We start from the raw sequence: 115,343 nt of genomic DNA, 5'->3' as shown, positions 1-115,343 counted from the left end.
GGAAACGTCCAGAGGAAGTCGTGATCAAGGGAGATGAAGAAAAGGTGCTTAGCTATGCGAGCTATTTTCCTGAAATGGATGGTAAATTCGCCATCGCCGTTGCCATCATGCTGCTCGGTGCGGGCCTGATGTTGATGACTGAGAAGCTCGGTTCTTCCAAGCCATAGCCAGGGCCTTTATGCCTGTTTCCTCTTCAGTTTACTTGAAGAGGGGGTGTGCTGGGTTCATCAGTTGAGGAGCCTCTCTTCATATGCACTGATGTCTCACATTTTGGTGCCTGAAGCTAACATGTTGACATTTCGTCACGTTCGGCTGTGAATGTATCCTAATAATTGAGGATTACGGACTATCTGATGGTCTGGTAAATTAATCCCTTATACCCTGATGAAAAACCCTAACAAAAACACCCTATTCAAGTTGGTGGCTGGACTTTCTGTGCTCTCGGCCGGCATTATCTGGATCACGCATGATCGTGACCTCTCGGAATCGACGCAGTTGCAACATCAAGTTGATGAAGCCAAGTCTGACATGGCGGATGATGATCACCATCACGAACATGAGGCATCTGTTGACCCTTTCGATCCATTGGCAATAACTTCATCGGTTCCTCGCTACAGTAAATCCTCCAATCAGGTGCGATTCAAAGCGCAGCCTGAACGTGACTTGAATCGTGCGATGAAGGAAACAATGTTGTATCCAGAAATGCAAGTTCGTGAGCGCGTGTACCAACCAGGCAAAGTCTTTTCTGCATCACCTCTGCAAAATGTCAGCACAACGATTACCGGGAGTTTGAGTCAGTCAGAGATCACGGCATCGGTTGTGGAGGCTGAACTCGATTTGGGTGTGATTGAGGAATTCATGCAGTCGGATGCAGAGTTTCTATCTTTACCGATCAATGAGGAGGATTCGCTAAATGTCAGCGTTCAGCGCACTTATGACCGTGGTGAACACACTGTGACTCTTTTTGGTAGTAGCTCAGACCAGCAGACCAACGAGACTCTCTTGGTGTTTCACGATGGCGTGATGTACGGCACGATTCACGAGGTGAATCCTCATCGTATTATTGAGTATGCTTCTGCTGGGAATGGATTGACCGCCATTCGCGAACTCGACACTGAGGGGAATGTGTATGGCACATGTGGCCTCGGCGCAGATTGCCCTACGCATGGGGTTGAAGGGGGCAGTGATGCGCTCGAGTCGGCCATTGAGCATGGTGCCATATCGCCTGAAATCGACGGGCTTCCTGCGGGGGTCTCTGCAGACATCCAAGAATCCGCAGGCACGTCGTCGGATCAGGCTGGTGTGAACAATGATGGCATTACCTACAAAGTTGATGTAGTTGTCACCTACTCACAATCTGCCGCTGATACGCTCGGCGGCGTAAGTGCAACCGAAGCCAAAATTATTGCACATATCGATTCTACCACTGAGCTCTTCAACAACAGTCAGCTTAATGACACCGCTTTTTACCTATTGGGTACCGGCCTCGAAACCGTTGCTTCAGGTGGAATCGTTCGCCCAAATGAAGCTGCAGACCATAACACCCTCCAGGCACAACTGGGTGCCGATATTAGCGGTAGGATGTACGTAGGCGGCGGCGGATCTGCTTGGACCCCAGGAGGGAATTACGTGTATGAAGGTTTTATATTTGGATCAAATTTTGCGGCATCGACTGGTTCTTCTTTCCCGCATGAAATTTGTCACAACTTTGGAGCCAACCACAGTTATGGTGATGGTGGATACAACAACGACCTAGTGAATGAAATCCACTATGGCTGGAGGATGCGGGTGCAGGGGTATAACTACCGCACCGTGATGTCCTACACCACCGCTGAAGATGTTTACAACAATTCACTGAATAGTGCTGGCCCACGCATTGGTTACCTCTCTGATCCAGATCAGAACTATGATGCTGTGGCTGATAATGTTGGCGGCACTATATCTGTTCCCCTTGGTGCGGCTGTGGGATACGATGGAAGCTTAGATCCTTACATGGATCCCAGTCTGCTCTATGGAGGGGGGAGCGCAGCCTTTTCCTATGCTGATAACCCAAGCTTCCCAGGTGACTTCTCCGAAGGCACTTTCACATATGTGAGCGGCGGCAACATCACCAATGGCTACGATGGAACTTATACCACACTTGGCGCAAACAACAACGAACGAGTGGGGGGGAGGAGAGCGATTCATGCGAACCACCAAACACGCGCGACTGAGCAATTTGTCATCCAGCCACTAGCGTCATACAGCTCGACTGAAGAAATCGATTACGCCGTATTCGCTGGTGACCACACGACAACTGTATCATTCGCTCTTCACAAAGCTGGGCAGTTTGTGATGCAGCTTGAGACCGACGTGTCAGCTTCCCTCAGAAACTATTCTTTCTTGGTGCCCGAGACTGGGCTCATTAGCGGTAATGATTATCAAATCTACGCAACGATAGACGGCGGAACCGTGCTGCAGAGTAATACCTTCAGTCTAAACATCCTCGAAATGGTCCCGTTTGCACATTACAAGCTGGATGAAACTTTAGGAACCACACTTCACGATAGCTCAGGTAATGGCTTTGACGCCACACTCTTGAGTGGTAACTTAGGGGCTATTGGCGCCATCGATGAAGCGTTAGAGATTGATGCTGACGATAGCAATGCCAATCGTGGATTCAGCATCCCGAGCGCAGCTCGGAGCCAGATTTCCGACGCAATCACCGTCATGTTCTGGGCATTTGGGGACGATTCTCTTCCACGTGCCAACTCGATCGTGAGCGGCCCAGGATTGAACCTTCACTTACCGTGGGATAACGGCTGGATCTATTGGGATGCTGGATCTGGTTCTGGCACTGATCGACTTTCTGGTGCCGCAGCCACAACTCAGTATAAAGAACGCTGGAATCATTACGCATTCACCAAGAATTCTAGCACCGGTGAAATGAAGATTTATATCAATGGTGAAGAATTTGCTACGAGCTCAGGGAACACATTGGCACTCGCGGAAGTAGGAGACTTCTATATCGGCTCCGCAAATGGTGTGGGGGTCAACAGCTGGGATGGCTTAATCGATGATGTTCAGTTATTTGATGTGGCAATTTCCCAAAGTAAGGTGCAGCAGATCTTTAGTGCTACCACGGTGCCAAGCATGTACTGGACGGGAACCGCTGGTGATAGCCAATGGGAAACTGCCAACAACTGGTCAACGGGCGTCGCACCAGTGAGCGGTGACGTGGCAGCAATTGATAATGGTGACAACGTAGAGATGATTTCCTCTTTGATCTTGCCAGAAAACTCCACCATTCTAGTAGATGATGCGACGCTAGACTTTCAGCCATCAGCAGGGATCAATCTACCTTCTACAAGTGCGATGACGATTCGTGGAGGCAATTTAGTCAAAGACTACGCCAGTGACCCAACCAGCGTGAGTATAGGGTCAGGATCGTATAGAGGTGCTTTTGTTATTGAGTCCGGGGCAATCCAGTTGACAGGAGCCAATGTCGCCACATTGGCCTGTTCGCTCCATGCGGGTATCACTGTCAAAGGAGGGGATATAGATATCAGCGTTCAAACATTGTTTTTCAACACGTTCACCGTAGACGGTGATGAGGCCGATATCAACTTGGGCTTCCTAAATGCTATTTCTGGGTCGACTCTAGAATTCCAGCTGGACGCTGATGGCGTTAGCCCAATGGTAACTACCAGCTGGGCCAGCGTGGCAAACGCAGCCCTCGTGGTCGATGGTACAAATTACAGCGGCGGAGCAGCTCGGATCCCTCTGGTGCAAGCCGGTTCGCTCCTCAACACCTTCACGAACATCACTCTTCAAAACTTTTCACCAGATTTAGGACTTGTGGTCACTTTGGATCAAAGCAGCGTAGCCAATGAGATTGCTCTGGTGCTCACCGACAACACGGTTGATTCGGATGGTGATGGGGTCTTTGACTGGCAAGAAGATATTGTAGGCACCAGCAATTCTAGCCCAGATTCTATATTCAAGCCAGTTGTGCTTCCCGGAAACAACTCTAATGAGATCACGATGCAGTGGGAAACAGTAGCTGGTAGATCGTACACGATTGAATATGCTGAGACCCTCGGGCCCGACGCAACTTGGCTGGTCTACCAAGAAAATGTCCCGTTCAATACGGGCGAAGGGGTGTCCATTAACTTGCCAAGCGACGCCGCAACCAACCCCAAACGCTTCTACCGAGTCGTGATTTCTCGCTAATGGGGAGAGCGAGTTTCTAATTTCTAGCTTGGATATTTCCGAGCTAGAAAGCTAGTCCTCGAGCGCTTCATCATCAGTCTCATCAGCTGAGTCACCCTCATGGTGTTCATCCTGGAATGGTGCTGCGTTTTCGGCTCTTTGTTTCTCTTCCTCATGCGAGAGAATTTGCAGCGTGGCTGTGATGCCATGCTTGATAGCTGCTGCTTTGAGGACATTGCGAATGGCGCTAGCGGTGAAACCATTGCGACCAATGAGGATGGCTACGTCAGTATGGTGCAGAACGATACGAAAACGGACGTGATCCTCAGCAACTTCTGCCACCTTCAACTGAGCATCCTGAGGACGCTGGATAAACTGGAGTGTGATAAACTGAAGGAACTTGTGAATTTGATCCGTAGCCTCTTGCATACTCAGTATCATTACTGATTTCTGATCACGCTCAAGATCGAATTCTATCAAGTGCGAGGTTTTTTGATAGGCCCATATTCCAGTGATTATGCTTGATCAGGACTTGGTGATACAGCATGACTGAGACCATGCGCTACGCTGAGAAATTAAGCAACCGAATCACCCAGACCGGATCCCGCCTTTGCGTGGGCTTAGACCCTCGCCCACAAGATTCTGGAGGTGTCGATGCTATTCCTGAATTGCTCAAACGCGTGATTGGCGAAACTTGGGAGCAGGCAGCCGCATTCAAGCCGAATATGGCATATTTTGAAGCAATGGGCTTGCGTGGCTTGGAGATTTTAGAAGAAATGTTAGGAGAGATGCCAGCAGAGGTTCCTGTGATTCTAGACGCAAAACGGTCTGATATCGGAGAGACTCAAAAGTACTATGCTCAGTCCTATTTCAAAAACTGGAATGTGGACGCCGTGACGCTCAACCCATTTTTAGGTTATGACACGATTGAGCCATTCCTCGATTGGGAGGGGAAGGCGATCTACATTCTTGCGGTAACATCCAATCCGGGTTCAGCGGACTTCATGCGTCAAATGGTCGGCGATCGCTACATGTTCGAACTGGTTCAAGAGATCTGCACGCGAGCCAAGAATGAGGGTAGAGCCACTGATGTGGGCATGGTGGTCGGGCTCACGAATGCCTCTGCCGACGTATTAGGGCGCATCCAAGACTATCCATTGCTTATCCCAGGCTTGGGTGCTCAAGGTGGTGACCTGGACAATTTTGCCAATAGCACACGCACCGCGCCAGATACGATCAACGTGTCTCGCGGCATCATGTACAAAGAACCTGAAAAAGGATACGCACAGAAGGCTGATGAATGGGCGCAGATGATCGCGCGCGCTTACCCAGTGGCGTAGTTCACCAATCAATCGCATGCTCACAGAACTTAGGCTCTTAAATTTTCGTTGCTTCGACGGCTTGAGCCTAGAGTTTGATCATGCGTGCAATGTCTTTATCGGTGAGAACGCTCAAGGGAAGACCTCTATTTTAGAGTCTATATGTATCCTTCAGAGGTTGCATTCACCGCGCGCTAAGTCGCTTCGCTCAACCGTGAAGTTTGACTCCTCAGGTATGGGGGTGGCTGGATTACTTGGTGATGTCGAACTGCAAGTCGGCTACAACCGTGGTGGCACCAAACACACGGTGGATGGAGAGCCTCTCGAGAGGCAGTCTGAGTATTTACAGGAAAGCGGCTTAATCGTCTGGATGGGCAATGATGACATTGACCTCATTCGCGGTAGTGGCAGTGTTCGCAGACGTTACCTCGACTTTTTATGCTCTCAGCTCGATCCACGCTACCGTCAGGCGCTGTCTCGCTACCGCCGTGCCTTGAAAGCTCGTAACATCGTGCTCAAGAGCCAGCAGCCAAGCGCGCAGGAGCTTCAGGCATACGCAGTGGTCATGGCGAGCTACGGCGATTATTTGATTGAGTCACGCAAGAAGGTCGTGGAAGCCTTAGGGCCAGTCGTGCATCGCGCACAACAAGCCATCAGCGGGAAAGATGAACCAATCGAGCTAGAGTATCTTTGCGCATGCACTGGAGGAGTGGAAGCGGCTTTGCAGGAGTCCCAAGAAAGTGAACGCAGACAGAAGCAGTGCGTGGTGGGGCCTCACCGCGACGACCTCAAGATCACACTCAATGGAATGCCAGCAGATGAGTTTGCCAGCGAGGGGCAACAACGCACATTGGCTATCGCACTCAAGTTAGCCCAAGGAGATATGCTCTATGAGAAGTTGCTTCGGAGTCCCATCTATTTGTTAGATGACATCTTTGGGGAGTTAGATCCCGGGCGTAGACAAGCGCTGATGGACTACCTACCCAGTTCTGCACAGAAATTCATCACCACGACATCGATCGATTGGTTCGATGGGGACAGTCAGAATTGGGCCAAATATATGGTGCGGGACGGCGTGGTTTGCCCGGCGGTGACTGGCGAATCCTCGTAATCATGATTGCCACTTGGGGCGATTGAGTCCACTTTTGATCTATGCCAGACGATCGCTTCATCCAGTTTATCCAGCTGATCTCGCGCGGTGCCAAAGCTAGCATCAAACCACTATTGATACTGCTTTTCGGGCATGCTGTTATGGCTCTCTGCTTTTTTGTGTATCTACTCGGCGCATGGGGGGCTAGTTTAGCTTGGTCTTTGGTGCCAATCTATTGTTCATTCTTGCCGATCCTAGGGCTCGCTTTTTATTGGTTCAGTCTCGATGGTGTCGCGGGGCTTCCCAGAACTCTGGCAAATTCTCGCGAAACGTATGAAGTGCTTCAAGAGCGATATGCGAACCGACGGTCCAAGTCTGAGATCAAAGGGAAGGGTATTGTGGCGAACACACGTAGGATCATCCTACTCGCTGGGCTCACCTGGGACTCACGCGACGTGATCGACACCTCACTCAATGTTATTGGTCTACTAGATCTCATGAATCCGATCTTCTGGATCTTTATGATTGCGAGTGTGGTAAGCAGCATTGGTCTGAGCTTCCTCTACTTCTCGATCACTCTGGCACATTACTTTTTCGTTCTATAAAACGAGCCCTAAAAGTAACCATAGAGTTTTCGAATCACCCAAAAGCTGGTGAGCAATGAAAGGATCGCGAAGAGATAGATACCGTCTCCCCACAGAGGTCGCAGAGTGATGCGCGGCTCAGGCGCATCCAAAGCGTCGATGAGGCTGGGGAATGACCCTAACTGTTCTGGCCTTAACATTGCCCCGTCCGTCAACTTAGCCATTTCAGCAAGCACCTCTGGGCGTGCCTCTTGCGATATTTTTTCTTTGTTGATCGCTGGGGAGATCAACGTGGTGCTCAATCTAGATTCTACATCGGTTCCAATTTGTGCCTCGATCCTCCAAACTCCAGATGTGTCAATCAACGCTGAACCAGTGAAGCCACCCCAGATGTCATCGGATTTGCTCAGGTCGATCAATTGGCTCTTGTTGGTAGGAGAGATCAACATGAGAGAAATTTGATCGTCAGCGAGTGGGGAACCATCATCTGCTGTGGCGTTCGCAGAAAAGTAGATAGTTTGACCTGGCTCAGGTTGCTCTGGGGTGTAATAAAGCCTGATACGATCCCCAACGGCCATCTTCCTCTGGTATGACATCCATCGGGCCACTTGCCCCCAGAATCGATAATGATAGAGGTCTTCGACTCCACGCCTCCAACGCCAGGCTGAATCGTGAGCTAGGTAGAGTACTTTGCCATTGCCAGCTTGTGAGGTAACGAGCAGAGGAAGGCGACCGAAGCGATTGCGACTGTGCCCGTGTGTGGCCAGTATTTGGCTTCCAGCTTTAGCTTTGAGTACCGCAGAGTGCCAGTAGAACCCAGGCAATGACTGCCAGATTTTGATATTCTCGGCGGCTGAATCACCTAGGGTGGTGAGGAGCGAACTTTGCCCTAGTTTGGTGAGTGAGAGGCTGACAGGGGCGACGCTAGTGACTCCCTCAGGTGCTGATTCGTCCAAGACGACAGGGATCAATTCCCCCAAGGGGCTGCCCAATAAGCTTTGTTGGTGTCCTCGTTGACCTGGGATGAACACAATACCTGTGGCCTGATTCTTAACGAGTCCAGCGAGTAGTTCCGCTTCTGTGGCACTGAGTTGATCTTCGCTGATACCCACATCTCCGACAAAGACGACATCGTACTGCTGGAGCTGCGTCGGATCCGATGGGAATGTCGCTAGGTAATCCGTACCACCACCAGGAATTGCACTCGGGTGGTACAGCAGGCAATCAATCGAAACTCGTTGATCACGAGACAAGGCATTGCGGATGAATCGGTATTCCCAGCGTGGCGTGGAATCGATCACCAACACGCGTAGCTCTTCTTCCTTACCTCGCACAATAAAGCTGCCGGTGTTGTTTTCTAGATTGACCTCATCACTCACTGGAGGGATCAGGACGTTCACTTTGGATTCTGACTCACGCTCAACCTTCCAAATGACACTTTCTTGAACTTCGCCTCGTGGCGGAATCGTGAGTTGCTTGGTGACTCGTTGTCCAGATTCACTACAGGTGAAATTCACCATGCGCACGATTTCGCGATCTATGGTGGATGTTACTTTGAATGAAATTTGAATAGGTTCTCCTAGGATGCCGAAGCTTGGGGCGGCAATATCGCTTAAGATGAGATCGGGCAATGGTGTTGCTGATCCTATCGGAATGGTGAAAAGCGGTACTTGTTGGGTTCGCAATTTCTGAGCCGCATAAATCGGTGGTGACCCTGCATTCCAATCACCGTCACTGAGCATGACCACCGCGAGAAGGTTATCGTTATCATTCACTAAATCCACTAATGGCGTGAATAAGTCACTTGTGTTTTCAATTCCATCAACTGGTTCTGAGAAAGCACTCACTAGCAAGTCAGCGTCCTCATTCGTGGCAATTTCTGACCAAAGTTCTGAGGCCAACAGTTGAGAGACTAATTGCTCCCGAGCAATGACGGAACCATCAGCAGAGGAAGGTACATCTACTGTTTTCATGGATTGTGAAGCGTCCCAGAGCACAGCAATTTTGGGAGACGTTTCAGGGATTTCGATCGACTTGAGGTAGGGCTCCCAAAGCAGTAAAATCACGCATGTCACACAAAGGAATCGAATCGCCTCCAAAAGACTTACTTTCAATCGGTTCTTGGATTTTTTTATTGTGAGGTAAGAGAACACAATGAGCAAAACCCAGCAGACAATGCCGATCACGATGTCTGCATTCGATGGGTTGAAATAGATCTCTTGGAATTCTCTAGACAAGGCTTAGGTAGCTTGAGGTTGACGTGATTTTGAGAATGGCGTGCTCAGCGCTGCTTCGCCGAGTAGAATTAAAATCGTAAGGTAAGCAAAGGTCTTCCAGATCGGGCTGGGCGATTCACTCAACTCAGCATCTGAGTATTCCGCGCGAGGAAGCAACTGGTTGACTTCCTGCATGCTGAGGTAGATGGAATCGATTTCACGTGGATCTCCGTTAATTGCGAGGTAGTCTCCATTGTGTTCAAATACGCCAGTCCGATACTCGATTGGGTCGTTATTTCCCGTGTCTTCATTCACCGGGAGGATCCTCTTGAATGGATGAAGTTGCATTTTCTCCAGCGTCTCAGAATCACCAACAACCATGAATGTAGGGGTGCCGTATACCATTTTGCTAGTAGAAATGAGACGCTGGACAAGAGGGAGCAAAACGTCTCCGTCGCCAAGTGATGACCAATAGTAATTGGGTAAGGTGTTGAGGAAATAAAGTTCACCCGCTCCGAAAAGGTGGCGAGTGAGGGCGGGGGACCCATCATCCCAAGCGGCGACCACCGTGGAGTCGTGACTCAGGTTGCGGCGTTGGATCATCCGAAGTTTATCCACTGGCACTGCTACGCCGTCATTGCCGTCTCTGAGTGGGCCAGACTTTCGGTCCCATTGAGAGATCACAAATTCCACGTTGTCAGGGGCACTCAAGACCTTGCCCCATGTGTGCCCAGCTAGAGAACTCTGAGGCTCTGAGCTTGGGGGGAGACAGAGCATCACGCCGCCACTCGATAGGTAATCACGGAATGCCTGAGCTTCTGGCTCGAGAGGGAGTGGGGCCTGCCACACAATGAAAGATGCAGTTCCAAATGGTAACAAGGCATTGGGGTCATAGCGCTTAGATTCTACTTGGAAACTTGTTGAGATCGAGGTGGCGCGTTGCAGGTAACTAGCAGATTCGTCATCTTCAGCCACCAAGGCTATCTGTATTGGTGAAGAACGGTCGTAGGTGAAATATTGAGGCCTGGAATCGCCGACCGTTGACTTGCTGAGCATCGATCCATACCCAGCCTCGTCGCCGACTTGGAAAACTTTTTGGAACTGAGTTCTGGTGCCATTAAGTGGCACGGTTAGATTGTATTCACGTCCATCAATGTTGAATTCTAACACACACTCTTCAAGTGTTGAGGATGCGTCCTGATAGACAGCAGCATCGATTTGGATGGTCTTGGCTTGTCTCGTGACATGCAACACTTCACTGCGCAGAGCTTGTGCCGATGATTCTGAAAATGGGATGACTTTGAGTGTGCATTGTGAGTTATTACGCGTGAGTTCTTGTTGAATTTCAGACCAGAGTGGATTCGTGGTCTCCCAGGCGCTGTCTTGCAAATCACTCAAGAGCCAGATCTCGGTATTCCCTGTAGCATTCGCTTCGAGGTAATCCAGAGCAGATTCTAGTAATTGCGGGATATTGGCTTCAGGATCACTTGGGCCAGTTCGTTGAGTATCCATCAAAGACTGCTTCTTCGGAATGATTTGCGGTGAATAACTTGTGCTATCGATTAACACCAGACGCACGGAATCTAGTGCGTTTAAATTCTCTTGGGCAATTCGAATGGCGGCTTCACGCTTTTTGAGTCCCGTGTGTGGGTCCGTGAGCTCCATACTAGGCGATCGGTCTAGCAAGACGATCACAGTGTCTAGCTTGCCAGAGTCACTACTCAATAAATCGGAGCTTGTATGGGGGCGGGCAACAAGGAGGATGAGGCAGGCCACCGCTAGGGTCCGCAATGCAAGAATGATCCAATGTTTGATTTTGCGCTTCTTATTGCTGCTTCTACTTGCTTCAAACAGAAAGGATGTGGCAGCCCACTTGATTGTCTTGAACCGTCGCTTGTTGAGTAAATGGATTGTGACCGGCAAGATCACGGCCAGCAAGGTCCAAAAGTAAGTGTATGAGTTGAGGTGTGGGAAATTCAAGATGTCAGTGGGCGTGAATGGCTATGAATCGAGAAAGTTCTGTGAACGTGAGTGAAGGAACTTTGTGAGGACCTCCTCTGCAGAATCAGAGCTGCGGATCAAGTGGTGTTCCACAAGTGCTTCAGATGCCAAGCCTTCCACGCCTTGGAGAAAGTCTTGCATGAGTGCAAGGTATTCGTCGCGGATCTCCTCACCTTCGATATGCACATGGGACCCATCCTCAAGGTCGATGAAGCGATGTGCTTGGCTAAAATTGAATTCCAGCTCCATCGGGTCGAGTATCTGAAAGAGGCAAACTTCGTGTTTCCGGTGTTTGACATGAAGAAGGGCCTCTTTCAGTGATTCGAGATCACAAAAAAAGTCTGAGAAAATCAGGACTAAACCGCGGCGCTGGATGCTCTGAGCTAATTGATGGATGCCGTGGCACAGGCCCGTCTCACCGGAAACTTTCACCTCATTCAAACTTTGGTAGATTTGATGCAAGTGCGAAGGTTTCCGTTTCGGGCGGATCTGAAGATCTAATGAGCTAGATACGCAGTGGATGCCAGCAGCGTCTCCCTGCCGAATTGCAAGAGCACTCAATGTGGCCACCAGCTTTTTGACGAGATCAATTTTGCTGCCATGCGATCCATCGAAGTTCATCGAGCCACTACAGTCGATGAGTGAGTGTACTAACATATTGGTGTCAGCCTCACTTTGCTTGATGTAGTATCTGTCTGAGCGTGCGAAGGCTTTCCAGTCGAGCATTCGAATGTCGTCTCCTTGTACGTACTTCCGATACTCTGAGAACTCTACAGAAGATCCGTGATTTAAGGAGCGATGACGTCCCGTCACGCTCCCTAACATCGCCTGCTTGGACTCAAGTGGTAAGACGCTAAGTTTTGCTTGCAGTTCTGGGTCGACAAAAGGGTAGCTCATCAAGAGTGGGGGGCTTAGTGTGCCGCTTGAAGTTCTTCAATCAATCGAGCCACCACTTTTTTTGGTGTCATGCCGATGGACTCGGCAGTGAACTTCGTGATGACACGATGTGAGAGCACCGCCTCTGCAACTGCTTCTAGATCCTCAAAGCTCACCATGTAGGAGCCTTTGAGGGCAGCTCGCGCCTTGGCTCCAAGCACCAAATATTGGACGGCACGCGGACCCGCTCCCCAAGCCACATATTCTTTGATCCAATCCGGGGAAGACTCCAGCGAGGGACGAGTTGCTCTGACTAGCTCGACCGCGTAATCATAGATGTGGTCTGGTACTGGAAGGCGTCTTACGAGTTCTTGGTATGCAATGATGTCGTCTCTTCCCAGCACCTTGTTGATTGCCGTGTGAGTGGCTCCAGTAGTTTCTCGCGCGATGCGGCGTTCTTCATCTTCACTGGGGTAACCGACCTCAATTAAAAACATAAAGCGATCTAACTGCGCTTCTGGGAGTGGGTAAGTACCTTCTTGCTCGATGGGGTTTTGAGTCGCCAACACAAAGAATGGTTTGTCGAGCTCATAGCTATTCCCAAGAGCGGTGACGCGCTCTTCCTGCATCGCCTCAAGCATGGCTGATTGCGTCTTCGCCGGAGCACGGTTGATTTCATCAGCTAGCAGGAGGTTGGCGAAGACGGGGCCTCGTACAAACTCAAAGTTACGTTTCCCAGACTGATCCTCTTGAATGATGTCTGTCCCGGTAATATCGGAGGGCATCAGATCAGGGGTGAACTGAATGCGGTTGAAACTTAAATCGAGACACTCGGCAACCGTCGAGACTAACAAGGTCTTAGCAAGTCCGGGGACACCCATGAGTAAGGCGTGTCCCCGAGCAAATAGAGCGATAAGTAACTGCTCAACCACAAGTTCCTGGCCGACAATAGATTTGGATATTTCATCGCGCAGGCTCTTGTAATGTGTGCCAAGCTGATCGATAGCTTCAGCATCATTACTTGGTATGCTGGATCCCGAAAGTTCGTTCTTGAGTGGGTCTGAAATCATAGAAATTCGATTTACGCCCACTATAAAGAATTACGCAGGCATAGCGAGCTATACCTGCGTAAAAATACATGTGCTAACATTTTCTACCAGGTCGCTAGATCTGGTTTAGAATGGCAGCTTAAATATCTGCGGAATCGACACCGCGAAGTTCGAACACTCGCTTGATTGTTGATTCAATAAGATTGTTCGGACATGAAGCGCCAGCGGTGATGCCCACGGTCACCGGCTTGCTAAGATCCAGAAGGTTGGTGTGTTCTGTGGTTACTTCACACTTTTCCTCGAGATCAAAATGAAGAATTTCTTCTAAGGAGGTGAGTCGGTCGGAGTTCTGGATGAAAAAGGTAGGGAGTTCCTCTTGTCCAATTTCTACTAGGTGAGAAGTATTGGATGAATTGTAGCCTCCCACTACGAGGAGCACATCCATGTGGCCTTTAAGCATATCAAAGAGTGCATCTTGGCGCTCTTGCGTGGCTCCACAGATCGTGTCAAAGAACTGGAAGTTGTCTGATGAACCGTCGCGTTCCTTGATGGCGGTGTGGACGCGGCGTTGAATTTCCTCTGTTTCACTTTTCAGCATGGTAGTTTGGTTTGCCACGCCAACTTTCTGTAGGTGTTTCTTCGGGTCAAAGCCATCTGAGGTGGCATGCCCGAACCGCTCCATCAGTGCCTCAGCAGTGGTCTGGCCGGTGAGGTAACTGCAAAGGAAGTCGGTGTCATCCAAGGTGAGGATCACGATGTAGTGTCCATCCTTGGCGTCACCAAGAGCTCTGGATGCGGTAGCACGCGTTTCTTCGTGACCCGCTTTGCCGTGAATGATTGAGGTGTAGCCTTGCTTGGCATAGCCGCGGACTCGACGCCACACTTTCATCACATCACCACAGGTGGTGTCGATAATCGCAGCTCCTTGGCTTTCAATTTTATCGATATAGGAAGTGGGTGCGCCGAAAGCTGGCACAATCACCACATCATCCTCACCCAGGCGGTCGTATGTCTCATCCATTTCTTTCCAAGGAAGTGAGACGATGTTCATGTCTTGTAGTTGGCGGTTGACCTCTTGGTTGTGGATGATCTCACCAATGAGATAGATGTTATTCTCTTCAAACACCTTGCGAGAGGCATAAGCGAGGTCGATTGCGCGTTCCACTCCATAACAAAAACCGAATTGTTGAGCCAATTTGATGGTCGTGTTTCCCACTGTGATTGATCCATCATTCGAGCGGATTTTCTCAACGATGGATGATTCGTAATGCCTCTGGACTTCAGCCTGAACTTTCTCCATCACATCGGGGCGACGAACATTGATACGCTTGCGCTTTTGTTTCGGTTTCGGGTCACTCATAGTGTTGAGTCCGCACTGTAGGGGATGGATTTAAAATTGCAAGCTGCGTAGCGCTCATGCAGATAGATTAAAGATCTTAGCGCTCCTTTAAGTGGACAAACGTGTGGAGGGACAAAAAAAGGCGAAGCTATGGAAGCTTCGCCTGACTGAGTTGCTTGAATAGTGCTTTTTCTCTTTAGAGAAGCGCTTTAAGTCGCTTACAGACTTCCTCAACGTTGGCACGTGAGTTGAATGCCGAGATGCGGAAGTACCCTTCACCAGCAGCACCGAAGCCAGAGCCTGGAGTGATCACCACGTTCGCTTCTTGGAGCATCTTGTCGAACATATCCCAGGAGGTCAGGCCTTCTGGACAAGCAACCCATACATACGGTGCATTTTCACCACCAAAGACCTCGAGGCCGAGTTCTGTGCACGCATCGCGAAGGAGCTTCGCGTTGGCCATGTAATGTTCCACAAGAGCAGCAACTTCAGCTTTACCCTCTGGCGAGAAGATTGCTTCTGCGCCACGTTGCACTGGGTACGATGCACCATTGAACTTAGTAGACGTGCGACGACTCCAAAGTTGCTTGATGCTGATTTTCTCGCCGGACTCAGTCGTTCCGAATACGGAATCTGGGATCACGATGTAACCACAGCGTACGCCAGTGAAGCCACCATTCTTAGAGAAGGAACGGAACTCGAGGGCGCATTCCTTAGCTCCTTCGATTTCGTAGATAGATCTAGGAACGTCTGCATCTTGAATGAATGCTTCATAGGCGGCATCGTAGAGGATGATGGCGTCGTTTTTAAGCGCGTAGTCCACCCATGCCTGGAGTTGCTCACGCGTGGCGGAGGCGCCAGTTGGGTTGTTCGGGTAGCAAAGGTAGACGATATCTACTTTCTCTTCTGGGATGGCAGGAACGAAATCGTTTTCCGCAGTGCATGGAAGGTAAACAAGGCCTTCGTAGCGGCCAGCTTCATCAGCTTCGCCAGTGTTGCCAATCATGACATTGGTGTCCACGTATACTGGGTACACTGGGTCGGTGATCGCAATCGTGTTGCCTGGGCCAAAGATGTCTAGGATGTTGCCAGTGTCGCACTTTGAACCATCTGACACGAAAATGTCGTCGGCGGAAATGCCGAGGTCAGCAAAAGCATTTTCCGCCACAGCTTCGCGGAGGAAGGCATAGCCCTGCTCAGGGCCGTAACCACGGAAAGTGTCGCGATCACCAAGCTCGTCCACCGCCTTGTGCATTGCGTCTTGAACAGCCTTCGGGAGTGCTTCGGTCACATCACCGATGCCACAACGAATGAGTGCGGCGTCTGGATTTGCCTCGGTGTACGCAGCCACACGGCGGCCAATTTCTGGGAAAAGATACCCAGCCTTAAGTTTGAGAAAGTTATCATTGATACGTGCCATAACGGCCAGGATGCTGGCTAGTATGCTTGAAAAGTGCAAGGCCTGAATTTGGGATTTGAGATTTACAATTCCAGCCCTAACCTAAGCCACATGCACAATGCCACGGGGATCATTATCCGCCTCACAAAACTCAGCGACACAAGCCTGATTGTGAACTGGTGTGTCGATGGTGTTGGTTTGGTGCGAACGGTGGCCAAAGGGGCTCGAAGACCTAAAAGCAGCTTCGCTGGAAATATTGATTTATTTTACCTAGCAGAACTTCAATGGAGTGAGAGCACCCGCTCGGACTTACACGGGCTGAGAGAACTGCGCGTTGAGAATCGTTTTGAAGGCTTGCGGGGGGATTACAAAAAAACTCTCATGGCCAGTTATTTTAGCGCCCTTGTTAGTCATGTGCTAGAGGAGGGGGTCTGCGACGACGCAATCTTTGACCTCTTAAAACGCGCGCTTGCCTATGTCAGTGTGGAGGAGGCCAATCTCAAGGCATTCGACCACTTTGAAAAGCAACTCGCTAAATGCACCGGCGTGTGGGATGGGCGGCGCCGTGCGAATCTTGCCCTTGAGGACGCCTTTGGTAAATTACCCATACTGCGGAAACAATGCAGGGATAGCGTCTGTGACTAAAGCATCCGCCACTCGTAAAGCGCGGCGGCTTGGCCGTGGTAGGATCCAAGCTCATCAAATAGGTTCCAAACGATCGCGTTTAGCAACATGAAGCGTTGTCCTTTAGCGGAAATGCGCACCCCTTGATAGTCGTCGATGAAGCCATGCAGAGTCACCCGCTTGAGCAAGGCATCACGTTCCGCTTCGGTCACTGGCTCGGCAGAATGCCGGGAAGGAGTGCCGATTAAATCAGACCAAGTGGTTTCAAATAACTGAAGCGCAGCCAGGTTCGCATAATTGAATTGCGGGTCGCTTTCCGTGCCATGGGACAAAATAGCCACCTGCGAGCTTGCTATCGCTGTGGCTGTGGAAAGGGGAGAACTGCGTACCAAATCACGACCGAGTAGACGCCTAAAGCTCGATTGCAGCAACTCGGCGTGTGATTCAAGCTCTGGTGAGTTGTAATTTTCTGACATGAAATCGTCCTCGGATATCTAATTGCTAGAGCGGGCACTTATCAGCCCACTCGAGAGTGGTCTCATCGATGAATGCCTCATCCAGCACCTCCTGCGCCCAAGCTTCACTTCTAGCAATGTGCCGCAGCAAGCGGATGGCTAGCACCTGTATCACCTCTAGCTCCGACCACACAAGCTCTGGTAGGATGCCGCGCCAAGTCTTAGCATTTATATTCTTTGGCTTTTGCAATTGCTCGATCACAAGCTCGGACAACATCACGCAATGCTTAAATTCAGGCTCCTTCGGCACCGGTTCCACTTCATAGATCTTCAATGGAACTCCTGACTCGCCACTGAGTTCACATTTTGATTTCGCGCGTCGCGCCAAGTCCTTGCCAAATAAGTTCAGTTCATTGAGCCGCGCTTGGTGGGTGTCGAATCCTTTTGCCATATGGGATTACTTGAAATCAATTCTAGGAAACTAGCAATAGCTAAGATCCTTGGTCGCACTGCTAGTGCTCCACTACTTATTGTTCACCCATACTTTCAAGCACTGAGACATCAACTCTATCTTTCTCTCTAACTGTGCCTGATTTTAACTGAATAAGACTCTTTGAGCCTAAATAGGGGATTTCTGTGGTGTCGCCAGCTTCGAAATATTGAATGTCTTCTCTGAAATCCTCAAGGTGTAATCCTCGCATTCTCACGAAAATGTTGATCTGGCAATTCTCCACACTTTCTATAATGCGAATAGCTCCTTCTTCATCAGTGAAGTCACCCACCTCAAGTTCAGAAGCAAAACCTTCTCCAAAACCACTAAGAGCTTCAATAAGCTTTTCAATGTTAGATTTGTCTTTTGCTATTAGAATATCGACATCTTCTGTCAGTCGGACGTAGCCATTCAAGCAAACCGCAATCCCATCAACCGTGGTAAATTTAATGCTGTTTTTAACGAGCAGTACCAACAGTTTTTCGAATGAGGACTCGATGGGTGCTGTCATTTCGTTTGTTCTTGATGAATGGGGCCGCATTTTGGCGCAGACGTTCGAGCCTCTGAAATGGACTGAGCGATTCGAGAGGGCGGCCAACGGACTTTCGAATTGTTCCTGCTGAACTCATAATTAAACTCTAGATTAAGGAATGCCATCGATAAAGAAGAATTTTTCTGCCATCGTTTTCACTTTTCCAGACACAACATCAAAGCAATATTCTAACATATCACTAACAAAAACCATTGACTACGATTTATTTCGTAGTACGAATTGGTTCGTAATGAGAAAGAAGCCTACACCAACGGATAGTGAGTTAGATGTTTTGAACCTGCTATGGCAGCAAGCAGAGCAGACGGTGAAGGAGGTACACGAGAATTTGGCGGCGGCTAAGGGCTACACCACAACCTTGAAAATCATGCAGATCATGCAGGAAAAGCAACTCATCGAGCGCGTTTGCGAAAAGCGACCACATCGATACCGTGCCTTGGTTTCGCAGAAGAAAACCCAGACTTCCTTGCTCTCGCAGTGGATGGACAAACTCACGTCAGGCTCAGCTGCGGAGTTCGCCATGAAGGCGATTGATTCCAAACCAATCAGCAACGACGAAGTCGCGCAGCTCCGCGACCTCTTGGATCAGATTGAGGAGAAGAATGGGAAGAAGTAGGGGAGTCTCAAGTTGGTAGTTAGATTTTAGAAAGATGTTTGAGCATTTGATTTACGACCATGTCGCGACGTGGTGTTGGGCTTTGTTGTTGGCTGCTTTGCTGGGTTCGGCGGTGGTTTTGGTGGGCTTATTGGTGGCGGCGCTGCTGCGATCGAAGTCGTTGAAGTATGGGGTCTTGTTGCTGGCGCAGCTGAGTTTTGTGCCTTGTTTGTTGGGTGCTTTGCTTTTAAGCGAACCCTTCATGAAGCCCTTCGAGGTGCTAGTGGAAAAAACCGTTGCCGACTCTGTCGGGCAAAGCGCTGCAGTTGGTGAAGACTTAGAAGTGCTGCAGTCTACCGAGAGCCCTGGGTTTTCTGCGGTGACGGATTCGGAGAGTGTTGTGAATGCTGAGGTTCCCGCCTCAGAATCTAGGGTGCTGATCCAGCAGGCTGATGCTGAAACCCAGGGTGTTCATGGAGATCATGGTGATAATGAGCTTTCGACTGCAGAAGGTACCCTAGGTTTTGATTTGTTGGGCAATGTCCGTGGATGGGTGCAGGCGCATTCTTTGTGGATTGCTGTGCTCTGGGGGCTGGGGGTCATCGTTCTGGCTTTGCGTTGGTGTTTTGGTGCTTGGGAATTGCGCGCCTTGAAGCGTGCCGCGGCACCAGTGTCGGCTGAAATGCAAGCTCTGCTGGCTAAGGCGCAGGCTGGGTTTTACCTAAAAAAAGTGCAGTTGCTAGAATCTGCTAGGGTGCACTCACCGATGGTGGTGTCGTGGCTCAAGCCAGTCATCCTCGTGCCAGTTGGCATGCTCAATAACCTGAGCCCGCAGCAAGTGGAAGCGATCTTGGTGCACGAGCTCGCACACATCCGCCGCCACGACTTTTTCTTCAACATCCTGCAACGTGCGGTCGAAACCATCTTCTTTTTCAACCCACTCGTCTGGGTGGTAGGTCGCGAGCTGCGCCAAGTTCGCGAGGAACTCTGCGATGCCATGGCGGTGGAGCGCAGCGAGGCACCCCAGGTGTATGCCGAGGCTTTGCTCAAGCTCGGCGAATCCCAGCAAAAAGCATTCGCGATGGCAGCGAAAACCAAAGGTGCTCCGATGTTGCGTCGCTTCCAAGCGATGCTCAATCCCAAGGCGCAACTGCGTGGTTTCAGGCTCCGCGCCACCCTAGGCGAGCTCGCCTTGTTAGTGCTCGTAGGCGCCCTGTGTTTCATGCCAGTAGCTGCCGATCTCAATGAAGACCTCAACCCTGAGTCCCTCCCAGAGTTCGTAGAAATCCCAGCACCGCACGGAAAGATCCTAGACGCCGACGGCAACCCCATTGCGGGAGCGAAGGTCGTGCTTTATTATGACAATTTCAAAGATGCTATTCCGATAGATGCTGGTGTGGTCGAGGAGGTGACCTCTGCCGCAGATGGAAGCTATCGCTTTGAGGGATTAATGAAATTTAAGTACCGAGAGCGCTACAAGTGGTTAGATAATTACAATGTGCTGGCCACGCATTCCGACTGGGCCGTTGGCTGTGCTAAAGTTAAGAACCCTAGCTTTGATGTCGGCATGAGAACCCAGGGTTCCTCACAAGAGCTAGATGTCTATCTAGATCAGCCAATGAGCCACCAATTCATCGTCAAAACCAAGGGTTTCACAGATCCTGATGGCAATACGTTGGAACCTAGGGCGCTTGCCGGCGCTAAGATTTATCTCCGCTATTTGCAGGATTACCCAGCGAAGTTAGAAAATATGTCTAGTGACTATTCTAAGTCGGACTTTCGAGGCAGTGTTGACATGGGGATTTGTGTAGGAATCACCGATGAAAATGGCGAGTGTAGCATCGACAACTTACCGCCAGCCAAGTGTGGATTTATGATTGAGCACTCGGAGACCAGTTTGGCAAGAGACTGGAAATGGATCGGTGTTAAAGCGAACGATACCACCTATTGTTATCCACGAGCCAGTCTATCAGGAAGTCTGCATGATGAAGCAGGTCAGCCATTAGCCAACGTCACACTCAAGGCTCAAGCTACTGACTACGCATCGGTGAATTGGTTCGCGACCACTGATGAGAATGGCCGTTATGAATTTCCAGCTCTCTATGGGAAAAATCAAAATGGCACCTCAGGTAAGAGCAAAAGCAAAGGCGAGTGGAAGATCACTCTGCATCACAGTTCGAAGCTTTTGCTAGACGGTGAGTACACCTTCAAGCTGAAGCCCACCGAGCAAAAACAAGGTTGTGATCTGGTTGCGATTCAAGGCGTGCCGCTCCGGGTGCAAGTACTCCGTAAAGATAATGGTCAACCCTACGCCTTCGGCGAGGTTCAAGCTGGTTACCATCCTAATGATCAATACAAGTACACAGATGCTCACGGACGTGTGGAATTTAGGATGCACCCAAGGACGATGGCACGATGTGCGGCTAGACCGAAGCCTAGTGAGTGCTGGATTTCTGAGAGAGTTTCCCATTCGAAAGGTAAATACAGTGCTCTGACTATAAGTACTCCTCGTACGGCTAAAGGGCGTTCGATAGAGCTCTGGGTTGAGCCTCAAGCTATGGAGGGAATGACAGGTGAGCTCGTGCTGCCTGATCAGATTAGCAAATTCGATGGCACTGTCCATGTGAAGGCTCTCACGAACGATAGAGTCGTAATTTCTACAGATTATTTGCATGCTGTAGTGGAGGATGCACAGTTCACAGCGAAACTTCCATCAGCAGTTCAATGCAGTGTCTTCGCTAAATCAAAAGATGGCAAATGGAGTAGTGCTCCTACGATCGTGGATAGCAAGCACATGCAGCTAGAATTGAAGGAAGTCTCACTTCAGAAGATCAAGGTGCTACTCAATGGAAAAGCGTGTGAAGTCAAAGAATTAAATTGCTCCATGATTCTCCATGGCCACCTTATAGACCGCACTGAGTTTAAGGCGTCAATTGATGGACTGTTCGAAATCCCCGTGGTCGATGGATGTGATTATCAAGTGCGGATCAAGGATGCAACAGGCAAGGATTGGGTTAAGGACTTTAGCGCAGACACTTCTGAATTGATTGAGCTAGATCTGGGCCAACCGCTGACCGAATGTTACGGCCTCAATGGTAACGAAGTCAAAATTGTTGATTGGTACTACTCTACAATTGTGGACCTAGCTACAGGCCAAGGAATGATTGATCATTCCAATGAAAATGGAGCCCGCGATGTTGCATACTTTAGCGTCAACCCCGAAACTGGCCTTAGGTTTGATCGAGAGAGATTACAGACATTCAGGTATGGTGGCCGCGTAGCAAATCCAGAAAACTCTGGGTTAGAAATATTCGGAAAAACATCAGAAGGTGGAATCTTTCATTTTGTGAACTCACTGGAGGAACCCCAAGTTTTTAGAGCGACCTACGAGGAATTTATCACTAACTCACTACATGGAATTTCTGAGTGGCCTGAGAAAGTAGAAAAGCACTGGATCCATCTCAAAATTGTGGATGGCCAAGGGCAGCCGATCGAGGGGGCTAGAATAGCTGGCAGAAAAGACGAGATCCCTTCTTTCCTTCATGAATATCACCTCCATCAACGGTTTGAATCTACTGAGCAATATCAGGAAGTTGTTACGCGAAATATCGTCGACCACCGTAAGGTCAGCGATACAGATGGTCTCGTGAGCTTCGACAATATACATGGGTTGGGTGAATTTCGAGTTGACGCCCCTGGATATGCCACACGACTACTACCGAAAAGGTATTTGGAGAACGGGGCGCTTATCGTCCAGTTAGACAACTCGTCACGCTGCAAAGGAACCTTACTCAAGGCCGACGGAAGCCCTGCAAAATTTCATCCTTACGTATTGGAGTATAAAATGGCTACCGAAGGAGGGCTTCGGCGAGGTCCTTACTTTAGAGATAAAATGGGTGTCACTGGGATTACTGATGAATATGGTAATTTTGAGCATTTAGTCGAACCTGGTGCGTGGACATTAGAGGCTTCAATGAGTGATGAGCACATCATTAGGCATTCATTTATAGTGGAGCATGGCGAGACGGTCAGTCTTAGACCTTCACTTAAGCAAGCTTCACAACTGAAGGTCACGTTTAAAGATATTCAGACTATGGAGCCAATCGTGGGTCTACCTATGAAATTGAGATTTTGGATTGGTACGTTTGAACACTCGGCTATTGCTGGGTGGGATGGAGATAATAAAAACAATATCTTACACACCGATGAGAATGGACAGATTTCAATTACTGGTTTGTTGCCAAACAGGTACAATATTCGTCCGATTGTAGGCAATTCACCAGCTTGGCTGGATTCTGATACCCATTTTCAATGTTACCAATCAGCCTATTTCGCTGAGATACCCATAAGTAAACATACCAATACAGGTGATCTGGCGAACCTTAATTTTTGCCTAAAGAAGACAACCTTTGAGAAAGTGATCCTTCTCGAAAAAGGAGCCCAGGTCAGTGGGGTAGTAACGGTTCCAGATGGTGTAAAACATAGCAGCCTAGCTATTGGTTACATCGCTGACACGAAGCAGTGGAATTACCGCAGTATCCTAGTTAAGGAAGATGGAAAATTTTCTGGATTCTTGCCCAAATTGGTCGGCCAGAGTGTGCAGGTTTGTGCGTATGAATCTACCAACTCATGGAAGAAAACCTTAGCGGCGACATTTTCGAAACCGTTCACTCCAAAGCCAGGTGAAGTGTATGAGTTTAAGCTGAAGATGACTTCCGGAGGAACCGTAAAAGGAAGGGTTGTGGATCAGCAGGGCTCGCCAGTTCAATCAGCAAGAATACGATATAAGAATTTGGATGGTTTGGACGAGACTTCGGGGTTGGTGTGGGCTGAGCCTAATGAAAAGGGCGAGTTCATAATGTATGGGGTGCCGACTGGAGAGTTTGAACTTCAAGTGTCCTATTCGAAATCAAATGCTATGCGACAAAATGGGACTGAGTTCTTCACAATCCGTGAAGGCAAAACCACCGAAGTGCCAGACATCGTGATGGAGAAGGTGAAGAAGTAGTCTGGAAGCGGAAAACCTAGGGTGCTCATCCGGAGGAATCCTGGGTTTCACCAAAGCTTCTATTGTTTGGTGGTGACTGTGGGGCGCGGGGATGGGGAGCGCGTTCTTTCTGCGACTCCTCCAGAGTCGGCTTTTCTCCTAATCACATGACCCCGAGTGTTCACTGCGCTCGACTCGGGGCTACCTTCTGCGACCACGCTGTGGTCGGATAGATAAAAGCTAGGGGGGGTAAATCTAGAATATTAACTCTGGATTTGAATGAGGCTTTCTACTGACTACTTTCTACCCGGTCGCGGTGAAGCTATGCTTCCCGCACCGATTCACCCCATGATTTTTTTACCGAGCTTGGCGCCGCCGAGTTCAACATACTTGAAGAGCGGCGCGGCTAGGGCGAGTGCGTGGACGAGGTAAAAGCTGTAGGAAACGGTTCCCACCCATTGCATGGCTTTTGAGTTGAGGAATGAGCGGAGCGTCTTCGACACCCAATCGAGTTTGCCAAAGTGGCTATCGAGCACCACACAGAAGAAGATCGCCCAGAAGCTCAGCGGCAACCACCAGTGGTCTTTGTTGAGGTCGAGATCATCCCAAAGGAAGATGTCTTTGACCTGTGGGAAGAGCAACAAGGTGGTCATGAGTGCGAAGCCAGTGAGCGGGAAGGGGATACGCCATTAGTGGCCGGCGAAGAGTTTGAATAGCTTGTAGGAGCACGCACCGATGAAGAGGTATTCGATGTGGAATGGTAGGAAGGCGCCAGTGCCGACGGGTGGCAGGTAGTGGCGGAACCAGACGATGGCGGCACAGCCGAAACCTAGGGTGATAAACTTGGCTTGTGACTTGTTCAACATGAACATGAAGGGCGCCACCAGGTAAAACTGCCAGACGTTGGAAACAAACCATGCTGGCGGCAAGAATGCCCAGGGTGCTCCCGATGGGGAGCTGGCTTTGGGGACGACGCCGTGGAGCATGACTGCGTGAAGGCCAATGTGCGCCCACATCCAGTCGAACCACGACTGGATGTGGGCGACTGATGCGGTCTGACCAAGAATTGCAGCACCTTCCATCTCAAGCTTGGCAATGGGGATGGCGACGAGGAATAGTAAGAACATCAAGGGGAATAGGCGGAAGAAGCGTTTGCCTGGGTAGCGGAAGTATTTGTCGTTGCTGTGATCAAGCGCATACCACATCGCAAAACCTGCGATGATGATGAAAACATCAAGCGCGTGCCAGGCGGCGCGGAAGAACTCGATCGGCCCTGGCAAGACGCGTGGGTAGCCGCAGTAGAGAATGACGTGACAGAAGAATACCCACAGCGCGAGCACTGCACGGAGCCCTTCGATTTCGGTGATTCGGGTTCCTTTAAGTGATGATTTTCTAGTCGTAATTGCTGAATTTTACAGGAGTTGATACTATATTTACCAATCTAATCGTGATGTCTATCACCTACGAGTGTCATCGTGTGTCATCCGCAATATGATCGATTGGAGAGCATTATTTTTATAATTGAGCCTAGATTTCAGCTTGCCCTCTAGGCGATTCTCATTACGATGCGCGCCCTATGGCAAACGAGAGCAACAAAAAACGCCCAGCAATACTGATACTTGGTGCTCCTGGTTCTGGCAAAGGAACCCAGGGTAAAGCACTAGGCATGGTTCCCCGCTTCTTCCATTGTGCGTGTGGCGATGTCTTCAGAGCACTAGACACTCGTTCCGAGCTTGGTCAAAAATTTGTAGAGTACTCCAGCAAAGGTCAATTGGTTCCCGATGAACTCACGATTGAACTCTGGCAGGCTCAAATCAACACCTGGAAAGAGGGGAATCAGTATTTCCCTGAGACAGACATCTTAATCCTCGATGGAATCCCGCGTAATGTGGAACAGGCTGAGATTCTTCAAGAATACATTCAGGTAGAGCACATCTTCCATCTTTCATGCCCGGATCGTTCTGAGCTAGCCCGTCGTATGCGCAAGCGTGCACTCCGCGAGAACCGCATGGATGATGCTTCAGATGCAGTTATTGAAGACCGTATTCGCACTTACGAGGCAGAGACCAAGCCGATTCTAGATTTCTACCCAGAGGCCATTCGCACCGACATTGATGCCACTCAACAACCGATCAAGGTCATGAGCGACATCATCAACAAGATCATCACCTTGCCAATCTACAAGGAGATGGATAAGGTCTCGATCTAGGTCGCACTTCATAGAGTTCTTAAGGGCTGCCACGGCAGCTCTTTTTTTGTCCCATCCCGCAGACTACAACTAAGCTAACAAAATGGCAGACACCAAGCGCATCCTCTTCATGGCTACTGGCGATATCGCCATCCCAAGCTTCAAAGCACTTTTAGCAGATACTAACTACGAGACCGTGGCTCTGATCACTCAGCCTGATAAACCCGTCGGACGCAAACAAGTGCTCACTCCGCCACAGGTGAAGGTGATAGCCGAGGAGCTGGGCATTCCGGTATTCCAACCAAGCAAAGTCAAAGAAGAGGCGGAGCTTGAACTCATTCGCAGCTTGAAGCCCGATGTGATCGTGGTGATGGCCTACGGCCAAATTCTACCCAAAGCATTGCTAGAGATCCCGAATGTGGCGATCATCAACCTACACGCAAGTTTGCTGCCTAAGCACCGTGGCGCGTCCTGCATCCAAGCTGCCATCGACCAAGGCGATGCAGAATCTGGCATGACCGTCATGCACGTGACCGAGGGACTCGATGAAGGAGATGTGATTCTGCGTAAGCCATTCGCGCTTCCTGCTTCCATCACTGGCGGCGAGCTACATGACAGGCTCGCTGAAGATGGGCCTGAATGCTTGCTGTCAGCATTGCAGCATCTCTTTGACGGTTCCGCTGGCCGAGAACCCCAAGATGAAGCACTCTCGAACTATGCGCCAAAATTGCTACGCAAGCATGGTGAGATTGATTGGAGCCGAGATGCGGCAGCGATTGAGCGACGTGTACGCGCATACCATCCATGGCCTGGCACCTCCACCTCATTCACCGACACCAAGGGGAAGGTGAAACGATTGAAGATTTTTCCGCCAGTCTCGCTGTGTCAGGATACTAAAGGCGCGGTATCACCAGGCTTAGTCACTATCGAGCATGACCAACTCTATGTTCACTGTGGTGATGGTCAGTGCATTCAGCTGCAAACGGTACAGGTAGAGGGTAAAAAAGCCATGTCAGCTAGCGATTTCATCCGAGGTGGATTAGTATGCAACGGTGCGAGCTTAGGCTGAGACATAACACTAGCACAATACTGCAAGCCTGTTACATTGATTGAGTGAATACGGATCACCAAGACATCGAACGCAAGGCGCTACGCTATGCCATCATAGGCAACTCAATCATGGGTCTAGCTGGTGTGGTGACGGCCGAAATATCGCGTTCCGACGCCTTGCTCGTCGACGGGCTCTTCTCAATGGTAAACCTAGCCTCTATCCTAGTAGCTGGCTATGTATCCAAACAAATCACACGCAATCCAAATCCTGAGTTTCCATACGGGTATTACGCCAATGAGACACTCTACGTTTTATTTAGGTCGCTCGTACTCCTCGGCGTGCTGAGTTTCGCTGTTCTCGGAGCGGCTGACAAGATCATCCAATATGCCCAGGGCGGTGAAGTGGAGGCAATACTGCATGGGCCCATCATGGTGTATTCTGTGATGATGGTTGTGATTTGCTTCAGCATGGCCGCCATTTACCATAAAGCTTGGGTTCGCACCGAGAAGAACTCAGAAATCCTCGCAGCAGAACGCTATGCGGCCATCATTGATGGCGCAATGTCAGCGGTGGCTGGGGTGGTGCTCGTTGGGGTGCAGTATCTTGGCAACACAGCTGTGGCGGGATTAATTCCAATAGCCGACTCCATTCTCGTCATCACCCTCTGCATCGTGGCAGTCGGAACTCCGGCCTCCTTGCTGCGTAAGAGCCTCGATGAGATATCAGGGAAGTCGTGCCCAGCAGACAATGTCGAGGAAGTGCGCCTAGCGATAGACACGGCCCTTTCTACCGAGGCATATGAAGCTTTTGACTTGATTGATTTTCAAATGACGAAAATGGGGAGGGGGCATTATTGCATTGCCCACGTATTGCCTCACGGGAAGGTGGGGGTAGATGCCCTTGACGAAGCTCGTGCAACAGTTGTAAAGGTTTGCATGGAGGTCACGGGGTCTTCGATGGCCGAAGTGATTTTCACATCAAAGACCGCCTTTGCAGAAGTGAAACAAGAAGATATTTAAGCTATGAAAGATTTAGACGAACCACTCAAATCTGAACTTGTAAGTCTCTGCCATAGAGCGGTTGAGGCTCAGGATGAGGAACGCTACCATGCCTCCAACCGAGATCTTTATACCGTCTTTGAAAAACTTCCTGAACCAAAGCCTGAGTGGAAAGCCTACGTCTGGCTGCTCTCCAATATGGGAGACAACCACTTTGAGCAAGATGAGTTCGCTGAGGCGATGGAGAAATTTGATGAAGTGTTTGAGCTTGATCCCACTGCATCCGACAATGCTTACCTGTGCTTACGCCGTGGACAATGCGCACTTGAGTTAGAGAACGAGGGTCTGGCCGCAGACTTGCTCTGTAAAGCCTTTGAGATCGAAGGTAAGGAATTCTTCGAAGGCGAGCACTCCAAGTACTTGAAATTTGCAAAACAAGCATCAGAGTAGTCGCGATGGCACGCGAATACAAGCTCACCTCTAAACCCCCGCAATCAGGCAGTTCTGGTATAGACTATCAGGCTGAATTGAACGAGCAGCAGCACGAAGCTGTCACTTCACCGCCAGGGCACGCCCTGGTTATCGCGGGTGCTGGGAGTGGCAAGACGCGCACCTTGACATACCGTGTGGCTTTCCTGCTCGATCAACAAGTTGAAGCCAAGAATATCTTATTGCTCACCTTCACTAACAAGGCATCACGTGAGATGCTAGAACGTGTGAAGGAGCTCATTCCTCAAGACACCAGTGAGCTCTGGGGTGGGACCTTCCACTCTATCTGCAATCGGATACTCCGCCGCCATGCTGATGAGATTGGCTTCACCCGCAGCTTCTCCATCCTCGATAGTGATGATCAGAAATCGATGATGCGCGAGCTGGTCAAAAATGCCGATGTTGACACGAAAAACCGCCGTTTCCCGAAGGCTGATGTCCTTCTCACCATCTTCAGCCTCGCTCAGAATACCAGCTCAAGCATCGAGAAGATCATTCAGGAGTCTTACGATTATTTTAATGAATGGTTAGACCAAATTGTTGGACTGCAGCGAGCTTATGAAAAGAAGAAGCTTGAGACCAACAGCATGGATTTCGATGACCTGTTGATCTTAACTTTGAAGCTTTTACGGGAGGATGCCGACCTGCGAAGCCTTTATCAGAGGAAGTTCCGCTATGTTCTGGTGGATGAATACCAAGACACGAATGCCATCCAGTGTGCTTTGATTGATCAGTTGGTAGGGGAATCCAACAGCCTCATGGTAGTTGGTGACGACGCGCAGTCTATTTATTCGTGGCGTGGTGCAGACATGCAGAATATCTTGAATTTTCATGCACGGTACCCGGACGCCTTGGTTTTCAAGATTGAAACAAATTACCGATCCAGCCCAGAGATCTTAGAGCTCTCGAATGCAGCGATTCGTGCTAACACAGAGCAAATCCCCAAGGAACTCAGCGCTTTTCGCGAAATTGGCTCCATGGCACCAGCCGTCATTCCCGTATCCGATCCGCGCGCGCAGTCAAACTTCGTTGCTCAACGCATCGAAGAATTGATTGGTGAGGGTCTCGAAATGAGCGAGATTGCTGTCCTCTATCGTGCGCACTACCAATCAATGGAAGTGCAAATGGAGTTCACCGCTCGCGATCTCCCATTTCAAATCACCTCAGGGCTAAGATTCTTTGAGCAGGCGCACGTCAAAGACGTCGCCGCGTTCATTCGCTTTGTAGTGAACCGGCGAGATGAAATCTCATTCAAGAGAATGGTTGGGATGCTGCCAGGGATTGGCGCTGTGAGTGCTCAAAAGTTGTGGCAAGCTTGGCTCAATCTACCAGTGGCTCAACACGATGACCCGCCACTCTCATTTTCTGAGTACCTACTCGAACTCAAGGTTCCTAAAAAAGCTGCCAGTCAGTGGGAACAACTTTGCTACACACTCGACGAGCTCGTGACGCGGGATGGTTATCAATCACCTTATGACATGATCTACAGCATCAGCGAAGGAGTCTACGATGACTACATGCGCGATAGCTTTGACAACTACGAGCAACGCAAGCAGGACATCCAACAGCTGATGCAATACGCCCAAAGCTACACTGAGGTGGATGAGTTTCTGGGCCAGCTCGCATTGATGAGTTCGGTCGACGGGCAGCCAAATGGTAAAAATAAGCAAGCAAAGCAAGATGAAGAATCCATCACCCTAAGCACGATTCACCAAGCCAAAGGGCTTGAGTGGAAGGCGGTATTCATCATCTGGCTAGCCGATGGAATGTTCCCCAACCAGCGAGTGATGGAGACCGATGATTGGCAACAATTTGAAGAGGAACGACGCCTATTCTATGTGGCTCTCACCCGCGCCAAAGACCAACTCTATCTGTGCTATCCGATGACGAACCCGCGCAGCTACACTGGCGAATACGTGGTGAATCCTTCCAGATTCTTTGAGGACGTCCCTCCTGAATTACTCGAGGAATGGCAAGTCCAAGGCTCTACCGAATGGTAATAAAAAACCCACACGCTCAATGGGTGTGGGTGCTCCAGTGTTTACTCCGGCTCGGATTCAAAGGATCTTGTCTCGAAGCGCATGAGTTCCTTGATGAAGGTGAGGGGGATAGAGCCGGTTGGGCCGTTACGGTTCTTGGCTAGGTTGAGCTCGGCAATGCCATCGTCGGCATCACGTTGTTCCTGATCTTCTGCGTAGTAGGCAGTACGGTAGAGCAGTCCAATCATGTCGGCATCCTGCTCGATCGACCCAGATTCACGAAGGTCAGACATCTTCGGCGTGCCACCACGGTTTTCAGGTCCACGGTTGAGCTGCGCCAGTACAATAATCGGAATTCCGAGCTCTTTGGCCAATGCCTTGAGGCCGGCAGAAATTTCAGCAATTTCACGTTCACGTGAGTTCTGCGCCTGCTTCGAGGTCGATTTCATCAACTGAAGGTAATCGATCGCGATCACTTGGATGTCTTCTTCCTTCTTTTTGCGTCGTGCCTTAGCACGTAGTTCGGAGATGGAAATACCTGCGGTGTCATCGATAAAGAGCTTGGAGGTGGCAATTTCTTCCGCGGCATTCTTGATGCGCAAAAGGTCAGACTTGGTTGGTTTGAACCCATTACGTAAGTTGGTGATCGCGTAGCGAGCACGCGCAAATAAGAGACGTTGGACAATCTGCTCAGAAGTCATCTCACATGAGAAGAACATCGACGGCATCTTCGCATCCAGACAGATGTGCTCGATGATATTCATCACAAAGGATGTCTTACCCATCGACGGACGGGCGGCAATGACGAACATCTCACCGGACTTTAAACCATTGCACATCGTGTCGAGTTGGTTGTAGCCCGACTTGATCCCCATCGGCGCGCCACCGTCGGCAAGAAATTGCTCAAAGTTATCGAGGACCTTTTTGATGTCTTCTTTGACTGTGGGGGCTTGCTCGATGTCAGCACCCTCGCGGATGGCGAAAATCTTCTGCTCGACTTCATCCAAGAGCGAAGCCACTTCCTCTTGATCTTCGAAAGAGCGAGTGATCGCCTCGGTACATGATGAAATCACATTGCGCAGGATGTACTTGTCTTTGACGATTCCCAAGTGGTGTTCAAAGTGCGCGGCGGTGGGGGCGTAGGTGTAAATCTCGGTTAAGGCTGCTGCACCACCAATATTCTCCAACACACCCTGATCCATGAGTTTCTGGGTGAGAGACACCAATTCGATCGCACCACTGCCGTCAGAGATTTCTTTGATCACCCGGTACAATGTTTGGTGCGATGGATGATAGAGGTGCTCTGGAGTGAGCCCCATCTCCTCAGCCTTCATCACGTATTCAGCAGGGTCCTGAAGCATCGAGGATAGCAAGGACTTCTCTGGTCCAATCGCATTCGGCAGGGAACGAGCCGCCATAGCCTCCACATCATCCATCCTCGGGGCCTTGAGTAACTCAGGGGGCTCGTTGGAGTTCTTTTGATATGGGGTCTTATTGGTCTTGTATTGCTCCGTCTGCATAGGTGAAAAGGTGCTCGCAATTTAACCACTCTCCCAACACATGGAAGGATAAAATTGGATTAGATCTCGACCCGTAGTTAGAAGGCCTGTTAGTCACTAGCTACACCATGTTGAGTGGTGATTAAAGAGCTTGTCTGATTCTTTGTAACCTTTGAAAGCACGGCTTCCAGCACGGGAGTCATTTGATTGAGTCGCTTCAGCTGAATTGCGGCATTCCATAGAGGTTCAAACTTCTTCCATCCACTTGTGTAGAAGAAATGCTTGAGTTGGTGCTTAGCAGATCCATGGGTGAAGCTTGCGTTAATGATAGAACTCCAAGAATAAAAATCACGATATGCTTGATCATAACCTTCCTTCAGTTGCTTTGGTGTCATGCCGAGTGGTTTGAATGTGACATGACGCGTGTCAAATAAATCCCAATCACTCGTAGTTAGTCTTCCCGCACTCTTAATTTGTTCATAGAAGCCCGTCCCAGGATATGGTGTTGCTATGTGAAATGTTGATGTGGTAATACCGTTTCTCACTGCCCAATCGACCGTACGTTGGAATACATTCGGAGTGTCGCCATCTAGACCAAACACAAAGCTGCCATTGATCATGATTCCCAGATCATGCAATCGATTGATAGCTTTTTCGTAGTCACGTCCTAGGTTTTGACGTTTATTGCTAGATTGGAGACTTTCTTGTGAGAGACTTTCAAAACCAACGAATATACTGCGGAGCCCTGCGTCTGCTGCGCGTTCGATGAGGTCACCATCAAGGATAGAATTTACTGTGGCTGCACCTTGGAAAACGCGATTCATTCCACGCATGCCCGAGAAGAGGTCTCTAGCAAAGCGTTGGTGACCTAGGATGTGGTCATCTAAAAAATAGAGATGCCTGCCTGGTAGCCTATCAATTTCGGCTAATGCTTCGTCAACTCGTTGTGTGTAAAACGATTTACCACCGGTGTAGAACGCATCTTTGTAGCAAAAGTTGCAGTGGTGTGGGCAGCCACGCGTCACTACTATTGAATTAGGCACTAAATACAAATTGCGCTGGATTAGATCTCGGCGAATCGGCGGGACACCAACTAGTGTTCTGCTGTGCGATGTGTAACTTTTAGCAACATTGTTGTTTTTTAAGTCCTTTAGGAATCTAGGGAATGATTCTTCAGCTGGACCTAGGAATATACTGTCTGCATGGTTCGCGGCTTCGTCTGGCAATGAGGTCACATGTAATCCGCCTAGAATAACCATGACGCCTTTGCTTCGATAGTGGTCAGCAATTTGATAGGCTCGGTATGCATTGGTGATGTATACCTCAATGGCAACAACATCGGGAGTGTCGGAAATGTCTATTTTTTGAACATGTTGGTCGACAATTTCAGCTTCGTAATCATCTGGGAGATACGCCGCTAGGGTTGCCAGGCCTAATGGAGGGAATAGAGAGTACTTGATGGGCCTCCACATGGGGCTTTCAGCCTCAGTCAGCGATGGGAGAATGAATTTAAATTTCATCTTAGGAGACTAAGGATGTCTAACTCTCTACTTGCTACTCATTACTTAGATTGAAATCCGACTTACCGCCGGTCTTTTTGAGCAATTTGGTTTGCTCGATGGTGATCGCTTTACTCACGGCTTTGCACATGTCGTAGACGGTGAGTGAGGCGGCTGAGGCGCCGGTGAGGGCTTCCATTTCGACGCCGGTGCGCGACGTGGTGATGCAGGTGCAGAGCACGCGGACTTGGGTTTCGTTGATCGCCTCGATGTTGAATTTACAACTTTCTAGTGGGATCGGGTGGCAGAGGGGGATCCAGTCGGAAGTTTTCTTGGCAGCCATGGTGCCGGCGATGATCGCGGTTTGGAAGATTGGTCCCTTTTTGGATTGGATTTCACCGTCCTGCATCAGCTTCATCACTTCCAAACCTAGGGTGATGGTGGACTCGGCGATGGCGGTGCGCTTGCTGGTATTTTTATCCGAGACATCGACCATACCAGGTTGATCGTTTGCATCGAGGTGAGTAAATGGTTGCATAGCTGAGTCTGGCGATAGATAAGTGGGGCTGACAATAACAATCCGGCTTGATTCTAGATTCCTCGATGGGCACCAGATCAGGATGGCGCCCAGCCATTGTGGAATGAAGTATCTAGCCACGAAGCTTCACCACTATGCAAGTCACCATCAAGGAACTCTACATCTCCCCAGGACACAATTACTTTGGCCGATATGGGAAAGGATCGCTCGACCACGCGATAGTTCCCCAAGAGTCGTTAAGTCTGGTGGCTGGCAAGGGGATTGAAGGTGATCGATTTTTCGATTTTAAGCCCGACTACAAAGGGCAAATCACATTTTTCGATCAGTCTGTGCATCAGGCGGTCTGTGAGTTTGCTGACATGCCCGAGGTGCCTAGCTCGTCGTATCGCCGCAATGTGATCATCGAAGGGGTTGATCTCAACAGCCTTATCGGCAAACGCTTTGCTATCAATGGAGTCGAAATGACTGGATCAGGCGAATGTTCACCTTGTTTTTGGATGGATGAAGCCGTGCGAGAGGGCGCAGAAGAATTCCTCAAAGGAAGGGGAGGCTTGCGTGCGCGTATTTTAATAGATGGCGTGCTCAATCTCGGACCAGCGGAACTCACAATGATAGGAGACCTTGCAGATGCCTAACGAACGCAGTAAGCAAGTTGCCATTCATAAGTATCACTCGGGGCTACTTCAAGAACGAGACGATGCCGTTTCATCTGAAGAACCGCTGCAAATCACACTCGATGGATGCCCAATCGCAGTGGTGATGCGTACTCCGGGAGATGATGCTGACCTAGTGCGAGGTTTCCTGCTTACTGAAGGAATCATTCATCACTTAGAGTCCGTTGATAGCATTGATTTAGAGCACACCCCAAACCATGCTTTGGTCTTTCTTGGTGATGATGTCGAGGTAGACCATCAGCGACTCAAGCGCAACCTCTACTCTGCCTCGTCCTGCGGCATTTGCGGCAAGGCCAGTATTGATTCCATTCGCCAAAACCATCCCGTAGTCATGAGTGATGCGAGTGTCTGCGCTCAGGTGTTGCTTCAACTACCTGTTCGCCTGCGTGATGCGCAGCGAGTGTTTGCATCCACCGGCGGCCTTCACGCAGCCGGCCTGTTCGATCTAGATGGCAACTTACTAGCACTACGCGAAGATGTGGGGCGTCATAATGCCATTGATAAGGTGATTGGATGGGGGGCCAGCGAGACGGTCGACTTCAGCCGCACTATTCTCCAGCTATCGGGGCGAGTATCTTTTGAGGTGATTCAAAAGTCGTTTGCTCTTGGAGTGCCAATCATTTCAGCCATCTCTGCACCTAGTAGTTTAGCGGTCGAGCTTGCGCATGAAAGTGGTCAGACCCTGATTGGTTTTCTTAGACCGCCTAGTTTTAATTGCTACAGTGCGCCTCAGCGCGTTTTGATTGCGGGTGCTTGAATCGGGAACTGTGCTGCGTGTGTGATTACCTCCCAAGCTGTTGATCTTCAGATATTTTTGATTTTATCTAGCTATCCTCCGAATTAGTGTTACCAAGGGATCTTGGCGATGTGATTTTTGCATCGTTAGAACAGTAAGAATATGAATATATACGTAGGAAACTTGTCCTATCAGGTAACTGATAAGGAAGTAAGAGAGATGTTTGAGCAATTTGGTTCCGTCTCTAAAGCATTGGTCATCGAAGATCGTGAAACAGGTCGCTCTAAAGGCTTTGGTTTCGTGGAGATGGATGACGTCGCCTCAGGACAAGAAGCGATCAAGCAACTCGACGGTGTTGAGTTGGATGGACGCAACATGAAAGTAAACGAAGCGCGCCCACGCGAACCTAGAGACAACCGCGGTAATGGCGGCGGTCGTGATCGTTGGTAGCCATCGAGCTAGCGGCACTCTCCGCCGCGTTATACATTTAGTATAGTCACTCAAAAGTGCAGCAGAATCATGCTGCACTTTTTTATTTTATCACAATGGTGTGCGTACCAGCATGGAGAGTTACCCAGACACAAAAAAGCCACTCTGAATGAGAGTGGCTTTAAAAAATCTGTTGAGTTAACCCAGATTACGCTTCAAGAGCAGCCGCGCGGGCTTTCTTGATGATGCTGCGAACTGTATCAGATGGCTGAGCGCCATTCTTGATCCACTGTTCAGCTTTTTCGAGGTCGATGTTGAAGTTAGTACCTTCAGTCATTGGGTTATAAACTCCAAGTTGTTCGATGTAGCGGCCATCACGGCGCTTACGGCTGTCAACAGCAACGATTTTGTAGTAAGGACGGTCTTTTGTTCCTTGGCGATTTAGTCTGAGTGCTACCATAATAATATAATGTTATTTGATAAACGCTTTCCCAGGATGGGTCGGCGGGTGCGGGGAAGCTGCACAAAGGATGGCTACTTGCCAAGGGTAAACTTCATAAAACCATGATTTATCGTTGATTATCGGATAAAAAGCCATGTTTTGCATCGATTGTTGGTTGATGAATAGCGAATTGCTGCTATGAATCTGCGTCCCACCCCCGAAGCTGTAGAATTTTTTAGAAAGTTAATGTCATGTTTGTAGATAATGTTCGAGTGTATTGTAAGGCTGGTGACGGCGGTAATGGAGTCGTGCATTTCCGTCGTGAAAAATACCTTCCGAAAGGTGGTCCCGATGGTGGCGATGGCGGTGACGGCGGCGATATCATCATTGAGTGCAGCCCGCACACGGACAATTTACGAGAATTCTTCTACGACCCAAAGCTTGTTGCTAAAGGTGGCGCACATGGTGCCGGTGCTCGCAAACACGGTAAAAACGGCAAGACTATCATTGCCAAGGTTCCTCCTGGCACAGTGATCTACAAAAGCCCAGCGCTCACAATCAAAGATGCGGTCGATATGGAACGCAGTGACAACGGGATTGATCTAAACCCAGTGGTGGACCTCACGAAACCTGGTGATCGTTTCGTGCTCTGCCAAGGCGGAAAGGGCGGGAAGGGGAATTGGCATTATAAAACATCCACCAACCGCGCACCTGAGGAGCACACCCTCGGTACCGAAGGAGATGAATCAGTCTATTATTTTGAGCTACGTCGCATCGCAGACGCAGGCATGGTCGGTTTCCCTAATGCAGGAAAATCCACGCTTGTGGGTAAACTATCAGCCGCTGCTCCTAAAGTAGGTAACTACCCATTCACGACACTGCAGCCGACGGTAGGGGTTGTTGAGTTCCCAGGCTTCCGCCGCTGCACCGTCGCAGACATCCCTGGTCTCATTGAGGGAGCTCATGAGAACCGTGGGCTAGGACACGAGTTTTTACGTCACATCACGCGCTGTCACACCTTGCTGTTCGTTGTCGATATGGCTGGGTTTGATGGGCGAGACCCAATTGAAGACCTTCAGGTCCTAAGAACTGAAGTGAAGATGTACGATGAAGATCTTGCAAAGTTTCCATGGGTCGTAGTGGCCAATAAAATGGATCTTGATGGCGCTGAAGAAAACCTCCAAAATTTCCGTCAACGATTCCCTAAAGTGCCTACTTTCCCAATATCCGCGGATACGGAAGAGGGCCTTGAAGCCTTGCGTGACTATCTTGAAGAGACGGTCAGCTACCATCAGCACTCAAAGAAGGACCTTTAGAGCAAATTGCTCAGAATCACACCAGCGTTTGGGTGACATGATGGGGCTATGAGCACGCTAAGAGTATTCGTCTACGGCACCCTGAGATCGGGTGCTTCCAATTCCTTCCGGATGGAAGGAGCTTTACTGCTTGGCTCGGCTACAGTTGCCGGGCAGCTCTATCGCGTTGATTGGTACCCAGGGATCAAATTGATAGCGCCCAATGAGTGCTCACTATCAACTGGTGTTGTTGGCGAAGTTTACGAAGTCGATAGGGCGCTTTTGCAGAAACTAGATGCGTACGAAGGTAGCGAATACAGACGCATCAAGTGCGCGGCAACCCTTGATGCAACAGGCGAAGACATCGAAGTCTTTATCTGGGAATACATCGACACAGTCGCCGCAGAGTCTCACATTCCAAGTGGGGACTGGCTCAAGCAGTAGTATCATCCTGGTGCTAAGGGATGGTGTTGGTCGAGCCAGCTTGTGTGCCTACTGAGGCATTCACCAGCGTCACACGGTCAGGGCTGTAATAGTCTTCAGGCTTGAACAGCCAGCCTGGTGATGTGCTCACGAGCTCAAATCGATTCGCTCGAAACTCGGGTAAAAAAAGATTGGTGGCAGGGTCGTATACTTTGCGGCCAGTGTAACGGCCGTGCACCTTATATTCGTGGTTTTGATCCATACCATGCTTGCCACGTGCGTCGCCGGATTCAGGTAGGCGGTCTGGTGTGTACTTCAGGGATTCATTCATGACAACGAGCTTCGATTGAGCCCATGGCTGACGAGGAGATCTCAAGTAACCCCAGAAACGTGTTTTGTTCACGAAATAGCGACGCCCGTAGAAATATCCACCTGGTGATTCGGCTGCAATCTGTGCCGCACGGATTTCAGGAGTGATATTGGCTCCTCCCATATTTGAAGCGCCAATACCAAAACCATTCACACACGAGTTCAGGGTGGTGACGGCAAGCAGAGCTAAGGTGGACCTGCTTACAACGCGTTTCAATGGATTCCAGTGTGTCATATACAGCGCCATTAACATCCAGCATCAAAGCACGGTCAAGCGAAAGGGAATGCATCCCGAAAATGATAAGACACAACGCACAGGGTGCGCATCGACTTCATCACCACGTATTACATACATTGTGTGAAGTTATCAGTGTGAGTTGCTTGCTGTAAGCAATATAAGGAATTTACTGTATCATGCGCTACAGATCGATTTTCACTCTAAGTAGATCCCAGTGATACCTGTCTCAAGCGGTCAAATAGCTCTTCGCTACAATCTCGTGCTGCTGATTCAAGCAGAAGAACACAAAAGAAATGCCCACACGCGCTTACTGGATCAACGCTGGATATTGTAGCGTTCCCTGAAATTTTCAGACTGTAGACTTGCTTGTGGGTGCATCCAGATTTAAGCACATGACAGCAACACGCTTATTCTAACGGCGACTTCTTACGAAGATGTCGTTCTTAAACGTTTTCAGCCACTTAACCATAGACCTGACACCGTGCCACTCGACGACATCCGCAAGCGCATTGACGCCATCGACACACAATTGATCGACCTCATGAACCAGCGTGCTGAGTGCGTGCATATCGTGGGTGAAATTAAAAAAAAGGAAGGTCTCCAGATTTACGCGCCTGAGCGTGAAGAAGCACTCCTGCGTAAGCTTGTGGCAATGAGCGAAGGCCGCCTCCCAGAGAAATCCATCCGTGCCATCTACCGTGAGATCATGTCCGCTGCGCTCGCACTCGAAGACGATCTAAAGATCGCTTATCTTGGGCCTGAGGGCACTTGGACGCACCAGGCAGCCATCAAAAAATTTGGGCACAGTGTGGAGTACTCTGCGCAGCCAAACTTCTCAGACGTGTTCAACACGGTTGAGAGACGTCAAGCTAGCTACGGTGTGGTTCCAATTGAAAACTCTACTGAAGGTGCTGTATCACACACCCTTGATCTCTTCGTGGACTCCCCTCTCAAAATTTGCGCGCAAATCCTGATGCGCATTGAAAACGGTCTGATGGCCTGCATTCCGAAGGACGAGATTAAGACACTTTATTCGCACCCTCAAGTTTTTGGCCAATGTAGGTCATGGATCCTCCAGCACTTCCCTGAAGCCGATCTCGTTGAGGTCTCCAGCACCACGAAGGCTGCAAAGATTGCAAAGGAAAAGGCGCACGAAGGTGCTGCAGCTATGGGTGGGCCGCTCGCTGCGGAGATGTACGGGCTGCAAATGCTTGAATCCAATATCCAAGATCGCGCCACTAACACCACACGTTTCCTTGTGATCGGTGAGAAGACTTGTCCTCCAACTGGCGACGACCGCACCTCACTACTCTTCTCGATTAAGGATCAACCTGGTTCACTCGTGAAGGCGCTTCAAGCATTTGAAGACTGTGCAATCAACATGTCCAAGATCGAATCGCGACCTTCCAAGCAGCGTGACTGGGAGTACTTTTTCTACGTCGACCTCGCTGGGCACAATGAAGACGCAGCAATCAAGGATGCTATCGACCAACTTAGGAATCACTGCTCAATGGTTAAGATTCTCGGTAGCTATCCGAACGCTGAAATATAGCATTCTATTGAAATGTAGGTCGTTATGACTATTTTTATTGTATTTAAGTGAGGGCGTCTCACTTCGGCTTTCCGTATAGTGTTGTATAGCTTTCACAACAACCAATGCAACCGGGAGCCTCTCTCGCTCGCCCTAATCCTTTAAAGTCAACTTAAGGAATGCTCCAGGCATTAGTGAGGCCCAGGGAGCCGCTTTAATAGCCTCCACGACAGCTTCTTCCTCAGACAAACGTGGTAGCACCCGGAGTTTCTCTAAGCGCGTCACCATAAGGTACGCAGCTTCTCGATCCACTCCCATGCTCAAGCCCAGCATCACCGACACAAAGCCAAGAGTCGCAGCAATCACAGCAAGGAGTATCGTGGTAGGCAGCTTCCCCACCAGAAATCCAAAGCTTACTACCAACAGGGCGAACACTGGCAAGGTGTACCCCAACTTTAACATTCTCTCCCTCCAACGAACTGGATCTGGTTGTTGCTCTCCGAGCAAGACCACCCCAAGTCGCTGCGCCGCCAACCCAGCATGACTGACTCGCTTGCTTGCGCGATAGGACTCCGGCAGGTAGAGCTTGTCGACACTGAGCTTGGGCCAGAGCTGTCGCTTTTCATACACGACCTGAATATCTTCACGCTGCATGCAAAGCAATAGCTTGTGAATGAAGACATCAAGTTCCATGCTGATCGTGGCCGGCTTCAACAGGATTCTGAGGCCTAGTGCGTTGGCAGCGAATCCTGCAACCACAAATGGGAGAGCTGAAAAGATGATAATGAGTTTCCACATAACGTAGCGGCACTGCGTGATTACTCTTTGCTAGCGCGCTTTAGTGCTGACCGAAACTTTTGATTTTGTCTAGCTAGTTCGATGTGGGAGGTCTTTGCTGCATGGTCGCTGTAGCCAGTAATTCCTAGGTGAATTAAAGAATCAATCGATTCATCGCTACACTTCACTGCCATACGAGCGTCTCCCTTTGCATAAAACACCTCAGCCAAAGTGTCGAGGTATGAGGGCTCACGCATGCGTAACTCAAGCGCCTTGCGAGAATAGGATTCTGCTACATCGAGGTGCCGCGCAGTACGCGCACCCAACCAAGCAGCTGAATTCAGAGCGTCATGATTTCCTTTATGCTGAGAGATTTGCTGCTGCATGTCAGCCCAAGTAGCAGCAAACCATCCCTCAGCAGTGGAGCGAATGCTTGATTGGAGGACTTGAGGAAAGAAGTGGTCAGCGAGACTACCATGACCGAGGTTGATCTTGTGACTACGCGCCAATAAATCAGTGGCGAAATCCTTCTTCCCTCGTTTCAGTAAAGCCATGCCGTAGCTGAAGCAAAACTCAGTATGCTTGCGCACCAGTTGAGCCTCGGTGTTGGTCTCCCCTTCAGGATCCATTAGCATCACAATCTGCGATGCGCGCAAGGCTGCCAACCGCGACCAACCACCGCGAGGTTCCTCTAGCTCGATCCCCGAAGAGAGCTGGATCATTGCTGTCACCACGAAGCTGAACTCTTTATCCAAGGGTGAGGTTTCTACTAGCAATTGCTCTAGCATCTGATGGGCTTCGGTTTCCATCCCTGCTTGATGCAAGCGATAGGCCAATCTTGCTCGAATGCGCAACGAGCCCAAGGTGCTGGTAATCACTTCGTCAAGCATGGGGCGCCCGCGTTCAGGGTCAAGCTGACACATCGCAATGGCATAAAGCACCTTGTATTGACCAAGTTCCCCAAGCTCTTTTTGATACAACTCACACGCATCCACCACTGATGCTGGATCCAGCATCACCTGAGAAAGCTGCATGTAGTCGTTGATGAGCTTCACTTTTTTTTCTTTAGGAACCTGTAAGCCACATGCCATTTTGACCAACCTCAAGCGAGTTTGATAGTCACCTCGGTTCGCTCCCACAAACATAAGAGCATCGATGGCGTCTAGCTGGGCTTGGCCGCCTAGCTGGCCACCGAGCGCCTCCAGTTTACTCAGGAAGGCTTCGACGACTTGACCCGAAGATTGAAGATTTCCCATCAATTCCATCAATAATCGAAGCTGTTCGATTTCAGTGAGTTCTGGATGATGGCGTTCAATCCGTTCAGTCACATAGTCTAAATTCTTATCATCTCCATAAAGGTGACGTCGGATGCTTGGTAACATGACATCAACATCATCAATTTGCGTCGCAATGTAGTGATACGCTTCCTCGGCAAACCCCGCCCCTATCATCAGCTTGAGAACATCGTAAATGTGATCATCTCCAGACTCATTCACTGCATCCAAATAGCGCGTGTAGAGTTCGACCACCAAGTCGCTATCTCCAGTGCGTACCAGGGTATCCATGACCAACAAAACCAATTGCTGCTCATCCTGATCCACTTCATCATTACCGATAGTCTGAGCAATCGTCACGGTCACCCATTCCAGGAATGCTGCGCGCTCACTGTGTGGGTTCGGGATATTCAACTCTTCCCATATCGTGTCGCGATAGGGAAATGCCGAGCGATAGTACGCCAACTGGATGAGGTCTATCTGGCCGATGATGCTCGTCACAAAGCCCACATCTCCCAGTAAGGCATGGATTTCAACTTGGTGACGGGTCTGCATGTGCCCCAAATTACCATCGTCGGAATTAATTTCATCCTTATCGTTCCGCAGCCCAGCACGATCCTCCTTCCACAACTTCTCCATCCGGTCGACACCATAAAGGTGCACCCCCTGCGCTGATTGCTTAGCCAACTTGAGTAACGATGACGCGTCGCCATCAAGCACATCCAATGCAATGGTGAGTCTAGCGTCTTTGTATTGCTTGGCAAATTCGCGTAAGGCGGCGGCATCTCCTTGTGACTGGAGTAGGATTCTAAGCCAAGTCTTTTGCCCTACATTGAGATTTCCTATCTTTTTTAGGGAAGCGATTTCCCCCTCAAGACGCCCAACTCTGCGCATTAAAAATGCCAGAGCCTCAAGGTTTCGCTCAGAACGGGGTGCCACGGATAGGATTTTAATCGCTTCAGCAATCCCCTCCTGTTGTAAAACCTGCTCAGCCGCATGGTAGGCAACGCGCTTGATCCGTTGTGAGCCAGACAGTTTAGCCTTATGCTCAGGGTTTGGCTCCTGGTGAAGCAATAGAACTATTTGTTTGTATGCCTTATTTTCGATCAAGTCGCGAATGATCAGCTCCTTATTTTCGACGTCTAACGCTGATTGGTATGCTTCGATCGCTTTGAGCACCTCGCGTGGCGTACTGGCATCGAGATCTAAGGTGATGTTCCTTGTAATCGTCCACGCACGGCGTGACTGCTCGGGGTCGTCTGAATTTCGGGCATCCTCAAGAAGCGGAATTGCTTCCTCACCGAGACTCCAAAGTTTATCCGTCGCCACCTCACGCGTTTTATAGTCTTGGCTCTTCAGGTCATCCAACCATTGCGTCGCTTCGCTCGTTTCTGCAGAAAGTTCTGAAGAAAGCACTAGTAGTGAGAGAAGGCAGCCAAGCGCATGGTGAACAGGATGATTTTTCATATCGCAGAAATAAAAAAAGCAGCAGCCAGTGGGAATGACTCACACCAGCTGCTGCTAAATTACATTATTCTTAGTTACTCGTCAGAACTTTTCTTTGGGGCTGCTTTTTTAGCAGTTTTTTTAGCAGCTTTCTTTGCCGTTTTTTTAGCGGCCTTCTTGGCTACCTTTTTCGTAGCCTTTTTGGCAGCCTTCTTGGCTGGCACCTTAGGTGTATCCTCCGGAGCTGACTTTTCTGCGGCTACTGACTTCGCTGCTGGTGTGGACTGCGCATTGCTGGCAGCTTTCTTGCGGCGGAGGTATTGCTTACGACGGCGACGCTTGATGGTTTTGTTGCTTTGTTGTCCCATAATAGATTTAGTAATGTCTAACCAATCTAAACTAGCTTGTGCAAGCGGAAAATGGATTGGATGTGTGAAGCAGGGATTGACCATTGCCCCAGCGGCGGCTAGTACGATGGATATCAGCGCGCTCACAAGGAGCGAGGCACCCACAATCTTTTTCATCATTTATCATGGCTGGCATCATCATCAAACCTCGCTCCAGAGTCTTTCACGGTCACGACTGGGTATACGCATCAGAAATTCAGAAGACCTTTGGCAATCCTGAGCCTGGTGAAGTCATCTCCATGAAAGACTTCCGGGACCGCCCTCTAGGCACCGCGATATACAACCCTAACTCTCAGATCGTTGCGCGGAGAATCTCGCGCCGCAAGCAAAAGCTAGATCTAGAATTCTTCACTCGTCGCTTCGAGCAGGCAATTGCATTACGCGAGAGATCTGAGGGAGTTGACATCAACCTGTGTCGTCTCATCTGGAGCGAGTCTGATGCCTTGCCAGGTGTCATCGTCGACCGCTATGGAGATCATTTTGTCCTTCAGACGCTCACCTTGGCGATGCATAAGCACCGTGAACTCATTGTGGAGACGATGATCAACTTACTGAAGCCTAAGACCATTATCTTAAGAAACGACTCACCAATGCTAAAGGCTGAGGGTATTGAACCTGAAATCACGTTGATGCATGGCGAAAACCCAGGCCCCTTCGTCGTCGACGCCAACGGTGTGTTGTTTGAGGTTGATCTCCTCGACGGTCAAAAAACAGGTCTTTACCTCGACCAATTGGATGCGCACGCCGCGATTGCTAAACTTGCGAAGGGCAAGAAAGTGCTCGACGTCTTCTGCAACCAAGGTGGGTTCGCTTTAGCATGCGCAAAAGCTGGCGCCTCCAGTGTCACTGCGGTAGACGTCTCCGAGAGTGCCATTGAGGCGACGAAGCGCAACGCCGAGCTTAATGATGTGGAGATTGAAGCAATCAAGCACAATGCATTCGATTTCCTTAAGCATCACGAGGAAGAGTACGACCTCATCATTCTCGACCCCCCATCCTTCACGCGCAACAAAAAGACGCTCAATGATGCCATGCGTGGCTACAAAGAGATCCACCTGCGAGGCCTCAAGTTGCTCGCCAAAGACGGCATCCTTTCTACCTATTGCTGCAGCCATCACGCCACCCGTGAGCTCTTCCTCCAGAATGTGGTTCAGGCCTCAGTGGATGCGAAGAAGACCCTGCGTCTGATCCAAAATCATGGTCAGCGCCTCGATCACCCGATCCTACCTGGGATCCCAGAAACTGAGTACCTGAAGGGCTTCACCTTCGAGCTAGCCCCCTCACGCTAGATCAAGCTCTAAGCTATAATACCTTACGTATCACTTTGAACAATGCCCGCTGACTACCACACCCACACGCCTCTGTGTATGCATGCTGATGGCACCCCCGAGGCATACATTGACGCTGCGATTGCCGCAGGTGTAACCGAGTATGGCATCACTGACCATGCGCCGACTGGGCCAGTGTTCTTCGACGACTGGAGGATGCGTGATTCTCAGCTACCTGAGTATATTGAGTGGGTAGAGCGCGCCAAAGCACATGCGGGTGACAAGATACCTGTTCGCGCTGGCATGGAATGCGATTGGCTGCCTGGCTGTGAAGAATGGATCAAGCAACTACGAAAACGCTACAGCTGGGATTACCTGATCGGCTCAGTCCATTACATCCAAGATGGTGACCACTGGGACTTCGACAATCCAAAGTGGGTCGGCTCACGTTGGGATGAAGCAAACATCGAGGTGGTCTGGACTAAGTATTGGGACGCCTATATTGCTATGGCTGACAGCGGGCTCTTCGACATCCTAGCACACCCAGACCTGATTAAAAAATTTGGCCACCGTCCAGACGGCGATCTACGCCGCTTCTATGAGCCAGTGATCGACGCCATTGCAACATCTGGTGCTATCATCGAACTCAATACCGCAGGGTGGCATAAACCATGTGCCGAACAATACCCACACATCGAGTTCCTTGAGCTAGCTCGCGATGGAGGGATTGACTTAGTCATTTCCTCTGATGCTCATGCGCCCGGCGAAGTTGCACGAGATTTCAAGAAGGCCAAGGAACTTGCGCGAAGAGCTGGTTATGTAGAAACCACACTGATCAAGCAAGGGTCGCGCGGCTATGAGGCTCTCTAGCTTATTTCAGCTCCCCTACCATTAAAAAAGGCACCCGACTTGGGTGCCTTTTGTCTTCAATGAGTGATTAGAATCCCCCAATCAAACAGTCATGACTTCTGCTTCCTTAGACGCAGTAGCCTCATCCACTTGCTTGGTGTACTTATTGGTAATTTCTTGAACTTCTGCCTCAAAATCACGCAAGCTATCCTCTGTCAAAACGTTCTCAGCTTTCATCTTTTTGCCAGAATCCATACCATCTTTGCGACAACCACGTAAACGCACCTTGATATCTTCAGAGATAGACTTGACGCGCTTCACCATTTCTTGGCGACGCTCTTCGGTGAGCTCCGGGATAGGAAGTCGGAGTGTTTTACCTTCATTCACTGGGTTGAAACCGAGTTGTGCTTCGCGAATGCCTCGATCGATATCCTCGACGGTGCTGGCATCGTATGGTTGGATCATGATTTGACGTGGCTCCGGGGTGGTGATCACCGCGAGTTCGCGCAGTTTCATTTTGCTACCGTATGACTTCACGTCTACCACGACATTTTCCACAAGTGATGGAGAGGCTTTACCGGTACGCACTGAGCCAAATTCGACCCCCATGTGCTCGATGGCCGCTTCCATTGTCATTTCGATTTCTTCAAGAACAGATGTAGGTTCCATAATATTGTATCTAGATAAATTATTTACGCCTCGTTGGTGACGATTGTGCCGACATCTTCACCTTTGATTGCTCTGGTGATGTTGTCTGCCACATTCAGGTCAAACACAATGATGGGGATGTCGTTGTCCATGCAGAGCGAGAAGGCAGTAGAATCCATCACAGCAAGTTGGTCAGAGAGGCAACGGCGGAAAGAAATTGTTTCGTACCGCGTGGCGCTGGGGTCCTTTTTAGGGTCAGCATTGTACACACCATCTACCATGGTGGCTTTCAAAATAGCGCAGGCTCCCACTTCACTGGCGCGAAGTGCTGCCGTCGTGTCCGTAGAGAAGAATGGACTGCCCGTGCCTGCAGCAAACACCACGACGGTGCCATCTGAAAGATGTTTGTTCGCTTTGCGGCGAATGAACGGTTCAGCGACATTTTTCATCTCAATCGCAGATTGAACCACACAAGGCACACCCTCAACTTCGATAGCGCTCTGAACTGCTAGAGCATTCATCACGGTGGCCATCATGCCTACGTAGTCCGCAGTAGCTCGATCCATGCCGCGCGCACTCGCGCTGGCTCCACGCCAGAAATTACCACCACCAACAACGATCGCAATTTCCATGCCAGCATCGTGAGCTGATTTGATTTCCAAAGCGATTCGCTCCACAATTTCAGGGGAAATATTATCCTGACTACCCACCTCGCGAAGAGCTTCACCGCTCAACTTGAGAACTACGCGTTGGAAAGATCGATTTGATACACTCATAGGCTCTACTGGGGTGCATTCCAACAAATTCCAGCTGCAGTGGCAACCTCAATTCTGATAATATCCAAGGTTTCCCTGTGAACCTAACATCAGAGCCCAAAGACCCCATTCACCTCAACAATTTGGAACGCTTTGGAACCTCGTTAGGATCTCGTATCACTCGTGGGTCATTGAGTATGATGTCACTCAACTGTTCAGCGCGCACCCCCTCGGCTACCAACTCTCGGGCAACCGCATTGTTGTGGTAGTCCATTTTGCGTTCATTCGGCGTATTGCCATCGAGAGTTTCATGGCTATCGGTCACCCGTTTAGCAAAGGCTGGGCCAAATTCTTTGGTGAGATGGTAGCTCCAGGTAATATGACGATGGGCGTCTTCAGGATATGCTTTATTCCCCTGCCGCATCGTTGCGGCACTCGACTTAGCATCGTGCGTGATAAGCATGATGAAAGGCACACGCAATGGGAAGTCGGATAGAATATCTAGCGTGTCTGAACTCAAGCGCACATCTGACTTGGCAGCGAGTTTCTCAAGGTCTTCACGCTTGAATCTCAAGCGCCGCGCGCCATCCTTGAGCTTCTCAGTGTAGAGAAGCACATCCACCAATTCCCCGCGCTTCACAGGCACTGCAACATTGCCAGAAAAGTTGAAATCGGCATCTACCTTGTTGCGGGTGAATAGCTCCAGTAGCTGGGCATAAGCAGCCTTCACGGATTGCTTAGGTGTGCTCACCGGGATTGGTTGGCTTAGGAATACGCCAGAATTAAAGTGATCAAATGGGAAATCATCTGGCATGTCATCCGGATGCAACTTTAGTGAGAAACCTTCAATGGTGAAGCGCGCCACTGGAGGTAGGATTCGTTCAATCATCAATTCCACTTTGTCTGCCTCAAAGCGCGAGCGAATCTTATCGCGGTTATTGAATCCGATGTCGAATTCTGAGCGTAGGTCCTGCACATTCATATCAAATGGAGTGGGAATGTGCATCGGGCCAGAGTCCAGGTCTTTGAGCTCGACCTGATAATTGGCAGCCAAGCTAGTCACTTTCACCAGCCCCCTATCGATAACCGTGTTGACGATAGAATGTCGAGCAATCCACAGACTGCTACAGAGCAAGACGAAACCGAGACTTAGGATGAGAATGAGGCGTTTGATTGACATGAAAATGGATGCTTGGCCGAAATAAAACCGATCTGATAGTGTTACGGTTTCATGCGGTTTTTACCAAGTAAAATGAATAGGAAAAAGGGCCCCCCAATCAGCGCTGTGATAATGCCAACAGGTAAATCCGACCCCACTGTCACACTTCGCGCTAGAATGTCACAACTCACAAGAAATGCACCACCAAGGAATGCTGCAACCCAGGTATTCAGGCGGTGATCAGCACCACACAGCAAGCGCACCAAATGCGGTACTACAATCCCCACAAAGCCAATTGGCCCACACACGGAGATCACAGCAGCCAGCATCAAGGACACAGCAAGAAATAGGTGCTTACGAATGCGATCCACATCCAAGCCACGACTCATCGCGAGCTCATCACCAACACTCAAAAGGTCTAGCTCGTATCGGTAACGGAAGACAATCCCCATTCCGATCACCACCATCGGCAAGATGGAGAACAAGGCATCGTAATCAGCATAAGACATACTCCCCATCGTCCATCGTAACATTCTAAACACCGAGCCAGCATCGGCAAAAAATTGGACCAACATTGTCATGCTAGCAAAAAGGAAGCTGAGCACCACACCAGCCAGCAAGAGACTAACCGAAGCGAGACTCCCCAATAGCCGAGCCAGCTGATACACACCAAGTACTGACAAACCAGCCCCAACCAGCGCCGCTAAGGACACCCCTGAAATGATCCAGAATGAACACTGAAGCCCAAGATTCACCCACAAAGCCACTGCAAAACTTGCCCCACCCGCAGCGCCAAGGGTGTATGGGGTCGCTAGAGGGTTTCGAAACATGGCCTGAAATACAAGACCACCAAGAGCCAGTACCGCACCACAAGTGAATGCCAGAAGCACTCTAGGGATACGAATTTCAGTTAGAATTAACGAATCTTCAACATTACGATCAAACACGGGAATTAATGTCTCACCCAACCAAGGAGCCACGCAGAGGGTGAGCAAACTAAGTAAGACCGAAAGAACGCTAGCCTTAGTGATCATCCTCAATCCTCTCTACCATTGCGGCCACCTGATCCCCAAAGATTTTTGCAATCACCCTCTTTGAAATGAATTCTTTGCGATCCCCGAAAAAAGTAGGAAACCCGTGATTCAAGGCCAAGATACGATCGAAATACTGCAACACCCAATGAAGATCGTGCGTCACCACAACCAAAGTCATTTCTTTATCCAATCGAGAAAGCACCGATTGAACCTCGACACGTTGTGTCGGATCCAAATGAGCCAATGGTTCATCTAGGATCATGATGGGAGCCTCTTGGGCAAGTGCCGCTGCAATACAAACACGCTGCCGCTCGCCTCCACTCAAGGAGGAGACGATTCGCAGGTCAAAATCTTCCATCGCTACAGCACTTAATGACCGACTCACAATATCATCCTCGTCCCCACCGTCATGAGCGTAACGTCCCATGCCAACGAACTGTCGCACGGTGTGATTCACCTCCGCATTAAGTAATTGTGGGACATAGGCAACATGCTTTGCCAGTTCTTTGCGCGAATAGGATTCCAGTGGTTTCCCTAGCAATTCAATCGTGCCATAATGAGCAGCAGTCACACCAAGCAGCAGGCGTAGCAGGCTTGTTTTGCCAGCACCATTTGGACCAACGATTGCCAAGCGCTGACCAGCGTCGACATGGAACTGCAGACCATCTAGTATCTGACTCGCCCCCAGCCGCAGGCCTAGATCTTGCACATTGATGAGTCGTTCACTCACGCGCCACCTCCTGCCTGACATGAGCCAACCACTCAAGCGTGTCACACAGCCGAGGCCCGGGCACATAATGTTGGTCGCCAGCGAGGACATAGACTCTCGCATTTCTCACGGCGTCTAACTCTTGGTATTGCTGCCAGTCTCTCAAAATCGCTTCAACTCCCAATTGCTCAATATCTTCTCCATTGACCATATCAACAATCACATCGGGATTCATTCTAATGAGATGCTCACGGGTCACATTGGGGAAGTTTTCTACACCAGCATAGGCATTGTGGAAGCCAGCCACCTTGAGCAATTCCTGATGCACACCTGCCGCTCCAGCAGCGATCAGGCCATTCACTTTCCCTACCCCCATCTCTCTTCCGATACTCAAAAGCACCTTCGGCGTGTTGCCTTGATGAGCAGCAAGCCGCACCGTCTCAACACGATCGACAAAACTCGCCACAGCCTCTTCAGCTGCATCCGAGCGATCAAACGCTGAGCCGACGACACGGATTGACTCAACGATGCCATCTAGACTCATGTGATCGACCATTAGCGTGTGCATGCCAAACTTCTCCAATTGAGTGGCTAGGTCAGCCTGCTCGTTGAGTAGCACTACCACATCAGCATCGAGCCGGATAATTGCTTCTGTATCGACGTCAAGGTAACCTCCAATTTTAGGCTTCTCCAGAAATTCTGGCGGGTACTTCGTGAAACGGGACACCCCCACCACTTGATTGCCTAGCCCTAAAATGTGGGCTATTTCCCCTGCGCTCGGTGACATTGTCACGATACGCAGAGAAGACGGATCTTCCAAATGATGACTCTCACGCGACTCAGAAACTTTATCACAAGATGTGACCACGAAAGACCCAACAGCGATCAGAAAATGTAACAACGCAAGCTTCATCCAACGCATATCCCCACCTCTCTTAGTTGCCTGCGCAGCCAATGCGCAGTATCAATCATGCTCGGGCCATCCTGAATCACATTCATGCCCATTTCTACCGAGGACATGATCACTGGCTTTGCAGCATCCCATCCACGTTCCGCCACCAAGGCATGCCCATCCACCAAGTACTCGGGCTCGTGGAAAAAGAGAAAAACATCGGGATCAAGCGCCTTCACCTCTTCAAAATCATTTTGTAAATAGCCCTCAGTAGTATCGCCATAGACCATCTCCCCGCCAGCCATGTGGATGATGTCGCGGATGTAGGATAAACCACCCACCGCACGGCGATGGCGACCCAGCCAGAGCTCGACATAAACCCTGGGGCGCTTGGCGCAGGGGTGCTGGGTAGAGAGCTTGTGATGCGCCTGTTCCATTTGACTGACAAGATCCCTAGCAAGACCTAACTCATTGAGTAGACCGCCCAAGTTGGTGATATTTTCTAAAACACCTGAAAAACTATGTGGCAGCGTGAGGTTGTAGACGGGTAGATCAGCCTGCACCAATTTCTTGCTCAAGCCACGCTGAATCCCAGTGGTGAGAAGTACCAGATCAGGCTCAAGATTGACAATCGTCTCGATATCCGCATTCAAGTACTGAGAAACGATAGGAATCCCTGTTGGGTCAATATAGCGAGGGCAATACTCAGAGATCCCTACCAAGCGATCATGCAAGCCCATCTTGTCCATCGCCTCTGTCGCCGAGGATACTAATGACACCACGCGTATGGGTCGTTCGCTTAATTCAAAGCGATAATCTAACCATTCGTTGTGAATCTTTCGCATCTCTGATGGATCCTAAGCATAAACTAAGAAATGCTGCACGACCGAAATCGTGCAGCATCCGTTATGAAATTTGCTTTTGTAGCATTAGAATGAGGCCGTCACGCCGGCGTAGAAACCGCGCCCGCGGCCTTTTACTGCATTCAAATCACCGAAGCTGCCACTGAAATCAGAGAGAAAGTAATGATCGTCTAATAGATTTTCCACACGTCCGTGAACCTTCCAATTATCGTTGATTTGATAATTAGTAAACAGATCGAGCAAGAAGTAGCTAGCCAATGGATCTACCACTGGATCGCTAGACTTACGTTCATCAACCCAAGTCGCATTCAAACCTGCATTCCAGGCATCCGTGATGCTGGTTTTGATTCCAGCAGCTGCGGTGTGTTCAGGAATGATCGCATCCAATGTGCGTTGGTAGTAGGTGTAAGAGGCGTAAAGTTCTGAATTGATTTGTTCAAGTTCTGACTTGGCGGAAAACTCTAAACCACTCGCTTTGGATTTATCCTTCGTGTTGGAATAAAGCGGCGCAAACGTGATGGGGTCAAAACCACCAAACTCGATAAGATTATCCACATCTGTTTCAAACCATGCCAAAGTGAATACGCTTGAACCCAAACTTTGCTCAACCCCTAGGTCCCAGCTGAATGATTCTTCAGCTTCAAGTTGCTTGTTGTATCCGAGCTCACCAAATGAGGGAGCGCGAAATCCTGTGCCAGCATTTGCTCTCAGCTTGGTGCTTTGAGTCGCATCCACAATGGCACCGGCGTTCCAAGACACAACATCACCAAAATCATCGTGGTCGTCATAGCCAAGTGAGCCATTCACAAGAACTTGATCAATCACCTGCCAAGCGTGATTCACGTAGAGACCGAAAGTGTCACGGTCTTTGGATTCCTGGAATGTGCTCTTGTATTTTGAGTTTTCAAAGTACGCTCCTAGCACGCTTTGGTGCTGATCACTCCATAGCAATTGGTTATCCCAATACGCTGAATACCTATCAGTGTTCGAATCAAAGTTGCTCTCGCTGTATGAGCCAGGGGAGAAAAAGCTTTCACTGAAGCCACGGCTGTCGAAGTCTTCCTTGCTATAACCAAAGGTTAACTTTGAATCCCAGATCTCCGTCAATTGGTTTTGGTAGAATAGCGTGCCGAAAAAATTGTCGTAGTGATTCTTCTGCGTTACGCCTGTCAATGGATTGCCTCGTTCAGGGGTTTCTGAATAGGCGTCATTCACCCTGAAAGTTAACCCCAATGATGAATCAGAATTGATCGCATAATCGAAGCGCGAATAATACGACTGTTGTCTAAAGTCATTTCCTGAGATTACGGAGTCTGAATCATTCTGAGTATCCTCCGCGGTAATTCCAACATTGTATGAAAAATCACCAATTTGCCCCTGAGAGTTCAGGTTGCCCAACCAGCTATTGAATGAGCCGTATTCGGCATTCACCTGGTGGCTTGGTTCACCAGCCCCCTTGGCAGTGGTGAGAGAGACAACACCACCAATCGCACCGCCGCCGTAGAATGAGCTAGAGGCACCTTTAAGGACCTCTACGGTAGAATAACCATACAAGTTCGAGGATCCGAGAAAGTTGTTGTAGAGGCTTGATGAATCACTCACCCGAACGCCATCAAGGCGCATTTGGGAATACTTTGTTGTCGTTCCACGAATAAACAGAGAGCCCGATTGCCCACGCTGCCCTGCTGTAGAGGTTGAAATGACCCCTGGAGTCCTATAGCCGATCGCATCCTGAACGCTGATCTTACCTTCATCAATCAATGCGTCGGCATCGAGTACGGCCACACTCGATGAGACATTCTCGAGGGAATCTTCAAACTTGGTAGCGATCACCGTGGTTGGTTCAAGATCCCCGACGACTGCCAAGTCTGTCTGCTTTGCTTCTTGAGCTTGAGCTGCACAATGACCAGCCACAATCAGGCCAGCCACAACATGTTTGCCTGAAATCAGGCTATTCTTTGTAGTTTGTTTCATAGTTCTTCCCCTGAAATCCGCAGGGACGAATGAGTTAGACTTGTGGCATGGCAGTCTGGCTTAGTTGATGACTCAACCTCACAGTGGCGGTACCGCTCCGGAATAGCTCACGACATCACATCGATCACGCACCGGATTCCCCATCTATTTCCTGCCTGATACCCATCAGGCCTCCACAAGGAGTCGCACACGATGACGTGCCCGACACAGCAGGCTTCTAGATGTCTCGACTCAAATTGCAACAACAATGTTAGCTACTCATTCAAACCTCACGTTAGACATCATAGACAAGATCCTTTAGCCTTCATGGGATTCATGTGAAATTCTTATCCTAGGCTCTCGTCTCGTCCTTGCATCCCACATTCTTTCCACATACACAGCAAATCATCATGCACGTCACGACACTTTCTAAACTCACCAATAACGAAGCCTGGATTGGGCTTGGGATTGCAGGCAATCAAGCGGAGCACCTCGACCAAGCAGGTGAAGCAAATGACTTCAAAGAAGTCGTTGCTCCAGAAAACGCGCCTAAAGGCATGTTTCCATGGTTTTTGCCTGACCACGGAAGCTTTCTCAGCAAGAACCCCCTCTCCTCTTCACTGTTGAATGACAACGAGGAAGGCTTCCTCCAGCCAGAGCCTGAGATCGGTCTCGTGCTTGAACTGGAGTATGCGGATGGCTCAGAAGAGCTCCTCTCAGGCGTCCAAGTCCTCGGATTCAGCGCCTTCAACGATTGCTCACGCCGCATTGCTGCGCCAAAGATTAGCATCAAAAAGAACTGGGGGGGCCGCCTCCCAAGGCATGGCGGAGGCGATTGTACCAATCGACGACTTCAATGAAGCTGGCGGCACAATCGACCGATACCGCCTCGCCTGCTACCTCGTGCGGGATGGCAAGCTCATCACCTACGGCAAAGATACCGCCGTCTCTGACTATTGCTACCTCAATCAACAACTCGTGGAATGGATGCTGAATCAAATCAACACCCAGACCGACCACGGACCGCTGGAGCCACTTTCTAGCATGATTGCCAGTAGCAAGCCTCGCTACGCAGTCGTCGGCATCGGCGCCACTTGTTACTCCGACTTTGGCAACAGTGAGGATCGCTTCCTCCGCACTGGCGATGAAGTCATTGTCGCCACGTATGATAGCACCCAATACGGCGCGGTGGAGCTGGAGCAAGCGATTCGCTCCGGTGCCGAGAGTAAGGCCAGCATGATCATCATGCGCCAGAAGCTCAGCACGCTCGCATAGCCAATCACCAAAAAGAGAATGCCGCTACTAGGGATAAACCAAGTAGCGGCATTTTGTTTAAGGGATTCTAGGGATTCAGTTCGAAGAGGTCACCTTGACTCGAATGAAGATCTTCTCCTGAGCAAGACTCGTGCTTACCGCTGCGGTGGTCACACCATTGAGGGTCGTAGGCACCACGGTGACTGTTGAGCCGCCCCCTGGACCATCCACCCCATCAGCAGCATACCAATCCCCGAGATTGGTCGACCATTCGTAGGAGCCGTTGACCCCATCAAGAACCACATCATTCTGCATGTGCTGGAAGCTGAGGTTCCCACTGTTCACTTCCACCGTGGTAAAGGTATTGCCTGCCACGAGCGGGTCAGTGCCAAACCAAGCTTCCACGCCATTATCCAAGCCATCTTTATCTGGGTCCTTATCAAAGCCTGACTCCTTGCCAGCTGTGTCATCAAGACCACTTTCAAAGCCCCAATCGTTGAATGTCTCAGCCGCATTCGCCACAAGCTTGACATTGTCGATACCTGCGTAATCGAGATCATCTGCAGGCGCGGTGATCAGAATCCCCAACTGCGCACCACTAGCTGCGGCAGTCCCCTTGAAAGCCAACGTGGCTGTCCTGATGTCTCCCACTACCGTTGCAGCATCGAAAGTCTGAGTAGCAAATATCGTGGTGGCGCCCCCTGTAGCATCGAGGGTTGAGTAGTCCACTAGATGAGCGATCACATCAGAATCCCCCGGCTGCGCCACTGTGGGCATTTTGAAGTAATTGAAGCTCAGCTCGTAAGTTGTTCCCTCTTCTACCGTCACACCAGAGTCGGCCTGCATCCCGAAGGAATATGTGGCAGTCGCTAGGCTATTTCCGACGGAAACCCAATGCTGCCCCAGGTTATAGGTATCCGTAGTGCCATCATATGGTTTGTGAGTCGCACCTGAATTCGATGGATCCGGCGCAGTGGCAGCATCGAAGTAATAGCCTGTGAAATTGCCATAGAAGCTGCCTGTCATACTGCTGCCTGATGGGTTATTTGCACTGGAAGACCAATCACTAAAAGAATTCACCCAACCATCAGTACCACTCACATTGCCACCCAGCCCTTCAAAACCTTCGCTAAAGATGGTTCTATTCTTTGGGGTTAGCTTGGCATCTACCCATGCGGCCTGCACGATTGCTGATGGATCTTCGGTTGCCACAATCACCAAACGCATTTCCACCGCATCACTAACATCCAAACTAACAGCCTCATGCTCATCGTTCACTAAACTAGATGACTCAAAGGCAAGGACGTCATCGAGATAGACCTGCATCGTCACGCCTACTCCGGCAAAGTTGCGCGCTTGAGTGATTGCATCAAACTGGCTGTAGTCACGACCAAGGAAAAACAATAACTCAGCTGGTGATAAGCCGGTGATTCCGCGTGGGTACACCTGCCCTTCTACTTCGTAAGCGGCCTCCCCCAACCACTCGTCATTCAAGCTGAGGCCATTCACACCTTCAGAGTATTCTAGGGTGGATTCAAGTGTCAGGTACACCACGCCGTCCTCGACTGGTAGGTCGGATAGTGGGTTAGGAATTTCATCCGTGTAGTCCTTCACTGTGCCAGCTTTCCACTGCAAGTTGCGAAATTGAGGATTCGCGCCACTCCAAACTGCGTTGCCTAGTTCTACAGAATTGCCAAGGTTGAGGTAGTTGGTAAGCTCCAACTCATTGGCATTATCCCAGTTGAATCCCATCACTCCATCACTTTTCTGAAAATCCCATGGGTTCAGCTCGACTTGTTGCCACTCGGCGCCCCCGGGAAGCTCGATCTCCACACCGGCATCATCAATACGCAAGACAAGTTTATTCACCTGTTCAGAGTATATTTCGAGACTGAGCTTAGAATATTTAGGACCTTTGTAGACGACATCATTGATCTTGTGCGTGGTGCGCTGCCAGCGAGTTGCACCCTCCAAATAACTAAACCACTCAAGTTCCCAATCCCCCAAGAAGTCTTCAATATCGGTTGTTGGGCTGAATGTTGCATTGACCCCTGCAGATTGAAGTGCCGCCGAGCTCGTTAAAATGACTGGTGTGGATAAGACGAATTGCTCAGCGGTATACGGCGCGTAGTAATACCCCGCAGCAGTGATCGAACTGTCGAGGTCGTAGCGGACATTGGCGAAAACCATCAGTGGCTCGTCAGTGGACTCAATGGGAAGTGATGCAGCCCAGTTTGCCCCACTTCCGGTCACCGTGGCACTGTGCCAATGGCGCACGATGAAGTCATTGATGCTCTGCACCTCTCCGTCATCTTCACCCATCTGGGTGTAGAACACCTCCACGCTCTGTACCGTGCGTGTCGTATTATCCGCTGTGATCGTGATCTGCGGAACGCCTGATGGATCGTTAAGGTTCAAGCTTATCACTGGTGATTCAGGCGTGGTCGGACCCGACTTAAATATCTCGTCCATCCAAATCTGGGTAGCCACCGTGTACTCCGAGGTATCTTGGTGGTTGTGGTGCGCTGAGGTACTGATCCGCCAATCGATGCTATTGTTGTCAAGGAAGGCGACGCTCGCCGGCATATCGGCGATATGTGCGTTGAAGTCGTTCGATGGCATCAAGAACATCGTCGGACACGCAATCGTGGCCAAATAGGCCGGATCACCAATGGTGACGCCCATAAAGTCGTTGTTGTTGTACTCATCAAAGAAGCTATTGCCACCACACGATGGTGCTGATGCTTTGACGCGCGAGTCCGTCCCCGTGGTCATCACTGTCAACTTTCCCCCCATAGAGTGCCCGTAAACACCGAGCCGTGTGCCATCCACCTCAGATTGATTTTCAAGGAAAGTAAGCGCGCGGCGGGCCGCCATAGTCCAATAGAACCAGGTGCTATTCCGCGGAGACTCGACAGCATCGTAAGTCCATGTTGCTGGCTGTAGGTCTGTCGCATTGGTGCTCACATAGCGACTCGGCGCGTGGTACCCCTCTAAGGGACCCCAATCCGTCGTGACTTTATAGTCGGGATCGTTTGTGTCACCTGTCCAAAATGCGGCCACATTGGCATTCGTCACGCTGTAGCCAGTTCCCGTATCATTCGGGCTATCCGCAGTGATGCGACCAGCCCAGGCCAAAGAGAATGTAGCGTAACCGCGCAAGGCATTGTACAAGCACGATTTGTAATCAGCAGATTGTCCACCACCATGGATATTGAGAAGTCCTGGAAGGTTTGTTTGACCAGTTGGGAAACCATACACACCAGCGACCATCACGGTCTCACCTTTGAACACTCCGACGCGGATTCTGACCACCTGAAGTGTGACGCCGCTTTCCTCCCATTGGTAAAGAATCTCCGTATCTAGAGGTTCTGCAGTGGGATCAAACTCCGCCCAAAGCTCGGCCGCTGTTTGCGGCACAGTCATGGTGGGATCGCCTTCGCCTAGTGGAGTTAAAGTCTCTGCCATCAATGTCAGACTTGAGAGCAGGAGTATGATAAGGTTTCGTATGCTTGTCATTGTGTGTTCATGGGTGAATGCAGCTGAACACACGACAAGGGGGATATCGCCTGCCACGACCCTAAGAGCAACAGTATCGTGTTGTCCGATGAATCGAGAAGTGCAGGAATATCGCAATATTCAGACCACTTAATACAAGCACAAGCTTCTGAGTATTGCCTCCCACTGGATAGCAAAAAAGCCTCCTCAATTATTAGGATGAGACGAACTACCCCACTCGCTATTTTCCTGAAAAATACTTAATCCTTCCCGTCATCAAGCACCGGTACTTCATCGATAATTTCAACGCGGGTGGAGCCGACCGGGATCATGCGTACAGATTCCGTGTTGGGGTCATAGAGAACGTAAAGATCCGCATTACCTCCAAGGTATAACGCTCCTAACGGTGGGTGCTTTCCATCTAGATCATAAAACATTGCAGGACGAGCTGAGACATCGAGCGCCTTCTTGACCACAAATCCATGCACGCCATCGTGCCTTAGATCAGGCCCTCGCAAAAAGACTTCAACACTTAAGGCCAGTATCAAAAGTGTGAAAATACCACCTAAGATAGTGTAGACCCAACGAGTGCTCGATTTTGATAGGTGGAATACCGTTGGCAAGGCTTGAGCAAAGCCAGCCATATTCGCTAACAATGCTGCAGCAAAAATCACACCAATCACGATCGTCAATATCTTCCCGCCGGTGAAATTCAATGGCATAGAGATCATCAGTAACATGCATGCGAAAACAATCCATTGGGTCTTACGTGCATATAAGGCGCGCTTCAGCCCAGGCTTTGCCCTCGATGCGTAAATCCATTTTTTCAGTTTTCCAAAGCGTTCCTCGATCGCATCGAGCCAGGAGTTGATGTATAGCAATGGGCCAATCATTCCAACTAGGAGCAAGATGCTGATGAAGAGTTCGACCACGCGCTTTGATGAATCGACACCCAGATCCCCCACACGCACCCCAATCTGCCCCCAATACTCACGCCATAGAAAGCTGATGAATGCCGCAAGTATACCTGCGAGAGGCACTAAACCAATGAGTGCGCTGAGAAATTGAGTGCGCTTTTCTTTTCTAGAGATCACGAGATCTGAAGCGGCTTGTTGCAACACATCGTAAGTTGCTTCTTCCGGGAGAGATTTTTTCCCACAGAGCACCCGGTCGATAGCCCGCAGCACATGCTCAGTCTTCGCTTCTTCTGTGAAATACCCCAGAACGCCTGCCTGCAGACACAACATGAGCTCTTCATGTGGGGTGTCTTCTGGTGACATTGCGATAATCTTAATTTCTGGATTGAGTGTAGAAATGTACGCCGCAATTTCGATACTTCTCATATTTGGCAGCATCAGATCCAAAATCACTAAATCTGGCTCATAGGACTTCAACTCCTGATAGGCCGATCGTTTGTTGTATGCCACTGCCACGATTTCGATCGATCGACCCTCGGTGCTTTGGTGTTCAGATAATGCATTTAGATGCTTTTGAATGGATTCTCTACCAGTAGGGATAGAAACGACTAACAAGAGTTTGATGGGAGAAGATGTGGTGTTGTCTGACATCGCAGCTAAGTTGGAAGGTTAGATAATTATTTTATAACACAATTACCCAACAGAGCTCAACTCATTCGCACCTTTACACTTATCCACCTATCAGGTAATGATCAGAATAATGTCTGAGTTCCTGAACTCCCTACTCGATTTTTTCACTCATTCGGAAGAAGCCAAGTTCGTCCAGCGCGTCATCGTGGTGGTTGTGTCTGCCTTTCTTTTGCTGGTGTCATGGTGGATTGTGAAGCGCATTTTTCGTTGGATCGGCACTGAGGATGGTCGCGTCTTCAATCGTGAGATCCGCTCGGTAAAACTCCAAGAACAGGAGCTCCTAAATGGTGAAGAAATTAGTAAGTTATCAGCTACCTTCACGTCCTTCATTCGTCGCGTCGTCAATATCGTACTGTTCGCTACCTTCTCGGTAATTGTGTTAACTCAGTGGGATAGTACCTGCCACATCCCTGAGATTGTTTGGAACTACCTCAGTAGTAAATACCTCGACCTCCAAAATGAGTTTATCGAATTCATTCCGAATCTCGTATTCATTTTCACCGTAGGCTTCTTCACCCATTTTCTCATCCGCATCGTCAAACTCATCTTCGATGGCGTGGATCGTGGCCGTATCCATCTCAATGGTTTTTATCAAGAATGGGCACGTCCCACATTCGTACTCGTCCGGCTTTTGCTCATGGTATTTGCCTTCGTCATCGTCTTCCCCTACCTACCGGGCTCCCAGTCTCCAGCACTCCAGGGCTTGTCGATTTTCATCGGCATTCTCGTATCACTGGGCTCCACCTCAGCGATCACCAACATCATTTCTGGGATCGCCATCACTTACATGCGTGCCTTCCAAACTGGTGATCGGGTTCGCATCGCAGAAACCACAGGTGACATCGTTGAGAAATCGCTCCTCGTCACACGCATTCGCACACCAAAGAATGTTGTCATTTCTGTCCCGAACACCATGGTGATGAATAACCATATTGTGAACTACAGCACCCACGCTAAAGATGCTGGTATCGTACTGCATAGCACAGTCACCATCGGCTATGATGTCCCATGGCGTCAGGTTCATGAATTACTCATTGCAGCAGCAGCTGACATCGAATTCCTCGATGAATCACGACCAGCATTCGTGCTGCAAAATGCCTTGGGTGACTTTAGCGTCGAGTACGAGCTCAATGTTGTGAGCCGCCATCCCCGAAAGACACCGCTGATTTATTCACAAATGCACCAAGCAATTCAGGATCGCTTCAATGAAGCGGGTATTGAAATCATGTCACCTAGCTTCTCCGGAATCAGAGACGCAAACCAAGTCACGATCCCGGAGGAATATCTTCAAAAAGACTACCAAGCTCAGCCGTTTAAGTTCTCGCAATTGATCACAGGCAAACCGCGTGTGGAAAAGGATCCTCAATAAGTCATAGTTCCAAGCATGGCTTCCCTTGCATTGCGTTGGTGAACCACTATGCTGATTGCTAGATGGCCTCACCCTCACTAACATCCGGTTCACTCCCGGGTCATATCCGTCGCATCGCACTACCGATGAGTGTCGGGTACTTTTTTAACACAATGTACAACGTTGTTGATTCCTTTTATGCAGGAAGGATTTCGACAGAAGCGCTCGCTGCAATGGCACTGTCGTTTCCTGTATTTTTCATCATCATCGCCATCAGTGGTGGCCTAGCTCGCGGTGCTTCGGCATTGATTGCCAATGCTCTTGGGGCAAATCAAGAGAGCGAAGCTGGCACGCTTTCCGTACAAGTCATCTCGCTGGGCATTATTTGCTCCATCGTCGTCAGCGCAATTGGTCTCACTACGGCCTACCCGTTGTTTCAGTTCTTAGGCGCCACTGGCAACACACTCGATCTAGCAGACCAATACCTAAGTCCACTGTTCTTCGGCACTGTCTTCTTTTTGTTGAGTAGCATGAGCAATGCAATCCTCTTAGCTCACGGTGACAGCAAGACCTATAGCCGTGTGCTTATCATTGGCTTCTTCCTCAACCTTATTCTCGACCCTTGGTTCCTCTACGGCGGCTTCGGCCTCCCCGCGATGGGAATTCGCGGCATCGCCTGGGCCACCGTGTGCATTCAAGCTCTTGGAGGCATGTACCTTTTCTCGGTAGTCCTCAGGCGCGGCCACATCGCGTCCCTTTGCTATGAACACATCAAACCTAAACTCACGATCTATCGTCAGATCCTACGTCAAGGGATTCCCACCAGCTTCAACCTCATGTCGGTGGCGCTCGGGTTCTTCGTCACGACTTACTTCTTGAAATTCTATGGCGAGGTCTCTGTCGCGGCCTTTGGTATTGGCACGCGTATCGAACAAATCGCACTCCTTCCCTCGATTGGCCTCGGCTCAGCGATCATCTCGATTGTGGGCCAAAATAATGGAGCAGGCCACTCTGAGCGAGTCCGTGAGTGTGTTAGGCTCTGCCTAAAGTACGGCATCTACCTCATACTAGCAGCATCGATCGGCTTAGGTGTCTTTGCGCCGTGGCTGGTGAAGCTGTTCACCGAGGATGCCGAAGTGATCGCCGTCGGCACTCGCTATGTCCGCATTATGGCCTTCATTCAATGGTCATACGTTGTGGGATTCATCTACATTGGCTTCCTGCAAGCCATGAAGCGTCCAATGTACGGTTTAATTGAATCCGTCGTGCGCAAAGTCATTCTACCAATCATCGGCTGCACCTTAGTGGTGCACGTTTTCCAGTTGGGCCTGGACGGCTTCTGGATTAGCATGTGCGTGATCAATGTATCCGTCGTCATCGTCACCATTTGCTACAGCCAGTCAGTTCTCTCAAAGTTACGTGACACCGAGTCCCCTACAGAAGGCACCAGAAAATCATGTTGATTGACAGATTTTGACAAGAACAAGAGTATTCTAAGCAACAATGTCTCCGAACAAAAACCCTGTCATCATTGTTGGAGCTGGACTCAGTGGTCTTTCCTGCGCGCTCAAACTCCAAGAAGCCGGCACACCCTACATCATTTTGGAAGCGAGCGACTGCGTTGGTGGACGCGCGCGCACCGACAACGTAGATGGATTCCTACTCGATCGTGGCTTCCAGGTATTTTTGAGTGCTTACCCTAAAGCTGGCAAACTGTTGAATTTAGAGGCACTTGAGCTTTGTAAATTTGAGCCCGGAGCCCTGGTTTTTGACGGGCAAAAAATGCAGCGAGTGATGGATGTGTTTCGCCGACCACTACGAATGTTAGGTAGTGCGCTTTCACCCATCGGTTCACTCACAGATAAACTCCGCGTCGCCCAGCTACGCTTTCAAGCGCTTGGCACCTCACAGGCAGACATTGCACGACACCAAGACCTCCGGACCGTTGAATTTCTGCGCAGTTATGGCTTCAGCGAGTGCATGATTGATGGGTTTTTCCGTAGCTTCTATGGTGGTATATTCCTAGAGAATGAGCTCCGAACATCTAGTCGAATGTTTGAGTTCACATTCAAGATGTTTACCAGCGGCTATGCCACACTCCCAGCTAATGGTATGAGTGCCATTCCCAAGCAACTGGCCGATCGACTGCCACGTAGCGCCATCTCGCTCAACACTCCAGTTCAGTCAGTCACCACGGACTCGGTCACCCTCCTCGACGGCGCCTCTCTCGACGCATCGCAGGTTATCCTTGCCACTGACGCCTCCACAGCTTCTCACCTCGTCCCAAACTTCGAGAGCATTGCGCCCAGCTGGCGGGCCGTCACCAACTTCTATTTTAGTGCAGACCAATCCCCTCTCAAAGAGGCCATCATTGCTCTCAATGGTAGTGGGGATGGGCTGGTGAATAACCTCTGTGTGCCATCTGACGTGAGTCCAAGCTACGCGCCGGCCGGAAAATCTCTCATCTCTGTGGCTGTTCTAGGTGAACGCAGGGACCCACACTTACGCGACATCGTCATTGCTGAATTGCGCGAGTGGTTTGGCGATTCTGTGATGCAGTGGCAACATCTTCGTACAGACATCATCAAGCACGCCTTGCCGGAACAAGCTCCTAGCATTGAGCCACCAAAAGCAGGCTATCTCAACATCGATGGCATTTGGCTCTGTGGTGACCACACCAGCACAGCCTCCATCGAAGGTGCAATCATGTCTGGCCAAGCCACAGCCGAGCAGGTAATCGCACGCCTAGCTGCGCCCTAGTCAGTCACGCCAGCTCTTCAATTTTGAATGCAGCAAAGTGCTTAAAGGTCAAAAAACTCGAGTGAAATATCGAGCGCTACTGCAGAATGAGTCAGCGCCCCGACTGAGATGAAATCGACTCCCGTGGCAGCAATACTCGCGATGCTGTCTAAATTCACTCCGCCGCTAGCCTCTAGCCTTGGGCCAGCTGTGCCGCGCATTGCTACAGCTTGCTCGAGCTGATCATTGCTCATATTATCAAGTAAAATGTAATCCACCCCCCTCAAGCTCAAGAACCCTTGGACCTGAGCGAGCGTGTCAGCCTCCAGCTCCACTTGCACAGCTGGCTTCTCAGCCTTCAGAGTGTCAATGGCTACCTGAAGATCGCTCAAGCCACTCTCAGCCACGAGGTGGTTGTCTTTCACCATGGCACGATCATAAAGCCCCATTCGGTGGTTCATCCCTCCGCCAGAGATCACTGCGGCTTTCTCCAACATTCTCCAACCCGGAGTTGTTTTTCTCGTATCTAGCACCTGCACCTTTGTTCCTTGAACGCGTTGGACAAACGTGGCGGTCTTTGTCGCCACACCCGAGAGACGTTGTGCGAAATTCAATGCCGTCCGTTCAGCGGTCAGGATACTCTTAGCCGAACCTTCAATCTGCATCACGTGGTCGCCATATGCTACTGAGTCACCGTCTACCTTGAGCAGTTTCACCAAGAGCTCAGGATCGACCAAGCGGATGACCTTCTCAGCGACCTCGAGCCCTGCAATCACTCCATCAGCCTTGACCAACATCATAGCGCGCACGAGCTTAGAATCCGGCACAAAATACTCAGCGGTTACATCCCCTGCGCCAATATCTTCACGCAGTGCTAGTTCGATCAAAAGGTCGATATCGTTAGGCATGGGCACAATGTACCGTTGATCTTCTGCTCGGGAAGTCAAAAATCTTGCATGTTTGCTAGGAAGAGCTTTCACTGTGGCCATGTCGACAGTAATGCAACAAACTCTTGCCGCGCCAGCCTCTCTAGAGGGCTCCTCGCTCCACACTGGCCAGAAAGTGACACTAACCATCAAGCCAGCCCCAGTTGACTCAGGGTTTCAATTCCGCCGTATCGATCTTGACGACCAACCCTTCATCGATGCTGATGTGGATAAGGTGCAGACTGTCGAGCGCGCCACCACTCTCGCTGAAGGGTCCGTAAAAGTCCATACCGTTGAGCATGTCATCTCCGCCCTTACCGGCATGGGAGTGGACAATGCACTGATCGAAATGGACGCCAATGAACCACCCATCGGTGACGGATCATCCGCACCCTACGTAGAACTTATCAAACAAGCTGGAATCGTCACCCAAGACGAGCCTGCTAAGATTTGGGAAATCCGTGAGCCTCTCTTCTATGACGCCGGAAATGGTTCACTCATCACCATCATCCCAGATAAAAAGTTCCGCATCTCCTGTACCAATGTAGGCCCAGATGGCCGCTTCACCCAGTTCTTCAGTAGTGAAGTCAACCCAGAAACCTATGAGAAGGAAATTGCTCCAGCTCGTACGTTTGTCTACTATGAAGACGTCAAGCCACTGCTCGACAAAGGCTTGATCAAAGGTGGTTCCATTGAGAATGCCGTGGTCATCCGCGGTGAGGAAGTCATGAGCAAAGATCCGCTCCGCTTTGACAATGAATTTGCACGCCATAAAGCACTTGATGTGATTGGCGACCTCATGCTCAGCGGCAAGCGCATCACAGGTCACGTCATCTGTGTCAAACCTGGCCACGGCCCGAACACTAAAATGGCAGCTCTCCTCAAGCGTAACTATCTTCGCATGCGTTCCATGGTGCCACCACTCGCAATCCCTAGAGGTGAAGCAGTGCTGGACATCAATGACATCCTCAAGATTCTCCCCCACCGTTATCCCTTCTTGCTCGTCGACCGCATCATTGATTTCGAGGGCGACAACAAGTGTACCGGTGTGAAGAATGTCACGATCAACGAGCCATTCTTCCCTGGGCATTTCCCTGGGCACCCCATCATGCCAGGAGTTCTGCAGGTAGAAGCGATGGCGCAAGTCGCATCCTGCCTCATGCTCCGCAAGCCTGAAAACCAAGGCAAGATCGGCTATTTCATGAGTGCTGACAACGTTAAGTGGCGCAACCCTGTACTGCCGGGTGACACACTCTTCATTGAGGCTGAAATCATCAAGACTCGCCGCAACATTGGCTTTGCCCACTGCCGCTGCGTTGTTAATGGTGAGGTGGTCTCTTCAGGTGAACTCAAGTTCGCCCTTATGGACGACTGATCATAGAAGGAACAGTCCTAAATTTCTACAGCCCCGAGACAGCCATGCTGTTCGGGGCTTTTTAGTGGCAACACCCAAAATACGTCCACCTAGAGCTTAGAGATAGGTTGCGCCTTCATCTCCGCAGCACAATCACGTCCTATCAGCGGCGATTTTTGCGGCATCATAGTTGAGTTGACGCCAACACTCTGATACCTCTCAGTCAATGCTACGACGTATCGATCTCCGATGAAACAATTAGCTCCAAGCCCTCTCCTGTTACTAACTCTTTTCACGATCCTCTTGCATAGCTCACAGCTAGTCGCAGATGATCGAGCTGGTGCACCCACGTATCAGATTGAAGTTGTTAAAACCTACCCGCATGACGCCCAAGCATTCACACAGGGTCTGCTCTACCACGATGGATTCCTCTACGAAAGCACTGGGCTCAATGGGCGCTCAAGCCTCAGAAAAGTCGAACTTGAAACAGGCAAGGTGCTCAAACTACGCCGGATCAAATCCCAATTCTTTGCTGAAGGACTAGCACTATGGAATGGCAAACTCATCCAGCTGACTTGGCAAGCCGGATTAGCATTTGTTTATGATCGCGACAGCTTTCGCCAAGTGAAGACCATGAGCTACCCAGGCGAGGGATGGGGATTGACCCGCTATGGTTCCCAGTTGGTCATGTCAGATGGTAGCTCAGAATTGCGTTTCCTCGACCCAGCCACCTTCCATGAAATCAGGCGCATTCAAGTCCATGATGCAGGAAAGCCCGTGCTTAAGATCAATGAACTTGAATCCATTAAAGGAGAAATCTACGCCAACCTGTGGCAAGAAAATCGAGTGGCTCGTATCAACCCCAAAAATGGGAAAGTGACCGCTTGGTTGGAGATGGCTAAGCTGGCTCCTAAAAAATATCGTGACAATGACCAAGCCGTTCTCAATGGCATTGCCTATGACGCAGCTCGTGATCGCATTTTTGTAACAGGTAAGATGTGGGATAAACTCTACGAGATCAAAGTGGTCGAGTGAGACCCTGAGACCCCCGCTATTCTTACTTGCCATGCTTTCAGGCTTGGAACATAGCACTTACTGACTTATGTTAGGTTGTCTATGAGATTTCTTTCATACTTGGCAGCAGCAATCAGTGTGATGATGGCTGTAAGCTGCAACTCCCCTTATGAAGTTCGCACTGCGGAAGCGATCATTTCTCCAAAACCCACTACCGAGGAGATGGTAGAGCACCTCAGGCGCACCTTCCCACAATATCAAATTTCGGTTCATAATCCACCATACCCATACGACTATATATCCCTTGGGATACGCGCTCACAACACCCCAGAAGACACAACCGCAGCAGCCTCAGTCTCTATTCAAGATCTTGATGAACACCATTGGATCTACTTCTGCGCTATTTGGAAGCCTTCAGAACCTGGCAATAAGCTCAAAAAAGCAGCCGCCAAAGAGCTATCTGAAGAACTTCTAGCATCCATGCAACAACGCTGGCACCTCAGCGAAATTAGAAATGAGCATTTCTCGCTCTTCCACTGATCGAACCTGTACTTTCGTGTTAGCTGGATTGCCCGAATTTCATTGCTACAGCATGTCAAATCGTTATGTTCTTCAGAACTCTTAACTATGATGTGTTTGCGAATTGTTCATCTTGCTCTGATTCCCCTACTCGCCTTTTCAGGAATGGCTACTGCTCAGTCCCTGAGTTCAGCCTCTCATAACCCATTTAAAAAGCACAAGTACCCATGGAAGATGAACATCACCGCGACCATCTTCTGGGTTGGTGAGTCACCCAGCGGCCGCAACAAAACCCACAACTACTCGAGTTCGTGGGACACCCATTGGGCTAAAAACTTTGGCGGATTCGACAATCCAGACCCAAAAGCGCGACACAAAACTCAGTTCCGCCCAAAAGCATTCAAACCCAGGCAGAATCCATTCTATATCGCTCTGCCATATAACGATCGAATCGATTGGCGCAAACACAAGCCAGAAGCCAAACGGGTCATTCCATGGTTTAAAAAATACAACCCGAAGCCAGGTAAAACTGTCTGCAAAGGTCGTTGGCTTCAGATCGTTTTCGGCAAAAAAGTTTGCTATGCACAATGGGAAGATTGCGGGCCATGGACCACAGACGACTGGCGCTATGTATTCGGCAATCGCCGACCTAAAAATAAGCACAACAAAGGAGCCGGTATCGACATCTCCCCTGCCGTGCGTGATTACTTGGGTATGAAATCAGGAGATAAGTTGCACTGGCGCTTTGTCGACTTTGAAGATGTGCCCAAGGGGCCATGGGCTCGCTACGGCGATAACAATCCATTTGTACATCCTGAGTTGGATCGCGACCTCCTAGCCAAGCGACGTTACATGCAATACCTACAAAAACGTCGCGATGACAATTCGTAACACGGCGACTTAGACCACCTCTCCTTTTTTAAGGAACTTACGGCTCAACTTGAGCACCGTGGGGTCACTCGTGATCAATGTGTGGTCAATCGACAGCACGTGAAAATCCTGTAGCCCCTGTACTTTACCGCTGTCTACACGCACGATGCCGTCGTTGGCCACCCCATCAAAGACGAATTGAAAAATGGTGATCTTGGGGACTTTACCCATAATCACCATCACTTCATCAGGAAGCTTAGCCACTTCATTAGCCATGCTCTCGGTGCTTAAGAATTTACCCGCAGGCCCAAAACAATGCACAAATGGTGATTCTCCAAGCCAGTCCATAATCCAACTACCTTGCAATGGTGGAGCCAGCATCACCACCCTGCCGAGATTCTGGATGCCGAATTGATTCCAGTAGCGCCTGAACACCACACAGCCCAGTGAATGCGTCACAAAGTGCACACGGCGATATGATCCAGCATATTGCTCGATGAGGCTTCTCAGAAGCTCCACCATCTCTTCCAAGTGCATTGCATAACTACTGTATGAAACATTGAGCGTCGCATAACCATCTGCTTGCAGTGCGCGCACCACCTGCCCCATAGCAAACTTACTTCGCCACAGCCCATGCATTGCAATCACCAGTTCCTCACCATCACCATGGAAGTCGTGGCTATAGCTGAGCCCTGGGATGGGCGGGATGATCGTGCTTGCTCTACTCCAGAAATGTTGAGCAGAACACATCATATTCGAGACAAGTGACTTAGATGGAGCATTCACAAGAAAATTAAAAAGTTAGAACATTTCTTCATTTTTCTGGAATAATGTCGAGCATCTATCACTCTATACTATGTAGCCTACGGTTGGTTACATAAGCAAAAACCAAAAAACAAAGTATCACTATGAAACTCGTTAAAACATCACTCCTCGCAGTTGGATTCATCGCAGGCCTTTCCGGCGCAGCACTCGCTGACAACTGTGAATCAAAGAAAGAGTGCAAGGACAAGAAAGAGTGTTCTTCAAAGAAGAAGTGCGACAAGGACAAGTAATCTTGTCTCTGTAGCGAGTGCAAACGAACGTGTTGCACTCCCCACTTTTCTCTACAATGCATTCAGCCCAACGGCAGGACTTTTCTGCCATTGGGCTTTTTTGTGTCTATTGCATAAAAATGCCTTCGAGCCAGCACTCGAAGGCAAATTCATTCAAATAAGTTAAGTGACTGAAGTCACTTCAGGCACTGACGTTTTAAAGCTCGTAACCTCGTCCGGTCTTACCTTCGAACCAGTTGATATACGCACCGTTGACAGTTGCTACACCACCGGGTGTTGGGTAATCACCTGTGAAATACCAATCGCCGCATGGGCCTTTGATCGAAGCGTGAAGATTTTCAATTGTCTGGAAGATGATTTCGACTTCACCATCCCACTCAACACCATCAGGGAAAACTAATTTACTCACTTCAGCAGAAATTTCTTCCGCACTAAAGTCGGCGTAAATACGCTTCACTTGGTTCACGCGTTCTCCGAGTGGCTTATCAGACTCGGCTAGGCAAGCTTGGTGGACTTCTTCAAAAATCCCGTCAGTCCCACGCTTCTTGTGCAATGAGACCGCCGCGTTAAACGCCACAAACTTCCCTAACTCTGACATATCAATACCGTAGCAATCTGGGTAACGAATCTGAGGAGCTGTCGAACAAATCACAATTTTCTTAGGGTTGGTCCTAGATAGGATCTTCAGGATGGACTGCTTCAGTGTCGTCCCCCGCACAATAGAATCATCTAGCATGACCAATGTGTCATCTGGCTTGATCACACCGTAAGCGATATCGTAGACATGTGACACTAGCTGCGCTCTTCCCTTCTCTTGTGAAATGAAGGTTCGCATCTTTATATCCTTCTGAGTCACCTTCTCAGCTTTTGGCCAGTTCTTGAGAATCACGTCATCGAGCATGCTCGCATCGAGAGTGCCGTCTTCTAGTGCCGTTAGTAGATCTGAACGCACTTGCTGACGACGGAATAGTCGAAGACCGTCCATCAACCCGTAGTAGGCTGTCTCAGCTGTATTGGGGATAAATGAGAATACGGCCTTATCGAAATTCCCACCCATAGAATTCACCACTTGATCAACGAGGGCTGCCCCCATTGCCTTGCGTTCGCGGTAAATCTCAGGATCATTACCACGGGAGAAGTAAATCTTCTCGAATGAACATGGCTTGAGTTCCTCGTGCTGATGGAAGCGTTGATTACTGATCTGACCATGGTGGTTGACGATCGTGCAGGATCCAGGCTCGAGTTCGTGAATTTCACCACGTGAGGTTTCAAATACCGTCATCAATGGCACACGCTCGGATGAAAACGCAATCACTTCATCGTCTATGTAGTAAGAACAAGGACGAATGCCGCGCGGGTCGCGCATCACAAACATATCACCATTGCCTACAGTACCACAAATGGCGTAGCCGCCATCCCAATGCTGGGCTGACTCAGTGATCACCTTATGCAGATCGAGATCTTCAGAAATTTTAGACGGAATGAGATCCCCATCGATTCCTTGGTCGCGCATCTCACGGTAGAGGTCAGTGTGCGCTTCATCGAGATGGAACCCAACCTCTTCCAATACGGTCTGTGTGTCAGTACCAAAGACTGGATGCTGTCCGCGCTCAATCATGGTGCGGTTCAATGAACCTGCGTTGGTCATATTGAAGTTGCCCTGCACCATCAAGGTACGCGTGATCCAATTACTTCGGCGCAAGTACGGATGACATGAGCCTTCATCAAAGCGCCCTGATGTACCATAACGCAGATGCCCCATGAGGATTTCACCACAAAAGTCATAATTCCCCTTACAAGAATCAGCATTGTTCGGGTCAACATCTCCTGAGGCGACCAAACTATTGAACTGCTTGACCTCCTTATTGAAAATTCTTGAGAGAGAATCACTTTTCACGCTACGGCGGCGGAAGATGTATGGCTGCCCAAGTGGCATATTCAACTTACAGGAGCCAATACCTATACCATCCTGGCCACGGTTGCGCTGCTTCTCCATCAGGAGGAAGAGCTTATTGAGGCCCCAAAGCGGTGTGCCATATTTCTCGATGTAATAAGAGATTGGTTTACGCAATCTGACGACTGCAATACCACATTCGTGCTTCAATGGGTCACTCATGGTGCAATATATTCTAAAAACGAAGAATTTCTAATGTTTGGGTGTGCTCTGAATTGATTCACGACCCAACGGAGAGAGAGATACAAGTGCTTACTTACGCGCCTTTTTCGATCACGCGCACGCCTTCTTGGCTCACAACCTTACCAATCACAGCCCCACCCGGGCCAGCTGCGAGGATCGCGTCAGCTTCATCTGCAGAGACGATAGCGACCCAACCGATTCCCATGTTGAAGGTGTGGAATTTGTCTTCCGCATCAACAAACTCGAACAACTTACGCATTGGCTTGTTGTCCCAGAATGGAATTTCAAGATCCGCCCCCAAGCCCTGGAAGAGTCGCTCGATGTTTTCAGGGAGACCGCCACCAGTGATGTGGGCGTATGCCTTCGGTGTGACACCGGTCTTGCGGATGTCAGCCACTACATCGTGGTACAGGCGAGTCGGAGCCAATAAGCTCTGTAGTTCCTCTTCGGAAAGCGCATCTGGGTGTTCCGCAATCACACGGCGAATCAAACTCCAGCCGTTTGCGTGAGGACCATCAGACGGGTAACCAACAAGAACATCTCCTTCTTGAAGTTGAGTCGGGTCGATAAGATTTTCCTTTTCACAGGCACCGATGCAGAAGCCCGCGAGCTCAACCACATCTTCAGGGACGATGCCCGGCATTTCTGCAGTCTCGCCACCAGCGAGGATACAACCACAATCTTCGAGGTAATCGCACATGCCAGCAATGAGTTCGGTAATCATGCGCTTATCGAGTGCTGCGATGCCCACGTAGTCGAGGAACATCAATGGGTCGCCACCTGTGGTGATGATGTCATTCACACTCATTGCAACAAGATCCTTACCAGCAATGCCGTATTCTTCTTTTTGGAGGAGAATGTCTAGTTTGGTTCCTACCCCGTCACAACCAGTCACAATCACTGGTTTTTCATACTCACTCAAATCGAACGCTGCGGCAAAAAGCCCAAATGCTCCGTAGAGTTTGCGTTGCTGCTGCGTACGGCGTACATGAGTGCCAATATCGCCGACGAGAGCAGCTGCTTCTCTTGTGTCGACCCCAGATTCTTTATAGGTGAGTTTGCCTGACATGATGTGACTTGGTTGTAACATTGAGCCGCCTAGATGCAAGACCTTTGGCGATAAGTTTCACCAAGAACTCACTAACACCTTCAATGCCTTCAATCCTATATAAAACCAAGCATAGCGAGGCACACTAAAAACAAAATAGCCCCAAACGCTGAATGCGCATGGGGCCATCTGGTAAATCAAACGAGCCTTAGTGGCGGAAGTGGCGGTGACCAGTGAAGATCATCGCGATGCCTGCTTTATCAGCAGCTGCTATCACCTCTTCATCACGGATCGAACCACCAGGTTGAATACAAGCCGTGGCCCCGGCAGCGATAGCCGCTTCGAGACCATCCGCAAATGGAAGCATTGCATCAGAAGCCATGACCGAGCCATCAAGAGACAACCCAGCCTCTTCAGCTTTCCAAATTGCAATACGCGAAGAATCCACGCGGCTCATCTGGCCAGCACCCACACCGAGTGTGCGGTCGGACTTCGCGTAAACGATAGCATTGGACTTAACGTGCTTCACCACACGCCAAGCAAAGCGCATCGCACGCATCTCTTCTTCGGTCGGTGGGCGCTTCGTAACCACGCGTTCCTCGAGTCCATCAAGGCCAAGAGCAGTGTGGTCACGATCCATGACCATCACACCACCCGGCGCAGAGCGAATGAGGGGCTCCTTCTTTGCTACCGCGTATGCCTCAACATTCATCTTGATCAAGCGAAGGTTTTTCTTTTTCTGTAGGATCGCACGAGCTTCAGGCTCGAAGTCAGGAGCGATAATCACATCAGTGAAAATAGCTGAAATGACACGAGCCAAGCTCTCAGTAAGTGGGCGATTCACCACGATCACACCACCAAATGGTGCTTGTGTGTCGGTCTCAAATGCACGCTGCCAAGCAACTCGGAGATCTTCATCATCCTGACCAACTCCACATGGATTCGTGTGCTTGAGGATGCCCACAGTGGGACGTGCGAAGTCAAAAATAAGGTCAGCAGCAGCTTCAATATCAAGAATGTTGGTGTAGCTGAGCTCTTTCCCCTGTAGCTGAGTGAAGGATTCATCAAAACTCCCATAGAGGTTTGCTGCTTGGTGTGGATTATCACCGTAGCGTAGCTCATGGTTGATCGGAAGCGTCAGATTGAGGGAAGAACGCGTGCCCTCTGAGGCCTGACTCAGGTAATTGGTGATGGCTCGATCGTAGCTTGATGTGCGGTTGAATACTTTCACCGCGAGCTCCTCGCGCAACTTGCAGGATGTATCACCGTCGTGCGCCGCCATTTCTTCGAGCACACGGTCGTAGTCGCCACTGTCGGTCACCACTGTCACGCTGCGATAGTTTTTAGCTGCAGAGCGGAGCATGGATGGCCCGCCGATGTCGATATTTTCAATCGCTTCAGCAAGGGTGACATCTTCACGAGCGATGGTTTGCTCGAATGGATAGAGATTGACCACCACCAAGTCGATTGGAGGAATGTCGTTCTCTTTCGCCTGTGCGAGGTGAAGCTCGTCGTCACGCTTGTGCAAGAGACCGCCGTGCACCTTAGGGTGCAGGGTCTTCACGCGTCCTTCAAACAGCTCAGGAGCACCAGTGAAAGTAGAAACGTCGATGACAGGAAGACCAGCTTGGCGGATCGCCTCAGCTGTGCCGCCAGTGGAGAGTAACTCCACACCAAATTCGTGTAACTTCTTAGCGAAGTCAACCAGCCCAGATTTATCTGAGACTGAAAGTAAAGCGCGTTGGATTGCCATAATAATTATTGAGATAGCTTAATCGCCGATCCAGTTGGGAACAGCGACCCACAGTCCCTACTCTACCACCATCGATTCGACAAGGCGAATATGTCACATTTGAGGAGAGTCATATTGCATAAAAAATGGCCCACTGGAGTCTCCAGTGGGCCATTAGTAAAAATAGACTTCTCGAGAGAGCTTAGGCTTCCTCGGAATGATCTTGTTTTCCTTCGGTCACAGCAGGCTCTTGATCAGCCGCATGATGGTCTGTTTGGCGATCCTCCTGCTGACGTGGCGCTGGATTGCGACGCTGTCGCTGCTGCCCTTGGAGTGATTGGTTTTTGCGCCCCTGCTCTTCTAGGAAGAGCTCTGCAAGTTTGAAACTACGCTTCGCGAGTTCCTTACCCTCCTTATCACCGATGAGAGCAAGCCCCTCTTCACTGACTTCCGCGAGGAAGACACTCCAGGCTTTTTCATTGAGCTCCTCGGGGTTGATTTGAATCGCTGCTTGATTCTGCTGCTGAGGCGCGGCATCAGCTTTGCCACCTCGATTGCGACGACCGCGCTTATTACGACTGCGACCCTGGCCACCTTCCTGTGACTCATCCGATGGCTGCCCACCTTCTGCGCTTTGCTGACCCTGCGCTGGCTTATCGCTTGTTGAATCACCTTCAGCTGGCTGGGTGCGAACATCGCGAACTCCTTGCTTAGGCTCTCTGGCACTTGAGTCATCCGAACTCTCTGGCGCAGCTTCTTGCGTTGGAGTTGCGACTGAATTCACCTGCTCAGGCTTCTTTGCTGCTTTCTTCGCAGACTTACGCGCAGACTTCTTCTTGGCTGGCTTTTCTTCAACGCCACCCTCTTGTGGTGCGCTTACTACTTCTCCGGCGGAAACTTCTGAATTCACTTCCTCCTGCGACTGTTTGGCACTGCGCTTGCGCGCCGCCTTCTTCGCAGCGGTTTTTTTGGTACTCATAGAATGGGTGAACTTGCTCGCGGTTACTCCGGGAGCAGGCTTGATGTGTTTTGATTTTTTTAAAGCACGTATTGCTGGTTGGTCACCGTTGAGCAATCCAAACAAACGCGCCGATAAATGGTAGCCCACACTGCGCATGATGAATGCACCATGCTAGAAACAATGAAGCTGCGACTAGTCAGCTGTAATTTGAGAGACCTGTAAAGAGGATTATCGTACCGAAGTCACCCCACTAACAAAAAACACCCGCGAGGCTAATCTGCCAGCGCGGGTGTGAAATGTGGCTTTCTGATGAATGCCTACCAGTTGGTGACGTCGTCGTCTGTGTCAAACTCACCGTCTGGACCTGCAGACCAAAGATCAAAACCATTTTCGACGTTATTGTTAACGCCTGGGTATTGATAACGCATCGGATTGCGCCACGGATCGATCACCAAGCGGTCGTCATTCACGTAGCGACCAGCACCTTCGTACTCTGGATCGATCTCAGGAAATGCCGGCACGACTTGGTCGTCAATACGCCCATCGTTATTGTAGTCACCTGACAACATACGGTAGAGGCCACGCGTGCTGGTCTTACTCCCCCCGCCTGCAGGTAAATTACTAGCGCTATCCAACACGTCAGCCAAGTCAGCCAACTCAGTTTTTGAGAACCCTTCACCGACACGAGCCTCTAGAGAGTTCGAAAGCACCTCGATCATGAGCTCTGCTTGTTGGATTTTAGCATTCTTCTGAACCAACATGAAGGCGCCGAAACCGACCCCCGCAAGTACAGCTATGATCGTGATTACAGTGAGCATCTCGATCATGGAAAAAGCTGAGCGACGGGATTGTTTAGATGAATATCGTTTCATAATCTTTATGGAATAAGAATCAAGGTGGTGCCAGCTCAAGCGGCCACACCACCTATCGAGAAGTGATCAACATTAGCCACCTACAGATTCGATCATCTTGATGAGCGGCAAGAACATCGCAAACACGATAGAACCAACGATTCCTGCAAGGAGCACGATCATCACTGGCTCGATAATGGATGTGAGCGCTGTCACAGAACCATCCACTTCATCATCATAGACATCTGCCACCTTGAGTAGCATATCTGGCAACTGGCCAGTTTCCTCACCCACATCCACCATGCTAATAACCATTGGAGGGAACACTGGGCTAGCCTGAAGTGGCGTCACAATAGACTCACCTTCCTTCACCGCGTCATGAACCTTGTCAATCGCCTCAGCCACCACAACATTGCCTGCGGTTTCACGTGTGATCGACAATGCCTGTAGGATCGGCACACCAGATGTCACGAGAGTTCCTAAGGTGCGCGTGAAGCGAGCGATCGCACTCTTGCGCTGAATGTCACCGAAAAGCGGAAGCGTGAGCTTGATGCCATCCAGCTTGTAGCGCCCTGCCTTTGTCTGCCCCCATGCGCGAACGCCTGCAAAGAGCGCCACAGCAACGACAAAAAGCCATGCCGCATTCGGAACGCCTAGCGTGCTCGCAATCATCTTATCCGAGAACCCGAACACAATTTGAGAAATCATTGGAAGTTCGGAGCCATCCTGCCCGTCGAACATTTCCTTGAACTTAGGAACGATCACTAACATCAAGAAAACCAAAATACCAACCGCGATGAACATCACAATAAATGGGTACACCATCGCTGCAACGATCTTGCTCTTGAGTTTATCCGCCTTCTCCATGTACTCAGCGAGACGTGTGAGCACGACCTCAAGCACACCACCAAGCTCACCGGCTTTCACCATATTCACATAGAGCTTATTGAATATTTTGTTGTGCTGAGCTAAGGACTCGGAAAATGTTGCACCACTTTGGACAGAATCCGCTAGTGAGCTCAAAGTCCCCCGAAGCACCGGGTTCGGCTCTTGTTTAGACAAAACCGAAAGACTACGCATCAACGGCAGACCAGAGTCAATCAATGTGGCCAACTGACGCGTGAAGATCATCAAAGCCTTCGGCTTGATCTTGCCGCCTTTCTTCGCCGCTTTTTTCTTAGGGGCTGCTTTTGCTTTTGATTTGTTGTTGGCAGCTTTCGCCTTTGGAGCAGCCTTCGCCTTACCTGCTTGGCTGACGGCTGTTGGGTAGAGACCCTGAGCACGAAGCTGCTGACTTGCTTCAGCGTCGCTCGCAGCGGAGATCACCCCAGAGGTCTCTTCACCCTGAGCATTGAGTGCTGTATATTCAAAGTTTGGCATAATGTTATCCTTTAACGTTGTGTGGTTTGTGTAGGTTTTTACGTGTAAAATTTAATTTAATCTAGAGGCATTTATGTGTACTTAAGCACCTCTTCGATAGTGGTTTTGCCATTGTAAATGTTGGCAAGCCCATCCTCTCGCAGCGTGCGCATACCGAGCTCGATGGCTTTCTGTTTGAGCACCACAGTAGGTGCGCGATCGGTGATTAACTCACCAATTGGCTCGGTGATATCCAGCAGCTCGAAGAGTCCTTGACGCCCCTTGTAGCCACTGCCGCCACAGACATCACATCCGCGGCCAGTATAGAATTCCTTGTCACCCAATTCGTGAGGCGAAACACCGAGCTGAGTCAAAATTGCCTCATTCGGGTCGTAGGGTGAACGGCAACTCGAACAAATGGTTCGAACAAGACGCTGAGCCAACACCCCTTCAAGCGAAGCGGCAACCAAGAACGGCTCCACCCCCATATCCACCAAACGCGTTACCGCACCTGGCGCATCATTGGTATGCAGTGTACTCAAGACCAAGTGCCCAGTGAGAGAGGCCTGAATTGCAATTTGGGCCGTTTCTTTATCACGAATCTCACCAACAAGAATGCGATCGGGGTCCTGACGCAGGAATGCTCGAAGCACCCGCGCAAAATCAAGTCCAATAGATTCATTCACAGGAACCTGGATGATGCCATCGATATCATATTCCACCGGATCTTCGGCAGTAAGCAGCTTATGATCAATGGTGTTAATCTTGCGCAGCGCTGCGTAAAGCGTGGTGGTCTTACCTGCACCAGTCGGGCCTGTCACCACAAAGATACCATTCGGCTTTAAAATCGTTTCATTAACATACTCGTAAATTGCCGGTGGCAGCCCGACGGCTTCCATGTCCAAATTGACGCTACTGCGATCCAGCACACGAAGCACCACGGATTCCCCATATTGAGTCGGCAAGGAAGACACACGCATGTCGACCTGCCTATCTCCGATTTGCTTCACAATTCTACCGTCTTGAGGAATACGCGTCTCAGCGATGTTCATGTTCGACATCACCTTAACACGAGAAATGATCGCTTTTGAAAGATGTGCTGGCGGTGGAGCCAACTCGAAAAGCGAGCCATCCACACGATAACGAATCTTAAAGTCGTTCTCAAATGGCTCGAAGTGAATATCGGATGCTTTTTCTTTAATTGCCTGGAAAAGCACCAAATCGACAAAGCGAATGATCGGTGCCGCATTCACCTCGGAATTCAAATCCTCAGTGCCATCCGGCTTCGTTTGCACCGCCATGTCCTCCAGCATGCCATTGATCGCTTCAGCACCGCCGTAGCATTCATCAATTTTCTCCTCCACGAGATGACTTGGCGCCACTGCGAGGATGATCGTCTGGCCGAGAGCAAACTGCAAATCCTCCACGGCCTGTGGGTTCAGGGGATCCGAGAGCACAACGTGTAGCCCCTCAGCGCCATAGCCAATAGGAAGGCAGCCATGCAATCGTGCTGTGCCAGCTGGAACCAACTGAAGTAACTGAGGTGCAGGCGTGAAGTCTGCAATGTCGACGAGCTCAGCACTGAGTTCAGAGGCAACCACAGCCCAAAGCTCATCTTTGTTGGTGATCACCTCAAAGTCGGTAAGAGTCTCAGCCATCGTCTTACCGCTGGCTTCCATGGAGGATGTGATGTCTTGCGATAGATACTTATCAACCATGCCACGGCCGATAAAGATCTCTAAAATTTGTTGATTATCCATTGTGATAAAAAATTTAGGTTTCTGTGTGGATTAGTGGCTATCGGACATGGTGACGCTGATAACTTCGGAGGCGGAGGTCAGTCCCGCCTGCACTTTACGAATGCCATCTTCTCGAAGAGTACGCATCCCTAACTCTCGAGCACGCTGACGCAATTGTGGTGAAGTCAGATTCTCGTTGATCATATGACGCACCTCATCATCCACTTCTAAAATCTCAAATATCCCCATTCGGCCTTTGTAGCCTTTGCTGCGGCAGGACTCACACCCTACAGGACCATAAATTGAATGATTATCCACCTGCGTCGGATCGAGGTTGAGCATGCGCATTTCGCGTTCATCTAGAACTGCTGGAGCTTTACACACTGGGCACAATTTACGCACCAGGCGCTGGGCGATCACGGCGCGAACTGCAGACGCAATCAAGAAACGTTTCACCCCAATATCCGCAAGACGAGCCACGGTGCTCGGTGCGTCGTTGGTGTGCAAGGTGGAGAATACCAAGTGACCCGTAAGTGACGCGTTGATCGCAATATTAGCGGTCTCCGCATCACGAATCTCACCCAACATGATCACATTGGGAGCCTGACGCAGCATCGCTCTCAGCGCCGCGGCAAAAGTCATCCCTACATCAGCCTTCACCATCACCTGGTTGATGCCCGGCATTTCATATTCTACTGGATCCTCCACCGTGATGATCTTGCGATCTGGTTGGTTGATGTAATTCAAGCAAGCATAGAGAGTCGTTGTCTTACCAGAACCTGTCGGCCCTGTGACCAAAATAATACCATCCGGCAACTTGATGTAGCGGCGAAAGCTATCTTGGTCGTCTGATAGGAAGCCTAACTCGCCCAAACCAAGTACGAGTGCAGACTTATCAAGAATACGCATCACAACACTCTCACCATGGTTACTAGGCACACTCGACACACGAAGATCCACGTCCTTCCCCCCTGCCTTGATCTGAATACGCCCATCCTGAGGAAGACGCTTTTCAGCAATACTCATGGTCCCACTCATCACCTTGATACGCGCAATGATCGCAGGAAGAAGTTTCTTCGGGTGATGTGCCACTTCGATCAACTTACCGTCCACACGGTTGCGAATCCGCAGCGATTTCTCTAGTGGCTCAATATGGATATCAGACGCGCGCATCCGCAAGGCGTCCACCAAGATCGTTTGAACCATCTTAATGATAGGGGCATCCGCAGCATCACTATCTTCATCACCAAAACTGAAGGAATCAAACTCATCCACATCCTCATCTGCTGCAGCACTGCCACCATAACCAGCATTGATCGCATGATGGATGGACGAATACGTGGCGCAGACAGGGTTCACCTCACGCGATAGCACGTGTGGCAAGGTATCTAAAATCTCAAAATCGAGTGGATCCGCAAGCGCAACCGTGAGCGCATAGCCGTCATCCATAATAGGCACCACATTAAAGCGACGCGCCACATCCTCCGGCACGAGCGCATACATCTCAGGGGCCACCTGGGTGTTCGCTAGATCGATATACTCCATGCTCGAACTCTGGGCACATACAAATGCCACCTGTTCTTCACTGATTCTATTGTCTCGAATCAAGCGCTCAATCACGCTTTCAGCACCGTTAAGTTGAGCCCTAACAGCTTCAACCTCATCGTTAGTAATGATAGAAGCCTCAACAATGAGCTCTAATAAATAGTCTTCGTTTGAATACACGGTTTGGTTTTCTTGGTCTTTTTTTGTGTAGGAATCTAATCTACAAGATGAATTCATCTTATGCAGATTAGGCAATACATTGGCTAAGCACCCATGCCACGTCAAGGGAGCAAACAGTAATTTTACATATATTGACGATTTGTTAGTTATCGTCTGAACTTACGTGCATACATTGCATATACAATGTCATGAAATCCATCTTGACCTACTCAGAAAACACCCCAACATTCGATGCTAACACATGTTCAATTTTTCAGACATCCCATTTGGCGGCTTTGCATCCATTGTACTCGGCATTGGCATTATTGCGCAATGGGTCGCTTGGCGCTACAAACTCCCCTCGATTCTCATCTTGCTATTCAGCGGATTCATCGGCGCCCAACTTTTAGGCCTCAATATTGACACCTACCTCCCAGGACACGAGGGAGAATCCATCATTCTATCCCTGGTCGGCATCTGTGTTGCCATCATCCTCTTTGAGGGTGGCTTGACACTCAAATTTTCAGAACTCAAATCAAGCGGTGGGCCAGTATTTTTTCTGTGTTCACTGGGCGTCGTCGTGTCATTCGCCTGCACCACCTTAGCTGGAATCTATCTATTGGGATGGGACTGGCGTATTGCGGCGATCTTGGGCTCCATCCTGGTCGTCACAGGTCCCACGGTGATTGCACCGTTAATCAGACACGTCAAACCCTCAAAAAAAATAGCCTCCATCGTGAAATGGGAGGGCATCGTGGTCGACCCCATAGGCGCGATCCTCGCCGTCTTCACATTTCAAGCAGCCATTGCCGGCGGAGTTGAGCAGGCCAAGACCCCCATCCTCTATAGTTTGGGGTTAACTCTACTGGTGGGTGTGTTACTTGCATTTTTACTCGCTAAGCTGATCGAGTTGCTACTCAAGCACCACCTCATCCCAGACTACCTTCATTCATTTTTCCTACTCGCGGTGGTAGCCATTGCTTTCTCTGTATCCAACGTCATCCAACACGAATCAGGTCTCCTCACCGTAACCGTCTTAGGCATCACACTTGCCAACCAGAAATCTGTATCTGTTCGCCACATCGTTGAATTCAAAGAAACGCTACGCACCCTCATCATCTCCGTGCTTTTCATCGTCCTAGCGGGACGCATCGAGACCTCCAGCTTAATAAACGCCCTCATCCCAGGATTGGCCTTGCTGGCCATTCTCGTCATCGTGGTTCGCCCACTCAGCGTCTTCATCTCAACTATTTTCTTAAAACAGGTAAATATGAATGAAAGGCTCTTCCTAGCAGCACTCGCCCCTCGTGGCATTGTCGCAGCCTCGATCACTGCTATTTTCGCAATCGAACTGAAGCGTGCCGCAAAAACCAATGACGGATTTCCTGAAGGCATCGCTGAACAAGCTGACATCATGGTGCCGATCATGTTCATTATCATCATTGGCACCGTCACCATTTATGGACTCCTCGCTGCCCCATTTGCCAACAAGCTAGGCATCGCAGCAAAAAACCCACGCGGCGTCCTCTTTGCCGGCGCAGATCGATGGATTCGAAAAATTGCTCTCGCACTTCACAAAGATGGGCACAGCGTGCTCCTACTCGACACCAACTACTCGAATGTGGCAGCCGCCAATGTGGATGGCATCCCAGCAAAACGCGCCAACATCCTCTCCGAGTACGTGGAGGAAGAACTGGAGTTCTCTGGCCTCGGCCAACTCGTTGCAGGCACACACAACGATGAAGTCAATAGCCTCGCCGCAAACGAATTCAAGCACATCTTTGGTAGCGCAAATGTGTGGCAAGTCGCACCACTCGACGACAAGGCGCACCACACCACAGCTGTAGCCTCTCACATACGCGGCCGCATCATCTTCCCCAAACGCCTCAACCACCGCAGACTCTCCGAAATCTCAGCCTCAGGCATGGAAATCAAGAGCACCAAGCTTTCTGAACACTTCACCTATGATGACTTTTTGAACAACCACCCAGACGCCATCCTTCTATTCACCAGCTCGGCAGAAAAAGGCCTTCACCCAGCCTATGATGGCATGAAGTCCCCTGGAATGGGTGTCACCATTTACGCCTTCACCCACCCCAACTAAACATCATGTATCTCGATCTCGAAGCGGAACTTCACGACATCTTCTGGGATGCCGAGCCCGAAGCAAATGAACATCCATTACTCGAAGCATTTTTAGCACAACATCCCGGAAAATCGCTCGAAGTTGGCTGTGGCTCTGGCAGACTCCTCCTTCCGCTTTTATCTCAATTTGACATCGAGGGTGCCGAAATATCTAAAGATATGGTGCACCTCCTTGAGAAGAACGCTGCAAGTCTGAACCTCTCTCCCACGATCCATTGCGGAGACATCCTCACACTCAAACTCGAGCAGCGCTATGACGCCATCACCATCCCAGCGTTCACCCTTCAGCTGCTGAGTCGACCGCAAGCCCACAGACTACTCGAACAACTGCGGACCATTAGCAAACCGCATGCCGGTCTCTATATTAGCACCTTCATCCCTTGGAGCGAAATTGTCGACGACTTAGAACCAGATACCTGGAACCTCGATAAAGAGGCGCAACTCGATGACGGCTGCACCGCCAACTGCACCACGCGCCATCAAATCAATCGGCTCCACCAAACACTCGACCGTGAACACCACTACAGCGTCAAAAAAAATGGGAAAACCCTACGATCACATAAGGTTCAGCAGCATCTCCAATATTACTTTCTCCCAGAGCTGCAGTCACTACTCGAGGCCAACGGCTGGAGTTGGAAGGACTATGATGCTGACTTTATCAGTGGTCACCATGATTGCGATGCCAGCATCGTCACCTGCTACGCTCAGGCGAACTAACCAACACCACCCATAAATTTGGCAATCTAGTATTCTTTACAAAGGTCTGCAGTCCCATTAGGTATCTCGCATGAGATTTATTGCGACAACCTGGGGAGCATGTGGCGTGGCAGCATTACTATTGTCTGCTATTTGTCGATTAGCCCCCAGAGGTTTCGCAGTGTTAAGTCAAGACCTCACCCTGGTGCAGTGGGTCGCCCTAGCCCTCTTTGCCATCTTCATGCTCCACGCCGAAGGCTATCGAGGGTTTCAAAAGAAATTCTCACCGCGCACAGCGGCTAGAGTGCACTACCTTTACCATAACACCACCCCGTTGCGCGCACTTTTAGCACCTCTATTCTGCGTAGGTTACTTCGACGCATCCAAAAAAACGCGCATCGTATCCACTTGCCTCACCATCGGCATTATCCTTCTTATTATGGTCGTGCGCTACTGCCCAGAGCCTTGGCGCGGGATCATCGACTTCGGTGTGACACTCGGCCTCAGCTACGGCCTCGCCTCCTACATCGTGTTTCTATTCAAAGTCTTCTCCAACAAAGATCACGGAATTGACCCTGAAATGCCTAAGCGCGGCTAATCCAGCATTCGCCACAAAAGGACTATTAGCATTAACTAACAAGTCTATGCCATAACTTCGGCATACGGTGAGGCATCCTAACACTTGCTAGAGTTAGCGATAACTCGCCCCCACTAACAATGCAGCACCCATCAATCTGCATACGTTCAAAGACTTAGAAAACAAGGTGTCATTATTCGGCACACCACACTAGGCAATCGACACGGCCGAGACTGGTGCGAGCCTGTAGTTATCGACCTTTTCGTTAGATTGGCAGATTATTTCACAATGCTTAATTTCTGTATTGCCAGAGCCAGCTATTTACTCAAGTATGCTTTTGAATTGCTGTAAACATGTCAGAAGAAAGATACGAAATCAGAGGGAAAATTGGTCAAGGTGGCGTAGGCGCTGTATATCGAGCGTACGACACCCAACTCCGCCGAGAAGTTGCGATTAAACGAGTCCTTGCAGATGAGGATGGCAATGAAGATGTCAACCAGGACACAGCAACAGCAAACCTTCTGAAGGAAGCTACTGCACTATCGTCGGTTCAACACCCTCACATTTGTACAGTGTACGATGCGGGTATTGACAAGGAAGGTCCATTCGTAGTCATGGAGCTCATCAATGGTAAAACCCTTGATGAAATGGTCGATCGCGGCACCCTCACCTTCGATGACTTCCGCGAAGTAGCCATTCAATCCCAAGAGGCTATGATTGCGGCACAAGACCTCGACCTTGTGCACCGCGACCTCAAGCCATCCAATGTCATGGTATGCTGGCTCCCCTCTGGCCGATTCCAAGTCAAGTTGGTGGATTTTGGTCTCGCTAAATTCTCAGCCAAACCGTCACTCCAGACGATTGATCACGGCGACGCAGTATTTGGCTCTATCTTTTTCATGGCTCCTGAGCAATTCGAGCGCACCCCTCTCGACCGTCGCACTGACATGTACGCACTTGGTTGCATGTACTACTATTCACTTGCCGGCACCTACCCATTCAATGGCGATAGCGCTCCTCAAGTGATGGCCGGCCACCTTCAGAACTCGGTGCAGCCACTCCAAGAGCTGCGCCCAGATCTGCCAGCATGGGTATGCGAGTGGGTCATGTGGCACATTTCACGCAACATGGAGGACCGCCCAGATTCGGCCCGCGTGGCGCTAGAAAGATTCATCAACAATGAAACCATCGCAGCACAAAATGGCGGTGTGGTTCCATCCGCGGCCTCATCCCCGCAGCTCGTGATTCCTGCGACAGCTTCCAACAGGATCCAGCCAGCTACAGCGGCGACTCCAGTGCAGCCAGCACTTTCAGGAAAGACAGCCCCACAATCTATCACATCTCCTACTGGCGTCTCCGCAGTCTCCCAAGGACAGCGCATTCAGCCAGCTTCAGCAATCACAGGCGGCACAGCAATTCAACCAGCCCGCCCAGCGATCGCATCCAACCCAACCATCACTCCAGAAACCGGAGCAAACCCTGTCACTCCAGCAGTAACCACACCTGAAGAGGAACAAGCAGCTGCCGCAGCGGCTGCGGCAGAACAACAAGTCGCCATCCAAGCCAAAGCCAAAAAGCAGAAGACCTTGATTATTGGTGCTGTTGCCGGTGTCGTGGTACTCGGAGGCGTGGCCGTCATGCTGATGGGATCCAGCGGCGATGTGAAGCGCTTCAATGCTCTCACCGAGCAAGCGGCTGACATCACCGTGGGAGACCTCCCCACAACAGAAGAGGACACTCGCATCCTGCTCACGGCTCTCAACGATGACACGCTGCAGAACCGCCACGCAATCCACAAGCGACTCATGAAGGCTTCTGAGCAAGGTGACTTCTCAGTGGATCAAATGATCCTCGAACACATCGCGGGCATCGATCCAAACTCCGAAGACGCCAAGCACCTCGCCACAGTAATCGGTCAGCGTAATAACAATGACGCAATTGCTGAGCTTCTCAAAATTGCGGTTAAACACCCGAACACAGGACTCGCAAAAATCGCCATCGAAGCCTCATCAAAAACCATCAACCAAGCGAACTTTAAGCCATTCCTCAGTATTCTGTCTGCAACCGACAAGTCTGATGTGAAACGCCAGGCCGAGCGCGCCCTCAAGGACACCATCTCAAAGAGCCGCGACAAAGGCGAACTCACTAATCTCCTTCTTGGTTCCTTCGACAGCTCACTTGATAAAAACTTCCGCCTCGCCATGATTCGACTTCTCGGCAACTGCGGCAGCCCCGCTGCCAAACTGAAACTCGAAGAGTGCCTCAAATCGAGTGAATCAGGTGAGCGCATCGCTGCAGCTGTGGCTTTCTCCAGCTGGCCGAACGACGAACCCTTTGATGCCCTCATCGATGCCTACGCCTCTGAAGAATCGATTTCTGCAAAGGACCAGATTTTCAAGAATGCCATCGCACTTCTTAGCTCAAAGCGCAATCACAACGAGTCGGAAATTGCCAACCGCTGGATGACACTCGCTGGTTATTCAAATTCAGATAAGCACAAATTCTCAATCATCAACGCTGCCGCATACGCCAAGCAAGATTGGTCACGTGCCGTGCTTGAGTACTACACAAGCAACGAGCATTCAAACTCCGTCAGGAATCGCGCCCAAGACAAACTCAGCTCACTCTAGCATTTAATTAGTTAAGACATCTTAAGTAATCCAGTTTTTTGGATTGCATGTTTCTATCAATTGTATTTAATCAATAAATCATTATGAGAAAAATCCTACTCACAGCTACAGCAATGACTCTCGTAAGCGGCATCGCTTGCGCAGACTTCCATGCGCCTCCAGGCTCCACATACACAGCGAGCAGAAAGCTCGGCCGCGGTCTTTCCAACATTCTTTTCGGACTTGTTGAAATCCCGGAGCAAGTCGTTCGTAAAACTGATAGCTACGGTCGCAAGGCTGGCTTCACTTATGGATTTGTCGACGGCACCGCACGTGGCTTCCGCCGTATCGGTTACGGTTTCTACGAAGTCTTCACTTTCACATGCCCAACATTTCACGGCACATTCAAACAGCCTTACATCAAGTGTGGCCAAGACAACCGCATTGAAATGAACGTCCATGATGGCCTCTCTGAGTTCCCACCTGAGCTTGGTTTTGAGTCCTACTACTCACACTCACGCACTCAGAAATTCTAATTTCTAGCGTGTAACAATTCAACCAACGCCTAATCTAATCGATTAGGCGTTTTTTTTTTACGACAAAAATCTAATACCTAACAATACTGAGTCCAAATAGCACATCTATGAAATCAAAATTACTTCTTTCGATCACAGGCGCTGCCGCGATTGCCTCTTTCAGTGCTTGCAATAAGCCAGCGGAAGATGCCGCAGCCAGCACTTCCGAAAACACTCCAGTCCTTCGCTTTTCAGCCATTCCTGACGAAGACACCACTGCCCAAGCCCAGCGCTTTCAGCCGCTTGCTGACTACCTCAGCAAAGCACTCGAGGTTCAAGTAGAATTCGTTGCCTCACCTAACTACGGTGCTTCCGTACAAAAATTCAGCGGTGGTGACATCCAGCTCGCATGGTTCGGCGGCGTGACAGGCGTACAAGCGCGCCAAGCTGTCGATGGAGCACAAGCAATCGTAGCAGGATCCGCAGACCTCAACTTCAAGTCATACTTTATCGCGCACAACTCTACAGGTCTGCAGAAGTCTGACACATTCCCATCAGACATTTCCAAGCTCAAGTTCACTTATGGAAGTCAAAACTCTACCTCTGGTTGCATCATGCCCACTCACTTCCTCATGGAAGCAAGTGGTCAATCACCACAGGCATTCTTCACCCAAGAGTTTGGGTTCTCTGGCTCTCATGACAAGACACTTGAACTTGTAGCCAATGGTACCTTCCAGGCTGGGGCACTCAATTTCAAGACATACGAAAAGGCGGTTGCCGCTGGCAAAGTCGATCCAGCCTCCTGTGTCGTCATTTGGGAAACCCCTACCTATGCTGACTACAACATGACTGCTCACCCAGTGCTTAATGAGCAATTTGGTGAAGGCTTCATCAAAAAACTCCAGCAGGCTCTCATCAACTGTGACGACCAAGCAGCGCTCAATGCTCTCAAGCGTGCTCAGCTTGTCCCTGTTGAGAATGCGACTTTTGACGGCATCGCTTCCGTCATGGAGAAAGTCAGCTTCAAGTAATCTAGAGTATGAGTGATTGGCAATTCCAGACTCCATGCTAGGGTCGTCTTAAGAATGCTAGAACTCGACTCCATCTCTCTACATTTTGGCCAACACCCCGCTCTCACGGGTGTTGGCCTTTCTATTGCAGCCGGTGAGCAGATTGCTCTCATAGGTCCTTCAGGGTCAGGTAAAAGTAGCCTACTCAAACTCATTGCTACCGAATACCAAGCCAGCTCTGGCAGCCTAAGCATGGGCGGGCTCAATCCTGACACCATCGACGCCAAAGCTCTAAAGAAATGGCGGCAGTCGATCAGCTACATCCCTCAGCACCTCGCATTGATTCCCAACCTCAACGTCGCTCAGAACATACTCCTCGGCCAAGTTGGTCAGCAAAGCACACTCGCCACCCTCGGAAACTTGGTACGTCCCAATCAAGTTCAACTAGAAAGGGTTCACACCCTCCTTCATGAGGTTGGCATTCCTGAAAAGCTCTATCACCGTGCTGATACTTTATCGGGTGGGCAACTACAACGTGTCGCCATCGCACGTGCGCTCTACCAAAAGTCTTCCATCATCCTCGCCGACGAACCTGTATCCGCCGTTGACCCATCACGAGCGCACGCGCTCCTTGAGTGCCTCACTCAAGTGGCGACTGAGCATCAAGTCACCCTCATCTGCTCACTCCACAACCTCGACTACGCCAAACGCTTTTTCAGCAACATGATTGGCATGCGCGAGGGCCGCGTCAGCTACCAAGGATCTAGCGAGCACTTTAGCATCCGTGACTTCGAGGACTTATACTCGCTTCAACATGGATAAATCGCTCCCACCAACTGCTCCTCTCATGAGCTGGAGACGTGGATTTCTGCTAGGCTTTATTCTAGTGACCGCATACTGCCTCTGGGAGCTAGGCATTGATTTTGTGCAACTTCCCCCCAGCGCATCCCCCTACCAATCCGCAATCAACTTTTTTTCAGCGGCATGGCAGCCAGCATTTGTTGAGCAAAACCCGAGCCTACCAGATGGCAGTCCTAGCTTCATAAACCGAATTTTCGGGAATCTACTCACCACCCTACGCTATGCCTTCATTGCCATGTCGATGGCGGTTCCTGCAGGGCTGGTTCTAGGCTTTTTCGCGTCGCGTATCTGGCTCGATGCGACCAAGCACCTCAAGCCCCTACTTTGGGCGAATTACCTAGCGGTGCGTTTCATCACTACCGTGATGCGCTCCATTCATGAATTGATCTGGGTGCTCCTTTTCCTGAGCTTCCTCGGTGATTCTCCTCTCACCGCTTGCATCGCTTTAGCGATCCCCTTCACGGGCACCCTCGCCAAAGTCTTTTCAGAGATAATTGACGAACAAGACCCCGCTTCCTCCGAGCACATTCACCTTGCGGGGGGCAGTTCTGTTCAAGCATTTCTAGCTGCACGATTTGTCATCGCCCTACCCGACCTACTCACCTACACGATGTACCGCCTTGAGTGCGCTATTCGTTCCTCGGCAGTCCTTGGATTTATGGGACTAGAGACCATCGGGCTCGCCATCAAACAGTCATACGAGAACAACTACTACAACGAGGTGTGGACCGAACTCTACCTCCTCACCATCACAGTCATATGCTTTGATGTTTTAGGGACTTTAGTGAGGAAACGACTCCATCGTCCTGCACCATCACCCCGAGGCAACACAGCCACAGCATCGATCGCGGAGCTAAAGCAAGCACGACCACGCTGGAAGCTTCTGCCCATCACTTGGTGGCTACTCATTCTTGGTGCAGTGATTGCATGGACCGTGGGAGATGATTTAAACCAATACCATTCGCACCTCAGCCGCTGGGAACGATTCTGCAGTTTTGCCAAGCAGCTCATCCCCGAGCCAGTGCGGCATTCAGGAAATTGGAATGAAGCTCTTCCATGGTTGAGTGAACTCTGGAAAACGGATGGCGCCCAAGGGCTCCACATGACAATCATCATCGCCACAGCGGCACTCTGCATTGCGAGCACCTTCGGTTATTTATTGGCCCCATGGGCTAGCCGTAACATTGCCAACGCAAGCCCATTTGGCATCCACCAGGGACCAGCCTCAGCACTCAAGGCGTTCAGCTGGCGCGTTCTAGGATTCTGCCTGAGAAGCCTATTCACGGTGGCCCGATCCATGCCAGAATATATCATCGCCTTTTTGTTGATTGGTATTCTCGGGGCTCATACCTGGCCCTTGGTCATCGCGCTTGCAATCCACAACTTTGGGATCCTCGGGCGCCTTTGGGCAGAGGTAAACGAAAACCACGACCAAGCCGTATCAAGGCATCTGGCGGCGCGCGGAGCCACGCGAACGCAAGCCTACTTATTCGGCCTTCTTCCCACCAGTTTCAATCGCCACATCCTCTTCATCTTCTATCGTTGGGAAACATGTGTGCGCGAGTCCACCATCCTAGGAATGCTCAGCATTAGCTCCTTGGGCTACCTCATTAGCCGAGAGTCTAGCTTCTTGCGCTACGACTCCATGATGTACTTCATTGGCCTAGGGGTCCTTGTCGTCTTTGCCAGCGATCTCATTTCAGTCACACTACGTCGTCAGTCACGCTAGTTGCACACTCGAGGGTCCTTTCAATATGCTTGGAGCCACTTCATTAAGCTGCTAGGTTGGTGTATTCTGATTATTCCTTATTATGACTAAAGACGACTTCTGCGATATTGATATCTTCATGACCGGCCTCAAGCGTCGGAACCCGGCTGAACCGAACTTCCACCAAGCAGTGCATGAAGTGATCGAGAGTGTCATGCCCATCATAAGAGATAGCCAAGCATACCGCGACGCCAGTATCCTAGAAAGGATCACAGAGCCAGACCGCATCATTATGTTTCGTGTCACCTGGATGGACGACCAAGGGAATGTAAGAGCCAATCGCGCCTGGCGCGTGCAATTCAACAATAGCATAGGCCCATACAAAGGCGGACTGCGCTTTCACAAGTCTGTCGACCTCGACACTCTCAAGTTCCTCGGTTTTGAGCAAACCTTCAAAAACTCTCTCACTGGCCTGCCGATGGGCGGTGCCAAGGGGGGCTCAAACTTCAATCCAAAAGGTAAAAGCGACGCTGAGATCATGCGCTTTTGCCATGCCATGATGACCGAACTGCAGCGCCATATTGGTGAAGACACGGACGTCCCTGCGGGTGACATTGGTGTCGGTGCTCGCGAGCTAGGCTTCCTCTTTGGTCAGTACAAACGCCTCAACAACCGCTTTGCGGGTGTGCTCACTGGGAAAGGGCTCTCGTTCGGTGGGAGTGCTGGACGCAAGGAAGCCACTGGCCATGGCGCCGTCTATTTCCTTAAAGAGATGCTAGCTCATCGGGGTGATGGGTTCGACGGCAAGACGGCCATCGTTTCTGGCTCTGGGAATGTGGCTCTGTACGCGATCGACAAGCTTCTTGAGCTTGGAGCCAAGGTCGTCACAGCCTCTGACTCTTCAGGCTTTATCCACGACCCAGATGGCATCACAGCTGATAAGCTCGAGTGGCTTACCCAACTTAAAGAAGTCAAACGTGGCCGCATCAGCGAGTATGCTGAGCATTTTCATTGCGAATTCCATGCAGGCCAGCGCCCGTGGATGATCCCAGCAGACCTCGCGCTGCCCTGCGCAACTCAAAATGAACTCAACCATAAGGATGCACTGACCATGATCAACAATGGTATCCAAGCTGTGGCGGAGGGTGCAAACATGCCGAGCACCACTGAGGCAGTCATTGCGTTCCATAAGGCTGGCGTCCTCTTTGGCCCTGCGAAAGCAGCCAATGCTGGAGGAGTTGCCGTCTCAGGTCTTGAACAAAGCCAAAACGCGCTGCGCATCGCTTGGACACACCAACAAGTAGACGAGAAACTCCAAGAGATCATGAAGGACATCCATCAAAAATGCGTGCAACATAGCGAGCTAAACAACGGCGTCGTCGACTACGTGAAGGGTGCCAACGTCAGTGGCTTCATCAAAGTGGCTGATGCAATGGTAGCCTACGGCGCTATCTAAATCATGCTTTGTCACTACTCAGCTCAAACTTATCACTAAAAGGCAAATCCCCCATTTTCAGCAAGCAGGTAGGCACGGCTGCAAGAAATCCTCATTTTATAGGGTATAGGATACATAATGGGATTCAAACTTCATCGTTCAGCATCACTGGCCATGTCCCTATGGGCTGGAATGTTCTCCAGCGGCATGGGCAACGAAGATTCAATATCTTTCAACCGAGACATCCGCCCAATTTTCATCAATAAGTGCACCAAGTGTCACGGCGGCGCGAAGGCCGATGGTGGATTGTCGCTGATCTACAGAGAGCAAGCACTAGGAACTGGCGAGTCTGGAAAAGCGATCATCGTCCCAGGTAAACCAGAAGAATCAGAACTTTACCGCCGCATCGTCACCGATGACTTAGACGACAAAATGCCACTTCAGCACGGTGATCATGCTGATGAGCCACTCAGTGGCGAACAATGCGAGACCATCAAATCATGGATCGAACAAGGCGCACAATGGGACGACCACTGGGCGTACCTAGCCCCGGTTCAGAAGGCGCCAATGAAACTCAAACACAGGGAATGGCCTAGAAATGGGTTGGATCAATGGATCCTAGCCAAGCTTGAAGAAAATGAACTTCAGCCAAGCCCCGAAGCGAATCGTGCCCAATGGCTTCGTCGTGTAAGCTTCGACCTGACCGGCCTACCACCCACCTCAGAAGAGGTTGCAAGCTTCCAGAATGACCAATCGGAAAACGCCTACGAAAAACAAGTGGATCGCCTACTAGCATCCAAGCACTACGGTGAGCGCTGGGCCGCAGTCTGGATGGATCTAGCACGCTATGCGGACACCCAAGGCTATGAAAAAGATAGGACACGCACGATTTGGCCCTACCGCGACTACCTCATCCGTTCATTCAACAACGACAAACCCTACGATCTATTCCTTCGCGAGCAACTCGCTGGCGACCTATTCGAGCACCCTAGCTTTGACTCACTCATCGCCACGGCCTTCCACCGCAACACCCAAACCAACACCGAAGGCGGCACCGATGATGAAGAATACAGGGTCATGGCAACTATCGACCGCGTGAACACCACATGGACAGCCATGCAAGGCCTCACCTTCGGCTGTATCCAATGTCATGCGCATCCATACGAGCCAATCCCCCACGAGGACTACTATCGATTTTCTGACTACTTTAACTCATCTGAAGACGCTGATTTAGACAACGACTACCCAACACTCAAATTCAACGGCGACCCGCAACAGCAGAAAGAGGCCGCAAGACTCTTCTTGGAGCTACCAAAACTCAAGCAATCCGTGAACAATCTTGGGAAAGATCTCTTGGCCAACGACCAAAGCTTCACACCCATAAAGTTCAGCCACATCAGATCCAGCCATGGTAAGCTCACGCAGCAAGAGAGTGGTGAGTTCCGCACCTCAGGCACATTTCCACCGGGCACCAATTACACTCTCCAGGCAGATGCTGACGAGATTACCGCCCTCAAGGTCACCATCACCCCAGAAGCCGAAAATCCAGCTGAACTACCGGAGCGAGGATCCGTCCTCTCTCAGTTCGTTCTCCAAGTCAAAAAGACTGACGGTAAATTGGTGACTGTAGACTTCTCTAACGTCTTCGCTGATTCACTATCTGGCCCCTATGAGCCAAAGCATTCCCTCAACAAAAGTGGTGCTGGTTTTGGTGGCTACCCGAAACTCTTCAAACAACGTGAGGCAGTCTTCGTCCTTAAAAAACCGCTAAAATTTGCCAAGGGAGAACAGATCTCTATTTTCATCCAACACAGAGCCACAACCACTGGTGGGCAAGCATGCACCCTACGCAGGTTCACAGTCTCGACCACCAATAACCCAGCGTGGATCGAGTTAAGTAATTCCAAGGCATTAGCTACAGCCAACCAACAGCTGAATAAAGCGAATAGCGCATACAATGCCATCAAAGGGCACAATGTGCCAGTCCTCGTGGACCGCGGACAAGATGCTCGCCGCGAAACCCGCCTCTTCATTGGTGGTTTGTGGCTCAATAAAGGTGACATCCATACCATGGGAGTCCCAGAACTTCTCAACCCTGCGAACATGCAGCAGAGCACCCGACTAGAAATGGCCGACTGGATGAGTTCCCCTACAAACCCACTCACCGCTCGGGTGATGGTCAACCGCCTCTTCGCCGAACTCTTTGGCCGGGGAATCGTAGCCACTCTGGGCGACTTCGGGTCCACTGGTGAGTCACCTACCAACCTTGAACTGCTCGACCACCTTGCTGTCGAATTTCAAACCAAACAAAAGTGGTCGATGAAGCAAGCCTTGAAGGAAATGGTGCTCTCTGCCACCTACCGCCAAGATAACGCAGCAAGTATTGAATTGGCGCACAGCGACCCGAAGAATATTCTCTTAGCGCGTGGGCCTCGTACTCGACTCAGCGCTGAAATGATTCGCGATAATGCACTCGCAACATCAGGCTTGTTCACCCCACAGGTCGGCGGAGCATCCGTGATGCCGCCCCAACCAGATGGAATTTGGCAGACTGTCTACAGCGGCGAAAAGTGGACCACAGCCGAGGGTCCACAGCGCTACCGTAGAGCCATCTACACCTTCTGGAAACGCACCAGCCCCTACCCGTCGATGCTCACCTTCGACGCCCCCTCCAGAGATGTTTGTGCCCCACAGCGGATCGCGACCAACACCCCACTGCACGCCCTAACAACCCTAAACGACCCAGTCTTCCTCGAATGCTCTCAAGCACTCGCGAAACGACTCACGAAGCACTCAAGCTCACTCAGCGAACAGCTCAGCCACGGTTTCCATTTAGTGAGTCAGCAAGCGATCTCCAATGAAGCGCTTGATGCGCTCAGCGACTTGCATGCTAAGGTTCTCAAGGATTTTGTGGCCAACAAAGAAAACGCAACATCAATCGGTGATTCTCCAGAGCACGCCGCTCTCACCATCATCGCCAACACACTCCTCAACCTAGACGTAGCTCTCACCAAGTAGTCTCGCCATGAATCTATTCCAACAACTCCAACACGACACCCTCCTCCATCAATCACGCCGCCAATTCCTCTCTAAGTGCGTTGCTGGTGTCGGCTCAGCATGGTTGAGTTCCATGGCAGACAACGCCCTAGGAGCGAGCAGCAGCAACTCGCTCGATAGCACCCTGGCGCATATCGCGCCCAAAGCAAAACGCGTGATCTTTCTGCACATGGCAGGTGCCCCCTCACAGCTCGAGCTGTTCGATTACAAACCGGAACTCGCCAAATACGACGGTAAAGACACCCCAGAAGAATACTTGGCTGGGCAACGCTTCGCATTCATCCAAGGGGTGCCAAAACTCCTCAATACCATTTACCCATTCCACCAAGCGGGTGAATCAGGACAATGGATCTCTGATCGCCTCCCCATGTTTGAAAAAGTCATTGATGAGGTGTGCTTCATCAAATCGATGCATACCAACCAATTCAACCACGCGCCAGCACAGCTCCTACTCCATACTGGCAATGCCAACTTAGGCAACCCATCGATCGGATCATGGGTCACTTATGGCTTGGGCAGCCTCAACGAAAACCTCCCCGGCTACATTTCCTTGGTTTCGGGCGGCAAGACCCCATCTGCAGGCAAATCGATATGGGGCTCAGGCTTTCTACCCTCAGTCTACCAAGGTGTGCAGTGCCGCTCCAAAGGCGACCCGGTGCTCTACCTCTCCAATCCAAAAGGAGTCTCCACCGACATGCGCAAGAATTGTGTCGACGCGATCACTAAGATCAACCAACAAGCACACAACGAGACCAACGACCCCGAAGCCCTGACCCGAATTTCACAATACGAAATGGCCTTCAAAATGCAGATTCATGCCAATGAGGCATTCGATCTCAACGATGAGCCTGAACACATTCACGAACTCTATGGCACGCAACCTGGTAAGGAATCGTTTGCCAACAATTGCCTTCTTGCCCGTCGACTAGCCGAGCGCGGCGTGCGCTACATCCAACTCTTTGATTGGGGCTGGGACTCTCACGGCGCTGCAGGATCTGAAGCCCTCAATGAAGGTTTCAAGAAGAAATGTGAAGCTGTCGACCGGCCGATGTACGCCCTCCTCACCGACCTCAAGCAACGTGGACTCCTCGAAGACACACTCGTGGTCTGGGGTGGCGAGTTTGGACGTACCCCCATGCGAGAAAATCGTGGTGGAGATGAGATGAAATTTATTGGTCGCGACCACAACCCTGGGGCATTCACCATGTGGCTTGCTGGAGCTGGTATCAAACCTGGATTCACTCTGGGCGAAACTGACCCAATTGGCTACAAAGCGACCCATGATCGCGTGTCGACCCAAGACCTACAAGCAACTATCCTGCATTCATTAGGCCTGAAACACAATAAACTCACCTACCCATTTCAAGGCTTGGATCAAACGCTACCAGGGGTGACCGAGCCCGCCAGAGTCGTGGATGAAATCTTTGCTTAGGTCGCACTGATGGCATGCTGCACTTGCCACACCCTCCCCCACCTTAACTGCAGGTGTGTGGTGCTATAAGCCATTGAGAATCGGTCGCGTTGGCCCTCCATTTACTGGGCCCCTTGAACATAAAAAAACCCAGCCGCATGGCTGGGTTTTGAAAGTTTATCTAGAGAGTTTCTTGAGTCTAAAGTTCTTCGCCGAGATGCACCTCAGCATCGTCAGATTCTTGTACTTGATGTAGTTTTTCCTGCAATGCCTGAGCTGCTGCTGCATCCACACCCGAATTCCAGAGGAACACGCGACGTAGCTTAGGTAGCGCTGCAAGTGGCTCAAGGTTTGCACCATTGAGGTTTGTACTGTGCAGGTTGATATTCTCAAGAGCTGACAAGCTGGTAAGCTCTGGAAGCATCTCTGGGGTCACTTCAGTTTCATTCAGTTTCAATGAACGAAGCTTACTGAATCCCTTCAGTTTAGCCACTGCACCATCACCCACTTGAGTGGCTGAAAGGTCGAGATCGACCACGTGGGATGCCACTGGCTGCAGTTCATCAAGAATCTCATCAGTGATCTTTGAGCGGAAACTCACCGCAGTGAATGACAGGTCAGTTCCGTGCTGAGATACGAAAGATAAAGCACCTTTGTACTTTGCGTTAACATTCGCGATGTCTTTCTCAAGAGCGAGGCGAAGCTCCACTTCTTTCAGTTTCTTTGCTTCTGCTTCTGCCTTCTGCTTGGCAAGGTCTTCAGGGCTAACAAGACCAGCAAGAGCAGTCTTCACATCGTCGTTTTGCTCAAGCTCGTTCAGTTTAGCTGTAGCAGACGCGCCAGTGCTCACCCACCATGAGAGGATGGTCTTCTCACCTTCTGTAAGCTGAGTTTTACCTTCTGGCGGCATGTGATAATCGTCATCCAGTGGAAGATGTAAGGTCGTGATGAGCGCACTATTTTCAGCGTCGCCCGGAATGAGGCAATCGTACTCTTCTCCACCCTCAAGCATGAACTCGATGGTGTCGAGGCGAAGCCCACCCTTCTTTTTGTCCTCACCGTGACAAGTAATACACTTTGCCTCAAGAATTGGTGTCACGATTCCAGTGTAGACCACTGGATTGGTGTCCTTTTTCGCTTCAGCTTTAGCCAAACGCTTCTCAATCACCTTGCTAGGTAATGAAGCGAGTGGATCGCCATGGCTAATCTCGCCACCGCGGTGACCAGCCACCATCATGAGAACTGCGCTGCCCGCAAGCGTGCCATAATACATGGTGCTAGAAAGTGGTGCAAAACGTCTTTGCTGCACGGAAACTTTTGCAATGAAACACAACAGAAGTAGAACGGCAAAAATGATACCGTCACGTTTGTGGCCTTCTACAAGGTCACCTGTGTACTCACCTGAGAGGTAGAGGAAGTAGCCGCATACCACCGCCAAAATGCCCGTGAATGCTGAGAACAAAACACCGAGTGTGGTGTCGGCCTTGTAGCGACCAAAGCTCAGAATCTTCAAGCCTTCCATCATCAATACGAGCACCAAACCACCAATCGGCAAGTGCAAGAACAATGGGTGGAACTTACCGAAGAAATGAACCCAAAGAGCCATCATGCCCTCTGCCTTCTCATTGGCCGAGCCAACTTCACCGATAAATGGCATCACAGCCACCAAAATGGTGAGGATCAATGACACGCCGATAATGAGCCAATAGAGTGTGTTTGGTAAACTCGTTTGCGATTGTTTCATATGCTTAATATATACAGTTGGTATCAGCAATTCTTTCGTAGAACGACGACTACTAACACATAATTTTTAGGATAATTGGTCTAAACCTATGAAAAAACCTTAGGTTATGAAAACCTAAGGTTTTGAAATATTCATGATTTCCTACAAATTATTCTTCATCTTCAGGGAAACCGTCCCCGCCGTGGTTAAGAATAAACTTGAGGTCGTCGACTCCGAGGCTACTTGCGAAGCCTTCATCACCGAGAACATTGGTCACAAGCGCTGTCTTCTGATGCTGAAGCACGCGGATCTTCTCTTCCACTGTGTCGCGAGTAAGGAGACGGTAAGCAATCACCTTATTCTTTTGACCAATACGGTGAGTTCGGTCGATTGCCTGGTTTTCAACCGCTGGGTTCCACCATGGATCGTAAAGGATCACGTACGATGCAGAGGTCAAGTTGAGACCCGCACCACCAGCTTTGAGCGAGAGCATGAACACTGAGGCATCCTTCGTTGTCTGGAAGCTTTCAATCACACCCTTACGGTCTTTAGTCTGACCAGTGAGGTAGTGGTATGGGCGGCTCTCAGTCTCAAGGCGTGCCTTGATGATATCGAGCATCGACACAAACTGCGAGAAGACGAGTACTTTGTGGCCCTCATCTCTTAGCTGATCAAGCAAGTAGAACAAGGCGATCATCTTCGCACTTTCCTCTTTGAGGAACTTTGGATCGATCAAACCTGGGTGACAACAAATCTGACGCAAGCGCATCAAACCTTGAAGAATGGCAAAGGAATTCTTCTTCACGGCCTCGTCCGAATCTAGACCAAGGAGTGCTTTCTGAATGCGCTTGAGCTCAGCCTTGTACATGTCAGCCTGCACACCTTCCATGACAGCAAAGACTTCTTCCTCTGTACGAGGCGGAAGATCTTTCGCCACCTGAAGCTTAGTACGGCGTAACAAGAATGGTCTCAAACGCGCCGCAAGGCGCACCTGTGAGGACGGATCCTTACGCTTGTCGAAGCGCTTCTTGAAGTATGCTCTTGAACCAAGCACACCAGGCATTGCAAAGGCCATAAGTGACCACATGTCCATCAAACGGTTCTCAATTGGCGTACCAGTAAGAACGAGGCGGTTAGCCGCATTCAATTCACGGGCGGACTTCGCAGCCTTAGAATCTGGGTTTTTGATCTGCTGACCTTCATCCAGAATCACGGTGAGCCATTTCATGGTGTTGAGCTCTTCGCCACAGACGCGAAGCTGTGCGTAGTTTAACACCACAAGGTCGAGATGGTTTTGTGCTTCATCCACAACCAGATCATCGCGGGTGCGTAGCACTTTCACGCGCAAATCAGGTGCAAATTTTTCAGCTTCTGTAGACCAGACATCAAGAACAGACTTCGGACAGACAACAAGTGCCGGACGATGCTGCGCTTCGTCCTTCGCTTGCTCGCGCAACCAAAGGATGTATGTGATCGACTGAATCGTCTTACCTAGACCCATGTCATCGGCAAGAATACCTCCAAATCGGTTGGTAGCCAGGTAGGTTAAGAAACGGAATCCATCGACCTGATATGGGCGCAATGTCGCCTGAAGGCCATCTGGCACCTCGGTTTGGAGGTTGACTTGAATTTCTTGGGCTGAATCTTTGATGCGTTTCCACGCTTTCGGGTCGAAGACTTCTGCTGCTTTTGGATCGGCAAGCTGAAGGGCGTGCATGCGGTGGGTCTCGCCGGAGAGGTCGAATGGATCGAGACCCAAGCGAGTCACAGCTTCACGCTGGTCGTCGTCTAGCTTGATCTCAAGACGCATCCAACCACCATTTTCCATACGGACATAACCACCTCTGGCTGCAACCAGCTGACGAATCTGATCCTTGCTAAGGTCCACTCCTTCGACGTCGATGACGATCTTGAGGTCGAACCAATCAATATCTTGATTGACCACCTCGAAGCGAATCGCGGCAGTCACAGGGTCTGCAAGAAGGGTCTTGAGCTTGAAGTCCATCTCCACATCCACCGCTTCTGGCATATTCTTAGCCCACTCAGCAAACTTCTCTGGGAAGAGCTTAGTGACTCGAGTCTTAAATTCTTCTAACTTATCATCATAAGTCAGCCCCATTTCCTGGAGTAGCCCAGGCACTGGATAGAGGTCTTCGCGAGCGAAACGGAGCAATTGTTTCCCCTTCACTGGCTTTTGCTCGATGAGCTCCCAACCCTCTTTGACCAACTTCTCGGTGCGTTGCTCTTTCTTCTCGTGAGCCAGCACATTGATCACCAAATGTTCCGTTTCAGCAGCAGTGAGTCCCTGCTCGATTCGCATCTCAAAACGCGGGTAGAGATCCAGATCAATCACGCGCTTCTTGAGCGACTCAGGAAGGCGTGCTCCTACCTTGCGCAAGAATTCAACACCTTCGAGGGAGTCGATCACCTGCTTTGGAATCATGTATCGCGGCATCACCTCGGTGTCGTCGAGCCAACGTGGTGGCCCAGGGAACACTGTCTCATCTGATTGATAGAGTTCTTCACGACCAGGAAGGAGACGCACTGAGTGAGACACATTCTGGCCGGCTTTAGTCACCAATTGAAGCGCGAAATTCTCTGGGTAATACGGATCGTCTTCACATACCCAACTGAGACGATCTTCTACTACCTTGTAGTACTTCTCATCCAAGTTCACTATGAAGCCTTTCAGGGCTGACTGACGGAAGAGGCGGTTCATGAAGCGACATGCCGCTTCGGTGTCGAGATCCATACTCGTCGCTTCTTCTTTCTGGAAGAACGCGTAATAATGTTCCCAAATCACCTGACTCTCTGGCCCCATCCTGAGAGCGGCCGATGCGAAGAGTGAAGCAATGCGGTCGATGTCATTCTTCTCACGAAGAACCACCCACTCAGCCTCGTTCTCACGAATCTCCACACGCGCTTCGTTCATCGTTGATACGATACGAAATTCACACTTGATCGGCGCTTCCTGAGGTGGGCGTTCGTTCACATCTTCGATGCGATCGTACCACTCAGAAATCTCACGTTCTTTCTCCCAGTCCTTCATCTTTTTCTGCACTGCCTCTAGGTCAGTCACAGCATTCATGAAGTCAGGGTATGGAAGCTTCTTCTTGTAGAAGGCGTATGCTAGGTAATTCCAAAATTCGAGAATATCCCCCGGAGGAATAGGCCATAGTTCAAGTGGATCATAAGTAACAATCTCCCAGCGTGGGTTCAAACGCACCATATCGTGATCGTGGATTTCTCCTTCGATCACGTAACGACGGTAACGCTTCTCAACCTTGCTGACGAAATCAGCCTCTTTGTCATCAAGCTCACGATCCAGCTTTTCTTCGATTAGGTCGATTACAGGAGTGTCATCAAACTCGTTAGGACTCTCTGGTAGATCTTCCCCACGATACATACGCTCCATCATGGTAGCGTACAAACAAGCGCCTGCTACGACTTCATCCTCAGCGGTACAGCTTCCGAACCAGCGGTTTCCTTGAAGGCGCAAACTGGTACGAAATGTGCCAGTTTTGTCTTCAACTCTTCCTTGAATGAATAAGTGGTTACCAAATATTTGTGTGACTGCTCCATCTTGTTGGATGGTATCGCCGCGCTTTCTTGCCTCTTCAGGGAAGCTATTTAGGAAATTTAATGTTGCTCTATCCGGATTCATTTGTGATTTAGTTAGAATCATTCACTGCCTATTTTTATTAGGATCCTGGGTTTTGCGAGCACGATTGTACGCCGATCCTATATAGCGGTGGAACGCAAACATATACCCCAAATTGTTGTTCGCGCAAGTAAAAGCTGCTACTTAATATTCCCTTCTAACTCCTAGTGCTTAATGTGCTTTTTTTAAGCCGCCACCACTCGGTGCTTTACCACCCCGAGACCCTCAACGCCACATTCTATCAAGTCACCTCTGACGGCATTCCCCCCAGCTTCACAGGCCTCCTCCGTGCAGAGTAAATTCGTCAGCGCGACGACATCTCCCGGACGACAATCAATCCTAGCAATCACTTCTTCTAACAGGGTATTCATGCAAAGGCTCATTTCATTGTACCACCCTAGAGTCTGCACATGATTATTCAATTTACTCCAGTATCTCGCAATTTGATCATCCAGCGGGTGCTGACCAAGCTCATCAGTAGTTAGCATCTGACTCCCCATGCCACAACAGACCTGCTCCTCACCATGGTATTGTACATGAAAACACCCCATCGCCAAACATCCCACAAATCGCATCATTTGTGTCAAATGAGATGCTGGGCGTGGATTCCCCAACACACAAGCGACGGAAACTGAATCCAAGATGACCGCTGAGGCGGAGTCTACCAACATGGGGTCTCGTGCACCGTAAACAGTGACCTCCTCAGAATTGATCTCCATTTGCGCCCCAGCATCATCCACGCTACAATGGTTAACCACATGCACGCGTGAAGACGACATTTGCAGCGGAGGCGCCATACGCACCTGATCGCAAACCTCCACGCCACCACGGCATCCATTACGCACCCACTCTCGCAATTGACTCACTCCCCCATCAGCAAAGAATTCTGGATCAAAATCTTCAAACCTCGCACCTGCGTCAATCAACTCCCCACTTGCCAATAACACCCCTGGTCGCTCATCTCCCAACTCACCAAATCGAACCATCCTCATACTGGAAAAACTACTACAACAAATCACTGACACTCAAGCACTCACCAAAAATCAACACTAACACACCCAAACACAGGCGACGAGAATGAGAGGACAACACGACCGAAGCCTAGCACCTCATAACATCCTCAGATCCCACAATTCTTTGGACTGCCTGATTGTATCCGTTGATTCACAATCAAGATTCATAATGAAAAATGCACCTTCTCGTGAAAAAAAAAGATAAATTTGTGCTTCATCCGGAGCCAGAGTCGTCGCACACTGCCGCCAGCCAAGGCTAAACCATCTCATACATACCATGAATTTCACTGACCAAAGTCTCTAGAAGTCATTGAATTTCACTGCCTCAATCCTTTTCCAAACAACCAAGCAAACATGCAATCCGAAGACGCCAATTTGAAACTCAAGAAGGCTAAAACGTGGGCGGCAGGAAGCCCAGCCGTCATTTCATCCCTCAAGCACGTGATGAGCACCGCTGGTCCAGTGCGCGGCACCAAAGCTCTACTCGACCTCAACCAGACTGCTGGTTTTGATTGCCCATCTTGCGCTTGGCCTGACCCAGATGACCACCGCGCCATGACCGAGTTCTGCGAAAATGGAGCAAAATCGATTGCGTCAGAAGCCACCTCGTTCACCGTGGATCCTGCATTTTTTGAGAAATACTCTGTTGCTGAACTCATGGAGAAGAGCGACTACTGGCACGACCAACAAGGCCGCCTCACGCACCCGATGGTACTGGAAGAAGGCGCAACTCACTACAAGCCGATCTCATGGGATGATGCATTCTCCCTGATGGCAAAAGAACTCAAGTCACTCAATCATCCAGACGAGGCGATCTTCTACACATCTGGCCGCACCAGCAACGAAGCCGCCTTCATTTACCAACTCTTTGTGCGCCACTTCGGCACCAACAATCTACCTGATTGCTCCAACATGTGCCACGAATCCAGTGGCTCAGCCCTCGTGCCATCCGTAGGCATCGGCAAAGGCACCGTCACCCTGGATGACATGCATCATGCCGACGTCATTATTAGTGTAGGCCAAAACCCGGGCACCAACCACCCACGCATGCTAGGCTCACTCGAAGAGTGCATCGAAAACGGTGGTGAAGTAGTGGCGATCAACCCACTCAAAGAAGCTGGCCTTTTAGGCTTTGCGCACCCACAGCGTCCAAAAGGCATGATGAACCGCGCGACCCCACTTGCCGATCAATACCTGCAAGTGAAAATGAATGGTGACATGGCAATCTTTCGCGCCCTCGCAAAGTGTATCGTCGCCGAAGATAAGAAAACGGAAGGTCAGGTCATCGACCACCAATTCATCGCTGAGCACACTACAGGCTTCGAGTCCTACCTCGGTGCCGTTGAAGCCACAAGTTGGGAACAAATTCTCGAAGATTCCGGTATTGAGAAAAGCGAACTCGAGCGCCTCGCTAGCAAAATCATCGCCAAGGACAAGAAACTCATCACCTGCTGGGCCATGGGCGTCACACAGCAGAAAAATGCGGTCGACACCATACGTGAGATCGTCAACGTCCACCTTCTTCTCGGAGCCATCGGCCGCCATGGAGCGGGCCTCTGTCCAGTACGTGGCCACTCCAATGTCCAGGGCGACCGCACCATGGGCATCTACGAAAAGCTACCAGAAGAGCAACACCTGCTTCTTGAGAAAGCCTTCCACTTTGAGTCCCCACGCAAACATGGCTACGATGTGGTCGAAGCCATCGAAGCCATGCACAAGAAGGAAGCGAAATTCTTCTTCGCCATGGGTGGAAACTTCCTGCAAGCAGCCCCTGACACAGATTTCACCGCCGAGGCGCTGCAAAATTGTGACCTAACTGCACACGTGGTCACCAAGCTCAACCGTTCACTCCTCGTGACAGGCAAGACCGGCCTCATCCTACCATGCATCGGCCGCACAGAGCTTGACTTCACTGGGAATGCGACTGCCCCACAGTTCATCACTTGTGAAAATTCCATGGGAATCGTGCACATGTCCACGGGCCGCTTAAAGCCAATCTCCGACACACTCATGTCAGAGCCAAACATCGTAGCGCACCTCGCAGACAAAGCAGTTGGGAATACAGAACACGTCAACTGGCTGGAACTAGGCGCTAACTACGACCTCATTCGCGATGCCATCGAAGCCAGCATTCCTGGCTTTGAGAACTTCAACGAGCGCGTGCGCACACCGGGCGGATTCTACCTTCAGAATGATGTGAAAGATCGCGTCTGGAACACGGCAACCAAGAAGGCCAACTTCCATAAGTCCGAGCTTAGCATCTTCCAACAAAGCAAGTCCGACACTCTCGTACTTCAGACACTGCGTTCACACGACCAGTACAACACCACCGTCTATGGTCTCGACGACCGCTACCGTGGTATCGGCAATGAACGCATGATCGTCTTCCTCAACCCTGAAGATATGAAAGAGCGCGGAATCAAACCAGTGCAGTTGGTGCAAATCACTAGCCACTGGGATGACGGCGACCGCTCACTTAGCGGATTCAAGGCCATCCCATACGACATGCCACGTGGCGCCGCTGCTGCCTATTTCCCAGAAGCCAACCCACTCATCCCGATTGGCAGCACCGCAGACATCTCAAACACACCGACATCGAAAGCCATCGAAGTGAGCATAGCCCCACAAGCTTAAGAATCGTCTCCCTATGCCAGCAGCCACCCACGCTGCTACCTGAGCGATCAAATCATCGCCGCCAATGCCCGCATATACTCTGCGGGCATTTTTTGTGCCTTGCCTGCGCGGGAAACGCAGACGGTAACCATCTGTCCTTTGGCAGCCAAATGCTCGCCTGCCAGCACCTCAAACTCCCAGCTAACCTTGCGCTCTCCAACCTCCACCACACTGAGTTGCACCACCAAATCATCACCAAACCTCACCGGCTTGAGGTAATCACATCCTACCTTCACCCGCGGAAAACCGAACTCAGACGATAGCACCTCAAAACCTAGAATGCGAAAGCCCGCATGCTCAGCCTCCTCCACATACTTTAGAATGTTGGTAAAGTGCACCACACCGGCCATGTCCGTGTCGGCAAATGACGCAACGCGTCGGTACTCAGGAAACGATCTCATCACCACCATGCATAGCACAATACGATATCCAGACGAGCACGATTTTCAGTTAGATCCAGGGTCATCTATCAGATGCTAGAACATCTGGTCGGACTGCCCGTAGCCCCCCCCGTTCCACAAGCGCCCACTTGCGATAACGATACCACAGCCCTCAGCCCCTCAAATTATTTTTTAGGTCCTCGGGGTTTTTGGCCCCAATCGCGCATGTCGTCCGTTGTGCCCACCATCCCATCCTTGGTAATCCCCTCAGTCACCAATGGCATCCATGGGTCAGCCTTTTGCCGCAGCGCCCACGCCAGGCCTCGAAAGAGAATCAATCGAAACTCAGGATCGTAATAAGAAAACGTGTTGTGTCCCGCACTGGTAGCAAACACCCTTCCCTCACCGAGAGAATAGGTCCAAAACACAGGATGCCGATCCACCGATAATTTCGAGGCCTCCACCTGCTTGCGACTGTGCCCAGTCGGCCCAGCCCGCACCTCGCCTATCACATCCACGCCTTCGCTTTGTTGATGCAGATCCCAGTAAAACTCATCCACCAAGCGAATCGTATCCGGAAACCCTCGAAAAATGGGGTGCTCCTTCTTCACCTCCACATCTGCGAACAAGGCACCCCACTTCGAACGCCCTTCATCCCATGCAGCCCCAAAACACTCACACAGACGCTTCCCATCATTGGTCGGGCGCATGATCATCGATTCGTGAATCGCCATCACAGCCCCCCCATCTTTGATAAATTGACGCAGCTGTTGATACTGCGCATCACTCAAAGGTGGCAGGTGCAGGTAAAAGCAAATGGCATCTGCAGCCTCAAATTGCTCCGCACTAGGAAACTCATAGACCGTTTCAACTGAACAACGAGGAACGCTAGCGAGCAAGCCACTCATGAGATCCCGCACGCGTGTGTAATCGTGATTTCCTGGCGCATGCGGCCGGTCATAACCCCAGACCCATAAGATATTGAGATCACAGCTAGGCTCAACTACCTCCACCGGACCAATCATATCTTGCACCTGAGCCAGAGGGATTGGCTTCTTTGGTTGCTGCCAGCGGTGCTGTGCCAGAAGCCCCTGAGCACCAAACAACACCACACAGATTGACAGGGTCAGCACCCGCATGCTGCAGCACCATTGAGAACGATCAAACACCATGCATCACACTACGTAAAATGACGCAGATTCTGTCAAGGGGAACGGCAAAAACCCATCTACCAACAAACAATCACCCTCTCATTGCACGCACATTCAGCCCCCGATTTAGGTGCCAAATCTAGCCGTTTCTCCACGTGCGTTTCAGCCGCCATCCAGCTCGACAGCTCACGTGAAAAAGATTTGTGACATGCTCACTATCTCCCTTGCCTATTAAGGGGATCAGGTGTAAGCACGTCCTGCCCATTCGAATAAAGCGGGCGCATTACTATGCTAAAGTGGATTCTTCAGAAAATTGTCGGTAATAAAAACCAACGCGAGATCAAGCGCATGAACCCACTCGTTGCTAAGATCAACGAGATCGAGGAAGCGCTACAGAACGAACCCGAAGCCAATGTCTTAGCCAAGGTCACCGCGTGGCAGAACCACCTGCACCGCTACCTCCCGCTCAACGCCCCCACCAAGCGCACTATCGAATCCCTTGAGCCTGAAGCACTAGCAGAACTTGCAACTCAGCTTGAATCCCGATTCGCAGCACTTCGCGAGGAGTACCCTAGCCTGCCAACGGTAGAATCAACCACCGATTCCATAGAAGCTGCAAAAGCAGCCTTCAGCGACATCGAAGATTCATTCACTGAAAAACGCGCCAAATACCTCAAACAGATTCTTCCAGAAGCCTACGCCGTCGTCAAAAACGGGGCGCGTCGCATGTGTGGCCGCAACATCACCATCAGCGGCAATGAAGTCGCCTGGAACATGGTGCACTTTGACGTCCAGCTAGTCGGCGGCATCGCTCTTCACAATGGCATGATTGCCGAAATGCAAACAGGTGAAGGTAAGACACTCGTGGGCACACTCCCCGTGTTCCTCAACGCACTCACCGGCCTAGGCGTGCACGTCGTGACCGTGAATGACTACCTCGCCCAACGTGACTCCGAATGGATGGGCGCGCTTTATTCTTACCTGGGCCTCACCATTGGATGCATCCAGAACCAACAAGCCCCACATGTCCGTGGCGCCCAGTACCAGTGCGACATCACCTACGGCACCAATGCTGAGTTCGGCTTCGACTACCTCCGCGACAACGGCATGTCATCCTCACGTGAGGAACAAGTGCAGCGCAACCACTACTTCGCCATCATCGATGAGGTTGACTCCATCCTTATCGACGAAGCACGCACCCCGCTCATCATTTCTGGCCCATCCACCATCTCCAACACCGAGCAATACAATGCCTACAAAGGCAACATCGAGAACTTGGTGAAAAAGCAAAATGTGCTTTGTAACGAGCTTGCAGAAGAAGCAAAAAAAGCACTCGCTGAAGGCGACGAAGTCACTGCGGGCCGTGCCCTCTTCAAGATCAAGCTAGGGCAGCCACGCTCCAAGCAACTCGCACGCTACATGCAAGAGCCAGACTCTCGCCGCCTGATTGAAAAGACAGAGCTCGAGATGTACCAGGATGCGCAGAAAAAAGACCTCTACGCCATCAAGGAAGAACTTTACTACACCATCGATGAGAAAGGCCACGACGCCGACCTCATGGAACTCGGCCGCAGCTACCTCGACCCAAGCGACGAGCACGCCTTCGTCCTCCCAGACATCGGCGAAGAATACGCCAACATCGATGCCGATAGCTCGCTCAACGATGAAGCCAAAGCCGTGGCCAAGGACGCGATCCAATCCCGACTTGACCAACAAGGCGAGAAAATGCACTCCATCTCCCAGCTTCTCAAAGCCTACTGCATCTACGAAAAAGACGTAGAGTACGTCGTGGAAGAAAACAAAGTGGTCATCGTCGACGAACAAACTGGCCGCAAGATGGCTGGCCGTCGTTGGTCTGATGGCCTCCACCAAGCGATTGAAGCGAAAGAAGGTGTGACCGTCGAGCGTGAGACTCAAACCTACGCCACCATCACCATCCAAAACTACTTCCGCCTCTACGAGAAACTTGCCGGCATGACTGGCACCGCGGAAACCGATGCCGCAGAATTCCACGACATCTATCGTCTCGACGTGCTGCCAATTCCGACCAATCGCCCGAACACTCGAGTAGACGACAACGATCAAGTCTTCAAAACACGCCGCGAGAAATACAACGCCGTGGTGAAGAAGATTGCTGAAGCCCAAGAGCGCGGCCAGCCCGTCCTAGTCGGCACCGCTTCCGTCGATGCCTCCGAGACACTCTCACGCATCCTCAAAGGCGCCAAAATCAAACACAAAGTCCTCAACGCAAAGTTCCACGAACAAGAGGCTGAAATCATCGCAGCAGCCGGCCAACAAGGAGCCGTCACAGTCTCCACCAACATGGCCGGCCGAGGCACCGACATCAAACTAGGTGAAGGAGTCGAAGCACTCGGTGGACTCTACGTGATCGGCTGCGAACGCTACCCATCACGCCGCGTCGACCGCCAGCTCCGCGGTCGTTGTGCACGTCAGGGCGACCCTGGTCTCTCGCAGTTCTTTATTTCTTTTGAAGACGACCTCATGCGCAACTTTGCCGCGGCAGACCGCATGACCACCATGATGGAACGCTTCGGAATGGAAGAAGGTGAAGCCCTCGAACACAAATGGCTCAACCGCTCCATCGAGACCGCTCAAAAACGCGTCGAACAACGTGACTACCAGTGGCGTAAGCGCGTTCTTGACTTCGATGATGTCATGAACATGCAGCGTGAAGTCGTCTATGGCTACCGCAACGAAGTACTCACCTCCGAAGACCCAAGCGAGCTACTCAACGAAGTGATCGAAGAAATGGTGCCTGACCAGGTCTACAACTTCCTCGAAAACCGTGATGAAGGCTCGCCGGATTACAACGAGCTACTCGGCTGGATCAACACCACATTCCCACTCGCACTGAGCATGGAAGAAAGCGGCCTCCAGACACGTGACACCGAAGCCAACTGCGAATGGCTCATCGAGCAAGTCAAGGCAGCCTACAAAGACAAAGTCGCTGGCCAACCAGCCGAATACCTCGACCACCTCGAGCGCCAAATCATCCTCACCGCGATCGACCGCCTCTGGCAAGAACACCTCTACAACATGGATGCCCTCCGTGAAGGCATCCAGCTTCGTGCCCAAGGCCAGAAGGACCCACTTGTAGAATATAAAAACGAAGCATACTCGCTCTTCGAGACCCTCATGGGATCGATCAAAGCCGATGCGCTCACCAACCTCTTCCGCTCCACCGCGAGCCTCGATCAATTTGAGCAACTCCTGCAGAGCCTGCCGCAAGACTTTAACCACGATGACGCCCCCCCAGCGCAACAGCCAGCCATCGGCCAAGCACTCACGTCCCAGCAACTCGCTGGCGCACCACTCAAAAACAAAAAGCCAGTCAAAGTCGAGCTGCCAAAACGCAAGCCCATCGAACTAAAAAAACTTCCTAAGAAGCAAAGCAAAGCTTAAACTCGACTCAGCATTTAATCTGCTAATGCTAAAACATCGCATTACTCATAGATTAATTCCGATTCGTCCTTTTCAATCTAATTATTTCAGTTTACCAAACAAACACCATGTCCAAGCTTAATCTCACACTCAAAGTCTGGCGCCAAAAGAACGCAAATGACCGCGGCCACGTAGACACCTACGACGCCAAAGACATCCCGCTAGAGGCTTCTTTCCTTGAGATGCTCGACATCGTCAATGAGCGAATCATCAACGATGGCGGCAACCCAATCAACTTCGACCACGACTGTCGTGAAGGCATCTGTGGTATGTGCTCACTCACCATCAATGGTATCCCCCACTCCAAGGAGCAGGGCATCACCACTTGCCAGCTTCACATGCGCAAGTTCAAGGACGGCGAGACCATCTGGATTGAGCCATTCCGTGCCAAGGCCTTCCCTGTGGTGAAAGACCTCATCACCGACCGCTCAGCCTTCGACCGCATCATGGCCGCTGGTGGTTACATCGATGTGCGCACAGGCGCGGCACCGGACGCAAACTCCATGCCAATTGAGAAGAAGCTTGCTGATGAAGCATTCGACGCTGCAGCATGTATCGGTTGTGGCGCTTGCGTCGCAGCTTGTAAGAACGCATCAGCCATGCTGTTCGTTTCTGCCAAAGCCGCACACCTCAACAAGCTTCCTCAAGGCCAAGCAGAGAAGACCAAGCGCACCCTCGCCATGGTCAAGCAAATGGACGACGAAGGATTCGGCAACTGCACCAACCAATACGAGTGTGAAGCAGTATGCCCGAAAGAAATCAGCGTCGACAACATTGCGAAGCTCAATCGTGACTACTTCTTGGCCACCGCCAAAGACACAGTTGCATAAAGAGATTTTAAAGCTACTTTATTCAAAAACGCTGCATGAACTACACGCACATGCAGCGTTTTTTTATGCCATCATCCAGCCCAACTTCTCACTGGCAATCCACCAATCAATCCGATAGAGTCGCACCAATGCTCCGTAGAAACCACATCGCCGCAGTCCTCAGCATCAGCATCGCTTGGATCACACCAGCCAGCGCCGAGGATGCTGTCCTCATCGAGGAACCCACACCACCCAATGTGATTCTTATCACCAGTGACCAATTGGGGCATGACGCCTTTGCGGCAGAGACTCTCTCGCCATTCCAACACCTCTCACGGCTGCATTCACAAAGCCACCAATTCCTCAACCACTACATCGCTCCAGCAGTCCCACTCAACCAAGCCTCCATCCACACCGGCCGCTACAACATCCGCACCAAGACCGTAGACTACGGCTACGGCCGTGCGATGATGGCCGGTGACGAAGTCACCATCGCAGAGATCTTTACCGGCACCGACTACAAGTCTGGATTTTTTGGCACCTGGTGGCTCGGCAACAACTTCCCGATGCGACCAAAAGATCAAGGCTACACCGAGAGCTTGGTGCAATATAACGACTTCATCCCACCGCACTCTCAAGCTCCTGGCTCGGAGAATCTCAGCTTTGGCTTCCGCAACAATGCTGAAGCCACCCTTGGAGACGATGCCCCACACCACCTAACGACCCAGGCAGCGTCCTTCATCGAGAGCACCCATCAGCTCGACTACCCATTTTTCCTCAGCCTCAACATCCACACCCCAGTGGACCCTGAAGCTCAAGCACCAGCAAGGCAGCAGCTTCTCAGCGGGCTCGACCGCAGCCTTTCAGTCATCTTTGCAAAGCTCGACGAGCTCAAGATGACCTCCAACACCGTCATCGTCTTCACCACGACCCGCAGTCTGAGCAATGCCGACAGTCAGTCAGAGCTTCGCGGCACCCAGGGTTCCGTATACGAAGCCGGCGTTCGCGCACCACTCTGGATCATGCTGCCCCAGCCACCTCAATCGAGCCGCAGCCCCAAGCAAATCGAGACCGTCAGTGCCCAGATCGACATCCTACCCACGATCCTCGAATTCTGCCAGTTCGGCAGCCTCGATGCCTTCGCACTTGATGGTCAATCCTTGATCGGCGCCATCAACTCCGCCGTCCCCATTGAACTAGATCGAATCATCGTTCAGCAACACCACCTCGGTGCCACCGTAGCCAGCCGCCATCACTTCATGCTGCGCAAAGGTCCATGGAAGCTGCTCAACCCAAGTGACCCATCACAATCACGACGCAATAGCAGCAACTACGAACTCTATAATCTCAGCACCGATCCATCCGAATCCAAAAACCTAGCAAGCGAGAATAAAGACCAGGTCAAACAACTCCTCGACCTCTACGACGCTTGGTTCCTCGACGTCGCCGACACCCGCATCCGCGATCGCGGCATTTCCCCTATCCTCGTGAGCCGCCCTCAGGAAAACCCGCTCATCCTGATGGCAGACACCCGCATTAGCAACACCAGCTCATCCGACGGATTTTGGAAACTCCAGGCCGAGCACCCCAGCAGAGTCGATATCAGCTTCGACCTGCCGCCTCACGAAGGCACAGACCTCAAGTCATGGGTAGCCACTCTCAGCCTGCGCGATGCCAGCTACACCCAAGTCATCGACACCTCCACTGACCACGTCCACTTCACCGGCATCCCCCTCATCAAAGGGCGCAACATACTCCAAGTCGTCATCAACTCACCGGACGGCCAAAGCGAATTGCACCCACAGCAGGTACACCTGACCCACCGCTAAGGATTCAGCACCTGAGCTCATCCATTCGCCAACAAAGACTTGCGAGACCTCTCAAATGGTCTCGCATTTTTTACTCTTGATCATCCATCCTCTCCTTACCTAAGCTGCGCCCACCACTTCTAAGTGCGCACGTGGCGGAATTGGTAGACGCGCTGTCTTCAGGCGGCAGTGCCCTAGGGCGTGGAGGTTCGACTCCTCTCGTGCGCACCATTTCCTCCCCTACCTTTCCTCCCCTACCTTTCTTCCCTCGACTATAGCCCCCTTGGATTAGTCTTCTCGTAAACAAAAAATGCGCAGCGTAGCGCTCTTTGATTATGAAACTCCTACTACCACTTCTCGGCCTCACTTGCTTAAGTACTCCATTACTTGCCAATGAAAACCCAACACTCAAACCATTGAGTATTGAAATCGCCACACCCGCCCCAATTTGGCAGCTAGAAATCATCGAAGTGTACCAGTCCGCAAATGCCCTCATCCTCATTGCCAAAACCTCCCAACCAAACGACACCAGCAACTCTGCTGGCATCGTCGGCAAAGCCATTGACCAAATCGAGCTTCCCCAGGAATTGCTCAAACTCCCACGCAAACTCTACGTCTACGGCCAAACTTGGGAGGACAGCGAAGGCTACACCGTCATCACCGAATCCCAAATTCCAGAGATCATCAAAGGCGCCACCCTCGTGCATCAATCCAAAGCAAAACCAAACGACACTGACTTCATCGGAC

Annotated in this window: 93 protein-coding genes and 1 tRNA gene (2 of these 94 cut by a window edge); 48 read left to right on the top strand and 46 right to left on the bottom strand. The window is 50.5% G+C overall.

The genetic code is table 11. The annotated features are described in order from the left end of the window. A protein-coding gene (locus tag F454_RS0101000) for a DUF368 domain-containing protein (protein ID WP_156817058.1) crosses the window boundary here: on the top strand, positions 1 to 167 show its 3' portion. It extends 751 nt beyond the left edge of the window; only the last 167 of its 918 coding nucleotides appear in the window; the start codon falls outside the window, past its left edge; the stop codon is at positions 165 to 167. A gap of 217 nt (positions 168 to 384) precedes the next feature. After that, the gene (locus tag F454_RS0100995; RefSeq protein WP_018968756.1) at positions 385 to 4,212 is read left to right on the top strand and encodes a LamG-like jellyroll fold domain-containing protein; all 3,828 of its coding nucleotides are present in this window, start codon (positions 385 to 387) and stop codon (positions 4,210 to 4,212) included. A gap of 51 nt (positions 4,213 to 4,263) precedes the next feature. Here F454_RS0100995 and F454_RS13720 read toward each other — a convergent pair whose 3' ends face one another. Further along, entirely contained in the window at positions 4,264 to 4,632 is a 369-nt protein-coding gene (locus F454_RS13720; RefSeq protein ID WP_240471529.1) for a KH domain-containing protein, read from the bottom strand. A 104-nt stretch (positions 4,633 to 4,736) separates the two neighbouring features. Between F454_RS13720 and pyrF the strand changes: the two genes are divergently transcribed. From pyrF to F454_RS0100975, 3 genes are read left to right on the top strand one after another with little or no spacing between them, the layout of a single operon-like run. After that, complete coding sequence (gene pyrF / locus F454_RS0100985) at positions 4,737 to 5,531, top strand: orotidine-5'-phosphate decarboxylase (RefSeq protein WP_018968754.1); 795 nt, start codon at positions 4,737 to 4,739, stop codon at positions 5,529 to 5,531. A gap of 16 nt (positions 5,532 to 5,547) precedes the next feature. Next, positions 5,548 to 6,621, top strand: a complete 1,074-nt coding sequence (gene recF, locus F454_RS0100980) for a DNA replication/repair protein RecF (RefSeq protein ID WP_083912835.1) — start codon at positions 5,548 to 5,550, stop codon at positions 6,619 to 6,621. Between the two features lie 41 nt (positions 6,622 to 6,662). Further along, positions 6,663 to 7,205, top strand: coding sequence for a hypothetical protein (locus tag F454_RS0100975; RefSeq protein WP_018968752.1), 543 nt, complete (start codon positions 6,663 to 6,665; stop codon positions 7,203 to 7,205). An 8-nt stretch (positions 7,206 to 7,213) separates the two neighbouring features. On the opposite strand, the gene F454_RS0100970 is transcribed toward F454_RS0100975, so the two are convergent. The 6 genes from F454_RS0100970 to F454_RS0100945 form a co-directional block, all read right to left on the bottom strand. Further along, positions 7,214 to 9,421, bottom strand: a complete 2,208-nt coding sequence (locus tag F454_RS0100970; RefSeq protein WP_018968751.1) for a VWA domain-containing protein — start codon at positions 9,419 to 9,421, stop codon at positions 7,214 to 7,216. Between the two features lie 3 nt (positions 9,422 to 9,424). Continuing rightward, positions 9,425 to 11,380: a BatA domain-containing protein gene (locus F454_RS0100965; RefSeq protein WP_018968750.1), complete on the bottom strand. Its 1,956-nt coding sequence runs from the start codon at positions 11,378 to 11,380 to the stop codon at positions 9,425 to 9,427. A 21-nt stretch (positions 11,381 to 11,401) separates the two neighbouring features. Further along, positions 11,402 to 12,298: a DUF58 domain-containing protein gene (locus tag F454_RS0100960; protein WP_018968749.1), complete on the bottom strand. Its 897-nt coding sequence runs from the start codon at positions 12,296 to 12,298 to the stop codon at positions 11,402 to 11,404. Between the two features lie 14 nt (positions 12,299 to 12,312). Next, positions 12,313 to 13,347: an AAA family ATPase gene (locus F454_RS0100955; protein WP_018968748.1), complete on the bottom strand. Its 1,035-nt coding sequence runs from the start codon at positions 13,345 to 13,347 to the stop codon at positions 12,313 to 12,315. 118 nt (positions 13,348 to 13,465) lie between these two features. After that, positions 13,466 to 14,686 (bottom strand): 4-hydroxy-3-methylbut-2-enyl diphosphate reductase, encoded by a 1,221-nt coding sequence (locus F454_RS0100950; protein WP_018968747.1) that lies wholly within the window; start codon positions 14,684 to 14,686, stop codon positions 13,466 to 13,468. 175 nt (positions 14,687 to 14,861) lie between these two features. Further along, positions 14,862 to 16,085 (bottom strand): LL-diaminopimelate aminotransferase, encoded by a 1,224-nt coding sequence (locus F454_RS0100945; RefSeq protein WP_018968746.1) that lies wholly within the window; start codon positions 16,083 to 16,085, stop codon positions 14,862 to 14,864. Between the two features lie 90 nt (positions 16,086 to 16,175). On the opposite strand from F454_RS0100945, the gene recO reads away from it, so the two are divergent. Further along, positions 16,176 to 16,709 (top strand): DNA repair protein RecO, encoded by a 534-nt coding sequence (gene recO / locus F454_RS0100940; RefSeq protein ID WP_018968745.1) that lies wholly within the window; start codon positions 16,176 to 16,178, stop codon positions 16,707 to 16,709. On the opposite strand, the gene F454_RS0100935 is transcribed toward recO, so the two are convergent. The 3 genes from F454_RS0100935 to F454_RS0100925 all read right to left on the bottom strand — a co-directional run bounded on the left by F454_RS0100935 (position 16,706) and on the right by F454_RS0100925 (position 18,144). Beyond that, a complete protein-coding gene (locus F454_RS0100935) occupies positions 16,706 to 17,164 on the bottom strand; it encodes an MEKHLA domain-containing protein (protein WP_018968744.1) in 459 nt (152 codons plus the stop codon). The genes recO and F454_RS0100935 overlap by 4 nt on opposite strands. A gap of 25 nt (positions 17,165 to 17,189) precedes the next feature. Continuing rightward, positions 17,190 to 17,594 carry a hypothetical protein gene (locus F454_RS13715; protein ID WP_018968743.1) on the bottom strand — a complete coding sequence of 135 codons (405 nt, stop codon included), beginning with the start codon at positions 17,592 to 17,594 and terminating at the stop codon, positions 17,190 to 17,192. A gap of 76 nt (positions 17,595 to 17,670) precedes the next feature. After that, entirely contained in the window at positions 17,671 to 18,144 is a 474-nt protein-coding gene (locus F454_RS0100925; RefSeq protein ID WP_018968742.1) for a hypothetical protein, read from the bottom strand. A 271-nt stretch (positions 18,145 to 18,415) separates the two neighbouring features. Between F454_RS0100925 and F454_RS0100920 the strand changes: the two genes are divergently transcribed. After that, the gene (locus tag F454_RS0100920) at positions 18,416 to 18,799 is read left to right on the top strand and encodes a BlaI/MecI/CopY family transcriptional regulator (protein WP_018968741.1); all 384 of its coding nucleotides are present in this window, start codon (positions 18,416 to 18,418) and stop codon (positions 18,797 to 18,799) included. Positions 18,800 to 18,850: 51 nt separating this feature from the next. Here F454_RS0100920 and F454_RS16455 read toward each other — a convergent pair whose 3' ends face one another. Further along, on the bottom strand, positions 18,851 to 19,042 hold the full coding sequence (locus F454_RS16455; protein WP_018968740.1) for a hypothetical protein: 192 nt from the start codon (positions 19,040 to 19,042) through the stop codon (positions 18,851 to 18,853). Between F454_RS16455 and F454_RS0100910 the strand changes: the two genes are divergently transcribed. Further along, positions 19,041 to 23,786, top strand: coding sequence for a M56 family metallopeptidase (locus F454_RS0100910; RefSeq protein WP_018968739.1), 4,746 nt, complete (start codon positions 19,041 to 19,043; stop codon positions 23,784 to 23,786). The genes F454_RS16455 and F454_RS0100910 overlap by 2 nt on opposite strands. Before the next feature lie 320 nt (positions 23,787 to 24,106). Here the strand turns inward: F454_RS0100910 and F454_RS0100905 are convergent, their stop codons facing one another. Both F454_RS0100905 and F454_RS0100900 read right to left on the bottom strand, forming a co-directional pair. Next, positions 24,107 to 24,418 carry a hypothetical protein gene (locus F454_RS0100905; RefSeq protein ID WP_018968738.1) on the bottom strand — a complete coding sequence of 104 codons (312 nt, stop codon included), beginning with the start codon at positions 24,416 to 24,418 and terminating at the stop codon, positions 24,107 to 24,109. 36 nt (positions 24,419 to 24,454) lie between these two features. Then, complete coding sequence (locus tag F454_RS0100900) at positions 24,455 to 25,123, bottom strand: acyltransferase family protein (protein ID WP_276199761.1); 669 nt, start codon at positions 25,121 to 25,123, stop codon at positions 24,455 to 24,457. Positions 25,124 to 25,341: 218 nt separating this feature from the next. On the opposite strand from F454_RS0100900, the gene F454_RS0100895 reads away from it, so the two are divergent. From F454_RS0100895 to F454_RS0100875, 5 genes are all read left to right on the top strand, one after another. Then, positions 25,342 to 25,974: an adenylate kinase family protein gene (locus F454_RS0100895; protein ID WP_018968736.1), complete on the top strand. Its 633-nt coding sequence runs from the start codon at positions 25,342 to 25,344 to the stop codon at positions 25,972 to 25,974. 82 nt (positions 25,975 to 26,056) lie between these two features. Further along, positions 26,057 to 27,022, top strand: a complete 966-nt coding sequence (gene fmt / locus F454_RS0100890; RefSeq protein ID WP_018968735.1) for a methionyl-tRNA formyltransferase — start codon at positions 26,057 to 26,059, stop codon at positions 27,020 to 27,022. Between the two features lie 44 nt (positions 27,023 to 27,066). Then, positions 27,067 to 28,023: a cation transporter gene (locus F454_RS0100885; RefSeq protein WP_018968734.1), complete on the top strand. Its 957-nt coding sequence runs from the start codon at positions 27,067 to 27,069 to the stop codon at positions 28,021 to 28,023. 3 nt (positions 28,024 to 28,026) lie between these two features. After that, the gene (locus tag F454_RS13710) at positions 28,027 to 28,452 is read left to right on the top strand and encodes a tetratricopeptide repeat protein (RefSeq protein WP_018968733.1); all 426 of its coding nucleotides are present in this window, start codon (positions 28,027 to 28,029) and stop codon (positions 28,450 to 28,452) included. Between the two features lie 5 nt (positions 28,453 to 28,457). After that, entirely contained in the window at positions 28,458 to 30,491 is a 2,034-nt protein-coding gene (locus F454_RS0100875) for an ATP-dependent helicase (protein WP_018968732.1), read from the top strand. Positions 30,492 to 30,532: 41 nt separating this feature from the next. Here F454_RS0100875 and dnaB read toward each other — a convergent pair whose 3' ends face one another. The 3 genes from dnaB to moaC all read right to left on the bottom strand — a co-directional run bounded on the left by dnaB (position 30,533) and on the right by moaC (position 34,006). Further along, positions 30,533 to 31,990 (bottom strand): replicative DNA helicase, encoded by a 1,458-nt coding sequence (dnaB, locus tag F454_RS0100870; RefSeq protein WP_018968731.1) that lies wholly within the window; start codon positions 31,988 to 31,990, stop codon positions 30,533 to 30,535. Between the two features lie 89 nt (positions 31,991 to 32,079). Beyond that, a complete protein-coding gene (locus F454_RS13705) occupies positions 32,080 to 33,489 on the bottom strand; it encodes a B12-binding domain-containing radical SAM protein (protein WP_018968730.1) in 1,410 nt (469 codons plus the stop codon). 34 nt (positions 33,490 to 33,523) lie between these two features. After that, positions 33,524 to 34,006 (bottom strand): cyclic pyranopterin monophosphate synthase MoaC, encoded by a 483-nt coding sequence (gene moaC / locus F454_RS0100860; protein ID WP_018968729.1) that lies wholly within the window; start codon positions 34,004 to 34,006, stop codon positions 33,524 to 33,526. A 134-nt stretch (positions 34,007 to 34,140) separates the two neighbouring features. On the opposite strand from moaC, the gene F454_RS0100855 reads away from it, so the two are divergent. The 3 genes from F454_RS0100855 to F454_RS13700 all read left to right on the top strand — a co-directional run bounded on the left by F454_RS0100855 (position 34,141) and on the right by F454_RS13700 (position 35,866). Beyond that, complete coding sequence (locus F454_RS0100855; protein WP_018968728.1) at positions 34,141 to 34,641, top strand: MOSC domain-containing protein; 501 nt, start codon at positions 34,141 to 34,143, stop codon at positions 34,639 to 34,641. Further along, positions 34,634 to 35,437 carry a formate dehydrogenase accessory sulfurtransferase FdhD gene (gene fdhD / locus F454_RS0100850; protein WP_018968727.1) on the top strand — a complete coding sequence of 268 codons (804 nt, stop codon included), beginning with the start codon at positions 34,634 to 34,636 and terminating at the stop codon, positions 35,435 to 35,437. Before F454_RS0100855 ends, fdhD begins: the two co-directional genes overlap by 8 nt. A 141-nt stretch (positions 35,438 to 35,578) precedes the next feature. Further along, positions 35,579 to 35,866: an RNA recognition motif domain-containing protein gene (locus F454_RS13700; RefSeq protein ID WP_033367065.1), complete on the top strand. Its 288-nt coding sequence runs from the start codon at positions 35,579 to 35,581 to the stop codon at positions 35,864 to 35,866. 187 nt (positions 35,867 to 36,053) lie between these two features. On the opposite strand, the gene rpsP is transcribed toward F454_RS13700, so the two are convergent. Further along, the gene (gene rpsP / locus F454_RS0100840) at positions 36,054 to 36,308 is read right to left on the bottom strand and encodes a 30S ribosomal protein S16 (protein WP_026292619.1); all 255 of its coding nucleotides are present in this window, start codon (positions 36,306 to 36,308) and stop codon (positions 36,054 to 36,056) included. Positions 36,309 to 36,538: 230 nt separating this feature from the next. Between rpsP and obgE the strand changes: the two genes are divergently transcribed. Beyond that, on the top strand, positions 36,539 to 37,603 hold the full coding sequence (gene obgE / locus F454_RS0100835) for a GTPase ObgE (protein WP_018968724.1): 1,065 nt from the start codon (positions 36,539 to 36,541) through the stop codon (positions 37,601 to 37,603). A 48-nt stretch (positions 37,604 to 37,651) separates the two neighbouring features. Continuing rightward, positions 37,652 to 38,026 (top strand): gamma-glutamylcyclotransferase family protein, encoded by a 375-nt coding sequence (locus F454_RS15415; protein ID WP_083912830.1) that lies wholly within the window; start codon positions 37,652 to 37,654, stop codon positions 38,024 to 38,026. Positions 38,027 to 38,039: 13 nt separating this feature from the next. Here the strand turns inward: F454_RS15415 and F454_RS0100825 are convergent, their stop codons facing one another. Beyond that, entirely contained in the window at positions 38,040 to 38,498 is a 459-nt protein-coding gene (locus F454_RS0100825; protein WP_018968722.1) for a hypothetical protein, read from the bottom strand. 595 nt (positions 38,499 to 39,093) lie between these two features. Between F454_RS0100825 and pheA the strand changes: the two genes are divergently transcribed. Then, the gene (gene pheA / locus F454_RS0100820) at positions 39,094 to 40,164 is read left to right on the top strand and encodes a prephenate dehydratase (RefSeq protein ID WP_018968721.1); all 1,071 of its coding nucleotides are present in this window, start codon (positions 39,094 to 39,096) and stop codon (positions 40,162 to 40,164) included. Positions 40,165 to 40,296: 132 nt separating this feature from the next. Here pheA and F454_RS0100815 read toward each other — a convergent pair whose 3' ends face one another. The 3 genes from F454_RS0100815 to F454_RS16540 form a co-directional block, all read right to left on the bottom strand. Beyond that, positions 40,297 to 40,941 carry a hypothetical protein gene (locus tag F454_RS0100815; RefSeq protein ID WP_018968720.1) on the bottom strand — a complete coding sequence of 215 codons (645 nt, stop codon included), beginning with the start codon at positions 40,939 to 40,941 and terminating at the stop codon, positions 40,297 to 40,299. A gap of 20 nt (positions 40,942 to 40,961) precedes the next feature. Then, on the bottom strand, positions 40,962 to 43,661 hold the full coding sequence (locus tag F454_RS0100810; protein ID WP_018968719.1) for a hypothetical protein: 2,700 nt from the start codon (positions 43,659 to 43,661) through the stop codon (positions 40,962 to 40,964). Between the two features lie 74 nt (positions 43,662 to 43,735). After that, a complete protein-coding gene (locus F454_RS16540) occupies positions 43,736 to 44,167 on the bottom strand; it encodes a hypothetical protein (protein WP_018968718.1) in 432 nt (143 codons plus the stop codon). Between the two features lie 5 nt (positions 44,168 to 44,172). On the opposite strand from F454_RS16540, the gene F454_RS0100800 reads away from it, so the two are divergent. Continuing rightward, positions 44,173 to 45,336: a class I SAM-dependent rRNA methyltransferase gene (locus tag F454_RS0100800; protein ID WP_018968717.1), complete on the top strand. Its 1,164-nt coding sequence runs from the start codon at positions 44,173 to 44,175 to the stop codon at positions 45,334 to 45,336. A gap of 42 nt (positions 45,337 to 45,378) precedes the next feature. Further along, on the top strand, positions 45,379 to 46,185 hold the full coding sequence (locus F454_RS0100795; RefSeq protein WP_033367063.1) for a histidinol-phosphatase: 807 nt from the start codon (positions 45,379 to 45,381) through the stop codon (positions 46,183 to 46,185). An 81-nt stretch (positions 46,186 to 46,266) separates the two neighbouring features. Here F454_RS0100795 and frr read toward each other — a convergent pair whose 3' ends face one another. From frr to F454_RS0100755, 8 genes are all read right to left on the bottom strand, one after another. Further along, positions 46,267 to 46,833 carry a ribosome recycling factor gene (gene frr, locus F454_RS0100790; protein WP_018968715.1) on the bottom strand — a complete coding sequence of 189 codons (567 nt, stop codon included), beginning with the start codon at positions 46,831 to 46,833 and terminating at the stop codon, positions 46,267 to 46,269. 23 nt (positions 46,834 to 46,856) lie between these two features. Then, the gene (gene pyrH, locus F454_RS0100785; RefSeq protein ID WP_018968714.1) at positions 46,857 to 47,588 is read right to left on the bottom strand and encodes a UMP kinase; all 732 of its coding nucleotides are present in this window, start codon (positions 47,586 to 47,588) and stop codon (positions 46,857 to 46,859) included. Positions 47,589 to 47,697: 109 nt separating this feature from the next. Continuing rightward, the gene (locus F454_RS0100780) at positions 47,698 to 48,747 is read right to left on the bottom strand and encodes a DUF6973 domain-containing protein (RefSeq protein WP_018968713.1); all 1,050 of its coding nucleotides are present in this window, start codon (positions 48,745 to 48,747) and stop codon (positions 47,698 to 47,700) included. Between the two features lie 41 nt (positions 48,748 to 48,788). Beyond that, entirely contained in the window at positions 48,789 to 49,760 is a 972-nt protein-coding gene (locus tag F454_RS0100775) for a FecCD family ABC transporter permease (RefSeq protein ID WP_018968712.1), read from the bottom strand. Next, entirely contained in the window at positions 49,750 to 50,490 is a 741-nt protein-coding gene (locus F454_RS13685; protein ID WP_018968711.1) for an ABC transporter ATP-binding protein, read from the bottom strand. Before F454_RS13685 ends, F454_RS0100775 begins: the two co-directional genes overlap by 11 nt. Then, a complete protein-coding gene (locus tag F454_RS0100765; protein WP_018968710.1) occupies positions 50,483 to 51,256 on the bottom strand; it encodes an ABC transporter substrate-binding protein in 774 nt (257 codons plus the stop codon). The genes F454_RS13685 and F454_RS0100765 overlap by 8 nt, the downstream gene beginning before the upstream one ends. A gap of 122 nt (positions 51,257 to 51,378) precedes the next feature. Next, the gene (locus F454_RS0100760; RefSeq protein ID WP_018968709.1) at positions 51,379 to 52,206 is read right to left on the bottom strand and encodes a helical backbone metal receptor; all 828 of its coding nucleotides are present in this window, start codon (positions 52,204 to 52,206) and stop codon (positions 51,379 to 51,381) included. Positions 52,207 to 52,290: 84 nt separating this feature from the next. Beyond that, positions 52,291 to 54,198, bottom strand: a complete 1,908-nt coding sequence (locus F454_RS0100755) for a TonB-dependent receptor plug domain-containing protein (protein WP_018968708.1) — start codon at positions 54,196 to 54,198, stop codon at positions 52,291 to 52,293. Between the two features lie 389 nt (positions 54,199 to 54,587). Here F454_RS0100755 and F454_RS15405 point away from each other — a divergent pair, with 389 nt between their 5' ends. Next, complete coding sequence (locus tag F454_RS15405; protein WP_051083272.1) at positions 54,588 to 55,037, top strand: DUF5718 family protein; 450 nt, start codon at positions 54,588 to 54,590, stop codon at positions 55,035 to 55,037. Beyond that, positions 55,000 to 55,452, top strand: a complete 453-nt coding sequence (locus F454_RS15400; protein ID WP_018968707.1) for a DUF5718 family protein — start codon at positions 55,000 to 55,002, stop codon at positions 55,450 to 55,452. Before F454_RS15405 ends, F454_RS15400 begins: the two co-directional genes overlap by 38 nt. 75 nt (positions 55,453 to 55,527) lie before the next feature. On the opposite strand, the gene F454_RS15395 is transcribed toward F454_RS15400, so the two are convergent. After that, a complete protein-coding gene (locus F454_RS15395; RefSeq protein WP_018968706.1) occupies positions 55,528 to 58,899 on the bottom strand; it encodes an NPCBM/NEW2 domain-containing protein in 3,372 nt (1,123 codons plus the stop codon). Between the two features lie 290 nt (positions 58,900 to 59,189). Then, positions 59,190 to 60,497 carry a response regulator gene (locus F454_RS0100740; protein WP_018968705.1) on the bottom strand — a complete coding sequence of 436 codons (1,308 nt, stop codon included), beginning with the start codon at positions 60,495 to 60,497 and terminating at the stop codon, positions 59,190 to 59,192. A 109-nt stretch (positions 60,498 to 60,606) separates the two neighbouring features. Between F454_RS0100740 and F454_RS13670 the strand changes: the two genes are divergently transcribed. The 3 genes from F454_RS13670 to F454_RS0100725 all read left to right on the top strand — a co-directional run bounded on the left by F454_RS13670 (position 60,607) and on the right by F454_RS0100725 (position 64,644). After that, complete coding sequence (locus F454_RS13670) at positions 60,607 to 61,905, top strand: mechanosensitive ion channel family protein (protein WP_018968704.1); 1,299 nt, start codon at positions 60,607 to 60,609, stop codon at positions 61,903 to 61,905. 62 nt (positions 61,906 to 61,967) lie between these two features. Beyond that, positions 61,968 to 63,347 carry an MATE family efflux transporter gene (locus tag F454_RS0100730; RefSeq protein WP_026292617.1) on the top strand — a complete coding sequence of 460 codons (1,380 nt, stop codon included), beginning with the start codon at positions 61,968 to 61,970 and terminating at the stop codon, positions 63,345 to 63,347. A gap of 40 nt (positions 63,348 to 63,387) precedes the next feature. After that, the gene (locus F454_RS0100725; protein ID WP_018968702.1) at positions 63,388 to 64,644 is read left to right on the top strand and encodes an NAD(P)/FAD-dependent oxidoreductase; all 1,257 of its coding nucleotides are present in this window, start codon (positions 63,388 to 63,390) and stop codon (positions 64,642 to 64,644) included. Between the two features lie 41 nt (positions 64,645 to 64,685). Here F454_RS0100725 and nadC read toward each other — a convergent pair whose 3' ends face one another. Beyond that, positions 64,686 to 65,531, bottom strand: a complete 846-nt coding sequence (gene nadC / locus F454_RS0100720) for a carboxylating nicotinate-nucleotide diphosphorylase (RefSeq protein ID WP_033367111.1) — start codon at positions 65,529 to 65,531, stop codon at positions 64,686 to 64,688. A 91-nt stretch (positions 65,532 to 65,622) separates the two neighbouring features. Between nadC and F454_RS0100715 the strand changes: the two genes are divergently transcribed. The 4 genes from F454_RS0100715 to F454_RS0100700 all read left to right on the top strand — a co-directional run bounded on the left by F454_RS0100715 (position 65,623) and on the right by F454_RS0100700 (position 69,327). Next, the gene (locus tag F454_RS0100715; protein WP_156817065.1) at positions 65,623 to 66,924 is read left to right on the top strand and encodes a bifunctional UDP-3-O-[3-hydroxymyristoyl] N-acetylglucosamine deacetylase/3-hydroxyacyl-ACP dehydratase; all 1,302 of its coding nucleotides are present in this window, start codon (positions 65,623 to 65,625) and stop codon (positions 66,922 to 66,924) included. A 228-nt stretch (positions 66,925 to 67,152) separates the two neighbouring features. After that, positions 67,153 to 67,938: a glutaminyl-peptide cyclotransferase gene (locus tag F454_RS0100710; protein WP_018968699.1), complete on the top strand. Its 786-nt coding sequence runs from the start codon at positions 67,153 to 67,155 to the stop codon at positions 67,936 to 67,938. Between the two features lie 81 nt (positions 67,939 to 68,019). Next, the gene (locus F454_RS0100705; RefSeq protein ID WP_018968698.1) at positions 68,020 to 68,457 is read left to right on the top strand and encodes a hypothetical protein; all 438 of its coding nucleotides are present in this window, start codon (positions 68,020 to 68,022) and stop codon (positions 68,455 to 68,457) included. Between the two features lie 87 nt (positions 68,458 to 68,544). Then, a complete protein-coding gene (locus F454_RS0100700; protein ID WP_156817057.1) occupies positions 68,545 to 69,327 on the top strand; it encodes a hypothetical protein in 783 nt (260 codons plus the stop codon). Between the two features lie 9 nt (positions 69,328 to 69,336). On the opposite strand, the gene F454_RS15390 is transcribed toward F454_RS0100700, so the two are convergent. Next, on the bottom strand, positions 69,337 to 70,059 hold the full coding sequence (locus F454_RS15390; RefSeq protein ID WP_018968696.1) for an esterase/lipase family protein: 723 nt from the start codon (positions 70,057 to 70,059) through the stop codon (positions 69,337 to 69,339). Between the two features lie 155 nt (positions 70,060 to 70,214). Here F454_RS15390 and F454_RS16220 point away from each other — a divergent pair, with 155 nt between their 5' ends. Further along, on the top strand, positions 70,215 to 70,361 hold the full coding sequence (locus F454_RS16220) for a hypothetical protein (protein ID WP_018968695.1): 147 nt from the start codon (positions 70,215 to 70,217) through the stop codon (positions 70,359 to 70,361). Between the two features lie 196 nt (positions 70,362 to 70,557). On the opposite strand, the gene F454_RS0100685 is transcribed toward F454_RS16220, so the two are convergent. The 8 genes from F454_RS0100685 to F454_RS0100650 form a co-directional block, all read right to left on the bottom strand. Next, positions 70,558 to 72,477, bottom strand: coding sequence for an amidophosphoribosyltransferase (locus F454_RS0100685; RefSeq protein WP_018968694.1), 1,920 nt, complete (start codon positions 72,475 to 72,477; stop codon positions 70,558 to 70,560). 94 nt (positions 72,478 to 72,571) lie between these two features. Continuing rightward, complete coding sequence (gene purM / locus F454_RS0100680; protein WP_018968693.1) at positions 72,572 to 73,567, bottom strand: phosphoribosylformylglycinamidine cyclo-ligase; 996 nt, start codon at positions 73,565 to 73,567, stop codon at positions 72,572 to 72,574. A 187-nt stretch (positions 73,568 to 73,754) separates the two neighbouring features. Continuing rightward, positions 73,755 to 75,299: a bifunctional phosphoribosylaminoimidazolecarboxamide formyltransferase/IMP cyclohydrolase gene (gene purH, locus F454_RS0100675; RefSeq protein ID WP_018968692.1), complete on the bottom strand. Its 1,545-nt coding sequence runs from the start codon at positions 75,297 to 75,299 to the stop codon at positions 73,755 to 73,757. A gap of 181 nt (positions 75,300 to 75,480) precedes the next feature. Next, positions 75,481 to 76,257: a hypothetical protein gene (locus tag F454_RS15385; RefSeq protein WP_156817056.1), complete on the bottom strand. Its 777-nt coding sequence runs from the start codon at positions 76,255 to 76,257 to the stop codon at positions 75,481 to 75,483. 299 nt (positions 76,258 to 76,556) lie between these two features. Next, positions 76,557 to 77,111, bottom strand: a complete 555-nt coding sequence (locus F454_RS0100665) for a type II secretion system protein GspG (protein WP_083912841.1) — start codon at positions 77,109 to 77,111, stop codon at positions 76,557 to 76,559. A gap of 72 nt (positions 77,112 to 77,183) precedes the next feature. After that, complete coding sequence (locus F454_RS0100660; RefSeq protein WP_018968689.1) at positions 77,184 to 78,470, bottom strand: type II secretion system F family protein; 1,287 nt, start codon at positions 78,468 to 78,470, stop codon at positions 77,184 to 77,186. Positions 78,471 to 78,541: 71 nt separating this feature from the next. After that, on the bottom strand, positions 78,542 to 80,209 hold the full coding sequence (locus F454_RS0100655; protein ID WP_018968688.1) for a GspE/PulE family protein: 1,668 nt from the start codon (positions 80,207 to 80,209) through the stop codon (positions 78,542 to 78,544). 30 nt (positions 80,210 to 80,239) lie between these two features. Next, entirely contained in the window at positions 80,240 to 81,970 is a 1,731-nt protein-coding gene (locus F454_RS0100650) for a GspE/PulE family protein (protein WP_018968687.1), read from the bottom strand. 184 nt (positions 81,971 to 82,154) lie between these two features. On the opposite strand from F454_RS0100650, the gene F454_RS13655 reads away from it, so the two are divergent. The 11 genes from F454_RS13655 to F454_RS0100595 all read left to right on the top strand — a co-directional run bounded on the left by F454_RS13655 (position 82,155) and on the right by F454_RS0100595 (position 97,937). Next, positions 82,155 to 83,996 carry a cation:proton antiporter gene (locus F454_RS13655; protein WP_018968686.1) on the top strand — a complete coding sequence of 614 codons (1,842 nt, stop codon included), beginning with the start codon at positions 82,155 to 82,157 and terminating at the stop codon, positions 83,994 to 83,996. A gap of 5 nt (positions 83,997 to 84,001) precedes the next feature. Then, entirely contained in the window at positions 84,002 to 84,754 is a 753-nt protein-coding gene (locus tag F454_RS15380) for a class I SAM-dependent methyltransferase (protein ID WP_018968685.1), read from the top strand. A 106-nt stretch (positions 84,755 to 84,860) separates the two neighbouring features. Beyond that, positions 84,861 to 85,331: a hypothetical protein gene (locus F454_RS0100635; protein ID WP_156817055.1), complete on the top strand. Its 471-nt coding sequence runs from the start codon at positions 84,861 to 84,863 to the stop codon at positions 85,329 to 85,331. A gap of 332 nt (positions 85,332 to 85,663) precedes the next feature. Further along, positions 85,664 to 87,940 carry a protein kinase domain-containing protein gene (locus F454_RS0100630; RefSeq protein WP_026292614.1) on the top strand — a complete coding sequence of 759 codons (2,277 nt, stop codon included), beginning with the start codon at positions 85,664 to 85,666 and terminating at the stop codon, positions 87,938 to 87,940. 83 nt (positions 87,941 to 88,023) lie between these two features. Then, a complete protein-coding gene (locus tag F454_RS0100625) occupies positions 88,024 to 88,455 on the top strand; it encodes an exosortase system-associated protein, TIGR04073 family (protein WP_018968683.1) in 432 nt (143 codons plus the stop codon). Positions 88,456 to 88,562: 107 nt separating this feature from the next. Next, the gene (locus F454_RS0100620) at positions 88,563 to 89,465 is read left to right on the top strand and encodes a putative selenate ABC transporter substrate-binding protein (protein WP_018968682.1); all 903 of its coding nucleotides are present in this window, start codon (positions 88,563 to 88,565) and stop codon (positions 89,463 to 89,465) included. A gap of 54 nt (positions 89,466 to 89,519) precedes the next feature. Next, entirely contained in the window at positions 89,520 to 90,266 is a 747-nt protein-coding gene (locus F454_RS0100615) for a phosphonate ABC transporter ATP-binding protein (RefSeq protein WP_018968681.1), read from the top strand. Further along, the gene (locus F454_RS0100610) at positions 90,259 to 92,034 is read left to right on the top strand and encodes a PhnE/PtxC family ABC transporter permease (protein ID WP_018968680.1); all 1,776 of its coding nucleotides are present in this window, start codon (positions 90,259 to 90,261) and stop codon (positions 92,032 to 92,034) included. Before F454_RS0100615 ends, F454_RS0100610 begins: the two co-directional genes overlap by 8 nt. A gap of 82 nt (positions 92,035 to 92,116) precedes the next feature. Beyond that, positions 92,117 to 93,469, top strand: a complete 1,353-nt coding sequence (gene gdhA / locus F454_RS0100605) for an NADP-specific glutamate dehydrogenase (protein ID WP_018968679.1) — start codon at positions 92,117 to 92,119, stop codon at positions 93,467 to 93,469. 153 nt (positions 93,470 to 93,622) lie between these two features. Then, positions 93,623 to 96,466, top strand: coding sequence for a PSD1 and planctomycete cytochrome C domain-containing protein (locus F454_RS13645; RefSeq protein WP_033367099.1), 2,844 nt, complete (start codon positions 93,623 to 93,625; stop codon positions 96,464 to 96,466). Positions 96,467 to 96,473: 7 nt separating this feature from the next. Continuing rightward, positions 96,474 to 97,937: a DUF1501 domain-containing protein gene (locus F454_RS0100595; protein ID WP_018968677.1), complete on the top strand. Its 1,464-nt coding sequence runs from the start codon at positions 96,474 to 96,476 to the stop codon at positions 97,935 to 97,937. Positions 97,938 to 98,115: 178 nt separating this feature from the next. Here F454_RS0100595 and F454_RS0100590 read toward each other — a convergent pair whose 3' ends face one another. The 3 genes from F454_RS0100590 to F454_RS0100580 form a co-directional block, all read right to left on the bottom strand. Next, positions 98,116 to 99,660: a c-type cytochrome domain-containing protein gene (locus F454_RS0100590; protein ID WP_018968676.1), complete on the bottom strand. Its 1,545-nt coding sequence runs from the start codon at positions 99,658 to 99,660 to the stop codon at positions 98,116 to 98,118. 148 nt (positions 99,661 to 99,808) lie between these two features. Beyond that, on the bottom strand, positions 99,809 to 103,303 hold the full coding sequence (locus F454_RS0100585) for a DEAD/DEAH box helicase (protein ID WP_018968675.1): 3,495 nt from the start codon (positions 103,301 to 103,303) through the stop codon (positions 99,809 to 99,811). Between the two features lie 182 nt (positions 103,304 to 103,485). Continuing rightward, entirely contained in the window at positions 103,486 to 104,292 is an 807-nt protein-coding gene (locus tag F454_RS0100580) for a hypothetical protein (RefSeq protein ID WP_018968674.1), read from the bottom strand. A 375-nt stretch (positions 104,293 to 104,667) separates the two neighbouring features. Here F454_RS0100580 and F454_RS0100575 point away from each other — a divergent pair, with 375 nt between their 5' ends. Beyond that, positions 104,668 to 106,947, top strand: coding sequence for an FdhF/YdeP family oxidoreductase (locus tag F454_RS0100575; protein WP_018968673.1), 2,280 nt, complete (start codon positions 104,668 to 104,670; stop codon positions 106,945 to 106,947). A gap of 47 nt (positions 106,948 to 106,994) precedes the next feature. Here the strand turns inward: F454_RS0100575 and F454_RS13640 are convergent, their stop codons facing one another. Both F454_RS13640 and F454_RS0100565 read right to left on the bottom strand, forming a co-directional pair. Then, positions 106,995 to 107,387, bottom strand: coding sequence for an acyl-CoA thioesterase (locus tag F454_RS13640; protein ID WP_033367097.1), 393 nt, complete (start codon positions 107,385 to 107,387; stop codon positions 106,995 to 106,997). 164 nt (positions 107,388 to 107,551) lie between these two features. Continuing rightward, positions 107,552 to 108,505 (bottom strand): ThuA domain-containing protein, encoded by a 954-nt coding sequence (locus F454_RS0100565; protein WP_018968671.1) that lies wholly within the window; start codon positions 108,503 to 108,505, stop codon positions 107,552 to 107,554. A 300-nt stretch (positions 108,506 to 108,805) separates the two neighbouring features. Here F454_RS0100565 and secA point away from each other — a divergent pair, with 300 nt between their 5' ends. The 5 genes from secA to F454_RS13635 form a co-directional block, all read left to right on the top strand. Next, positions 108,806 to 111,940, top strand: a complete 3,135-nt coding sequence (secA, locus tag F454_RS0100560) for a preprotein translocase subunit SecA (RefSeq protein ID WP_018968670.1) — start codon at positions 108,806 to 108,808, stop codon at positions 111,938 to 111,940. Between the two features lie 107 nt (positions 111,941 to 112,047). Next, complete coding sequence (locus F454_RS0100555) at positions 112,048 to 112,809, top strand: succinate dehydrogenase/fumarate reductase iron-sulfur subunit (RefSeq protein WP_018968669.1); 762 nt, start codon at positions 112,048 to 112,050, stop codon at positions 112,807 to 112,809. Between the two features lie 128 nt (positions 112,810 to 112,937). Continuing rightward, on the top strand, positions 112,938 to 114,617 hold the full coding sequence (locus tag F454_RS0100550) for a sulfatase-like hydrolase/transferase (protein ID WP_205618970.1): 1,680 nt from the start codon (positions 112,938 to 112,940) through the stop codon (positions 114,615 to 114,617). 125 nt (positions 114,618 to 114,742) lie between these two features. Continuing rightward, positions 114,743 to 114,827 (top strand) — tRNA-Leu (locus F454_RS0100545). A 104-nt stretch (positions 114,828 to 114,931) separates the two neighbouring features. Continuing rightward, a protein-coding gene (locus tag F454_RS13635) for a hypothetical protein (protein ID WP_018968667.1) crosses the window boundary here: on the top strand, positions 114,932 to 115,343 show its 5' portion. Its footprint extends 161 nt past the window's final position; the window shows 412 of its 573 coding nt (coding positions 1–412); the start codon lies at positions 114,932 to 114,934; its stop codon lies beyond the right edge, outside the window.

The sequence above is a fragment of the Rubritalea marina DSM 17716 genome (genome assembly GCF_000378105.1).
Classification (GTDB): Bacteria; Verrucomicrobiota; Verrucomicrobiia; order Verrucomicrobiales; family Akkermansiaceae; genus Rubritalea; species Rubritalea marina.
The sequence above is the reverse complement of the archived record's forward strand: the minus strand, read 5'-3'. Positions and strand labels throughout refer to the sequence as shown.

Excerpts from the sequence above, each read along its gene's own strand:
- F454_RS0100995 (WP_018968756.1), top strand. The coding sequence starts at position 385 with ATGAAAAACCCTAACAAAAACACCCTATTCAAGTTGGTGGCTGGACTT.
- F454_RS13720 (WP_240471529.1), bottom strand. The coding sequence starts at position 4,632 with ATGATACTGAGTATGCAAGAGGCTACGGATCAAATTCACAAGTTCCTT.
- pyrF (WP_018968754.1), top strand. The coding sequence starts at position 4,737 with ATGACTGAGACCATGCGCTACGCTGAGAAATTAAGCAACCGAATCACC.
- recF (WP_083912835.1), top strand. The coding sequence starts at position 5,548 with ATGCTCACAGAACTTAGGCTCTTAAATTTTCGTTGCTTCGACGGCTTG.
- F454_RS0100975 (WP_018968752.1), top strand. The coding sequence starts at position 6,663 with ATGCCAGACGATCGCTTCATCCAGTTTATCCAGCTGATCTCGCGCGGT.
- F454_RS0100960 (WP_018968749.1), bottom strand. The coding sequence starts at position 12,298 with ATGAGCTACCCTTTTGTCGACCCAGAACTGCAAGCAAAACTTAGCGTC.
- F454_RS0100955 (WP_018968748.1), bottom strand. The coding sequence starts at position 13,347 with ATGATTTCAGACCCACTCAAGAACGAACTTTCGGGATCCAGCATACCA.
- F454_RS0100950 (WP_018968747.1), bottom strand. The coding sequence starts at position 14,686 with ATGAGTGACCCGAAACCGAAACAAAAGCGCAAGCGTATCAATGTTCGT.
- F454_RS0100945 (WP_018968746.1), bottom strand. The coding sequence starts at position 16,085 with ATGGCACGTATCAATGATAACTTTCTCAAACTTAAGGCTGGGTATCTT.
- recO (WP_018968745.1), top strand. The coding sequence starts at position 16,176 with ATGCACAATGCCACGGGGATCATTATCCGCCTCACAAAACTCAGCGAC.
- F454_RS0100935 (WP_018968744.1), bottom strand. The coding sequence starts at position 17,164 with ATGTCAGAAAATTACAACTCACCAGAGCTTGAATCACACGCCGAGTTG.
- F454_RS13715 (WP_018968743.1), bottom strand. The coding sequence starts at position 17,594 with ATGGCAAAAGGATTCGACACCCACCAAGCGCGGCTCAATGAACTGAAC.
- F454_RS0100925 (WP_018968742.1), bottom strand. The coding sequence starts at position 18,144 with ATGACAGCACCCATCGAGTCCTCATTCGAAAAACTGTTGGTACTGCTC.
- F454_RS0100920 (WP_018968741.1), top strand. The coding sequence starts at position 18,416 with ATGAGAAAGAAGCCTACACCAACGGATAGTGAGTTAGATGTTTTGAAC.
- F454_RS0100910 (WP_018968739.1), top strand. The coding sequence starts at position 19,041 with ATGAAGCCCTTCGAGGTGCTAGTGGAAAAAACCGTTGCCGACTCTGTC.
- F454_RS16455 (WP_018968740.1), bottom strand. The coding sequence starts at position 19,042 with ATGAAGGGTTCGCTTAAAAGCAAAGCACCCAACAAACAAGGCACAAAA.
- F454_RS0100905 (WP_018968738.1), bottom strand. The coding sequence starts at position 24,418 with ATGACCACCTTGTTGCTCTTCCCACAGGTCAAAGACATCTTCCTTTGG.
- F454_RS0100895 (WP_018968736.1), top strand. The coding sequence starts at position 25,342 with ATGGCAAACGAGAGCAACAAAAAACGCCCAGCAATACTGATACTTGGT.
- fmt (WP_018968735.1), top strand. The coding sequence starts at position 26,057 with ATGGCAGACACCAAGCGCATCCTCTTCATGGCTACTGGCGATATCGCC.
- F454_RS13710 (WP_018968733.1), top strand. The coding sequence starts at position 28,027 with ATGAAAGATTTAGACGAACCACTCAAATCTGAACTTGTAAGTCTCTGC.
- F454_RS0100875 (WP_018968732.1), top strand. The coding sequence starts at position 28,458 with ATGGCACGCGAATACAAGCTCACCTCTAAACCCCCGCAATCAGGCAGT.
- dnaB (WP_018968731.1), bottom strand. The coding sequence starts at position 31,990 with ATGCAGACGGAGCAATACAAGACCAATAAGACCCCATATCAAAAGAAC.
- F454_RS13705 (WP_018968730.1), bottom strand. The coding sequence starts at position 33,489 with ATGAAATTTAAATTCATTCTCCCATCGCTGACTGAGGCTGAAAGCCCC.
- moaC (WP_018968729.1), bottom strand. The coding sequence starts at position 34,006 with ATGCAACCATTTACTCACCTCGATGCAAACGATCAACCTGGTATGGTC.
- F454_RS0100855 (WP_018968728.1), top strand. The coding sequence starts at position 34,141 with ATGCAAGTCACCATCAAGGAACTCTACATCTCCCCAGGACACAATTAC.
- fdhD (WP_018968727.1), top strand. The coding sequence starts at position 34,634 with ATGCCTAACGAACGCAGTAAGCAAGTTGCCATTCATAAGTATCACTCG.
- F454_RS13700 (WP_033367065.1), top strand. The coding sequence starts at position 35,579 with ATGAATATATACGTAGGAAACTTGTCCTATCAGGTAACTGATAAGGAA.
- obgE (WP_018968724.1), top strand. The coding sequence starts at position 36,539 with ATGTTTGTAGATAATGTTCGAGTGTATTGTAAGGCTGGTGACGGCGGT.
- F454_RS15415 (WP_083912830.1), top strand. The coding sequence starts at position 37,652 with ATGAGCACGCTAAGAGTATTCGTCTACGGCACCCTGAGATCGGGTGCT.
- F454_RS0100825 (WP_018968722.1), bottom strand. The coding sequence starts at position 38,498 with ATGGGAGGAGCCAATATCACTCCTGAAATCCGTGCGGCACAGATTGCA.
- F454_RS0100815 (WP_018968720.1), bottom strand. The coding sequence starts at position 40,941 with ATGTGGAAACTCATTATCATCTTTTCAGCTCTCCCATTTGTGGTTGCA.
- F454_RS0100810 (WP_018968719.1), bottom strand. The coding sequence starts at position 43,661 with ATGAAAAATCATCCTGTTCACCATGCGCTTGGCTGCCTTCTCTCACTA.
- F454_RS16540 (WP_018968718.1), bottom strand. The coding sequence starts at position 44,167 with ATGATGAAAAAGATTGTGGGTGCCTCGCTCCTTGTGAGCGCGCTGATA.
- F454_RS0100800 (WP_018968717.1), top strand. The coding sequence starts at position 44,173 with ATGGCTGGCATCATCATCAAACCTCGCTCCAGAGTCTTTCACGGTCAC.
- F454_RS0100795 (WP_033367063.1), top strand. The coding sequence starts at position 45,379 with ATGCCCGCTGACTACCACACCCACACGCCTCTGTGTATGCATGCTGAT.
- frr (WP_018968715.1), bottom strand. The coding sequence starts at position 46,833 with ATGGAACCTACATCTGTTCTTGAAGAAATCGAAATGACAATGGAAGCG.
- pyrH (WP_018968714.1), bottom strand. The coding sequence starts at position 47,588 with ATGAGTGTATCAAATCGATCTTTCCAACGCGTAGTTCTCAAGTTGAGC.
- F454_RS0100780 (WP_018968713.1), bottom strand. The coding sequence starts at position 48,747 with ATGTCAATCAAACGCCTCATTCTCATCCTAAGTCTCGGTTTCGTCTTG.
- F454_RS0100775 (WP_018968712.1), bottom strand. The coding sequence starts at position 49,760 with ATGATCACTAAGGCTAGCGTTCTTTCGGTCTTACTTAGTTTGCTCACC.
- F454_RS0100765 (WP_018968710.1), bottom strand. The coding sequence starts at position 51,256 with ATGTCACCGAGCGCAGGGGAAATAGCCCACATTTTAGGGCTAGGCAAT.
- F454_RS0100760 (WP_018968709.1), bottom strand. The coding sequence starts at position 52,206 with ATGCGAAAGATTCACAACGAATGGTTAGATTATCGCTTTGAATTAAGC.
- F454_RS0100755 (WP_018968708.1), bottom strand. The coding sequence starts at position 54,198 with ATGAAACAAACTACAAAGAATAGCCTGATTTCAGGCAAACATGTTGTG.
- F454_RS15405 (WP_051083272.1), top strand. The coding sequence starts at position 54,588 with ATGCACGTCACGACACTTTCTAAACTCACCAATAACGAAGCCTGGATT.
- F454_RS15400 (WP_018968707.1), top strand. The coding sequence starts at position 55,000 with ATGGCGGAGGCGATTGTACCAATCGACGACTTCAATGAAGCTGGCGGC.
- F454_RS15395 (WP_018968706.1), bottom strand. The coding sequence starts at position 58,899 with ATGGCAGAGACTTTAACTCCACTAGGCGAAGGCGATCCCACCATGACT.
- F454_RS0100740 (WP_018968705.1), bottom strand. The coding sequence starts at position 60,497 with ATGTCAGACAACACCACATCTTCTCCCATCAAACTCTTGTTAGTCGTT.
- F454_RS13670 (WP_018968704.1), top strand. The coding sequence starts at position 60,607 with ATGTCTGAGTTCCTGAACTCCCTACTCGATTTTTTCACTCATTCGGAA.
- F454_RS0100730 (WP_026292617.1), top strand. The coding sequence starts at position 61,968 with ATGGCCTCACCCTCACTAACATCCGGTTCACTCCCGGGTCATATCCGT.
- F454_RS0100725 (WP_018968702.1), top strand. The coding sequence starts at position 63,388 with ATGTCTCCGAACAAAAACCCTGTCATCATTGTTGGAGCTGGACTCAGT.
- nadC (WP_033367111.1), bottom strand. The coding sequence starts at position 65,531 with ATGCCTAACGATATCGACCTTTTGATCGAACTAGCACTGCGTGAAGAT.
- F454_RS0100715 (WP_156817065.1), top strand. The coding sequence starts at position 65,623 with ATGCAACAAACTCTTGCCGCGCCAGCCTCTCTAGAGGGCTCCTCGCTC.
- F454_RS0100710 (WP_018968699.1), top strand. The coding sequence starts at position 67,153 with ATGAAACAATTAGCTCCAAGCCCTCTCCTGTTACTAACTCTTTTCACG.
- F454_RS0100705 (WP_018968698.1), top strand. The coding sequence starts at position 68,020 with ATGAGATTTCTTTCATACTTGGCAGCAGCAATCAGTGTGATGATGGCT.
- F454_RS0100700 (WP_156817057.1), top strand. The coding sequence starts at position 68,545 with ATGATGTGTTTGCGAATTGTTCATCTTGCTCTGATTCCCCTACTCGCC.
- F454_RS15390 (WP_018968696.1), bottom strand. The coding sequence starts at position 70,059 with ATGATGTGTTCTGCTCAACATTTCTGGAGTAGAGCAAGCACGATCATC.
- F454_RS16220 (WP_018968695.1), top strand. The coding sequence starts at position 70,215 with ATGAAACTCGTTAAAACATCACTCCTCGCAGTTGGATTCATCGCAGGC.
- F454_RS0100685 (WP_018968694.1), bottom strand. The coding sequence starts at position 72,477 with ATGAGTGACCCATTGAAGCACGAATGTGGTATTGCAGTCGTCAGATTG.
- purM (WP_018968693.1), bottom strand. The coding sequence starts at position 73,567 with ATGTCAGGCAAACTCACCTATAAAGAATCTGGGGTCGACACAAGAGAA.
- purH (WP_018968692.1), bottom strand. The coding sequence starts at position 75,299 with ATGGCAATCCAACGCGCTTTACTTTCAGTCTCAGATAAATCTGGGCTG.
- F454_RS15385 (WP_156817056.1), bottom strand. The coding sequence starts at position 76,257 with ATGAGTACCAAAAAAACCGCTGCGAAGAAGGCGGCGCGCAAGCGCAGT.
- F454_RS0100665 (WP_083912841.1), bottom strand. The coding sequence starts at position 77,111 with ATGAAACGATATTCATCTAAACAATCCCGTCGCTCAGCTTTTTCCATG.
- F454_RS0100660 (WP_018968689.1), bottom strand. The coding sequence starts at position 78,470 with ATGCCAAACTTTGAATATACAGCACTCAATGCTCAGGGTGAAGAGACC.
- F454_RS0100655 (WP_018968688.1), bottom strand. The coding sequence starts at position 80,209 with ATGGATAATCAACAAATTTTAGAGATCTTTATCGGCCGTGGCATGGTT.
- F454_RS0100650 (WP_018968687.1), bottom strand. The coding sequence starts at position 81,970 with ATGAATTCATCTTGTAGATTAGATTCCTACACAAAAAAAGACCAAGAA.
- F454_RS13655 (WP_018968686.1), top strand. The coding sequence starts at position 82,155 with ATGTTCAATTTTTCAGACATCCCATTTGGCGGCTTTGCATCCATTGTA.
- F454_RS15380 (WP_018968685.1), top strand. The coding sequence starts at position 84,002 with ATGTATCTCGATCTCGAAGCGGAACTTCACGACATCTTCTGGGATGCC.
- F454_RS0100630 (WP_026292614.1), top strand. The coding sequence starts at position 85,664 with ATGTCAGAAGAAAGATACGAAATCAGAGGGAAAATTGGTCAAGGTGGC.
- F454_RS0100625 (WP_018968683.1), top strand. The coding sequence starts at position 88,024 with ATGAGAAAAATCCTACTCACAGCTACAGCAATGACTCTCGTAAGCGGC.
- F454_RS0100620 (WP_018968682.1), top strand. The coding sequence starts at position 88,563 with ATGAAATCAAAATTACTTCTTTCGATCACAGGCGCTGCCGCGATTGCC.
- F454_RS0100615 (WP_018968681.1), top strand. The coding sequence starts at position 89,520 with ATGCTAGAACTCGACTCCATCTCTCTACATTTTGGCCAACACCCCGCT.
- F454_RS0100610 (WP_018968680.1), top strand. The coding sequence starts at position 90,259 with ATGGATAAATCGCTCCCACCAACTGCTCCTCTCATGAGCTGGAGACGT.
- gdhA (WP_018968679.1), top strand. The coding sequence starts at position 92,117 with ATGACTAAAGACGACTTCTGCGATATTGATATCTTCATGACCGGCCTC.
- F454_RS13645 (WP_033367099.1), top strand. The coding sequence starts at position 93,623 with ATGTCCCTATGGGCTGGAATGTTCTCCAGCGGCATGGGCAACGAAGAT.
- F454_RS0100595 (WP_018968677.1), top strand. The coding sequence starts at position 96,474 with ATGAATCTATTCCAACAACTCCAACACGACACCCTCCTCCATCAATCA.
- F454_RS0100590 (WP_018968676.1), bottom strand. The coding sequence starts at position 99,660 with ATGAAACAATCGCAAACGAGTTTACCAAACACACTCTATTGGCTCATT.
- F454_RS0100585 (WP_018968675.1), bottom strand. The coding sequence starts at position 103,303 with ATGAATCCGGATAGAGCAACATTAAATTTCCTAAATAGCTTCCCTGAA.
- F454_RS0100580 (WP_018968674.1), bottom strand. The coding sequence starts at position 104,292 with ATGAGGATGGTTCGATTTGGTGAGTTGGGAGATGAGCGACCAGGGGTG.
- F454_RS0100575 (WP_018968673.1), top strand. The coding sequence starts at position 104,668 with ATGCAATCCGAAGACGCCAATTTGAAACTCAAGAAGGCTAAAACGTGG.
- F454_RS13640 (WP_033367097.1), bottom strand. The coding sequence starts at position 107,387 with ATGAGATCGTTTCCTGAGTACCGACGCGTTGCGTCATTTGCCGACACG.
- F454_RS0100565 (WP_018968671.1), bottom strand. The coding sequence starts at position 108,505 with ATGCGGGTGCTGACCCTGTCAATCTGTGTGGTGTTGTTTGGTGCTCAG.
- secA (WP_018968670.1), top strand. The coding sequence starts at position 108,806 with ATGCTAAAGTGGATTCTTCAGAAAATTGTCGGTAATAAAAACCAACGC.
- F454_RS0100555 (WP_018968669.1), top strand. The coding sequence starts at position 112,048 with ATGTCCAAGCTTAATCTCACACTCAAAGTCTGGCGCCAAAAGAACGCA.
- F454_RS0100550 (WP_205618970.1), top strand. The coding sequence starts at position 112,938 with ATGCTCCGTAGAAACCACATCGCCGCAGTCCTCAGCATCAGCATCGCT.